This is a genomic window from Janthinobacterium sp. RA13 (assembly GCF_000745325.1).
Classification (GTDB): domain Bacteria; phylum Pseudomonadota; class Gammaproteobacteria; order Burkholderiales; family Burkholderiaceae_D; genus Janthinobacterium; species Janthinobacterium rivuli.
This window is the reverse complement of sequence record NZ_JQNP01000001.1, coordinates 1,604,853-1,720,195: the sequence shown is the minus strand read 5'-3', so window position 1 is coordinate 1,720,195 and position 115,343 is coordinate 1,604,853. Positions and strand designations below refer to the sequence as shown.

Here is a 115,343-nt window from a genome sequence, read left to right as displayed (position 1 = left end):
TAGCCGAGGAACAGGTCGCCCTTTTTGTACAGCACGTTGGCGGCCCAGCTGCGGCCATCGTTTTCCAGGTCGGTGGCGGAAGACGCCTGCTGGCCGGCCGAATACGATACCTCGGCCGAGACGTTGTTCCAGGTGGGGCTGCGGTAGCGCAGCGCATTGCCGTAGAACAGGGCCGTGCCCGAGTTGTTGCCGGCCAGGCTAGTCGTCTTGCTGGCGTTGCCCGTCACGGGGTCTTTCAGGTAGCGGCCCAGCGACTCGGGGCGCGTGAGCGAGAACAGGGCGCTGAAGTCATTGGCGCCGTAATTGTGCGCCGACGCCAGGTCGGCGCCCAGCGATACCCAGAACGGCGCCATGTACATGGTGCCGCCTTCGATCGAACCCCAGGTGGTCGAGGCAAAACCGACGGTGGAACCGCGGTTGAACAGCACGGACGAGGTGGTGTTGTTTTGCGTGCCGCCGCCCGCATTGCCGTTGAACAGGTTCAAGCCTGTCTCGACGCCGAAGATGGCCTTGTATTCATCGCTGAAAACCCAGGCGCCCGTGAGGCCCAGGCGGCTGGCCATTTCGCCCTGGTTCAGGCGGTGGTTCGTCAGCTGGCGCCCGCTGGCATCCTTGCCGCGCGAAACCGTGTAGCCGATGTCGCCACGGCCGTACAGCTTCCAGTTGAAGCCGGTGACGGGTTTCACGGGGGCCGCCGCCGGTGCGGCCGCCATCGCTGCGGCAGGTACCGCTGCGGGTGCAGGCTGAGCCGCTTTCGCTTCCATCTGCGCCACTCTTTCCTGCAGCTGGGCCAGCATGGCCTTCATGTCGCTCAGTTCGTCGGCGCGCGCGTTAGCGCTAACAAATGGCGACGCGAGAAGCACGCCGGTGATGGCCGCGGCCAATGTGGTCTTGCGCAATGTCGTTTGCATGATCTTGTCTCCTGTGTTTTTTATGAGTATGCTTGCTGATCCCTGCCTTGCCTACATTAAATAATCAAATCCCTCCCATGCACAAATATTTGATATCGAGAAAGTCGTCCATGCCGTAGTGCGAGCCTTCGCGGCCCATGCCCGAATGCTTGACGCCGCCGAATGGCGCCATTTCATTGGCGATCATGCCCGTGTTGATGCCGACCATGCCCACTTCCAGTTCTTCGGCCACGCGCCAGACCCTGCCCAGGTCGCGGCTGTAGAAATAACCGGCCAGGCCGAATTGCGTGGCGTTGGCCATGGCGACGACTTCGTCTTCACTGTGGAAGCGGAACAGCGGCGCCAGCGGGGCGAAGGTTTCCTCGGTGGCCACCAGCATGTCGCTGTTCGCTTCCAGTACCACGCTGGGCTCGAAAAAGCTGCCGCCCAGCGCGTGGCGCTTGCCGCCGATGGCCAGCTTGCCGCCCTTGGCCAGCGCGTCGGCGATATGCTGCTCGATCTTGCGCACGGCGTTTTCATCAATCAGCGGGCCTTGCGTGACGCCCGCGTCCAGGCCGTTGCCCAGTTTCAGCTCGGCCACCTTGGCCACCAGGCGGGCGGCGAAATCGTCGTAGATGCTGTCCTGCACGTAGATGCGGTTGGCGCACACGCAGGTCTGGCCGCTGTTGCGGTATTTCGACATCAGCACGCCTTCGACGGCCGCGTCGATGTCGGCATCGTCGAAGACGATGAAGGGCGCGTTGCCGCCCAGTTCCAGCGACAGCTTCTTGATGGTGCCGGCCGCCTCGCGCGACAGCCAGGCGCCCACTTCCGTCGATCCCGTAAACGTGATCTTGCGTACCAGGTCGTTGTGGCACAGTTCCGTGCCGATCGCTTGCGCGGCGCCCGTCACCACATTGAAGACGCCGGGCGGCACGCCGGCGCGCAGCGCCAGTTCGCCCAGGGCCAGGGCCGACAGCGGCGTTTGCGATGCCGGTTTCAAGACCATGCTGCAGCCGGCCGCCAGGGCGGGGCCGGCTTTGCGCGTGATCATGCCGTTCGGGAAATTCCACGGCGTGATGGCCGCGCACACGCCGATCGGCTGCTTGATGACGACGATGCGCTTGTCGTTCGACGGCGGCGCGATGACGTCGCCATACGCGCGCTTGCCTTCCTCGGCAAACCATTCCAGGTAGGCCGCGTTCGAGACGATCTCGCCCTTCGCTTCGGCCAGCGACTTGCCTTGCTCGCTGGTGAGGATCAGCGCCAGGTCGTCGGCGTGCTGCAAAATCAAGGCATGCCAGGCGCGCAGCACCGTGGCGCGCGCCTTCACGGTCTGCTTGCGCCACAGCCGGAAGGCCGCATGCGAGGCGGCGATGGCGCGCCGCGTCTCGGCCGCGCCCATGCGCGGCACCGTGGCGATGACGGCGCCCGTGGCCGGATTCGTGACATCGATGGTGGCGCCGTCATCGGCGTCGCACCAGGCGCCGTCGATCAGACATTGCAGTTTCAACAGGCTTGCGTCTTGCAGGTTCAACATGAGGGTTCTCCTTGGATGGGTGATGCGGCTTAACCCGCGACGGAAACTTGGGCCAGTCCCGCGTCGACGATGATGTTCTGGCCCGTGATGCCGTCCGAATCGTCGGCCGCGAGGAACAGGGCCGTGCGCGCCACGTGGCCCGCATCGAGCCGGTATTTCAGGCATTGCAGTTCGATGAAACGCCGGTCTTCTTCCGGATCGCGCCACAGCGCGGCCTGGCGGTCCGTGGCGATGGCGCCCGGCGCGATGGCGTTGACGCGGATATTCTGTTCGCCCAGTTCGCGCGCCAGGGTGCGCGACAGGCCCGCGATGCCCGCCTTGGACGTGGTGTAGCCGACCAGGTTGGGGCGTCCGCGCATCCATGAAATCGAGCCGAGGTTGATGATGGAGCCGCCGCCGGCGGCCGCCATGCCGGGCGCCACCTGCTGGATGGCGAACACGTGGTGTTTCAGGTTCAGGGCCAGGCAGTTGTCCCAGTACTCGGGTGTCAGTTCGGCCAGCGAATGGCGGTCGTCGCGGCCCGCGTTATTGAGCAGCACGCGGATGGCGCCAAAGCGCGCCTCGACGTCGGCCAGACTGGCCTGGTAGGCGGCGATGTCGCGGATGTCGCTGTACACGAAATGCGGCGCATGGCGGCACAGGGGCGCCAGGCGCGCGGCCAGGGCGGCGCTGGCGTCGCGGTCGATGTCGCAAAAAGCCACTTGCGCGCCTTGCAGGGCGAAGTGTTCGACCATGGAAGCACCGATGCCGGAGCCGCCGCCGGAGACGAAGACCACGCGGTCCTGCAGGCTGGGGTAAAGAGTGATGTTGGCGTTCATGCTGTCCTCGGGAGGGTTGTGTGGGGTATCAATCCCGGTAAAGGGGTTCGGCGCGGCCGGCCACGTCCAAGCGCACGGCAAACAGGCCGCCGGCCTGCGGCTGGCGCGCCAGTTCATCGTCGCTTGCGCCTTCGCGCGCGCTGGTGATGTACAGGGTGCGCAGGTCGGCGCCGCCAAAGGCGATCATGGTGGGGCGCGCGACGGGCACGCGCACGATGCCGATGATCTCGCCCTGCGGCGAAAAGCGCAGCACCCGGCCGCCTTCGTACTGCGCGCTCCAGTAGCAGCCTTCCGCATCCAAAGCCGCGCCATCGGGGCGGCCGCCATACACGGCCTCTTCGCCTTTGACGGGGAGGCGGGCAAACACCTGGCGCTCGCCCACCTGGCCGCTGGCCGCGTCAAATGCGAAACGGTAGATCACGTGGTTTGGCGTATCGGACTGGAACAGGGATTTTCCATCTTCCGCGAAGGCCAGGCCATTGCTCACTTTCACGCCAAGATCGTGTTGCGGTCCCCAGCCCAGGCGCGTGGCACCCCGTTCCAGGCAAAACATGGCAGCCAGTTCCGCCGTGCGCGGCTCATACATGGCGCCGGCCCAGAAACGCCCGGCGCTGTCGCAGCTGCCATCGTTGAAGCGCATGTCGCCGCTGTCGTACGGTGCATCGGCCAGCTTGTCGAGCAAGCCTTCCTGCGGATAGAAACGGTAGAAGCCGTCGCGCAGGGCCGCCACCAGGCCGCCCTTTTCAGCCAGGGCGATGCAGCCCGGCTCGCACGGCACCCACCAGACGCGGTCGAGGTTTGTCGCCGGATCGTAGCGGTGCAGACGTCGCCCGGCGATGTCGATCCAGTACAGGCATTGTTCGGCCACGCTCCACAGCGGACATTCGCCCAGCTGGGCGCGCGTGTCGAGCACGAGTTCGGCTTGCCATTCACGCATGCTGGGCCTCCGCAGTGTCTTCCATGGCCACGCGCATGGCGATGTGCAGGCTCTCGCCGGGCGCCAGCAACCGCATGCCCGTGTCGTGCGCGCCGCGCGCGGCCAGCGCGAACGCGTTATTCGCGTGCGTGACGGGTTCCAGCGCAATGAAGCCGCGTTCGTCGTTGGGCGCGAAGCAGACCAGGTGGCGGCAATTGTCGCTGGCCGACAGCTGCACGGCATAATCGCCGTAATCGAGGCTGGCGCGGCCCGTCCAGCCGCTGTAGCAATTGTCCGCCTGCCAGCCGGCCACCGGCTGCGGCGTGGCGAATGGCGACGCCTGCGCCACTGGCGCCAGACCGGCCGGCAAGCGGTCATCGCCCATGCTCCACACGCCATCCCATTGCGTTTGCAGGCGCAGGCCAGGGGCCAGCGGGAAGTAGGGGTGAAACCCCAGGCCGGCGGGCATGGCGCGCGTGTCGTCATTGCGCACCGATAAAGTCAGGCGCAGGCCGGCATCGTCGAGCAGCACGGTTTGCTGCACCGTGCAGGCAAATGGCCAGTCCGCGTCGCCGCCATGCACGAGCAGCAGTTCGGCGCTGTCGCTTGTGCGCGCCGCCACGTGCCAGGCGCGCTGCCAGCCAAAGCCGTGGATGCTGTGCGGCTCGGGCGGGAAATTGGCGCGCAGCGCATACGTCTGTTCCGACGCCTGCAGCACGGCGTTGCCGATGCGGTTCGAATACGGCACCAAAGGATAGCAGGCCATCTGCCGCACACCAGCGTTGGCCGGCGCGGCGCGCAGGATGTCGCGTCCGCGCCAGCGCAGCGCCGCCAGCGCGCCACCCGTGGCCGGGTGGACGTCGGCACGGCAGTCGCCGTGCGCCAGGGTGAAGGGAGACTGGTGGTCCATGTCTTCGCCTTAGCCCTTCAAGCCGCCCGAGGTCAGGCCGCTGACGACCTTTTCCTGGAAGATCACGATCAGCACGACGATGGGCACGATGGCCACCACCAGCGCCGCCGAAATGATCGGCCACGGGAAGGCGAACTCGCCCTGGTACAGCTGGATGCCGACGGGCAGGGTGCGGTAAGCCACGGCCGAATTCATCGACAGCGCCAGCAGGAACTCGTCCCAGGAATTGACGAACGCGAGGATGGCGGCCGTCGCCACGCCCGGCGCGGCCAGCGGCAGCACGATGCGCCACAGGGCGCTCAGGCGGGTGCAGCCGTCGAGCATGGCCGCGTTCTCGATGTCGCGCGGAATATCCTGGAAAAAGCTCACCATCATCAGGGTGCAAATCGGCAGGTTCAGCACCGTGTACGGCAGCACGAGCGCCCAGTAGGAGTTCAGCAAGCCCAGGCTGCGCATGATCTCGAACAGCGGCACCATCAGGGTCACCAGCGGGAACATCGACACGCCGATGATGGCCGTCAGGATCAGGCCACGGAAGCGCAGGCGCAAGCGGGCGATCGCGTACGCGGCCAGCGCGCTGATGAACAGGCTGAGCAGGGTCGACAGGCCGGCCACGATCAGGCTGTTGGTCAGGAACGTCAGCAGCGGCTGGTCCTGGAAGGCCGAGATGAAATTGCCGATGGTCGGTTCGTGCGGCCAGTAGGTGATCGGCTTTTGCGTCAGTTCGCTCTCGGTCTTCAGCGAGGTGAAAAGAATCCACAGGGCGGGAAAGACGCCGTTGAGGATGACGATCGCGGCGGCGAACCAGCGCAGGCGCTTCGATGAAAACAGGCCGCTCATTCTTTGTCTCCTCTTACATATTTCAGATACACAAACGTGGTGGCCATCGACAGCAGGAACATGAAGACCGCCAGGGTCGAGCCGTAGCCCACGTCAAGGTAGTCCACGGTATTGGACTGGATGTACATGGCCAGGGTCTTGGTTTCATCGCCAGGGCCGGGCATGTTGTACGGAATATCGAAGGACTGGATGGCTGTCAAGGTGCGGAAGATCAGCGCCACCAGCATCGATGGCACCAAGAGCGGCAAGGTCACTTCCGTAAATTGCTTCCACTTGCTGGCGCCGTCCACCTCGGCCGCTTCATACAGTGAGGCGGGAATGGTTTGCAGGCCGGCCAGCAAAATCAGGGCCATGAACGACGAGGTTTTCCAGATGGTCGTGATGCAGATGGCGGCCATGGTCAGCGCGGGCGAATTGAACCAGATTTGCGGTTCCCAGCCCAGACCGGGGATCAGCAGGCCGATGCGGCGGATGATGTCGTTCACCAGGCCGTATTCGCTGTGGAAGAACCAGGCGAAGATCAGGCCGACGAAGGCCAGCGGCAAGGCCCACGGCAGCAGCAGCGCCAGGCGCACGGGCCAGCGGTATTTGAACGGCATGTTGGCCAGCATGGCCAGGCCCAGGCCCGCCACCAGCGCGCCAGGCACGGTGACGACGGTGATGATGACGGTGTTTTTCAAGGACTTCCAGAACAGGCTGTCTTCCAGCGCCATCTTGTAATTGTCCAGACCCACGAAACTGGGCAGGCCGCCGCCGGACAGGCGGATGTCGAAAAAGCTGTTGTAGATCAGTTTGCTGACCGGGTAGGCCACGATCAGCAGTAAAAACAGAATCGCCGGCGTCAGCAGGACCCAGGCCAGCGTCGTTTCGCTGGGGTCCGTGATGCGGCTTTTCAGGGTGCGTTGCCTCATGATTTCCTCGTCTGTTGCGGTGTGCGTATGCGTGTGCCGCCCGGGCCGCCGTCGTGGCGGCACGGGCGCATGCCGGTTAGCGCAGGATGCGCTTGACCCGGTTTTCGATCTCGGCCACGCCGGCCGCCGGCGTCTTCACGCCCGCCATCACGGCATTCGTGTTCACGCGCACGGCTTCGGACACTTCGCTGTAGCGCGGCGTGACGGGGCGCGAACGGGCGCTTTGCACCACCGGCAGGGCGTCGGCGAACCAGCCATTGACGGCCAGCACTTCCTTGTCCTGGTAGACGGATGGGTAGACGGGCAGGTTGGAGGCCTTGATGGCCAGCTGCTTCGACACTTCCGGACTCGACAGCCAGCGCACCAGCTTGGCCGAAGCTTCCTTGTTTTTCGAGAACGAGGACACGGCCCACTGCCAGCCGCCGATACACGAGGCAGGTTTGCCGCCCGCCATGGCCGGCAGGCTGACGACGCCGACTTTATCCTTCACGCTGCTGTCGGCGCCATCCTGGAAGTGGTTCCAGGCATAGCCCCAGTTGACGGCAAACAAGACATTACCCGCCTGGAATTCCTTGCGCGTGTCGTCGGTAGCCACTTCGGCAATGTTCTTTTTCGCCACGCCCTGGTCGACCAGCTTGCGCCACATGGCCAGGCCCGCTTCCGCCTTGGGCTTGTCCAGGGTCAGCTTGCCATTGGTGACCAGTTCGCCGCCCTGGCTCCAGTACGGCAACAGGAAAGTGCAGACGGCGCCTTCGATGGCTTTGCCCTGGAAGCTGATGCCTTGCAATTCCGGATTCTTTTCGCCGGCCTGGATGGTGCGCGCCACGGTGGCCAGCTCATCCCAGGTTTTCGGCGCCGCCAGCTTGTACTTGGCCAGCAAGTCCTTGCGGTAGTAGAGGAACATGGCGTCGGCAAAGGCGGGCAGGGCGACGACCTTGTTGTCGACCATATTCGCTTGCTTGTAGGCGGGCAGGTACTGGCCCATGATCTTGTCGCGGTCGGCGCCCAGGTATTTGTCCAGGCTTTCGATCCAGCCAGCCGAGGCATATTGCGCCGGGCGGATGATGTCGATCAGGAAGACGTCCAGGGTGGTGTCGCCGGCCGACAGCACCGTGTTCAGGTATTTCTGCTGCAATTCGGACGTGGCGCCGCCCGTTTCCAGGTCGATCTTGACGCCGGGATTGGCGGCCATGAACTTGGCGAACAGTTCGCGCATGACTTCGGGGCGCTCCTGGCCGCCGACAAAGACTTTGACCGTTTGCGCTTGCGCGCCGGTGGCGAGGACGAAAGTGGCGCCGAGCGCCAGGACGAGGGATTTGATACGCATGATGTTTGTCTCCTGTTTTGGTATGGAAATGCCGCTTGTGCGCGGCTTATCGGGATGGCAGTACCGCGCCGCCCTGCGGATCGAACAGATGGAATTTCTCCATGTCCAGCTGTACCGTGACTTGCTGCCCTGGCGCCAGGGCAAACGTGGGTGGCAGGCGCGCCGTCAATTCGCCGCCTTCGCACTGGAAGATGACGAGGGTTTCCGCGCCCAGCGGTTCGACCACCACGACTGTCGCGGCCAGGGCGGCGCTGGCGCTGCCGGCCGCTTCCAGGGTGATGTCTTCCGGGCGGATGCCGAATTCCACCGCGCGGCCATCGAGCTTGCCGCAGGCAGCCTGACGTTCGGCCGGCAGGGCCAGGCGGGCCGCGCCCAGCACGATCTCGGCCTGGCCGGCGCTGTTGCGCGCCACCTTGGCGCCGAGAAAGTTCATCGGCGGCGAACCCGTGAAGCCGGCGACGAATTTCGACACGGGCTCGTTGTAGATCTGGTCTGGCGTGCCGACCTGCATGATGTTGCCGCCAGACAGCACGACGATGCGTTCGGCCAGGGTCATCGCTTCGACCTGGTCATGCGTGACGTAAATCGTGGTGGCGCCGATGCGCTGGTGCAGCTTCTTGATTTCCGTACGCATTTCCGAGCGCAGCAGGGCGTCCAGGTTCGACAGCGGTTCATCGAACAGGAACAGCTTGGCCTGGCGCACGATGGCGCGGCCCATGGCCACGCGCTGGCGCTGGCCGCCGGACAGGGCGCGCGGCTTGCGGTCGAGCAAGTGGTCGATTTTCAGGATGGTGGCGGCGGCGCGCACGCGCTGTTCGATTTCCGCCTTGGGGAACTTGCGCAGCTTCAAGCCAAAGCCCAGGTTGTCGAACACGGACTTGTGCGGGTACAGCGCATAGTCCTGGAACACCATGGCGATGTCGCGCTCGCGCGGCGGCAAGTCGTTGACGACCTGCCCCTCGATGGAGATGGTGCCGCCCGTGATGGATTCGAGCCCCGCGACCATGCGCATCAGGGTGGACTTGCCGCAGCCCGATGGGCCGACGAAGACGACGAACTCGCCTTGCTTGATTTCCAGGTCGATGCCATGAATGACTTCGACGCCGTTGTCGTACTTCTTGACGACCTTTTCCAGTTTTACACCTGACATGCTTGTCTCCAAAAGATGCGAATGACGCGTCTGAGCGCGCTACGTGCGTTGCAACAAAATAATTAGTAGGCACCCGTGTCGAGGGCTTTCGCCAGCGACGGTTTCAGGGCCGTGATGAAGGCGTTGGCCTGGCGCATCATCATGCCCATGTCCGAGGCGATGGCCACGTAGTCATAGCCGTAATGGATGAAAGTGTGCACCATTTCCGGCGAAGGGCCGACAATGCCGATCGGTTTGCCTATGGCGCGGGCGCGGCGGGCAGCGTCGGCAATCGCCGCCTGCACGTCGGGATGGCCGATATTGCCGATATGGCCCATCGCGGCCGACAGGTCGCCGGGACCGACGAACAGGGCGTCCACGCCCTCGACGGCGGCGATCTCTTCCAGCTGCGCCAGGGCGGCCGGCGTTTCCAGCTGGATAATCGAGAAGACGGCGCCGTTGGCGCGGGTGGCGTAGTCGGGCACGGTGCCATAGCGGCTGGCGCGGTGCATGGCGGCAAAGCCGCGTGTGCCGGGAACGGCCTGGCCCGGCTGCGGATAGCGCGTGGCGGCCACGGCGCTGCGCGCTTCAGCCGCGTTTTCCACGAACGGGAACATCAGCGTTTGCGCGCCGATGTCGAGCGCGCGCTTGATCTGCACCAGGTCGTTCCAGGCCAGGCGCACGACGGGGCAGGCCGGCGTGCCGCCCACTGCCTGAAGTATCTGGTAGGCGTCCTGGTAGTCGATGGGAACGTGTTCCATGTCCAGCACCAGCCAGTCGAAGCCGGCGCAGCCCATGGCTTCGGCCGTGACGGGCGTGCCGGCCATCAGCCAGCTGCCCAGCGGTACTGCTTTCTCCGCCAGCAAGGCGCGGAAGGGGTTGTTCAAGATATCCATGTTGATCCTGTGCTCTCTATATATGTCGGAAGATGGCGGCGTCAGAAGATCGGCGGCTCGGGCGTGGCGGCGTTGCCCAGCAAGAAGTCGAGGTCGCAGCCCTGGTCGGCCTGGGTCACGTGTTCCATGTACAGCTTGGTGTAGCCGCGCGCATATTTTTGCGCGGGCGCCTGCCACTCGGCGCGGCGGCGCGCCAGTTCCTCGTCCGTCACGTCCATGTTCAGGGTGCGCGCGGCGATGTCGAGCTCGATCATGTCGCCATTGCGCACCAGGGCCAGCGGGCCGCCCACGGCCGCTTCCGGCGTCACGTGCAGCACGCAGGTGCCGTAGTGGGTGCCGCTCATGCGCGCGTCGGAGATGCGCACCATGTCGCGGATGCCCTGCTGCAGCAGCTTTTTCGGCACGGGCAGATTGCCCCATTCCGGCATGCCGGGCGCGCCGATGGGTCCGCCATTGCGCAGGATCAGCACCGTGTTTTCATCGATGTCGAGGTCGGGCGCATGGATTTGCGCCAGCATCTCCGCGTTCGAGTCGAACACGAGGGCGCGTCCCCGGTGTTTGGCGAACTTCGGATTGGCGGCCGACGGCTTGATGACGGCGCCGCCAGGGCACAGGTTGCCGCGCAGCACGGCCAGCGCCGCGCCGTCGGCCACCGGCTGCGACACCTTGCGGATGACGCTGTCGTCGAGGCAGACGGCGTCGGCGATGTTTTCGCCCAGGCTGCGGCCCGTGACCGTCAAGGCCGTCAAGTCCAGCTGCGGCGCGATTTCCTTGAGCAGGGCCGGCATGCCGCCGGCATAGAAGAAATCTTCCATCAGCTTGTCGCCGGACGGGAAGAGGTTGGCGATGACCGGTACTTTTTGCGCCATCGCATCCATTTCATCGAGCGACAGGGCCAGGCCGGCGCGCCCGGCGATGGCGACCAGGTGGATGGCCGCATTGGTCGAGCCGCCGAGCGCCATATAGGCGGCCACACCGTTCGACAGCGCGGCGTGGGTGAAGAAGCGCGACGGCTTCAAGTCTTCCCACACCATGCCGACGATGCGCTCGCCGCATTGCGAGGCCATGCGCACGTGGTTGGCGTCCATGGCGGGAATGCTGGTGGCGCCCGGCAAGGTAAAGCCCATCGCCTCGACGATGGACGTCATGGTCGAGGCCGTGCCCATGGTGTTGCAGGTGCCGGGCGAGCGCGTCATCTTCGCTTCGAGCTTGATCCACTCGGGTTTGGCGATGTCGCCGGCCACGTAGTCGTCCCAGAATTTCTTGGTATGCGTACCCGCGCCCACGCTCTGGCCGCGGTAGCGGTCGTTGAGCATGGGGCCGGCAGGGCAGAAGATGGCGGGGATGTCCATGCTGATGGCGCCCATCAGCATGCCGGGCGTGGTCTTGTCGCAGCCGCCGAGCAGCACGGCGCCGTCGATCGGCAGCGAGCGCAGCAGTTCTTCCGTTTCCATGGCGAGGAAGTTGCGGTAGATCATGGTGGTGGGCTTGACCATCACTTCGCCCAAGGACAGGGCCGGCAGCTCGACGGGGAAGCCGCCGGCCAGCAGGATGCCCCGTTTGACGGCTTCGGCCCGTTCGCGCAGGTGCGAGTGGCACGGCGACAGGTCGCTCCAGGTATTGATGATGGCGATGACGGGGCGGTCGAGGAATTCCTCGCGGCGCAAGCCCATCTGCTGCAGGCGCTGGCGGTGGGCGAACGAGCGCATGTCGTCTGGGGCCAGCCAGCGCTGGCTGCGCAGGGATTCCAGCGTGCGGCGGGAGGTAGCGGAGCTCAATGTGTGTCCTTTTTGGTTGCCTGGCGCGCTGCGTATGGCGTTCCAGTGCTGCTGTCTCGGGTCTTGCTCTTGGCCTTTGTTAGCGCTAACATTGCAAGTACAGCGAAATATAATTTGAATCGCTGGGGGCTGTCAACAGATTTAATGCAGGGTGCAGGCGCGCAGCCCTTACACTATCGGCATGATTTCATTGACGCCAATTTCCAGGGTGGAATTTATGCGGCCGGCCGAAGGGCCGTAAAGCACCGGCGTTACGCTGGCGTCCCCCGTGCGCCCGGCCATGGCATGATGCGTGGTGATCACCGATTTTTGAGAAGGCAGTACCCATGAACGACCCAGTACGCAAGCGGCGCGGCCTCGGCCGCAGCACCGTGTTCGATGTGGCCAAATTGGCACAGACCTCGGCCATTTCCGTGTCGCGCTATTTCAAGGAGCCGGACCGCGTGTCGCAGGAAACGCGCGACCGTATCAAGCGCGCCATCGACCAGCTCGGCTATATCCGCAACGAGGCGGCCGGCGGCCTGGCCTCGACCCAGGGCCGCATCGTGGGCGCCATCGTGCCCAGCGTGTCGAACTCCATCTTTGCGGAAACCATCCAGGGCTTGTCGACCACCTTGTCGCAGCACAATTACCAATTGCTGCTGGCCACCCACGATTACTCGATCGAGACGGAAGAAAAAGTCGTGCGCGCCTTTCTCGGCTGGTCGCCGCGCGCGCTCGTGCTGACGGGCGCCGACCACAGCGCCGCCACGGAAACCCTGCTGGCGGGTTTGCAGATTCCCGTCATCGAAACGTGGGATATCCGCCCCGAGCGGCCGTATCCGCAGATCGGCTTTTCGCACATCGCCACGGGGCGCGACATGACCTTGTATTTGCACGCGCAAGGCTACCGGCGCATCGTGTATGTGGACAGCGGCATCGAGAGCGATTTCCGCGCCCGCAAGCGGGCCCAGGGCTATGAAGAAACCATGCGGCAGCTGGGTTTGCGTACGGAAATCGTGCAAGCGTCGGTGACGGCGCCGCTCGATGCGGGCGGGCAAGTGTTCAGCGAGCAAATGGCGCGCGCCGAGCGTCCCGACGCCCTGTTTTTTGCCAACGACAACATGGCTGCCGGCGCCATCTATGAAGCGGCGCGCCTGGGCATCCGCATCCCCGAGCAATGCGCGGTGGCCGGCTTCGGCGACTTCCCGTTCTCGGAAAAACTCATGCCGGCGCTGACGACGATACGCGTGCCGCGCTATGACATCGGCCGCCTGGCCGCGCAAGCCATCCTGCAGCGCCTGGGCGAAGTGGACGAGGGCGCCGCGCCACCGGCCTTGGCGCCGCTGTCCTACGAGCTGATCGCTCGGGCCAGCGCCTGACGGCCACTGTCAGGGGCAGATATTGATGAATCATATTTCCATCATCACAACATGCAATTGGATGGATATGCTGCGATGCGGCATCATGCACTTGTCTCCTCTACTTCCTCACAGGAATTAGATTCAGCCCGCTCCCGTAGCGGGCTTTTTTTTTGCCTGTGCCCGTCAGCGCTTCTATGAATATTACTAATGGATATATGAAGTTATACCATTATTTTTCATGGATGAAAGCCTCTATGATGTCTCCATACTTCATCAGGAGGAACTACCGCCATGACCGTCACGACACATAACTTGGGCTACCCGCGCATCGGCGCCAAACGGGAATTGAAATTCGCCCTGGAAGAGTACTGGAAAGGCCAAAGCAGCCTGAACGCGCTGGAAGGCCATGGCGCGGAGTTGCGCCAGCGCCACTGGCAAGACCAGAGCGGGCTGGACCTGGCGCCCGTCGGCGACTTTTCCTTCTACGACCAGGTGCTGGACCTGAGTTTTACCCTGGGTAACTTGCCGCAGCGCGTGCGCGGCCTGCAAGGCGCGGCGCTCGACAACTATTTTCGCGTGGCCCGCGGCCGCTCGGCCAGCGACAGCGATTGCAGCTGCGTCCACGCCGGCGAAATGACGAAATGGTTCGACACCAATTATCACTACATCGTGCCGGAATTTTCGGCCGGGACGCAGTTCAAGCTCGACAGCAGCCGTTTGCTGCGGCAACTGGCGCAAGCGCGTCAATTGAGCGTCAAGGCCAAGCCCGTGCTGATCGGCCCGGTCACCTATCTGTGGCTGGGCAAGGCCAAGGATGATTCCGACAAGCTGGCGCTGCTGCAAGGCTTGCTGCCCGTCTACGTGCAACTGCTGCAGGAACTGGCGGCCCAGGGCGTGGAATGGGTGCAGATCGATGAACCGATCCTCGTCACGGAACTGGACGGCGCCTGGCAGCAGGCGCTCGTCACGGCCTACGATGCCTTGAGCAAGGTCAAGAACGTCAAGCTGCTGCTGGCCACGTATTTCGGCAAGCTGCAAGACAACCTGGCACTGGCATGCAGGCTGCCCGTGCAAGGCTTGCATCTTGACGCCATCAACGCCCGCGAGGAAGTGGCGCAGGTGATGGCCCAGTTGCCCGCCAGCAGCGTGCTGTCGCTGGGCGTCGTAAATGGCCGCAATATCTGGAAGACGGATTTGAATGAGGTGCTGGCATGGCTGGAACCCGTGCACGCCAGCCTGCAATCGCGGCTGTGGATCGCCCCGTCATGCTCCTTGCTGCACGTGCCCGTCGACCTGGACAGTGAACAAAAGCTCGATACGGATATCAAATCCTGGCTGGCCTTTGCCCGTCAAAAGCTCGATGAAGTGCACACCCTGGCTGGCGCGCTGAACCAGGGCCGCGCCTCCGTGCAGGCGGCGCTCGATGCCAATCACGCGGCCGTGCAAGCGCGCCAGCAGTCGCCGCGCGTGCACAATCCCGACGTGAAAGCGGCCGTGGCCCGCATCGATGCCAGCCTGGGCCAGCGCGCCGGCAGCTATGCCGAACGTGCCGCCAAGCAAGCTGCACTGCTGCAATTGCCCGCGTACCCAACGACAACCATCGGCTCCTTCCCGCAGACGGCGGAAATCCGCCAGGCCCGCAGCCAGTTCCGCAGCGGCCAGCTCGATGCAGCCAGCTACAAAAAACTGATGCAGGCGGAAATTGCCCATTGCGTCCAGGAACAGGAAACACTGGGCCTGGATGTCTTCGTGCACGGCGAAGCGGAACGCAATGACATGGTGGAATATTTCGGCGAACAGCTCGACGGCTATACCTTCAGCCAGTTCGGGTGGGTGCAATCGTACGGTTCGCGCTGCGTGAAGCCGCCCATTTTGTTCGGCGACATCAGCCGTCCGCGCGCCATGACGGTCGAGTGGAGCACCTACGCCCAGTCGCTGACGGACAAGCCGATGAAAGGCATGCTGACGGGCCCCGTCACCATCCTGAACTGGTCTTTCGTGCGCGACGATCAGCCCCGTTCCGTGTCGTGCTACCAGCTGGCGCTGGCCATCCGCGCCGAAGTGCAGGATCTGGAACAGGCCGGCATCCGCGTGATCCAGATCGACGAGGCGGCATTGCGCGAAGGCTTGCCGCTGCGCAAATCGCAATGGGCCGAGTACCTGCGCTGGGCCGTGGAATCGTTCCGCATCACGGCCAATGGCGTGGCCGATGAAACGCAGATCCACACGCATATGTGCTATTCGGAATTCAACGACATCATCGCGCAGATCGCCGACATGGATGCGGACGTCATCACGATCGAAACGTCGCGCTCCGACATGGAATTGCTGGACGCCTTCGATGATTTCAACTATCCGAACGACATCGGCCCTGGCGTCTACGACATCCACTCGCCGAATATTCCTGCCCAGGAACAGATGGTCAAGCTGATGCGCAAGGCGGCCGAGCGCATCCCCGCCCAGCGCCTGTGGGTCAACCCCGATTGCGGCCTGAAAACGCGCGGCTGGAAAGAAGTCATACCCGCGCTGGCCAACATGGTGGCGGCCGCGAAAACCTTGCGCGGCGACGCCGTGGCCTAAGGATTGCAGGGGCAGGGGAGGCCGCTATGGCTGAGATATAGAACAATCGTATTTCTGTCATCACAACATGCAATTGGATAATGATGCTGCGATGCGGCATCATGCACCTGTCTCCTCTACTTCCTCACAGGAATTAGATTCAGCCCGCTTCCGTAGCGGGCTTTTTTTTGCCCGCGTCGTACGTGGTCCGCTACAGCACATTCGCCGCGACGGCCGAACTGTAGTTGCGCGCCAGTGCCGCGATGATGGCGGCCATCGCCTGCGGGTTGTCGGTGCCGCCGAAATGCGCGGCATACAGGCGTTTGGCCGCCTCGACTTGCACATTCGTCAGTTTCACGGCATAGGCCATGCGCACGGTTTCAGGATTGTTCAGCGTCATTTTTCACCTCGAAGACAGGAATGTCGGTTGGCTCGCGTCCCTTGCTCGCGCAAAGGATTGCAACTACAATAATTGCATTTGCAATCGTATAGGCAATATCTGCCTTGCGCAAGCATTGTTGCGACAGGAGCCTGCATGCATTCTTCCCCTTTACTTCCTCCACCGCCATTGGACGTGGCGCGCGACACCGTCCAAGCTTGCCTGGCCGCGCTGGCGGCAGCGCCGGCGTTGCCGTTGCGGCAGGTTTCGCCGCGCCGCGCTCTGGGCGCCATGGCGGGCAGCTTGCAGACGGGCCCGGGTGCGGCGAATGCCATCCGCGTCGTGCGCGCGGAAGTGACGCACCGGCATGATGATGCCTGGAATGTGACGGCGTCCGCCAGTGCCTGGCCGCTGCGCTATGGCGCCGACAAACCGTTGCTGTATCTGTGCCGTCCCGCTTCGGTTCAGGCACTGAGTGGCGTGCTGGTCGATGCGCGCGAGCGTGGCATCGTTTGCAGCGATGCGGAAACGCAATCTTCTCGCTGGCCGAAAGGCGTGCAGCCGGCGCTGCCCGCCTGGCTGGCCGCGCAGCACAATTGCATGCCCTTCGACCCGGCGACGGGCGAGGAAGTACGCGCCATCCTGCGCGCGGCGCTGGAAACGCTGTATGTGGAACAGCAGCCAGGTTATTACTACCTGGCCATACATGACGAAGGTGCGGATGCGGATGCGGATGAGTATGCAGTGGCGGCGCCCTTGTCGCCCGCCGATGCGGCAGCGGCCAGCCTGGGCATGTACCGCGTGTCGCCGCCGGATCCTGCGCCATGCCGGGTGCGCCTGTGCGGGGCGGGAACGATGCTGGCCGTCGTTGCCGATGCCGCCCGCTTGCTGCAGGAGGACTGGGATATTGCCGCGCAAGTGTGGAGTTGCCCCAGCTACACCCGCCTGGCGCGCGATGCGCAGGCGGCGGAGCAGTGGAACCTGTGTCACCCGCGCGCCATTCCAAGACTGGCCCATGTGCGGCGCTGCCTCGATGACAGCGCCGCGCCCGTCATCGCCGTTACCGGCTATGGGCAGCACATCGCGGGCCAGATCGGCGGCCATGTGCGCGGGCGTTTCATCGCCGTCGGCGCTGACGCCATGATGGAGGTCAGCGCGCCATGGCTGGCCGTCACCGCCTTGAAAGCCCTGGCCGACGACGGCGCGCTGCCCCTGCAGTTCGTCGAGTACGCGCTGCGGCGCTACGCCTTGGTCTGAACCTTGCCCTGGCCTGCGTTGCGTGCCGCCGCGGCGGCGCGCACGAGGGCGGCGCTGAAGTCTTGCTGACCGCCGTTGTCAAATTGCGCCAGGAACAGGTCGGCCACCGTGGCCTGGTAGACGGCCCACATTTGCTTGCGCAGGATTTTTCCTTCTTCCGTGATGGAAACGAAGGCGGCGCGCCCGTCTTCCATCGACCGCGTGCGCGTCACCAGCCGGTCCGTTTCCAGCTTGTCCACCAGACGCGTCAGGTTGTAGCGTTCGATGGCCAGAGAGTCGGCCAGTTCGTGCATGCGGCGCGAACCGTCGGGGCCGCTTTCGAGTCCCCACAGCACGTCATACCACGCATAGACGGGCAGCTTGGCCGCCGCCAGGCGGCGTTCGATCTCGCGGATCATCAAACGGTGCGTACGCACGAATGAAAACCACAGGTCGGGCGCGGGGGGCGAGCCAATTTCAGGCGCAGTTTCAGACATCGGTATTCCTCCAGATCAATCACAGTTGCAAATGCAATTATAGCGCTATACAATGGCCGGCATAACGATTGCAAATGCAATGATTGCAGTAGCAATCGATCATGACGATGTATGCCCACCCTCAGGAGACTGCCATGACCCCATCCCTCGCCGTACCCGATATCGATCCGCAAGAAACCAAAGAATGGCTGGAGGCGATGCAGGCCGTCGTCGCCGTGGAAGGGCGCCCGCGCGCCCATTACCTGATCGACCAGCTTGTCGATATTGATGCCGCGCAGCACGGCGGCATGCACGGCCGCGTCACCACCGCCTATGCCAACAGCATCGCCACGGCGCGCCAGCCCGCTTATCCGGGCGACCTGGCCATCGAGCGCCGCCTGAATGCCTACATCCGCTGGAATGCGATGGTGATGGTGCTGCGCGCGGCCAAACACTCGAACGTGGGCGGCCACATTGCGACTTACCAGTCGGCGGCCGTGCTGTATGACGTCGGCTTCAGCCATTTCTTCCGTGGCCATACGGATCAGTTTGCCGGCGACCTGGTCTACATCCAGGGCCATTCCGCGCCCGGCATCTATGGCCGCGCCTATCTGGAAGGCCGCATCACGGAAGCGCAGCTGGACAATTACCGCCGCGAAGCGGGGCGCGAGGGTTTGTCGTCGTATCCGCATCCCCGGCTGATGCCCGACTTCTGGCAATTTCCCACCGTCTCCATGGGACTGGGACCGCTGACGGCCGCCTACCAGGCCCGTTTCATGCGCTACCTCGAGTACCGCGACTTGAAGCCGCACCAGGGCCGCAAGGTGTGGGCTTTCCTTGGCGACGGCGAGATGGACCAGCCGGAATCCCTGGCCGCCATTTCCCTGGGCGGCCGCGAGCGCCTCGATAATCTGATCTTTGTCGTCAACTGCAACCTGCAGCGTCTGGACGGTCCCGTGCGCGGCAACAGCAAGGTCATCCAGGAGCTGGAGGGCACGTTCCGCGCGGCGGGCTGGCATGTCATCAAGGTCATCTGGGGCAGCGGCTGGGATGCTTTATTGCAGAGCGATACGAGCGGTTTGTTGCGTCAGCGCATGATGGAATGCGTGGACGGCGATTACCAGACCTTCAAATCGCAGAATGGCGCGTATGTGCGCGAGCATTTCTTTGGCAAGTATCCGGAACTGCTGGCGCTGGTGGCGCACATGACGGATGACGACATCTGGCAGTTGACGCGCGGCGGCCACGATCCCGAAAAAGTCCACGCCGCGTATGCGGAAGCCGTGCGCACGACTGGCCGGCCCACCGTGATCCTGGCCAAGACCGTCAAGGGCTTTGGCATGGGCGAGGCGGGCGAAGGGCAGAACATCAATCATCAATTGAAGAAAATGAGCGCCGACGCCGTGCGCGCGTTCCGCGACCGCTTCGCGCTGCCCGTCAGCGATGCCCAGCTGGAAGAGATGCCGTATCTGAAACCGGCGCCGGACAGCGAGGAAGCGCGCTACTTCGCTGCGCGCCGGGCACAGCTGGGCGGTTATATTCCCGCCCGCATCAGCAAGGTGGCGCCCCTGCCGATACCGCCGCTGTCCGCGTTCGCCACCCAGCTCAAGGATAGCGGCGAGCGGGGCGTGTCCACCACCATGGCCTTCGTGCGCATCCTCGGTACCCTGCTGAAAGATCCCGCCTTGAGCAAGATCATCGTGCCCATCGTGCCGGACGAATCGCGCACCTTCGGCATGGAAGGGCTGTTCCGCCAGATCGGCATCCATTCCTACCTGGGCCAGTTGTACACGCCGCAGGACGCGGGCCAGCTCAGCTACTACAAGGAAGCCAAGGATGGGCAGATCTTGCAGGAAGGCATCAACGAATCGGGCGCCATTTCCTCCTGGATCGCCGCCGGCACGTCGTACAGCAACCATGGCCTGGCCACTATTCCGTTCTACATCTTCTATTCGATGTTCGGCTTGCAGCGCGTGGGCGACCTGGCGTGGGCGGCGGCCGATGCCCGCACGCGCGGCTTCCTGCTGGGCGCCACGTCGGGCCGCACGACCTTGATGGGGGAGGGACTCCAGCACGACGATGGCCACAGCCACGTGCTGTCGTCCGTGATTCCCAACTGTTTTTCCTACGATCCTACCTATGCCTACGAGCTGGCCGTCATCATCCACGACGGCATGCGCCGCATGTTTGCCGAGCAAGAAGATATTTTCTATTACATCACCTTGCTCAACGAAAACTATCCGCACCCGGCCATGCCGGCAGGCGCCGAGGCGGGCATCCTGCAGGGCCTGTACCTGCTGCAGGAAAGTCCGGCAGCACTCATGGCAACCACGCCGCGCGTGCAGCTGATGGGCAGCGGCTCCATCCTGCGCGAAGTGCTGGCCGCCAGCGTGCTGCTGCAGCAGGATTTCGGCGTGGCGGCCGACGTGTGGAGCGCCACCAGCCTGACGCAAGTGCGGCGCGACGGCCTGGCCGTGCAGCGCTGGAACATGCTGCACCCGGACAGTGAGCCGCGCGTGCCGTATATCGCGCAATGCCTGGCTGGCCGGCAAGGCCCGGTGGTGATCGCCACCGATTACATGAAGATCGTGGCCGACCAGGTGCGCCCCTTCGTGCACGACCGGCGCTTCCTTGCCCTGGGCACGGATGGCTTCGGCCGCTCCGATACGCGCGAATCCTTGCGCACCTTTTTTGAAGTGGACAGTCATTTCATCGTGCTGGCCGCCCTGACGGCGCTGGCCGATGGGGGCCAGCTGCCGCGCAGCAAGATTGGTGAGGCTATCGCCAGATACGGCATCGACGTGGGAAAACTCGATCCCGCGTCCGTGTAACTTTTTGAGGAGTGATCATGAAACTGTATTACGCAACGGGAACGTGTTCTTTGTCGCCGCACATCGTGGCCATCGAGGCGGGCATTGCGCTGGAGCTGGAAAGAGTTGATATTCGCAAGATCCCGCGCGTCACGGAAACGGGCGCCGATTACGCGCAGGTGAATCCGAACCTGTACGTGCCGGCGCTGGCGCTGGACGATGGCACCATCTTGCTGGAAGGCACGGCCATCGTGCAATACCTGGCCGACCTGGCGCCGGCCAGCGGCCTGGCGCCGCCGCCCGGTTCCCTGGCGCGTGTGCAGCTGCAATCGTGGCTGGGTTTTATTGCCACCGAGCTGCACAAGGTGTTCAGCCCCTGGCTGTTCCACCCGGAATACGGCACGCAGGCGCAGGACGTGGCCCGCTCGCGCCTGGCCGCACGCCTCGACTATGTGGAGCGGCAACTGGCGGCCGGCGGGCCATATCTGCTGGGCGAGCGTTACTCCATCGCGGATGCCTATCTGTACACCATCCTCAGCTGGTCGGCGCACACCAAGGTGGACTTGTCGGCCTTCCCGCAAGTGCGGCGCTTGATCGAGCGCGTCGGCGAGCGTCCCGCCGTGCAGCAGGCCTTGCGCGAAGAGGAGGGCAGATATTGATAAAACATATTTCTATCATCACAACATAGAATTGGATGAATATGCTGCGATGCGGCATCATTCACCTGTCTCCTCTACTTCCTCACAGGAATTAGATTCAGCCCGCTCCCGCAGCGGGCTTTTTTTTGCCCATTTTTAAGGTGCAAAGCTGCGCACGCTTGCTTGCCATCATCGCCATCGTGTTGCTTTTGTGCATGCTAAACTGGGCCTTCCCCAGACCAAGGTTTTTGATGCTTCCATTATTTCGCCACACGCTGGAGTCCACGCCGATCCTCGCCTTGTTTCTCGTCATCGGCGCCGGTTATGCGCTGGGGCGCATCAGCGTGTTCGGCTTTTCGCTGGGCGTGGGCGGCGTGCTGTTCGCGGGGCTGGCGCTGGGCGCCTTTGCTCCCGGTTCCGTGCCGCCGCCGATGGTCGGCTCCATCGGCTTGCTGCTGTTCCTGTATGGCATCGGCGTGCAGTATGGCGTGCAGTTTTTCGCCGGCTTGCGCGGTGCGGGGCAGAAACACAATCTGATCGCCTTTGTCTCCGTCATGGGCGGCCTGGCCGTGTCCGTCTGGGGCGGGCAGTGGATCGATATCTCGCTGCGCATGGCCAGCGGCGTGTTTGCCGGCGCCATGACCAGCACGGCCGCCCTGCAGGCGGCGCTGGAAGCGTCGCACGGCAATGGCGACGCGGCCGTCGGCTATGCCGTCGCGTATCCGTTCGGCGTGGTCGGCCCCATGCTGGGCCTGTACCTGGCCGGGCGGATACTAAAACCCGTGCTGACGCCGCCGCCGGCGCCCATCGTCGTCTCCGAAATCACCATCGACGCAGCCACATTGGCGGGCGCGGCCCTGTCCGAACTGGCCGATGGTCCGCTGGCGGGCGTACAAGTCATCGGCGTGCGCCAGGGCCACCAGAACCGCTTGCCCGATCCGGGCCTCGTGCTGGGCGTGGGCGACGCGCTGATGGTGTCGGGCACGGTGGCGGGTGTGGAAGCGGCGCGCACGGCGCTGGGCCACCTGGATCCGGGCCGGCTGATGAAGGACCGCAGCGCGTTCGACGGCACGGAGGTGTTCGTGTCGGACGCGGAAATCGTCGGCGTGCCCCTGGGCGAGTTGAATTTGGCGAAAGATTTTCCCCTGCAGATCGCTTTCATCCGCCGCGGCGACGCCATGATCCTGCCGCACCCGTTCCTGACGCTGGAGTTTGGCGACAGGGTGATGGCCATCGCGCCAGCCAAACATGCGGCCGACGTGCGCAAGCTGTTCGGCAACTCCATCACGGCCACGGCCGAGTTCAGCTATGTCTCGCTGGGCATGGGCATGGTCCTGGGTGTGCTGCTGGGCCTGGTGCCGATTCCCTTGCCATGGATAGGCTCGTTCAGCCTGGGCCTGGCCGGCGGCCCGCTGGTGATGGCGCTGATTCTGGGCCGCCTGGGCCGAGTCGGCAAGATCAGCTGGCGCCTGCCCCTGTCGGCCAACCTGGTCATGCGCAACTATGGCTTGACGATTTTCCTCGCCTCCGTGGGCATGGCGTCCGGCTTGCCTTTCGTGCAGCAAGTGGGCGCCGACGGCTTGCCCATGCTGGCGCTCGGCGCCGTGACGGTGCTGGTGGTGGTGGCGCTTGTCGTCATCCTCGGCAAGGTCTTCCTGCGCCTGCCGTTTCCCGAGTTGCTGGGCATCGCGGCCGGCGCCACGGGCAACCCGGCCGTGCTGGTGTTCGCCAACCGCCTGGCCAAGTCGGACCGGCCGAACCTCGGCTACGCCATGATTTTCCCCAGCATGACCATCGTCAAGATCGTGGCCGTGCAAGTGCTGCTGCACTTGTATGGCTGATGGCGGCCAGCGTCAATCGCTTGCAGCGCCAGGCTGCTTGCTGGCTTCCATAAAGCGGATGCCAAACGACAGCAGCAAGGCGGCCGCGGCAAATCCTGCGGCAAGCCACAGGTTGGCGGACAGGCCCAGCCTGTCCACGGCCTGGCCACCGGTCCACGCCCCGAGCGCAATGCCGATATTGAAGACGCCCACATACAGCGCGGCGACGATCTCCACGGCGCCGGGCGCCGCCTTCAGCATCAAAGTCATCAGGCCGACCGATACGCCACCGTAAGCCAGTCCCCAGGTCAGCAATGCCACGCCGCCGCCGATGCCCGAGTCGCCGACGGCCAGGAACAGCAGCGGCGTGAGCAGCAGGCCGCCCGAGATGGCGATGATGGTCGTCGCCGTGCGCCGCGAGGCCATGACACCGGCCAGGAAGTTTCCAAGGATGCCAGCGAAGCCATAGGCAAACAGCAGTGCGCCCAGCCATTGCGCATCGAACCCCGACACGGACAGCAGTAGCGGACGCACGAAGGTAAAGGCCATGAAATGGCTGCTCACCAGCAACAGGGTCAGAAGCAGCCCCGCTTGCAACCGCCTGTTGCGCAGCTGCTTGCCGAATTGGCGCCAGGTCGTCGAAGCGGCAGCGGGCAGGGCGGGAATGACGGCCAGGTGCAGCGCCAGTACCAGGCCGCTGAACAGTGCCATGACGCCGAAAGCCCAGCGCCATCCTGCGAGGTCGCCGATGTGTGCGCCTAGCGGCACGCCCAGCACGGAAGCGGCCGCCACGCCACCGAAGATGACCGACGTTGCCAGCCCAACCGAGCGGGCAGGAACCAGCCGGGAAGCGAGGCCGCCGGCGATGGCCCAGATGCCGCCCATGCAGAAACCGACGAGTACACGTGCCGCCAGCATCCACTCCATGTTCTGCGCCAGGGCCGAAGCAATGTTTGCGATCACCAGGAGTGTCAGCAAACCACAGAGTATTTTGCGCCTGTCCAGGCTACCCGATGCGAGCACGACCAGCGGCGCAAACATGGCCGCTAATAGTGCTGGCAGCGAGATCATCAGGCCGGCCGTTCCCGTGGAGGTGTCCAGTGTGTCGGCAATCGGCGTCAGCAGGCCGACCGGCAGCATTTCCGTCGTCACGACGGAAAAAGTAGCCATGCCGACAGCGGTGACCGCCAGCCACAGGTGGCGGGTAGAAGTTTCTGCGGCAGCGCAGGAAGACGTACTCATGGTGCATATCCTTCATTGATCATTTGATAAACGGCGCAGCCCTGCTTGCAATGGAGATACGTCGCAGTGATAATACATACATCGCGTATGAATAAGTATATATACATACGCACTGTATGTAAACAATCATGCGCTACGTATGTAAGGAGAGAGAAATGGTTCGCCGCACCCGTGTGGAAATGGAAGAAACCCGCGCCTCGTTGCTGGCCACGGCCCGCAAAGTGTTTAGCGAGCGCGGTTATGCCGACACGTCGATGGACGACCTCACCGCCCAGGCAGGGCTGACGCGGGGTGCGCTGTACCATCACTTCGGCGACAAGAAGGGCTTGCTGCTGGCGGTGGTCGAGCAGATAGACGCGGAAATGGATGGCCGCCTGCAAGCCATCTCCGACGGCGCCGCAGACTTGTGGGAAGGCTTTCGCAGCCGCTGCCGTGCCTATCTGGAGATGGCCCTGGAACCGGAAATTCAGCGCATCGTCTTGCGCGATGCCAGGGCGGTCCTGGGCGGCGCTTCACCGGACTCGCAGCGCCATTGCCTCGAGTCGATGCAAGGGCTTATCCAGCAGCTGATTCACCAGGGCATCGTGGCCGACGCTTGCCCACAGGCACTGGCTGCGCTGATCTACGGTAGCCTGGCGGAAGCGGCGTTCTGGATCGCAGACGGCGACGAAGGCAATGCGCGCCTGATAAAAGCAGTTGCGGCATTGGAATTGCTGTTGCGGGGGCTATTAGTTCAAAGGTAATGGCGAAAAGTGGCATGGCTTCGCGATGAACCTTGAGCCTGTGTAAAACCGCTGGTGCCGCTCCCAATCTGTTGTACAATCCTTGAGAACGGTCGTGCTTTTTTGTGCGCTGAGCTTCCTTGCGTGCAGTCATCACGGCAACCGATAAGAACAAGGAGACAGACATGGACCTGCATTACACGGCCGAGGAGAGCGCCTTCCGCGACACGGTGCGCGCCTTCCTCGATACCCATTTGCCGGCGGACTTGCAGCGCAAGGTGCGCCAGCATCTGCGCCTGAACCGCGACGATTACGTGCGCTGGCACAAGATTGTCGCGCAACAAGGCTGGGCCGCGCCGGCCTGGCCCGTCGAACATGGCGGCACGGGCTGGACAGCCGTGCAGCGCCACATCTGGGAAGACGAGTGCGCGCGCGCCGCCACGCCACCGATCCTGCCCTTCGGCGTCAACATGGTGGCGCCCGTCATCATGGCCTTCGCCAGCGCCGAACAAAAAGCATATTATCTGCCGCGCATTTTGAATTGCGACGACTGGTGGTGCCAGGGTTACTCCGAGCCGGGCGCCGGGTCCGACCTCGCTTCGCTGAAAACCACGGCCCAGCGCGACGGCGACCATTACATCGTCAACGGCCAGAAAACCTGGACGACGCTGGGCCAGCACGCGGACATGATCTTTTGCCTGGTGCGTACGGATAGCACGGTGCGCAAGCAGGAAGGCATCAGTTTCTTGCTGATCGACATGAAAACGCCGGGCATCACCGTGCGTCCCATCATCATGCTCGATGAAGAACATGAAGTGAACGAAGTCTTTTTTGATAACGTGCGCGTGCCCGTCAGCAACCTGGTGGGCCAGGAAAACAAGGGCTGGACCTACGCCAAGTATCTGCTGGGCCACGAGCGCACGGGCATCGCCGCCGTCGGCCGCTCCAAGCGCGAGCTGACTTTCCTCAAGCAGCTGGCCATGCAACAAACCAAGCGCGGCGCACCGCTGCTGCACGATCCCGCGTTCGCCGCCAAGGTCGCCACCCTGGAAATTGAATTGATGGCGCTGGAAATGACGGTCTTGCGTGTCATCAGCGACGAAGGCAAGGGGCCGGGACCGCAGGCATCGATGCTGAAGGTGCGCGGTTCGGAATTGCAGCAGCAACTGACGGAACTGATGGTGGAAGCCATCGGCCCGCAAGCCTTGCCGTTCGACCCGGCATTTCTGGACGGCAGCGCGCCGCACAGCGCTGGCGGCGACGACCTGGCTGCGCCGCTGGCCGCGTATTACTTCAATTACCGCAAGACATCGATCTATGGCGGCTCGAATGAAATCCAGAAAAACATCATCACGCAGATGATCCTGGGCCTGTAAGCCAGAAGGAGACGACATGGACTTTCATTTTAATCAGGAACAGCAGCAATTCGCCGACGCGCTCAGGCGCTGGGTCGACAAGGATTACCGCTTTGAAACGCGGCAAAAAATTATCCATTCCGCCACCGGCACGTCCGATGCCGCCTGGGCCACCCTGGCCGAGCTGGGCATGACGGCCTTGCCGCTGCCGGCCGGCGCGGGCGGCTTCGACGGCACGGCCGTCGACATGCTGCTGGTGATGCAGGAACTGGGCCGTGGCCTGGTGGTCGAACCGTATTTCGCCACCGTACTCGGGGCGCGCTTTTTGAGCCTGGCGGGCGGCCACGATGGCGTGCTGGAACAGGTCGCCAGCGGCAGCCTGAAGCTGGCCTGCGCGCTCGGTGAGCGCCAGTCGCGCCACGAACTCAATGATATTGCCGCCACGGCGACAAGCCGAGGCGACGGTTTCGTGCTCGACGGCGAGAAAACCGTCGTCATCCATGGCGCGCAGGCGGGCGCGCTGATCGTGTCGGCGCGCAGCAGCGGCGGCCAGATGGAGACGGACGGCATTTCGCTGTTCCTCGTACCTGTTGACGCGCCCGGCGTTTCCGTGCGCGACTACCGCACCATCGATGGCCAGCGCGCCGCCACCGTCACCCTCGTGCAAGTGGTGCTGGGCCACGACGCCTTGATCGGCCAGGCGGGGCAGGGCTGGTCCGTGCTCGACGCGGCCGTCGATTACGGCGCCGCCCTGTTGTGCGCGGAAGCCGTGGGCGCCATGGACGCCATCTTCGCCGCCACCCTGGAATACCTGAAGACGCGCCAGCAGTTCGGCGCGCCGATCGGCAAGTTCCAGGCCCTGCAGCACCGCATGGCCGACATGTTCATCCACCTGGAGCAGGCCCGTTCGATGGCCATGCTGGCCGCCGCCAAGGTCGACAGCGACGATGCGTCCGAGCGGCGCCGCACGGTGTCGGCCGCCAAGGCGCGAGTGGGACTGGCCGCTACCTTTGTCGGCCAGCAAGCCGTGCAATTGCATGGCGGCATGGGCGTCACCGACGAATTGCCCGCCGCTCACCATTTCAAGCGCCTTGCCATGATCGCCCTGACCCTGGGCGACGTGGACCATCATATCGAGCGCTTTATCGCCCAGCCGGGCTTCTTGCCGACGGAGACCGCATGACCGCATCGCCTGCCACCACGCCGAAACACTGGTATTTCGAAGACTTTACGCAAGGCCTGGAAATCGACCTGGGCCAGCGCCACGTAACGGAAAAGGAAATCATCGCTTTTGCCACGGATTTCGATCCGCAGCCATTCCACGTCGACCATGCGGCCGCCGAAAAGACCATCTTCAAGGGCGTCATCGCCAGCGGCTGGCATACCTGCGGCATGATGATGCGCCTGGTGGTGGACAATCTGCTCAAGCATTCGTCCAGCATGGGCTCGCCCGGCCTGGACAGCATCCGCTGGCTCAAACCCGTGCGCGCGGGCGACACCTTGCAACTGACCTACCAGGTCAAGGAAGTGCGTCCATCCACATCAAAGCCGGATCGCGGCATCGTCATTTCCGTGTGGAGCGTGCGCAACCAGCATGGCGAAGTGGTGACGACAGTGGAAGGCATGGGCATGTTCGGCCGCCGTCCGGCAGGCGAAAACCATGCGTGACATCGCCGGCATCGCCGGTTTCCAGGCCCTGGCGGGACAGCACGTGGCCGTTTCCGACTGGCTGACCATCACCCAGCAGCGCATCGACACCTTTGCCGACGCCACGGACGACCATCAGTGGATCCATGTGGACGCCGAACGCTGCGCGCGTGAGTCGCCATACGGCTGCACCGTGGCGCACGGCTTCCTGACCTTATCGCTGCTGCCGGCCATGTTGCAGGGAGCGCTGCACATGGCCGGCATCCGCATGGCCATCAACTATGGCCTGAATAAAGTGCGCTTTCCCGCCCCCGTGCCTGTCGGCAGCCGCCTGCGCGCACGGCTCGATATCCTCTCCGTCGACAACTTGCCGGAAGGCGCGCAAGTGAACTGGGCCGTCACCATGGAGCGCGAAGGCGACCCGAAACCCGTGTGCGTGGCGGAGTTTTTGATGCGCTGCTATCCCTGATCACTCTCCCTCCGACGCGCAATACCTGTCCCGCCCCGTATGCTTGGCGCGGTACAGCAGGGCATCGGCGGCGCGGATCAGGGCGCTGGGGTCCATGCCTTCCGTGGGCATGATGCTGGCCATGCCCAGGCTGACGGTGACGTGCGGGCCGACGCTCGATCTGGCGTGGGCAATTTCCAGTGCGCGCACTTCGTCGAGGATGCGCTGGGCCACCACTTCGGCGCCGTCGCGTGTTTCCTGCGGCAGCAGGATGATGAATTCCTCGCCGCCATAGCGCGCCAGCAGGTCGGGCGGGCGCACGGCGCAGCGGCGCAGGGCGGCGCTCACCTGCTGCAGGCACAGGTCGCCCGCCTGGTGGCCATACGTATCGTTGTAATCCTTGAAGTGGTCGATATCGGCCATGATCAGGGCCATCGGCACGCCGTCGCGCGCGCAGCGCCGCCATTCGCTGTCCATCGTGTCGTTGAAGCTGCGCCGGTTGGCCACGCCCGTGAGCGAATCCGTCAGCGACAGTTCGCGCATGGCGTCGGCTTGCCGCTTGATGGTCAGCTGGCTGCGCACGCGGGCGCGCACGACGGCCGCGTTGAACGGTTTCGTGATGAAATCGACGGCGCCCGCTTCCAGCGCCCGCGTCTCGTCTTCGGGCTGGTTCAGGGCCGTGACGAAAATGACGGGAATGGCGCTGAGGATGGCCGATTCGCGCAGCGCGCTGCAGACGGCATAGCCATCCATGCCGGGCATGACGGCGTCGAGCAGGATCAGGTCCGGCAGTTGATTATGCGCAATTTCCAGCGCCTTTACACCGCTCAGGGCGAACAGCACGTCGTGTTCCTCGCGCAGCAGCTGGTGCAGGATCTGGATGTTTTCCATGGCGTCATCGACGATGAGGATGCGCCCGTTCATGGCAAGGTTGGTCCAGCTCACTTGTTTTCCTCTCGTTTCAGCTGATCGAGCACGAGTTTTTCCGCCTCGGCAAAATTCAGCGTTTCAATCGCATGTGCCATCGCCAGCGCCGCTTCCCGGTCCGACTGTTGTATGGCGGGGTGCAGGGCCTGAAATTGCGCCAGCGCTTTCAGGTTGTTGTTGTGGATCAGGACCAGCAGCTCGGACAGGCCGGCGTGCAGGTCGACGGGCGCGCCCCCGGGCGCGGCCGCTGCCGGCTGGCTGCGCCGTACGGGCGAGGGCAGGGTGCGCGCCGCTTCGATGACTTCGGCCATCGCCTGTTCCAGCCGTCCCAGCAAGGTGGCCGCGGCGTGCGGTTGCCCCGTTTTCAGCGTTTTTTCCGTCTCGGCGGCCAGGCTGGCGATCTGCGTGGCGCCCAGGTTGGCCGCCACGCCGCACACGCGGTGCAGCAGTAGCGCCGCCTGCTGCAGATGGCCGGCGGCCAGCAGGCGCCGCGTTTCCTCGACGGCGTCGCCTTGCGAATTCTCAAAGCGCTTGAGCAGGGCCAGGAAGGCGCCGTAGTCGCCGCCGAAACGGTGCAGGGCCGCCGCCAGGTCGATGCCGGGCACCGTGGCCGGCAAGTCCGGCGTCTGCGTGGCGGCATCGGCTGCCTGGACGGCGCCGTCGCCGGAACCCAGGGGCGCGCGCACCAGCCGGGTCAGGGTCTCGATCATCTCGTCGACATCGATGGGCTTGGCCACATGCGCATTCATGCCGCTGGCGATGGCGCGCAGACGGTCTTCATCCATGGCATTGGCCGTCATGGCGATGATGGGCAAGTCCGGCAAGCCCAGGGCGCGGATGGCCAGGGTGGCGTCGTAGCCATTCATGACGGGCATCTGCAAATCCATCAGCACCACGTCCCAGGCGTTGGGCGTGCTGGCGAGCAAGTCGACGGCCAGCCTGCCATTGGCGGCCACGGCCACGCGCGCGCCCGAGTGCAGCAGGATGTACTGCGCCACTTCCTGGTTGATTTCATTGTCTTCCACCAGCAGCACGCGCATGCCTGTGAGCAAACCCGACAAGGGCGTGGACACGGGCAGCACGGATGGCGCGCTGCGGCCATTGCGGCCATCCCGCACGGCGGTGACGGCCGCCAGCAGGCGCGCCGGAGTGGCCGGTTTCGAGACGATGCCGGCCAGCATCAGGCTGTCGGCCAGGCGTTCGAGGTTCTCGCTGTCCTGGTCGGCCACCAGCATGATCACCGGCGGCAGCGCCAGGTGTTCGTCGGCGCGCGCCTCGGTGAGCATGGAAATGCCATCCATGCCGGGCATGGCCGCGTCGAGCAGCACCATATCCACGTGAGCGGCCGCCTGCAAGCCGTCCAGGCCGCTGGCGTGGTTGCGCAGCAGGGCCAGGCCGGCCGCGCCGCTGTCGGCGCTGCGGCTGTGCCAGCCCTGCGCCGCGCACCAGTCTTCCAGCATGGCGCGCACGCTGGCGTTGTCGTCGATGATCAGCAGCGACAGGGCCTTGGGCACACCCTTGCCGGACGGCTCGGGCGGCGGCGCCACCTTCTCGAAGCGGCAGCTGAAGCGGAAGTCGGAACCCTGTCCCAGCGTGCTTTTCACGCTGAGGGTGCCGCCCATCAATTCCACCATGCGCCGGCAGATGGCCAGCCCCAGTCCCGTGCCGCCGTATTTGCGGCTGGTGCCGCTGTCGCCCTGGGAAAACGCGTCGAAGATGCGTTCCTGCTCGGCCGCGCCGATGCCGATGCCCGTGTCGCGCACGGAAAACGCGAGGGTGGCGCTGGCCGCATCCTCGGCCTCCATGCCGATGCTCAGCACCACTTCGCCATGCGCGGTGAACTTGACGGCGTTGCCCATCAGGTTGATGAGGATCTGTTCCATGCGCAGGGCGTCGCCGATCAGTTCGTCCGGCACGCCGGGATCGAGCACGAACACGGGCTCCACGCCGCGCGCCCAGGCGCTGCTGGCCAGCAAGACACCCACGCTGCCCAGCATGCGTTCGAGCTGGAAGCGGCGCTGCTCGAGCACCATCTGCCCCGCCTCGATCTTGGAAAAATCGAGCACGTCGTTGACGATGTTGAGCAGCGACTGCGTCGCCATCTGGATCTTGCCGACATAGCTGCGCTCGCGCCGTTCCAGCGGCGACTCTTCCAGCAGGCGCGCCAGACCGATGATGGCGTTCATCGGCGTGCGGATTTCATGGCTCATGTTGGCGACGAATTCGCTCTTCGCGATACTGGCCGCCTCGGCCTTGTCGCGCGCGCGCACCATCTGCTCGTTGAGCTCGTGCAGGCGCAATTCCGTGCGCTTGAGCTCGGACACGTCCGAGGCCAGCACGAAGAAGCCGCGCACGCCGCCGCTGTCGTCGAAATCGGGGATGTAATTGGTCCACGTGTGGCATACCTGGCCGCCGGGATCGAGCAGGTCGCGCTCGAAGCTTTGCGGCCGGCCCGCCAGCACGCCCTCGACGTGGGGCGCATACACGTCGAACAGTTCCTGCCCCAGCAATTCGCTCATGTGGATGCCGGCCAGCTCGGCGCTGCTACGGCCAAACCATTCGTTATAGAATTTATTTGCAAATAGGCAACGCAAATCGGCGCCCCAGTACGACACCATGCCGGGCAGGTTGTCGGTGACGGTGCGGATGAAACGCTCGTTCTGTTCCAGGCGCCAGGTGGTGGCGTGCAGCACCTCGGTGGCGCGCTTGCGTTCCGTGATGTCGATCGAGACCCCCAGCACATGGCTGGGGCGCCCCGCATCGTCGCGCAAGACCACCTTGCGCGTGGTGAAGTGGCGCGTGGTGCCATCGGCCGTATTGATCGCCTCCTGTTCGATTTCCACCATCTGCCCCGTGGCCAGCAGCTTGCGGTCGGCGCTGACGAAGGCGGACGCCTGCTGCGGCGGGAAGAAATCATGGTCCGTCTTGCCCAGCAATTGCTCGCGCGAGCGTCCCAGGGTGAGTTCCGCGTGGCGGTTGATCATTTCAAAGCTCAGCTTGTCTGCGCGCTTGACGAAGACCATGGCCGGGATGTTTTCAATGATGGTGCCAAACAGGTGTTTCGAGCGGCGAAATTCCGCTTCGCTGCGCTTGCGCTCGGTAATGTCCAGCCACAGGCCCGATACGCCCAGCAACTGCTGTTCCGGGCCAAAAATCGGGTGGTAGGAGACGATCCAGTGACTGATCTGCTCGCGCTGCTGGCCGCTATGGCCTTGCAATTCCATGTCGACGATGGGCTGCCCCGTCCCGAGGACCTGGCGCACGCAGCGTTCCACCTCGGCGCGCACGGCGTCGTCGAACAGCATGGCGCCCACGGGACGGCCCAGGTGCTGCGCCACGCTGGCCCCGTTGATGGTGGCCAGGTAGTGGTTGATCATGACGATGCGCAAGTCCAGGTCCACGAACAGCATGCCGATCGGCGCCGTCGCGTACACGGTTTCCAGCAGGCGCGTGGATTTTTCCAGGGCCAGCGTGCGCTCGGCCACCAGGCTTTCAAGCTGCGTGCGGTGGCGCCGCAGGTCGCGTTCCAGCGCGCCCAGGGCGCTGGCCATGTCGGCCGATTCGCGGTCCGCGTGCTTGTTCGACAGCAGCGGTTTGCCTTGCGCCAGCGCATGGATTTGCTGCGTCAGTTCCTGCAAGGTGTGCGCCAGGCGACCGCCCACGCGCCAGGCCAGGGCAAAGCCGGCGCCCAGCAGCAGCGCCAGGATGACCGAACCCGTGACTACCGAGCGCAGCAGGGCTTCGGCCACCGTGCTGGTGGGCATGGTGACGGCTACCGTCCAGGCGGCGTCCGGGGCGCGGCGAAAGCCCGTGTACACGTCGATGCCTTCCAGGGTGGCATGGCGCAGCACGCCTTCGCGCGCCTGGCGTATCTGTTCCAGCAGGGGCGCCGCAGTGCGCTGGCCCACATAGCGCTGCGGCGCCAGGGTGCGCGCCACGTTGATGCCGTCGGCATTGATGATGGCCGCGCCCAGGTAGGCGGGCAGGTGCAGTTCGCGCAGCAACACGGACAGGTAGTCGGGCGGGTACAGGGCCGTCAGCACGTAGGCGGCTCCCTGTTTGCGCGGCAAGGGCAGGTTCAGGGCCAGCTGCGGCACGCTGTCGGGTATCCTGGCCAGGCTGGTCAGCCGCGGCTTGCCGTAGTCGCGCGTGCGCTCCATGCTGGCGGCCCATTTTTGCGGCAGGGGCGGCGGCGCCTGGCTGGCGGGCAAGGTCGTATTGATCAGCTGGCGGCCCTTGGCGTCGGAAACGATGAAGGCGCTGACGGCCAGGCCCGGCTGCAGCAGGCTGGCGGCCAGGACACGCAGGGCGCCGATGTCGTCGGCTTGCAGGGCGGGCGAGCCGGCCAGGATCTGCGCGGCCATCTGGGCGCCGTTCAGGTCGCGTTCGACGGCGGCCGCGACGGCCCGCGCCGCCTGCGCCGTTTCGCTGACAACATGGTCGCGTTCGCGCGTGTAGCTTTGCGCCACGAGCAGGAGAAACACGAGCGCCGTCGGAATGACCCAGGCGAGCACCAGCCATGAAATTCTTGAGCGTATCGAAGGCAAATCTTGCACCCGGAAAGCTCCCAGAATGGATGAGTCGACAGGCAGGCTCACGCTGGCGCTGGCTGACCTTGAATGAAAAGATGCTAGACGAAATTGATTGTTCTGACAAGCCTAGTTTCCGGCATGGAAAAAAGGTTGCGCAAGGCATACAGAAGAGGGGGAATGCCCCTCCCGCCGTGGCGGCGGGAGGGCAATGCAGCTTACGGGACCACGGTCAGCGCGTCGACATCGATTTCCGGGCTTTCCATGAAGTCTTTTTCCACTTCGCCGCGGATTTCCACGCGGGTCTTGGCGTCGATCTTGCGATTCATGAAGACCTTGTCGTCGATGTCCACGCGGATTTCCGCCGTGCCGTCGGAGAAGGTGTATTTCTCGTTGCCGACTTTGCGCAGCAAATGGCCGCGCAGCACGACGGCCTGGTCGTCGACGGGGTTTTTCAGGATGGCGGCCACATTGCTGGGCGCGGCCGGGCCGGCCGTCGGGCCCACGTATTGGGCGTGCGCGCTGCCGGCCAGCAAGGCGCAGGCGGCGGCCAGGGAAACGATGAGTGTGCGGTGCAGTGACATGGTATTCCTTTGATAGTGACTGGAGGCTCAGAAAAAGACGGCGGTGCGGGCAATGATAGCACCGGCATTGCCATAGGGCATGTTCGCCCGGACGCTGCCCGTGCCAGCCACGCCATCGTCGAGTTTGCTGTCGATCTGCTCCGCGTAGCTCTCGGGCAAGTTATCGAAACGGATGCCGTTGCCGGCCCGGCCGCCCACTTCATCGTTGTACAGGTAGACGGCGCCGCCCTGGGCGCTGGTCATGAATTGCGAGGTGCCGTTGAATGAGCCGGTAATAAAACCGCCCAGCGCCAGGTGCTGCGGCGCCAGGGTGAATTCGCGCGGCTGGCCGTCGCCGATCTGGCCGTCGCCATTGCCGTTGCCGGCTGAATTGGGCACGTGCACGGTGCCCTGGAGATCGTCGCCGGGCAGAGCGCGGAACTTGTCCTGGTAGGCGTTGACGGCGGCCGTCAGCGCGTTCGATTGCTGGATGATGTTCTTCACCTTGGCGCTGTCGATCAAGCCTTGCCCCTTGAGCACGCCACCGAGCAGCAGGCCGATGATGACCAGGACGATGGCGATTTCTACGAGCGTAAAGCCGTGCTGGCGGCGTGGGGGCATGGGATTTCCTTGGAAAAAAGTGCTACAGCTTGAGATGGCAGTTTACTGCAATTGGTGCCCGATGCGCATGGCATTTCAGGTGGCGGCTCATGGAGTGGCCTGTGCTTTCTTCCTGGCCAGTTCGTCGAGCCGGCGCGCGAGGAAAGCCAGTTCGTGCGGGTCATTGATCTGGCCGCTGGCGAGCAAGCCGCCGATCACCAGGCGGGCGCCGTCGAGCTGGTCCATGTCTTCCAGGATGAACGCTTCCATCTCGCGCACCCACGGCGGCACCTGCGGCCCCGTCGCCAGCCGCCGCAGCATGCGCGCATAGCCGAGCGCCAGCGGCAAGTCGTGCAATTGGTGCTTTGCCACCAGCACGGCCTGCGCCATGGCGGGCCAGCGGCGCCGCGGGTCGGCCGCGAAGCTGGCGGCGACAAAATCGAGCATGCGGCGCGCGCGTTGCGGGTCGGCCACGCCGGCATACACCTCGCCGGCGGCCACCAGCGCGTATTGGCTGCGCGGATCGAGCGTTTGCGCCGTCTCCAGCCAGCCGGCCAGGCGGTCATAATCGAGTTCGCGCCACGGCAGGCTGACGCCGGCCTGGTCTTCGAACGATTGCAGGTATAGCAGCATGGCTTTCGACATGGCCAGCGGCTCGCCCAGGCTGGCCAGACGCGCCACACCAGCCGGCGGCGCGGCGGGCAGGGGGCGTGCCTGGGCGGGAGCGTGCTGCTGCGCCAGACGCCAGCCCAGCTGCAATAACAGGCAAGCCGCCAGCAGCCAGCACACGGGGCGCGGCACGCTGGTCCACGGACGCTGGCTGGTCGCGGCCATCAGATGTTCCTGCGGTAAAAGTCGCACAATGCGCAGCTGGCCAGCAAGGCCACATAGATGCCGGTTTGCGCCGCCACATTGAGCAGCGCCTGCCAGTCGCCGGTGGCGTACAGCAGCCATTCCGTGCGCGTAAACGCGTCCAGGCGGGGCAGCAGCAGGGCCAGCACATCGATGGCGCCGGCCGTGGCCCGTTGAGCCAGGGAATCTCCCGCCTGCGGGCCATGCGCCAGCAGTTGCAGGCTGCCCAGCATGCGCGCCAGTACGTAGAAGCCGCCCGTGGCGGCCAGCGCCGGCAGGGCTTGCTGCAGGCTGGCCGCGCACAGCAGGCTGAAGGCGGCGACGATCCACAATTCACCCAGCAGCGACAGCGCCCACAGCGCGCTTTGCGCGGGCGCGGCGAACGGCGCCATCAACAGGCCGAACAGCACGGCGGGTATGGCCGCCAGCGTGCCATAGCCCAGCAGTTTGCCCAGCAGGTAGGCGGCGCGCGGCATGGGCAGCGCCAGCAGCAGTTCCAGGCCCCGGTCGGCCGCTTCGCGCGCCATGCTGGTGATGATGAAGGTAGCCAGCAGGAAAACGCCGGCCAGGCGCAGGGTGGCCGCCAGCAGGGCCGCCTGCACGGCGCCGCTTTCCGTCAGTGCCAGTTGCTGCAGGAAGCCGGCCAGGGCGGCCGCGCCGCAGGCGGCCAGCAGGAACAGCCACGGCAGGCGGCTGCGCAGCGCTTCGAGCAGCGTGTAGCGGGCGATGGTGAGCGAGGGCAGGAGCATGGGCATCAGCGGGGCAGCCTTTGCGCGGCCACCATGCGGTTGAACAGGATGTTCGGCGACAACCAGGCGACGATATCGTCGAACTCGCCGCCCGGCTGCTGCGGGCCGCTGGCGGCGCGGCTGATGACGGTGGTGGCGTTCGAAGCATTGTTGCGCTCGTCGACATTGTTGCCGAAAGGCACAGCCTGGCGCTGGCCCTGCGCGCTGGTGGCGCCGAAACCGTTCTTGCCGTGCGACATGATCATCGCGGGGATGTCGTTCAAGGCCGTCGCCTGCAGCAGCGCGCCGCCGTTGCGCGTGACGATGCTGATGTCGCGCGGCGTGGACAGGCTGAAAAGCTGGCCGCTGTCGCTGAAGGCCGGCGTCACGCTGTAGCGCAGCAGATTGTTCCAGCTGTCGCCCTGGCGCAGCCCCAGGGTGGCCCAGGGCAGGAAGCCGGCGCGTTTTTCGCCCGTGCAGCGCGTGCCGCGCCGGTCTTCCAGGCCGCTCATGGAGGAGATGGCGGGACAGGGCAGGTAGCCGTAGCGCAACGCGTAGCCGGTCAGCGCTTCCTTCGCTTCATTGAGCGCTTGTTGCGTCTCGGCCACCTTGCGCTGCTCCAACTGCACCGTCAAGGGCGTGACCAGGCCGCCGATCATGAGGCCCACGATGACGAGCACGATGGCGATCTCGATCAGGGAAAAGCCGCCCTGGCGGCGCGGATGGCGAGCGTTCATGGCAGGTTGCGCGCGGCGCGCATGCGTTGGTACAGGGTGGGCAAGGTAATCCAGGTCAGCATGTCGTCAAAGGCGCCGCCTGGCAGCGCGGCATTGCCGGTGGCGGGGCGGGCAATGAAGCCGCGGCTGGCGCGGTCGTTGGCCGCTTCGTCGATATTGCCGCGTGCCATATTGATCTGCATCACGCCGCTGGCGGCCGTGCCGTAATGCTCCTTGCCTTGCGAGAACAGCACGACAGGCAGGCATTGGGCGCTGACGTCGCACAGTGCCTGGCCCGCCACGAAGGCAAGTTCGCCGCGCGAACCGCGTTCAAGCACGACCCTGTTGGCGATGGCGGAAAACGAGACGATGGGGGCGCGCGCCATTTCCGGCGTGACGCTGTAGCGCAGCAGCTTGCCCCAGGCATCCACGCCGTCCACGCCCAGCGCCACCCACGGCAAAAAGCCGCTGCAGGCGGCATCGTCGGCGCAGTCGGCGGCCCGTTCGCGCCCGTCGAGGGCGGAGGCGGCCGGACGGGGCAGGCGGCCATTGGCCGCCGCAAAGCCCAGCAAGGCCTCGCGCGCCTGCGCCAGGGTGGCCAGGGTGCGCTGCTGGCGTTCTGCCTCGCCCGTGTTGCGGCCAAAAGCGCTGATCAGCAGGCTGGCCGCGCCCAGGCCCAGCACGGCCACCAGCAGGAGCAGGGCGGCGCCGCGCTGGCGACGAGCTTTCCGTGGCGTCATGGCGGGGTCTCCTGCACTTCGGTGACCGTGCCGCTGGCCGGATCGTAGCGCTGGCCAGGTTTCAGCAGTACCACCTGGCCGTTCGACAGGCGCAGGGTCAAGGTGCCGGGTTTGTCACGGGCAAGGCGGTTGTGCGGCTCGTTCTGCGCTTCCTGGTTCAGCCACACGGTGGAGCGGCCGCTGCTGCGCACCACCACGCCATTCAATTCCACGGGCGGGGCGGGCGGTGGCGGGGGCGGTGGCGCCGCCAGGGCCGGATCGGGTGGCGGCGGCCCGTAGCGTTGCGTGTCGAGCTGGGCGCGCTGCTGGGGCGACAGGAACAAGCGCCCCAGCTGCTGTGCCTGTGCATGGAGAGTGGGCGCGGCGCCGGCCAGCAGCGCGCACAGGACGAGAGCGTACCTCATGGCGGCCCCGCCACGGCCAGACTGTTGACGGTCAGCCACAGTAGCTCGCATTCGGCGCCCAAAGTGGGTGCTGCCGCGCCGCCAGCCCCGGCTGCGCCATGGCGCTTGAGCGTGCATTCCTGCACGGCGAAATAGCCGGCCTGGCGCAAATCGTCAAACAGGTTCAGCAAATCCATCTCGTGCAGCAAATCCATCTGCAGGCGCATGCGGCTGCCGCGCAAATGATATTGCCCCATCACCATCGGCAACGGCACTTGCAGCCCTTGCTGGGGACTGATGTCATAGCTGATTGGCAGCAGCTTGCGCTGTTCCTGGCTGCGGCGGATGGCGTCGATCCAGGCCAGGCGGTTTTCCTCGCCGATCAGGCCGCGCTGGCGCAGCGCCAGGAATTGCGGTTCGTAGGCGCGGATTTCCTGCTTTTCCGCTTCCGCGTGGTTGAACAGGGTGGCCGCCGCCGCGCGCGTGTGCTGGGCCAGGTACAGCCGTTGCGCTTCGCGCGTGCGATAGGCGGTGCTCAGGCTCAGCAGTACCACGCCGGCCAGCAAGGTCAGCGCAAAGCACAGCATGGCGCCGCGCACCAGGCGCAGTTCGCCCAGCCAGGCGGGCAGGGTGCGCGCAGGCGTGCTTGTCCGCTGCATGCCGGGCAGGGGCGGCTGCTTGACGGGGCCGCTCATGGCTGCCACTCCAGCAAGAGGGTAAAGCGGGCCTGGCTGTCCGGCGCCGGCGCGGCGCTCTTGCCGGACAAGGCCACGCTGGGACGCAAGTCGAGCGGCGTTTCCTCTATCCTTACCTGCATGCCCGGCTGGCGCGCCAGGGTTTGCGCAAACGCCGTGATGGCGGCCAGCGCGGCGCGGTAGTCATTGTTCGGCATGGCCACGTCCGCTTCCAGGCGCAGCGCCTGCGGCGGGGCGACGGGGATGCCGGCCAGGCTGCTGCCCAGCGGGCGACCGCTTTCCGTCTGCGGCGCTTGCTGGCTGCCGCTCGTGCGCGCCGGGGGCGGTCCCGCGTTCCAGTGCAGCTGGCCCAGCTGGATTTGCGGCGCCTGGTCCAGCGCCGCGCTCAGCAGGCCCAGCAGGCGGCCCGGTTCCGGCGCCTGGCTGGCGATCATCTGGCCCAGAGTGACGGCCACTTTCATGTTCTGCGTCCTGGCCGGCGCCGGCGGCTGCGTCGACATGACGCTGCGGTAGCGCTCCTGGTAGGACGCCGTTTCCTGCGCCAGCCGTTGCGTGGCGGCACCATCGGCGATGCCGCCCAGCAGATTGATCACGCACCACAGGGCGGCCGACGCGCCGATCAGCGCGCTGGCGCCAAACAGCGTCTTGCGCGCGCGCTGGAAGTGGTAATAGCGGGTCAGCGCGCCGGGCGGATAGTGGCTGGCCGGCGGATGCTTGCCCAGCAAGGTCAGCAGCAATGCATCGGCCAGCGCCGGCGTCTGGCGCAAGCCCACTCGTGCGCCGGCCTGTTGCAGGTCGATGAAGTGATACGCCACTTCGACGCCGTTGTCGCACAACAATTCAAGCTTGGCGATCTGCGCGGCTGGCGCCAGGATGACGGTATTGAGCAGGTCGCCGCGCGCCAGCATGCGCGTGCTGGTGAGAAATTGCCGCGTCTTTTCCGTTTCCAGCGCGATATTCACGGCCACGCCGTCGAGCGCGATGGTGGCCGTCTGGCGCGAAAAGCGCAACTGGCCCTTTTCATAGTAACTTTGCCGCAAGCCGCCCGATTGCTGCGTCACCAGCAGCAAGTGTTCATGCGCGAGCGACAGCTTTTTGACCAGCGCAATACTGAGCAGGCTGGTCGAATAAATGCCGGCCACGGGCACGCGCAAGTGTTCAAGCGCCTCCGTCCACGGCTGCAGCAAGGTGGGGTTGGTCAGGGCGAAAAACAGCACCTGGTCGTCGTGGCGGCCCGTGCTTTCTCGGCCCAGCACGGTGCTGCCCCGGTAGGGCGTGTCGCGGTGCAACTGCTGGCGGCGTCGCTCGAGCAGGGCGCGGCCCGCCTTGCCGCGCACGTGGGGCACGAGCTGATGCTGGAAATCTTCCTCGATCAAGTCCGTCAGCAGGTAGGCGGGCACGCCGAGACGGTGCGCCTGCGGGTCTTCCAGCCACGCGGCGAAGCCGTCCAGCCCGGCCGCGCTGGCGGCGAAGGTCTGGCCCGGGCCCAGCACGCCATGGTCCCAGTCGTAGGCGCACAGGGCGTCGCTGGTGATGTAAAGTAATTGTTTGCGGAACACGGCGGCCTCAGGTTTTGATTGTGCTGATGGTGTCGTAGATCGGCCCCAGTACCGACAGCATGATCCAGCCCAGCAGCAAGCCCAGGATGACCGTCATGGCCGGCTCGATCATGGCTTGCACTTTTTCAATCAATTCCTTCACTTCGCGGTTGTAAAAGTAGCTGACATTGCGCAAGGCCGTGTCCAGCGAACCCGTGGCCTCGCCCACCTTCAGCATGCGGATCACCAGCGGCGGGAAGATGCCCGTGTGCTGGAAGGCGGCGGTGACGCCGTAGCCTTCGCTGATCAGCTGGGCGGCGCGGCGCAGGCCGGCCGCCACCACCTGGTTGCCGGCGATGCCTTCGGACAGGCGGATGCATTCGAGTATCGTGATGCCGGAGGCATACATCAGGGCAAAAAACGTGGCGAAGCGGGCCAGGATGATCTTGTGCAGCACGGGGCCGATCAGCCACAGCCGCAGTTTCAAGCCATCCCAGGCATAGCGGGCCGCCTCGCTGCGGCGGATCAGCGCGCGCAGGCCGAAGAACAGCAGCACGGGCAAAGCCAGCAGCAGATACCAGTAGTCGATGAACACATTCGACACGGCAATGAGCACGCGCGTGTGCAGCGGCAGTTCGCCGCCCATGTTGCGAATAAAAGCCGTCAGCTGGGGGACCAGATAGATCATCAGGAAAAACGTCACGGCCGCCACGACGATGGCGACGATGACGGGGTACATGACGATCTTGCGCGTCTGCGAGGCCAGCTCGTCCTGCCATTTCAGACTTTCGGACAGATTCTTGAAGACGTCGGCGATTTTGCCGCTCTGTTCGCCCGCCAGTATCAGGCTGGTGAACGTGGCGTCGAAGATGTCGCCATGCTGCGCCAGCGCGCCCGACAGGGGCAGGCCGCCCTCGATGCTTTCGATCAGATCCGTGACGACTTCGCGCAGGCGCGGGTGGTCCGTGCTTTCGCGCAAGTCATTCAAGCCTTCCAGGATGGGCACACCCGCACCCGTCAATTGCTCCATGTGAAAACAGAAATTGATCAGGTCGCGCCGGTGGATGACCCGCTTGCCCAGCAGTACCAGGTACTGCCCCGTGATCTTGCAGTCGATCAAGTCGAGCTGCATGCGGTGCAAGCGCGCTTCCAGATCCGGCACGTTGGCCGCCTCCATGCTGCCGGGAATCAGCGCGCCGGCGGCATCCATGGCGCGGTAGACATATTGCGCCATCAGGCCAGCCTTTCCGTCAGGTCGACCACGCGGCCCACTTCTTCCAGGGTGGTGACGCCTTCCATCACGCGGCGCATGCCGTCATCGACGATGCCCTTGAAGCCGGCCGCGCGCGCCGCGTTCTTCAATTCGCGGCTACTGGCGCGGCGTGCCGTCAATTCATCGAGTTCGGCCGTCATCTTGAGGATTTCCATGATGGCCAGGCGGCCCTTGTAGCCCTGGTGCGCGCAGCGCTCGCAACCGGCGGCGCGGCAGATGGACACGGGCGCTTCGTCCGGGGCCAGGCCCAGCAGTCGGCGTTCGATGGCGTCCGCGATCACCGTTTCCTTGCAGTGCGGACACAAACGGCGCACCAGGCGCTGCGCCACGATGCCGATGATGTTGCCGGCCATGATGTCGGGCAGGATGCCGATGTCGAGCAGGCGCGCCACGGACCCGATGGCCGAGCTCGTATGCAGGGTGGAATACACCTGGTGGCCCGTCATGGCGGCGGCAAAGGCCATTTCCGCCGTTTCGCGGTCGCGGATCTCGCCCACTAAAATGATGTCCGGGTCTTGCCGCATCATCGAGCGGATGCCGTCGGCAAAGCCCAGCTTGACGGATTCGTTGACGGAAGTCTGGCGTATCATGTTCATCGGATACTCGACCGGATCCTCCAGCGTCATGATGTTGACGCTTTCCGTATTGATATGGTTGAGTATCGAATACAGGGTGGTGGTCTTGCCGCTGCCCGTCGGGCCCGTCACGAGGATCACGCCGTCGGGACGCGCGATCATCAGTTTCAACAAGTTCAGTTCCGCTTCGGCCAGGCCCAGCGAATCGAGCGGGACGATGCCTTTTTGCCGGTCCAGCACGCGCAGCACGACGTTTTCGCCATGCGTGGTGGGCTGCGCCGAGGCGCGAAAGTCGATTTGCCGCCCGGAAAACTTGATGCTGATGCGCCCATCCTGCGGCGCGCGCGCCTCGGCGATATTCATGTTCGACATCACCTTCAGGCGCACGGCCATGGCTGGCCAGTACGATTTGTGCAGGCTGCGGATTTGCCGCAGGATGCCGTCGATGCGGTAGCGGATGCGCAGGAACGACTGTTCCGGCTCGAAATGGATGTCCGAGGCGCCGTTTTGCACGGCATCGGCCAGCAGCGCATCGATCAGGCGCACCATGGGCTGGCTGTACTCGTCCGATGGCGAGGCCATGCTTTGATAGCTGACTTCGCCCGTTTCGATTTCGTGCAGGATGCCGTCGATCGACAGTTCAAAGCCATAGTACTGGTCGATGGCGCGCGAAATGTCCGACTCGTTGACCAGCACGGTGGAAATCGTGATGCCCTTGACCAGCATGGCGCTGATCTGGTCGAGCGCGACGATGTTGCTGGTGTCGGCCATGGCCAGGATCAGGTTGTCCGCCTGCCGTTCGTAGACGATGGGGAAAACCCGGTAGCGCTTGGCCACGTCCTTCGGGATCAGTTTTAATGCAATGGCGTCGACCACCAGACTCGACAGATCGGCGCTGACCTGTTTCAGGTTTTCGCTGAGCGCCTCGCGCACGGTCGCTTCCGTGACAAAACCCAAGGTGATCAAGAGCTTGCCCAGCGGCTCGCTGCTGCGCCGCTGCTCGATCAGGGCGATGCGCAGCTGGTCTTCGCTGATCACGCCTTTCTGGATCAGCAGCTTGCCGAGGGGAAGTTTTGCCTGTTCTGCCATGTGATGCTTATTCCTGACGGGGGGTGATGGTGACCGGCTCGGCCGCAGCCGCAGGTGCCGTCAATTCGCGCAAGCGCGTTTGCACGACGGCCTGGTCGAAGGCGGCGGGCGTCGCTTGCGCCAGGGTCAAGGCGCGCTGGTAATAGGTGGCGGCCAGCCGCGGCTGGTTCAGCCGGTCCAGGCCCACGGCCAGGTTGAAGGCATAGTCGGGATTGCCGGGCGCGGCGCCATAGGCGCGGAAAAATTGCTGCTGCGCTTCGTTCCAGCGGCGCTGCTTGGCATACACATTGCCTAGCGCAAACAGCACGGGCGCGCTGTCGGGGCTGCGCGCCAGGATGGCTTTCAGCCTTGCTTCGCTCTGCGCCACGTCGCCCTGGCGCAGGCCGATCAGGCCGGCCAGCGCTTCGCCATCGTCGGGATTGATTTCCAGCAAACGCACGTACAGGGCCGCCGCTTGCGCGCCTTGTCGCTCGCGCAGGGCCACGGCCGCCAGGCCCAGCAGCGCGTCGCGGTTATTCGCATCCTGCCGCAGCACCGTTTCATATTGCTGACGAGCCAGGCCCAGCTGGCCCCCGTTGAAGGCCTGGTAGGCTTGCTGCACGCCGGGGTTGATTTGCGGCGCGGCCACGCTGCGCTGCACCTGGATCTGGCTATTGTCGGGCGCGGCCACCGGTGGCAGGCTCGGTGGCGCAGGCGGGGCCAGTTGCGCCAGCTGCGCCGCCACGGCGGCCTGGATCATCGCCTGCTGGTCCGCCGCAGCTGTCTGCTGGCGCGCGTCGCGCGGATAGTCGGGCGGCGGCGCGGCGGGCGTCATGGCGTCCGTCGGCGCGGCACCCGTGGCCGGCAGCACCAGCACGGGGCCGGCAACGCCGGCCGCGCCCGGAGCGTCCGTCAGCGGCATGGGCACGCCGGGCAGGCTGGCGCCCGCGCCGGGGCTGGTGCTGGCGCGCCAGTACCAGTACGCCATCGAGCCAGCCACCAGCAGCAGGATCGCCAGCAGCACGGCCAGGCGCACGGTGGCCGGGTCGACGCTGATGGGGCCGGTGGGACCTTTCGGCGGCGGATTGCTGCGGCTGGCGCGTGGCCGGGCGGGTGGCGGTTCGGGGCGCGCGCGTGGCGGTTCCGGAGGCGGACCAGGCTGCGCGCCACTCGACTCGGGTTGTGGCGCGGGCGCGTCCGCCAGCGGTTCCAGGCGCAAGGTGCTGACAGTCGGCGCGGGCGGCGGTGCCAATGGCGCGGCAGGCGTGGCAGGGGGCGGCAGGGCGTCGGCCGGCGCCAGTTCCAGGACCTGGTCGTAGGCTTCGGACGGCTTTTCCAGTTCCTCGTCGGAAAGGCTGTTCTGCTTGGCGCGCTCGGCTTTCTTGAGCGCCTGCATCAGCAAGCTCATGGAAAATCTCCCTGCAAGCGCGCCTGCGGCCGGACGGCCGGCGCCGGCGGACCATCCGTGTAGGGCTGGCTGTTGAGCGGCGCCTGGCCTGGCAGCAGGTAGCGGTAAGCGCGGTAATCGCCCTCGACGCTGGCATCCTTGACGACGACGGGGCGCATGAAGATCACCAGCTCCGTCTTGCTGCTTGCCTCATTGCGGTAGGTAAACAAATTGCCGACGACGGGCAGGCTGGACAGGCCGGGCACGCCATCGCGGGCGTTGTCGATGGAGTCCTGCATCAGGCCACCCATCACGGCGATCTGGCCATTGCCCACTTTCATGATCGATTCCAGCTCGCGCGCCTGGATCACGGGCACGCGGCTTTGCACGTTGGCCGTGGCCAGGGCCGGATTCGGGTCTTGCACGTAGCCCACGATGCGCGTGATGGTGGGGCGCACGTTGAGGGTGACTTCATCGCTGTCGGAAATCTGCGGCGTGACGCTCATGACGAAGCCGACGGGCACCGTTTCCAGTTTCGATTCATACGTGGCCGGCGTGGTGATGGTGCCTGTCGAGCTGATCACGGCGGGCGTCACCTTGATGGTAAAGAAGACATTGTTGTCGACCACTTTCAGCATGGCCGTCTGGTTGTTCAGCACGCTGATCTTCGGGCTGGACAGCACTTTTACCTTGCCGAACGATTCGAGCAGCTGTATGGTCGTTTTGAAACTATCCTTCAGGTAATCGAGCACGAAGATGCCGGGCGTGGCGCCGGGCGTGACTCCGCTGGACAGGCCCGCCGTGCCCACTTGCCCCTGGCGCAGTTGCAGGCTGCCCGTCAGGCGCGACCAGTTGATGCCTTGCTGGTATTCATTGCTCAGGCGCACTTCGAGGATGGTCGCCTCGATCAGCACTTGCCGCTTGGCGCTGTGCAACACGGCGTCGAGGAATTCGGCGATCTTTTCATGCTGGCGCCCCGTGGCCCGCACGGCGATCAGGCCGCCTTCCACGTTGACGACGACGGACGAGGGGCTGCCCTTGTTGGCCAGTTTCAGCAGCGGCATGCCGTTCGCGTCGAGCGGCTGGCCGGGATTCGCGTTCTGGATGGGCGCCTGCTGCTGGCCTGGCGCATACTGGCCGCCAGTCTGCATCGGCGCCTGGCCGCCGTATTGATTGCCGGCCTGATTCTGCTGCTGGCCAGGCTGGACTTGCTGTACTTGCTGTCCTTGTTGACCGGGCATGCTCGTCAATTGCTGGTTCAGCTGCGCCAGCGGGTCCACCTGCACGTCGTTGAGCGTGGTCTCGCGCAGCAGGTCGCGGATATTCTTTTCCAGGCTGTACCAGAAATTATTTTCCGAACGATTCACGACCAGGGTAGTCGAATTGTTATTGCCATTGCCGCCGCTGCCCTGCGTCCCGCCCACGGGGTTGCTGGCGTTATTCGACCCGCCGCCCGCCGTGGAGATTTGCGTGGCGATATTCACGCTGCTGTTGGTGCTGCGCGCCATGTTGACGTAATCGACCTTGTAATTGCGCCACACGGGCGCGTCGGGCAGCACGGTCAGGTTCTTGCCCTCGATTTCGTAGCGCATATCGACTTGCTTGCCGATACGCGCCAGCAGTTGCGGCAGGGTCTGGTTCAGCGCATTCAAGGTGACGCTGCCTTCGATCTGCGGGTGGATGTCGATATTCATGCCCGCGTCGCGCGCCAGCGCAAACAGCAGCGATTGCACGGGCACCTTGTGCACGGTGACGCTGTAGGTTTCCACTTTGGGCGCCGGCAAGGGCGCGGCCAGCGCGCTGCTTTGCTGCACCGGTTCGGGAATGACTCCGGCGGGAACGGGCGCGGCATTGAGGTGGGCCGGCGACAGCGGCGTTTGATGCGTGGCGCAGCCGGCCAGCATGGTGCTGCAGGCGAGGGCGACCCAGGAGGCCAGCACAGGAATAGGGTGTTGAGTCATGAAAAGTTCGCCCTTGGAGTCGTGTTGTGCTTTTGTAATTTTACCCAGCATGATCGCTTAAAAGCAATCGGCTGTGCAGGCCCGGGAGGCAATATGCGGAAATAAAGTCAGGGGGCGCCACGCCCCGTTTTTACCGGGATCATGGCTTTCATTTCCGTGCGGATACTATCTATGTCGCTCAGCAATATTTTCTGTGGCGATGCCGGGACCAGCCTGGCCCGCACGGCTTCGGCGCTGGCCTGGTCGGCAAAGCTGCCGTAGACGATGAGCAGCCGCGCGGCGGAGGTATTGCGCGGCGTCTTTGCGGGCGCGCCGCCAGGCAGGCGAAACACGTGGAGGTCGCGCAGGCCTGTGGCTTGCTGCGCCTGCTGCAGGAAGGTTTCCGCCGCAGCCGTCTCGGTGGCGGGCAGGCTGGCGATCTGCAGCACCAGTTGCCGTGCCCCTTGGCGGTCCAGCCAGTCGCGCGATTCGGCCAGCTTGCTGTCGAGCAGCGTGGATGGCGCTGGCAACGGTGCGCGCGCCACGGCTGTCTGCAGCGCGCCTGGGTGCGCGTCGGCGGGCGTGGTGGCATGTCCCTGCGATGCCTGCGGTGCCTGGAATACCTGGCTTGCCGGCGGGGCCGTCCTGGCGGTCGCCGCTGTCTTGCCCGGGCTGTTCGCCAGCCATTGCCACAGCAGCGCCGTGGCCAGCAGCAGCATCAGCGCGCTCAAGGCGCCCGCCAGCAGCTTGCCCGCATGCCAGGGCGCGCGGTAAAAGGGGCTGTCGGCAATGGCCAGGCGCATGTGGCGCGCACTGATTTCCTGTGCATCGTCCGCAAACGCGGCCAGCAAGGCCTTGTCGGCCAAAATGTTGACCCTGCGCACGATGCCTTGCGCGGCGCGCGCCAGCTTGCGCAGTGCGGCCGGCGTGAAGACGAGCGGCGCCATGCGGCCGGCGGCGCTCAGGCGGCAGGCCAGATAGTCGCCCAGCAAGGCTGGCGGCAGGGGCGGCACGGTGAAACTGTGGGTGATGCGTTCCTTCAATGGGCGGAACTGCGGCAAGTCCAGCGTGTGCTGCAATTCCGGCTGGCCAAACAGGACGATTTGCAGCAGCTTGTGGCTGGCCGTTTCCAGATTCGTCAGCAGGCGCAGCGCTTCCAGCGTGGCGCCCGGCATGGCTTGCGCTTCTTCGGCCAACAGCACCACCTGCCGTCCCGCCGCATGCCGGGCGATCAGCTCGCCGTGCAGGGCGCGCAGCACGGCATCGGCGCGGTATCCGTCCAGTTCCAGGCCCAGTTCGGCGGCGATGGCGTGCAGCACGTCGTCCGGCTCCAGGCGGGGATTGAGCAAATACAGCACGTCAACATGGGGCGGCAGGCGCTCGGCCAGCATGCGGCACAGCATGGTCTTGCCGCTGCCCACTTCGCCCGTCAGCTTGATGATGCCTTCGCCTTGCGTGACGGCATACAGCAGCGCATCGAGCAGTTCGCCCCGTGTATTGCCGGGATAAAAGAAGGCCGGGTCCGGCGTGATGCCGAACGGCGCCGTGCGCAAGCCGAAATGGCGCAGATACATGCCGTGCGGCGCGGGCGCGTAGCCGCTGGGGCTGGGGCTGGCGGCGTGCGGCGCGGAGACAGGGGCGTTCATGTCGCGATGCAATTGAGAAAAGCCTGTTCCAGGCTGGCGTCTTCGGCGCCGCCATGGCGCGCGCGGCATTCGGCTGGCGTGCCTGTAAACACGATGCGGCCCGCATGCAGGATGGCCATGCGGTCGCACAATTCTTCCACGTCTGCCAGCGCATGCGAGGTGAGCAGGGCGCCACGGCCTTGCGCGCGCGCTTGCCGCAGCACTTGCTTGAATTGCGCGCGCGCCTTCGGGTCGAGTCCGCTCATCGGTTCATCGAGCACCAGTTGCTGCTTGCCCGACAGCAAGCAGGCGGCCAGCCCCAGCTTTTGCATCATGCCTTTTGAATACTCGCGCGCGGGTCGCAGCAGGGCGTCTGGCGCCAGTTCCAGCGCGTCCAGGGTTTGCCGCACGGCGTGTGCATCGGGGCGCGCATCGTGCAGGCGCGCCAGGTAGCGCAGGAAGTCGCCGCCCGTCAGGTAATGGGGCGCCTGGAAGCGTTCCGGCAGAAACGACAGGGGCTGGCGCGCCGCGCTGTGGCGGTGCGGCTGGCCGAAGATGGTGATGTTTCCCCGCTCGGGCGCGCAAAAGTCGAGCAGGCATTTCAGCAGCGATGTTTTGCCTGCGCCATTCACGCCGACCAGACCGAACAGTTCTCCCGTGCGCACCTGCAGGTCGACGCCGCGCAGCACGGCGCTGCCCGCCAGTTGCAGATGCACGTTGTGGAACTCGATGGCGCAGGCGTTCATAGGGGCAAGGGGCGGCAGGCAAGGCGGGGTACGGCCGCCATTATTGCCATGGGTGCTGGCGGGCGGCAAGTGTTTCCTTGCAGAGTGTCGAAATGCGCGAAAATCAAGCCACGCAATGTATTTTCTTTAAGAAACAACAGGTTCTGGAATAAAATACCTGCGCGCGCCGCTGGCGCGCATCGTCTGAAGAATCTGTCGAGGAGCAAGCATGGCAAGGCCAGAGAAAGTCCGGCTCGGTGAAATTTTGGTGCAGCAGAAACTGCTGACGGAAGAACAATTGGGCCAGGCCTTGACGGAACAGAAGCGTTCGGGGCGCAAGCTGGGCCGCGTTTTTGTCGAGCACGGCTTCGTCACGGAAGAGCAGATTTCGGGCGCGCTGGCGCGCCAGCTCGACATTCCCTACATCAATCTGAAGTTTTTCAACATCAATCCCGAACTGGTGCGGCTGCTGCCGGAAACCCAGGCACGGCGCTTCCGCGCGCTGGTGCTGGAAGACCGCCGCGAGGGCTTGCTGGTCGGAATGTCCGATCCGACGGACCTGTTCGCTTACGATGAAATTTCGCGCCTGGTCAAGCGCCATATCGAGCTGGCCGTTGTCAATGAAACGGAAGTGCTGGCCGCCATCGACCGCATCTACCGCCGCACGGAAGACATTTCCACGCTGACGCGCGAGCTGGAGCAGGACCTGGGCGACGTGTCCGTCGACTTTGGCGCGCTGGCCGCCAATCCGGGCCTGGAAGAGGCGCCCATCGTCAAGCTGCTGCAATCCGTGTTCGAGGATGCCACGCAGGTGCGCGCCTCGGACATCCACATCGAGCCGCAGGAAGGCCGGCTGCAGATCCGCTTCCGCATCGACGGCGTGCTGCACCTGCAGACGGAAGCGGACAGCAAGATCGCCAGTTCGCTGGCGCTGCGGCTAAAACTGATGTCGGACCTCGATATTTCCGAGAAGCGCTTGCCGCAGGATGGCCGCTTCGCCATCCGCGTGAAAAACCAGCGCATCGACGTGCGTATTTCCACCATGCCAACGCAGTACGGCGAATCAGTGGTGATGCGCTTGCTGAACCAGGGCGGCACGACCTTGCGCCTGGACGCCATCGGCATGCCGCCCAAGCTGGTGGCGCAGTTCCGCGCCATCGTCAGCCGTCCGAACGGCCTGGTGCTGGTGACGGGGCCGACCGGCAGCGGCAAGACGACGACCTTGTACTGCGCCTTGTCCGAGCTCAACTCCGTGGAAAAAAAGCTCATCACGGTGGAAGACCCGGTCGAATACCGCTTGCCCGGCATTAACCAGGTGCAAGTGAACGAGAAGATCGAACTGAACTTTGCCCGCGTGTTGCGTTCGGCCTTGCGGCAAGATCCCGATATCGTGCTGGTCGGCGAGATGCGCGACCAGGAAACGGCGCAGATCGGCCTGCGCGCCGCCATGACGGGTCACTTGGTGCTGTCGACCCTGCATACCAACGACGCCATCAGCACGCCGCTGCGCCTGATGGACATGGGCGTGCCCCGCTACATGGTGGGCAGTTCGCTGCAAGCCGTGCTGGCGCAGCGCCTGGTGCGCGTGATCTGCGAAAGCTGCAGCACGCCGTACCAGCCCACGCCGAATGAATACGAATGGCTGCGCCTGGAACTGGGCGAGCTGGTCGAGCGCAACCAGTATTTCCACGGCAAGGGCTGTTCGCATTGCAACGGCATGGGTTACCGGGGCCGCACGGGCGTGTACGAATTGCTGGAAATCACGCGCGCCGTGGCCGACGCCGCCAACCATGCGGACCCTTCCCACTTCATGAAGGTGGCGACGGCGCAGATGGCGGGCGAGACCCTGCGCCGCCACGCCGTGCAGCTGGTGGTGCAAGGCCGCACGACGGTGATGGAAGCGATGCGTATCAGCAACCAGAGCGAGGATTGAGGTGCCGTTTTTCTCTTACAAGGCGCGCAGCGCCAGCGGTGAACTGCTGACCGGCGTGATGGAAGGGGCCGACAGCGGCGCCGTGGCCGACCAGTTGATGGCGGGCGGCAGCACGCCCGTCGACATCAGCGCCACCAAACAGACGGTGACGAAGGCCGGCGCCAGCCAGCTGGGCTGGTGGGCCAGGCTGACCGAGAAAAAAGTCACGCCCATGGACGTGCAGTTGTTCAGCCGCCAGCTGTACACCCTGCTCAAGGCGGGCGTGCCCATCATGCGCGGCCTGGCCGGCTTGCAGGAGTCCGCCATCAGCCCCGCGTTCGGGCGCATCATCAAGGATGTGCGCGAGTCGCTCGACGCGGGCCGCGAACTGTCGGCCGCCATGGCGCGCCACCCGACCATCTTCACGCCGTTTTATTTGTCGATGGTGCGCGTGGGCGAAATGACGGGGCGCCTCGATGAAGTGTTTTTGCGCCTGTTCAACCACCTGGAATTCGACCGCGACATGCGCGCGCGCGTGAAAACGGCGACGCGCTACCCGACCTTCGTCGTCTTCGCCATGCTGGCCGCCATGGTGGTGGTGAATATCTTCGTCATTCCCCAGTTCGAGAAGGTGTTCGCCAGCTTCCACGCGGAACTGCCCCTGATGACGCGCATCCTGATCGGCACCTCGCGCTTTACGGTGGCGTACTGGCCGCTTCTTCTGCTGCTGGGCGCGGGCGGCTTTTTCGGCTGGCGCGCCTGGCTGCGCACGAAAGAGGGCTTGTACAAATGGGACCGCGCCAAGCTGCGCCTGCCGATCGCCGGCAAGATCATCCTGAAAGGCACGATGGCCCGCTTCGCGCGCAGCTTTGCCCTGTCGAGCACGAGCGGCGTGCCCATCGTGCAGGCGCTGACGGTGGTGTCGCAAACGGTCGACAACACGTATTTGAGCGCACGTGTGGAACAGATGCGCGACGGCGTCGAGCGGGGCGAAAGCATCTTGCGCACCTCGGTCGCGGCCAACGTGTTTACGCCCGTGGTGCTGCAGATGATCGCCGTGGGCGAGGAGTCCGGTTCGCTGGACGACCTGATGGACGAGATCGCCGACATGTACGAGCGCGAAGTCGATTACGAGCTGAAAACCCTGTCGGCGCAGATCGAGCCGATTTTGATCGTCTTCCTCGGCGCCATGGTGCTGGTGCTGGCGCTGGGCATCTTCCTGCCGATCTGGGACCTGGGCCGGGCGGCCCTGCACTGATGGCAAAAACGTTGCGCCAGCGCGGTTTCACCCTGTTCGAGCTGGCGGTGGTGGCGGGCGTGTTCGCCATCCTGATGGCCGTTTTCTTGAACCGGGTCAGCTATTACCAGCAGCAGGCGCAGCAGGTGGCCGTGGCGCAGATGCTCGGCGTCCTGCGCACCAGCTTGCGGGTGCAGGTGCTGCACTTGTACCTGGCCGACCGGCGCGACCAGTTGCCGGCGCTGGCACGGCAAAACCCGTTCGACTGGCTGGCTGACAAGCCGGCCAACTACCTGGGCGAGTTCGCGCAGCCCGACCTTGAAAAATTGCAAGCCGGGAACTGGTTGTACGATAAGAAAGAGCAAAAAATCATCTATTTGTTTAGTAATGGCAATATTTTTCCCGCTAAAGGGGTTGAGTCAGTGAAATTTAAGGTAATCTTGCCACGTGCGGACGCCGATCTTGACAAGCTCGCCCAGGAACCCGATATCGTGGTGTGGAAATCGCCGGACCCGGTAGCAAACTGAGGCGCTTTCTGGTCCGGTGCGGCGACAGTTTCATGGCGTTGGTTTTGAATTTTTTATTTGATTTTGGAGAAAGCAAGAATGAACAAGTCTTTACGTAGTATGAAAAGCGGCGCCCAGGCAGGTTTCACCCTGATCGAACTGATCGTCGTCATCGTGATCCTCGGCATCCTGGCCGCCACGGCGATTCCTAAATTTATCGACATGTCGACCGATGCGCGCGTGGCCAAGATGCAGGCGGCCGCTGGCGCCCTCAAGGCGGGCGCGGCGCTGTACCATGCGCAGTGGCTGGTGAGCGGTTCGCCCGCCGATGGCAACTCGGTGAAGATGGAAGGCCAGGCGATTACCGGCGTAGGTGGCTACCCTACGGCGGACGCCGCCGGGATTGGTCTGGCTGCGGGTATCACAGCTCCTGACTACGAGATTGGCAGCACGGGAGGTTTCTCCGTGACCCCTGACGCAACTCGCACGAAATGCAAAGTTACGTACCCTGCCCCAACGGCGACTGTCGCCCCGGTAGTGGCGGTAGCTTTGGACCCTGCAGATTGTAAATAAGTTGCACTGATCTGCAAGGAGGGCCAGGTAACGTCCTTGGCCTTCCTTGCGCACCACCAGCCCAACCCCAGGCGCCAGCCCGTTGGGCTTTTTTACGGGCCATCCATTGCAGCAGCCACCGACAGTCTTTTCGCATCGCCACGCAGGGCCGCCACGCCCCCTGCCGCGTACGGCTGCGCGCGGCTTCACCCTGATCGAACTGGTGGCCGTGCTGGTGCTGGCGGGTTTGCTGGCGACTTTTGCCGTCAACCGGTTTTTCCAGCGCGACACGTTTGACGCGCGCGGTTTTGCCGACCAGGTGACGAATATCGTGCGCTACGGGCAAAAGCTGGCGGTGGCGCAAAACCGTGCCGTGTTTGTCCTCATCGACGCCAACAAGGTGGCCCTGTGCTTCGACACCGGCTGCAGCGATGAGCAGAAGGTGGTGCCGCCCACGGGCAGCAACAGCGGCAGCAAGGAAACGCTGCAGCATTGCCTGGGTAGCAATTGGCTGTGCGAAGGCCGTCCTTCCGGCGTGACCATGTCCACTGATCCCGTCAAGTTGGCAAGTTTTTATTTCGACGCGCTGGGCCAGCCATATGCGCTGACCAATGTGTTTCCTGACGCATCGACTTTCCCGGGCCCGCTGCAAATCAGCATCCAGAGCAACGGCCTGACGCGCACCGTCACGGTTGAAGGGGAGACGGGCTATGTCCATTAGCCAGCATCGCCGGCGCGAGCGCGGCGTGACCCTGATCGAACTGGTGCTGTTTATCGTCATCGTCGGCCTGGCCTCGGCCGCCATCCTCGGCGTAATGAGCCTGACGACAAAGCACAGCGCCGATCCGCAGCTGCGCAAGCAGGCGCTGGCGATTGCCGAAGGCATGCTGGAAGAAATCCAGCTGGCGCGGTTTACCTATTGCGACCCGCAAGACCCGGCCGCGCAAACGGCGACCAGCCCGGCCGGCTGCACCGTCCCGGAAGGGCCGGGGGAAGAAGCGAACGGCGCGGGGCGGCCTTTCGACAACGTCAACGATTACGTGAGCGCGTATGGCGCGGCCACGGAGTACAAGACGGATGCGCAGGGCGCCGTCTGGGCTGCAGGCTCCGCCAAGGCATACGTTGCCTCTGTGGTGATCACCCAGGCAGCCCTGAACGGCTTGCCCGCCACGGAAGGCCTGCGTATCCAGGTGACGGTACCGTATGCCGACCAGCAGATCGTGCTTGACGGCTATCGCGTGCGCTACGCGCCGAACAGTATCCCATGAGTATCCCATGAGAAATTTCCTCAACGCCAGGCGCCTTGCGCGCGGCTTTACCCTTGTCGAGCTGGTCATCGTGATCGTCATCACGGGCATCATCGGCGCCATGGTCGCCGTCTTCATCCGCGTGCCCGTGCAAGGCTATATGGATGTCGCGGCGCGCGCGGTACTGGCCGACACGGCCGATACGGCGGCGCGGCGCCTGACGCGCGACGTGCGCCTGGCACTGCCCAACAGCGTGCGCGTGTCGAACGACGGCCTGTTCCTGGAATTGCTGCTGACCAAGACGGGCGGGCGCTACCTGAGCGACAGCGACGCGGCCGCGCCGGGCAATGTGCTGAGCTTTGATACCGCTCCCGACCCCAGCCTTCCGTTGACCTTCACCGTCGTCGGCGCCATGCCCGCCAATGCGCTGGGCGCGCGCCAGGCGATCAACGTGGGCGACCAGATCGTCGTCTACAACCTGGGCACGGAGTACGCGCCGAACAATGCCTATGCCTGCAGCGCGGCGAATGGCTGCAACCGCGCGGCCGTGACGGGCGTGTCCGGCAGTGTCGTCACGCTCGGCAGCTATCCTTTCACGACGGCGCCGGCGCCGCTGCCGTCGCCATCGAACCGCTTCCAGGTGGTGTCGACGCCCGTCACCTATGCGTGCGATCTGGGAACCGGCACGCTGACCCGTTACGCCGGCTATGCCATCCAGGCCATCCAGCCGGTTGTGGCTGGCAGCGCGCCATTGTTGGCGGCGAAGGGGGCCCAGCTGGCGCGCCAGGTGACGGCTTGCCGTTTCAGCTATGGCATTTTGGCCAACGTGCAGCGGGGTCTGGTGAATATCGACCTGAGCCTGGGTGCGGCGAACAGCAATACGGGCGTGCTGCGCCTGGTGCAACAGGTGCAGGCGAGGAATACGCCATGACGCGCTTGTTGCGCTACCGTGCACGCCGCATGCGCGGTTTCAGCCTTGTCACGGCCATTTTCCTGCTGGTGGTGCTGGCCGCACTGGCGGCCGTGATGGTGAATATTTCCACCTTCCAGCAGACGGAATCGGCCATGGACGTGCAGGGCGTGCGCGCCGAGCAGGCTGCCCGCGCCGGCCTCGAGTGGGGCTTGCAGAAACAGATCAGTGCGGGCCTGACCACCGGCGCGGCATGCATCGGCGGTACCACGTTCAGCTTGCCGGCGGGCACGACACTATCGGCGTTCAGCGTCACCGTGCAATGCAGCGCGGCCACGGCGCCCGCTACCTTGACCAGTTGGACCATCACGGCCACGGCGTGCAATCAGCCGGCCTCGGTCGAGCCGCGCTGTCCGAACGCGGGCAATAACGCCGATTACGTCCAGCGCCGTTTGCAAGCCGTGCTGTCGCAGTAAGGTCAACTGCATGAAAAAAAGATCGCTAATTTATTGTTTTTACACAATAAAGTTGGCTTCATGAATTAAAATTGGCTGGATGCATTATCTGCGCGACAAGATCGGGCAGGCACTTACACTGGATAGTTCGCATGGGTTTATTCGCAAGAGCAAAGAAGTACGATGGATGGCTGGCCACGGCGTTTGGCCGCGAAGGCGTCAGCGCTGTCGTTGTCGAACGTCCCGCCGACGGCATGCCGCGCGTGCGGGGCGCCAGCTACCAGGCGGCTGCACGGCCGGCGCCGGCCGAGGTGCTGGAAAAACTGGGCAAGGAGCTGCAGGCGACTGCGCGCCACTGCACCAGCGTGCTGGCCGGCGGCGAATACCAGTTGCTGTCGCTGGAAGCGCCGGCCGTGCCGCGCGAGGAACTGAAGACGGCCGTGGGCTGGCGCCTGAAGGACATGCTGGACTTCCCCCTGGCCGAGGCCACCATTGACGTGTTCGACATTCCCGGCGATCCGAACGGCACCCAGCGGGGCAGCAGCGTGTTTGCCGTGGCGGCGCGCAACAGCGCCGTGTCGCGCCGCCAGGCGCTGTACGCCGAATGCAAGATCGGCCTGTCCGTGATCGATATCCCCGAGATGGCGCAACGCAATATCGCCACCTTGCTGGAAACGCCGGGACGCGGCATCGCCGTGCTGTTTTTCGATGGCGACGGCGGCTTGCTGACCATGAGCTTCAATGGCGAGCTGTACCAGGCGCGCCGCATCGACGTGACCCTGACGCAGTTGCAGTCGCCCGACGCCAGCCAGTATTACGACCGCGTCACCCTGGAACTGCAGCGCTCGTTCGACCACTTCGACCGCCAGTTCCATTTCATTTCGCTGGCCCGTCTGATGCTGATGACGGGTGCCAGCGATGGCTTGCACGCGTATCTGGCCGACAATCTCTACATGCCGGTCGAACAACTGGACCTGGCCACGGTGCTGGACCTGTCGCAGGCCGCCGAGCTGCGCGACCCCGCCATGCAGGCGCGCTACTTCCTGGCCATCGGCGCCGCCTTGCGCGAGGTTGGCCAGCACCCGGGCAAGCACGAAGGGAAGGGCGCATGAGCCAGCAGATCAATCTGTTCAACCCCCAGTTTGAACTGAAAAAACACCATATGTCGGCGCGCACGGCCGGCCTGGGCCTGGGCGGCCTGGCGCTGGTCTTGCTGGCCGTGGGCGTGCTGGCCCAGCAGGCAATGGCCAGCCTGGAGCAGCGCGAAGCGGGCGTCAAGGCAGCGCTGGCGCAAGGCGAGGCGAAGCGTGACCAGATCTTGCGCGATTTTCCGCCACGCAAGAAAGATCCGGCCCTGGCGCAGGAACTGGCGGCCGTCGAGTCGCAGCGCCAGTTGCTGCAGGACGCGTCTGGCGTGCTGGCAAGCGGCAAGCTGGGCAATACCCTCGGCTATGCCGGCTATTTCCGCGCGCTGGCGCAGGCCAGGGTCGAGGGCGTATGGCTGACGGGCGTGGACATCACCGGCGCCGGCAATGACTTCGGCTTGCAGGGCCGCGCCTTGCACGCGTCGCTGCTGCCTGCCTACATCACGCGCCTGGGCCAGCAGGAAGTATTGAAAGGCAAGAGTTTCGCCAGCCTCGACATCGGCCAGCCCCAGCCCCAGCCCCCGGCCGTGGCCGAGGGCAAGGCGCCCAGCCTGCCTTATGTCGCGTTCAGCCTGCAGTCGGCCGACCGCGCCGCCGGGCCAGCCGCGCCGCCCAAACCTGTTGCCGGAGGAACACGCTGATGCTGCCCTTGCTGAAAAAATGGGCCACGGCCTTCGACGCCCTCAGCCTGCGCGAGCGGCTGATGGTGTTCGGCGCCGGTGCGGCCGCCGTGCTGTTCGTATTTTATTTCATGAGCTTTAATCCCCTGCTGGCGAAACGCGCCGCGCTGGAGGCGAGCATTGCGCAAAAACAAAGCCTGTTGACGGCCACCGACAAGGAAATCGAGCTGACCATGCTGGCCCACGCCACCGATCCCGATCAGGAAGCGCGCGCGCGCCTGGTGGCACTGCAGGCGGAAACGGCATCGCTGGCGCAGGCGCTGCGCCAGAAGCAGCACGGCCTGGTGGCGCCCGAGCGCATGGTGACCTTGCTGGAACACTTGCTGCGCCAGCACGCCGGACTGCGCGTGGTGTCGCTGAAAACCTTGCCCGCCAGCGCCGTGGGTGCGCGCCAGACCGATGCCGCGAACGCCGATGCGGCGGCCAAGGCGGCGCCGGCGCCCCTGCTGCATCAGCATGGCGTGGAAGTGGTGCTGCAAGGCAGTTATGCCGACATGGTGCAATACATGCAGGCGCTGCAAGCGATGCCGACGCGCGTGTTCTGGGGCGCAGCCCACCTTGATGCCGCTACTTACCCGAGCGCCACCCTGACCCTGACCTTACACACCCTCAGCATGGACGACACATGGATCGCACTCTGACCTTTGGTCCCGCGCTGCTGGCGCCTTTGCTGATGCTGAGCCTGGCATGGCCGGGCGCGCAGGCGCAAGCGCTCGATGATCCGACGCGCCCGCCGGCAGCCCTGTGGGCGCCCGCCAGTACCGCGCCCGCCGTCGCGGCCCGGCCGCAGCTGCAGTCGGTGCTCATCTCCACCCAGCCGGGCGGACGCCGCCTGGCCGTCATCGATGGCCAGACGGTCAGCGTCGGCAGCAAGGTGGGCGGCGCCGTGGTGACGGAAATCCGCGACACGGCCGTATTGTTGCGGCGTGGCAAATCACTGGAAACCTTCAAGCTGTACCCGAGCAGCAAGACCGATAACAAGGCCGATCGCAAGACCGATAGCAAGACCGGCAGCAAGCAGGAGTAGAAGAAGTGGCCAAGCAACTCAATCAACACAAGGCGAGCATGTTCAAGATCAGTACGATGGCGGCTGTCATCAGCGTCAGCCTGGGCCTGGGCGGCTGCAATGTCGCGCCCGTCAAGCGCGACACCTATAATGCGATCACCGATGCCGTCAAGGGCGCGGCGGCCACCACGGCGCCAGCGGCCCAGCCGGACGCCGTGGAAGCGGCGCTGCTGCCGCCCGTGGCGGCCCTGGCCCAGCAATTGCCGAAGGCCCGCGCCGCGCTCGACGAGCGCTTCAACGTGGCTTTCAATAATGTGCCGGCGCGCCAGTTCTTCACTTCCATCGTGGCTGGCACGCGCTACAACATGCTGGTTCATCCCGACATCGGCGGCACGATTTCCGCCAACCTGAAGGACGTGACCCTGTTCCAGGCGCTCGACGCCGTGCGCGAACTGTACGGCTACGACTACAAGGTCGAGGGCACGCAGATCTACATCAAGCCCCTGACCATGCAGACGCGTTTGTTCCACGTCAATTACCTGACGGGCGCGCGCCGCGGCAGTTCCAACCTGCGCGTGTCGTCGACGTCGGTCGGTTCGGTCGGCTCGACCAACTCGGGCGGTTCGGGCAATAGCGGCAGTAACAATCAGGGCAATAACCAGAATAACGAGCAGAACCAGCAAACGAATAGCGGCCAGGGCGGCCGCACCTTGGACAGCAGCAACCTGACCACCTCGTCCACGGCGGATTTCTGGCCGGAATTGAAAGCGGCGCTGGAAGCCATCGTCGGCAGCACCGAAGGCGGCCGGCAAGTGGTGCTCAGCCCGCAGTCGGGCGTGATCGTCATCCGCGCCATGCCGGACGAGTTGCGTAATGTCGACATGTATTTGAAGGCCACGCAGCTGTCCGTCGACCGCCAGGTGATCCTGGAAGCGAAAATCCTCGAAGTCGAACTCAACAACAACACGCAGACGGGCATCAACTGGGCCTCGTTCGCCTCGATCAAGAGCGGCCACACGAACCGCATCTCGACGGGCTTCATCCAGCCGGGCGGCAGCCTGGCGCCGCTGCCGTTCAACGGCGGCCAGCCGCCCAACATGACGAATGGTAATGGCTTGACGGCCAGCAGCGGCTTTGGCCTCAGTTCGGCGGCAAACGCGGCCGGTTCCATGTTCGGCCTGGCTTTCCAGACGGCCAATTTCGCGGCCATGATTTCCTTCCTGGAATCGCAAGGCTCCGTGCACGTGCTGTCGAGCCCGCGCATCGCCACCATGAACAACCAGAAGGCCGTGCTGAAGATCGGCACGGACGAGTTTTACGTGACGGGCGTGTCGACCACGACGAATACGACGGCCAGCGGCGCGACGACCAGCCCCAACGTGACCTTGCAGCCGTTCTTTTCCGGCGTGGTGCTGGACGTGACGCCGCAGATCGATGCGGACGGCAACATCATCCTGCACGTGCACCCGTCCGTCAGCCAGGTGTCGACCATCAGCAAGGAAATCGACCTGGGCAGCGCCGGTTCGCTGAAACTGCCGCTGGCCGCGTCCAGCACGTCCGAAATGGACAGCATGGTGCGCAGCCAGGATGGCCGCATCGTCGCCATCGGCGGCCTGATGCGCCAGGCCACCACGGCGGACCGCTCGCAAGTGCCGGGCGCGGGCGATATTCCCGTGCTGGGCGCGCTGTTCCGCAACACGGGGCAGGTGATCCAGAAGCGCGAGCTGGTGGTGCTGATCAAGCCGACCATCGTCGATGGCGCCAATAGCTGGAACGAGGACTTGCTCGATTCGGGCAAGCGCATCGAGGCGCTCGACCCGCGCCGTCCGTCGGAGCGGCGCTAAATGTACCAGGCCCATTTCGGCTTGCGCGAGGCGCCGTTCGGCCTCACGCCCGATACCAGTTTTTTCTTCAACGGCCCGCAGTCGCAAAAGGCGCTCAACACCTTGCTGGTGGCGGCGCGCAATGGCGAGGGCTTCATCAAGATCACTGGCGAAGTGGGCACTGGTAAAACCTTTTTGTGCCGCAAGTTCATGCAGTCGTTGGGACCGGACTTCGTCACGGCCTATATCCCGAATCCGAACTTGCCGCCCCGTTCGCTGATCCTGGCGCTGGCCGACGACCTCGATGTACTGCTGGAGAAAGATGCTGATCAGCATCAACTGCTCAAGTACCTCAACTTGCGCCTGCTCAACCTGGCGGCGCAGGGCAAGCGCGTGCTGCTGTGCCTGGACGAGGCGCAGGCGATACCCATCGACAGCCTCGAAGCCTTGCGTTTGCTGACGAACCTGGAAACGGAAAAGCGCAAGCTGCTGCAAATCGTGCTGTTCGGCCAGCCTGAACTGGACGTCAAGCTGGCCCTGCCGGAAATCCGCCAGCTGGCGCAGCGCATCACCTTTCACTACCACCTGGGACCGCTATCGCGCGACGACGTGGATTTTTATGTGGCGCACCGCCTGCGCGTGGCCGGTTTCGATGGCGCGCGGCTGTTCAGCCGTGGCGGCGTGGGCAAGCTGTACCAGGCTTCCGGCGGCATTCCGCGCCTGATCAACATCATGGCGCACAAGGCGTTGATGGTGGCGTATGGCGAAGGGCGGCAGCAGGTGAGCGGGCGCCACGTGGCGCTGGCCGCCAGCGACACCCTGGCCAGCAAGCCGCGCCGCTTGTGGCAACGGCCGTGGCCGTGGCTGGCCGGTGCCGGCGTGCTGGCCGCCGCCTGCGGTGCGAGCTGGACTTTATTGAACCGATGACGAAGATGAGCCTGTAGATGAGCCTGATTAACAAGATGTTGCAAGACCTCGATGCCCGCGGCACCCCCGATGGACGCGGCGACGCGGCCGGCATCCGCTCCGTGCCCGAACGCGAGCGGGGCGTCTCGCGCGCGCTGGTCTTCGGCGGCGCGGCCGGCCTGACGGCCGCTGCAATCGCCCTGGGCTGGGTGTACTGGAAGCGCCCGGCCGTGCCGCCCGTGCTGGTCAGCGTGGCCAGCACGCCGGTGTTGCTTCCAGTATCGGCGCCCGTGTCTGCGGCCGTTGCTCCCGTGCCAGTGGTGGTCGCCGCAGCGGAGCCCGTCGTGGCGGCGGAACCCGAACCCGTGTTCCAGGCCGAGGAGACGGTCGCGCCAGCCAGGCTGCGTGCCGCCGACATGCGCCGCATCACGGAACAACCCGCCAAGCCTGCCGCCGCGCCCGTGGTGAAAACGCCGGTACTGGCCGCCAGCGAGCGCATCATCGACGGAAAACAGGTCACGCCGCAGCAGCGCGTGGAGAATGAATACCGGCGCGCGCTGGCGCAGTTGCAGGATGGCCGCGTGTCCGACGCCATGCTGGCCTTGCAGCAGACCCTGCAGCTGGATCCGCGCCACCAGGGTGCGCGCGAAACCCTGGTGCGCCTGTTGCTGGAAGCGCAGCGCCCAGACGAAGCAGCGCGCCAGTTGCAGCTGAGCCTGGCGCTGGACCCGAAACAGCCGGCGCAAGCGATGATGCTGGCCCGTTTACAGCTGGACAAGCCCAACGGCGGCGCGGTCGCCCTCGATACCCTGACGCGCAGCCTGCCGTACGCCAGCGACAACGGCGAATACCACGCCTTCCTGGCCGGCGTGCTGCAGCGCGAACAGCGCTACCGCGAAGCGGCCGACCACTACCAGCTGGCTCTGCAGACGGCGCCCGACAACAGCGTCTGGTGGATGGGTCTCGGCATCGCCTTGCAAGCCGACAACCATCCTGCCCAGGCGCGCCAGGCGTTCGAGCGGGCCAAGGGCTTGCAAACCCTGTCGCCGCAATTGCAGGCGTTTGTCGAACGCAAGCTGGTGCAGCTGACGGCGGCCGCGGCGAAGTAACTTACCTCAATGAAAGAAACCAGCTTGAAGCCTTTCAGTCTGTTCATCGTCCTGTGCTGCCTGGCCGTCAGCGCCCAGGCCGCCCCCGCCAGCTACGAACTGGAAAATACGGAGGTGCGCGACATCCGTGCGCAAGCCTTGAAGCGCGATTACCAGCTATATGTCGCCTTGCCCGATTCCTATCGGCAGGGAAATAAACGCTATCCGGTGCTGTTCGTCGTGGACGCCAATTACTCGTTCGCCATCGTGCGCAATATCGCGCAGCGCCTGAACAAGCATGCGGGGATGGAAGAAGTGGTGGTGGTGGGCCTGTCGTACGCCAACGGCGATGGCGGGGTGTACAGCCGGCGCCGCGATTACACGCCCACCACGCCGCGCAAGCATGATTACCGCTCGGACATGCCGGGACGGCAGCCGGCGTTCGGCGAAGCGAAGGCGTATGGCCAGTTCATCTCCGGCGAAGTGTTTCCGTTTATTGCGCAACAGTATCGCGTGAACATGCAGCGCAAGGTGTTTATCGGCCATTCCTACGGCAGCCTGCTGGGCCTGCAATTTTTGCTGACGCAACCGCGCACCTTCGAGCACTACATCCTCGGCAGCCCGTCGCTGTGGTACGACGCCGGCGTCATGTTCGACCGCGAACAGGCGTATGCGGCCAGCCACAAGGACTTGCCGGCATCCGTGTTCTTCGGCATCGGCGGCCTGGAAAAGCTGGCGGCGGGCAAGAAGCGTTCGCGTTCGGAGGAAGACGCCGATATGGTGGCCGACCTGCGCGAATTCGATGGAAAGTTGAAATCGCGCAAGTTCCCCGGCTTGACAACCCGCTTGCGCGTCTTCGAGGATGAAGACCACGCGAGCGTGTTTCCTTTCGTGCTCACGCATGGCTTGCGGGCGTACCTGACGTCCGCCAAATAACGGCTGCTCAGGGGCGCATCAATGCCGGCATGATCAGCTTGGTCAGCAATTTTTCGCTGAGTCCATGGGCGTCGCGCACCTGGAAGTTGGTCGTGGTGATGACGACCACGGCATCGAGTTCCGGCAATACGAGCACTTTATTGCCGCCCGAACCCGCCATGCCATAGCTTTGCACCGTGCGGCCATTCGCCGTGAACGGTTGCAGCCACCACAGGTAACCATAGTCCATGCCTTCGCGCGCGTTGGCATGCGGCGCGATCGAGCGCCTGACCCAGTCGGCCGGCATCACCTGCTGGCCATTCCAGCGTCCGCCGTCGAGGTAGAGCTGGCCAAGCTTCATCAGGTCCACGCTGCGCAGCTGCAAGCCGCCGCCCGTCATGGCGCTGCCCTTGGGCTGGAATTGCCATTTCACCTTGTCGATGCCCAGCGGCTTGAACAGGTTGGCGGCCGCGAAGTCCGGCACGCGCTGGCCGCTCACTTTTTCAAGCAGCGGTCCCAGCAGGGTGACGCCGGCCGTGCAATAGCTCCAGGCGCGGCCATATGGCGATTGCTCGGGGCGCGGCTGCCATTCCGGAAAGCCGCGGATCGGCAGGTCCGCCACGAAGCGGCTCCAGTCTTCCACCAGATACATGCGCTCTTCGTTGCCGCGCGAATGCTGGTTGTCGTCGTCGCATTCGAGCAGCGAGCTCATGGTCAGGAAATCCTCGACCGTGATCTTGTCCTTGCGCGGGTCGGCATGGGCCAGCGGCCGCAGTTCCGGAAAGTAGGGCAGCACGGGAGTGTCGGTGCGCAAGAGCTTGCGCTCGATGGCCAGGCCGACCAGCATGCCCGCCACCGTCTTGCCAACCGAGCGCGTGTTGCGCAGGCTTTCCGCGCCGTCCTTGTCGAAGTAGTGTTCGTAGAGCAGCTTGCCATGCTGTGCCACCACGACGCTGGTGATCTGCTTGAAGTCGCCCGCTTCGATGGCGATGGTAACGCCGTCCAGTTCGCCCGCGTGGACGCTGCTGCCGAAGGCCAGAAGAAGGGGTAAATATCGCAACATGGTGTACTCCTGAGTTGGAAAAGTTCAGTCTAGTCTTGCAATCCGGGCATTGTCTTGGACGTTTGAAACATTTGGCGTCGATAGTTGCTGGGCGTCATGCCGTAGCGGGCCTGGAAGGCGCGGCTCATGTGGCTCTGGTCGGCGAAGCCCACGCTCAGCGCCACCTCGGCCATGCTCAGTTCCGGGCGGCGCAGCAGGCCGCTGGCCTGGTCGACGCGGCGCCAGCGCAGCAGGTCGCCCGGCGAACAGCCCCAGGCCTGGCGGAACACGCGGGCCAGGTGCACGGGATGCACGCCCAGGGCGGCGGCCACGTCGGCGATGCGCAGATGCGTGTCATTGGCCAGGTCCATCACGGCTTCATATGCCTGGTGGGCCCAGCCGGGCAGGGATGGGCGCGCCTGCCGGGGCGTCTTGTGCAGGCTGGCCAGCATGTCCCATGCGCCCGCTTCGAGCAGGGCGCCATCGCCGCCGCGGCCAATTTCGCGCGCCAGCCGGAACGCGGCGGCCGCGCTGGCCGTATCGCGCAACACGCTGGCGCACTCCTGGGCCGCATGCAATTCCTCGGCGCCCGCCAGCAGGGCAGGGTCAAGCGATACCGTCATGAAACTGCCCTTGCCATCGACGAAGCGGTCGCGGTGCGTCGTGCCGGCAGGATTGAAGACGAGGGTGGGCGAAGGCGCGCGCGGCGGGGCGTGCAGGGCGCTGGAAATATACGTGCCGGACAGAACGAAGACGAAGTGGGCGTCGTCATGCCGGTGCGTTTCGACTTCATCCTCGCCACGCGTGGCCTGCAGACGGCGGATATCGAACATGCTGCCGCGCGCGCCGTGATGCACGTCGCCATAGAACTGGCCGGACTTGAACTGGAGTGGAGTGGTCATGTCGGCATGGTATGTGCGGCTGCCCGCACGGGCGAGCGCGGAACGACGAACAGCGCCGGGCGCAGGATGAACGGTCGATTCGGGGGAATGCACGGGATGCGGGACGGCGCCATCAAGCCGGCCGCCACGCGTCCTCGAAATGGCGTTTCAATCCCCCAATCAAGCCGTTTGTCGCAATGGCATGCGCCGGAAAGGACAATCGGATAGCATACAGTGGGCTCCCTCATGATGCGTTTGCCCGCAAGCGAGTGTTCGATACTGGCGCCGCCGCAGGAATCAACGGACGCTTCTCAATGACTTCGACCAGGATGACTACGCATGAAATTGACTCTTCCACACGTTCTTTCCACCTGCCTGCTTGGCGCCTTCGGCGTGATCGGCAGCGCGAACGCGGCTCCCGCCGATGCCGAACTGGTGGCTCTGGTGCAGCGCCACGCGCAGGCGCAGAATAATTTTGATCAGCTTGCCTTGAAAGCCACGACGGCCGAGAATTATGTGGAAATATCGCCGGTCGGCGAGGTGGACGGGCGTGAAAAAATGCTCTCCTTTTATGCGCCAGAGCAGAAGCGGCCGAGCCCTCAACTCCAGGTCGACGAGCCAGTGGTGCGGCTGTTTGGCGATACGGCGCTCATCTCGGCGCGGCTGTCCTACCGACTCAATCAGGAAGCGGGTGCCCGCACCTTCGCCCTGCGCGCCGGCTATGTGGCTCGGCTTGTCGACAAGCAATGGCTGCTGGTCAGCGCGCAGTACACGGGCATCCGTCCGCCGAAACCGTGAGCTGACATTGGGTCTGGCGCCGGCCTTGCCCTAGCGGCCTACAACCGCGCCTCGTCGCCCCACACGTTGCGCATGCTGAAGCGCACGCCCGCATCGTCTTCATGCAGCGACGAGACGATGGCGAACTGGCTGTCGCCCGTGTCGCGCGGCGTCATCTGCGATAGCTCGGCGGCGGCCAGCGGCGCGCCCAGCGCATCGCTGAGCGGATGCACGTGGCCGGCGCCCCGTTGCGTCACCACCCCCAGTTCGCCGCTGCGCAGGCGCACCAACGTTCCGGGCGGATACTTGCCCAGCAGGTTGACGAACTGTTCTCCCAGCAGCGGGTCGATGGGCACGCCCTGGTCGAGGAAGATGTGCTGCAGCGCCTGGTCGGGCACGATGGAGCGCCGGTAGTTGCGCGCCGATACGCGGGCGCAATAGCGGTCGGCCAGGCCGATCAGCTTGGCATTTTGCAGAATTTCATCGGCCGTGCGCCCCTGCGGGTATCCGCTGCCGTCGTCGTTTTCGTGGTGCAGCAGCACGCAACTGAGCCATTCCTCGTCGTCGACACCGGCGCAGCGCAGCAATTCCGTGCTTTCCTGCGGATGCAGACGCACGATGCGCATTTCCTCGTCGTTCAGGGGGCCGCGCCGGTCCTGGAAGCTGTCGTGGTGACGCAGCATGCCCACGTTCATCGTCAGCGCGGCTGCACCGATCAACAACAGTTCATCGTGGGACTTGTGCATGCTGCGGCCCACCAGCATGGCCAGCAAGGCCGTTTCGATGCAGTGGCGCACGGCGTAGCTGCCGGCGATCTGGTTGAGCAGGATGCTGGCCAGGGCGATATCGGCATCGTGTTCCAGCGCGCGCAGCAATTCGCGGGCGATGTCGCGCACGTCGCGCTCGGCATTGTTTTCGCTGCGCAAGGCCAGCAGCAGCCGTTCCAGGCGCTGCGCCGCCTCATTGAGCAGGCGCAAGACGGATGGCTGCTCCGGCGCGCCCACGTACAGGCCCAGCTGCAGCAAACGGCCCAGTTGCGCACCGTCCGTGATGATCTGTCCCTTGCGCAGTTGCGGGCCGGCGCTATGGTCAGCCAAAAACAGATCCCAGGGCAGGGGTTCGCCGGGAACCAGATCGGCCGGGCCGATGCGACGCTGTACCATCTGTCATCCTTTGCCCCGCCGCAGCGAAGCCATGTTCAGTGCTCGGTTATATGCTGCGCAGGCGCTCCAGCGCCAGGCGCAAGGTCTCGTCTTTCTTGGCAAAGCAGAAGCGCACGATGCCCGACTCCTTGCCCTGCGCGTAAAACGCGGAGACAGGGATGGCCGCCACCTTGATTTCCGTCGTCAGCCATTCGGCGAACTGCGCTTCGGTCTCTTGCGAAATGGCATCGTAGCGTACGCACTGGAAATACGTGCCGTCGGCAGGCAGCAGGGTAAAACGGCTGCCCGCCAGGCCGTCGCGGAACAAGTCGCGCTTGCGCTGGTAAAACGCGGGCAAATCCAGATAGGGCTGCGGCTCGGCCATGTAGCCGGCCAGGCCGTGCTGCATCGGCGTATTGACGCTAAACACATTGTACTGGTGCACCTTGCGGAACTCCGCCGTCATGGAGGCTGGCGCGGCGACATAGCCGATTTTCCAGCCCGTCACGTGATACGTCTTGCCGAAGCTGGAGACGATGAAGCTGCGCGCCGCCAGTTCGGGGTTGCGCGCGAGCGACGCGTGCGGCACGCCGTCGTACACCATGTGTTCGTAGACTTCGTCGGAGAGTATCAAAATTTGCGTGCCGCGCACGATGTCGGCCAGCGCGGCCACGTCGGCGGGACGCAAGATCGTGCCCGTCGGATTGTGCGGCGTATTGATGATGATCAGGCGCGTCTTGCTGCTGACGGCCGCGGCCAGCTTGTCCCACGGCACGCTGTAACCGTGTTCACCCACCTCCATGGCCACCAGCACGGGCACGCCGCCAGCCAGGGCGATGGCGGGCAGATAGCTGTCGTAGGCTGGTTCGATGACGATGACTTCGTCGCCCGGATGCACGCAGCACAAAATGGCGGTGGTCAGCGCCTGCGTGGCGCCGGCCGTGACGGTGATTTCCGTGCCGGCGTCATAGCCGTGGCCGTACAAGCTGGCGATTTTCGCGGCAATCGCTTCACGCAAGGGCGCGGAGCCCGTCATCATCGGATACTGGTTGTGGCCGGCGTGCATGGCATCGCTGACGAGTTCAACCAGTTTTGGCGCGCAATCGAAATCGGGAAAACCCTGGCCCAGGTTGACGGCGCCATGCTGGGCCGCCAGGCTGGACATGCGGGTAAACACGGTGGTGCCCACAAGAGGCAAGCGGCTGGTCGGGGCGGGAGTCGTGTAGGGCAGGGACGGGCTGTTCATGAACGGTAGGGTCGCGGTGCGGAAAGTGGAATCGTGTCCCATTCTAGCGCAGCGCGCCCCCTTGCGTGCAGGGCTTTGGCGGCTCAGCCTGGCAAGGCCCAGCCTTCCGGCACCATGATCTTGAACATGCCGGCCTTGGCCGTCTTGCGGGCCAGTTTCAGCAGCGCCTTGTCCTTGGTGATGAGGATGTCGGCGTTGGCGTCGCGCGCCAGTTCGAGGAATTTCTGGTCATCCTTGTCCGTGCAGACGGGCAGGCGCACGCCAGAGACGGGCGGGGCCACGACGCTGATGTGGGCGTCGAAGCGGGCGGCGGCAACGGCGCGGCTGGCCTCATCGAGCGGCAGATGTTTGTAGTGCAACACGACCAGATATTCCGCGCGGCAATCTTCGCGCGTGATGGCGTGCACGGCGCCGCTTTCCATGGCCGCCAGCAAGCCCGCCCAGCGCGGGTCGTTGAAGACGAACAGGTCGAGGCAAACGTTGGTGTCGAGGACGAGTTTTTGTGGAGCAGGTATCATGTCGGCAATTCTATTCTGTAGTGATAATTTATGTTGATCGTGCTTTCGCCCGCCAAGAGTCTCGACCTGGAGACGCCGCCAACAACCTCGTTGCACAGCACCCCCGATTTTCTCGACCATTCCGCTCAGTTGATCGAGCGCATGCGCCAGTTTTCCCCGGCCGAAGTGGGCAGCCTGATGGGCATTTCCGACGCCTTGTCGGCCCTCAACGTGGCCCGCTACGCTTCCTGGACGCCGCAGCTGGCGGAAGCGCGCCAGGCCATCATGGCCTTCAATGGCGACGTGTATGCCGGTTTCGAGGCGCGCAGCCTGCAGCCGGCCCAGCTCGACTATGCCCAGTCGCGCGTGCGCATTTTATCCGGCCTGTACGGCTTGCTGCGTCCGCTGGACTTGATTCACCCGCACCGCCTGGAAATGGGCACGCGGTTGTCGACCACGCGTGGCAAGGATTTGTATGCGTTCTGGGGCGACACCATCACCAACGGCCTGAACCGCGCGGCCAAGGAGCAGGGCGCGCAAGTGCTGGTCAACCTTGCTTCCGAAGAATATTTCAAATCCGTCAAGCCGCGCCAGCTGGACGTGCCCGTCATCGCGCCCGTGTTCGAGGACTGGAAGAATGGCAAGTATAAAATCATCTCGTTCTACGCCAAACGCGCGCGCGGCATGCTGGCCCGCTATGCGGCCGTCAACCAGATCCGCGATCCGCAACAGCTGAAGCAGTTCGATGTCGACGGTTACGCGTATGTGCCGGAGGCGTCGAACGACAAAAACTGGGTGTTTCGGCGCAAGGTCGGAGAATAACCCTAAAGCAAATGCTGGGGTCGTACCCTCAGGGTACGACCCCGGATTTTGCCGTTGGGCTAAGAAAAAACCGGGCTAGCCCGGTTTTTTCTTATCTTACTGCCAGAATTTCCACCACTTGCGTTCCTTGTTCACCCCTTCCGGGCTGAGGAATGCCGTGTTCGGGTAGTTCTTGGTCAGCACGCGCAAGGCGTCGTCGCGCAGGTCGGTCAAGCCCAGCTTGTCATACGAGCGGTACATGATGAACAGCGCTTCTTCGATGGCCGGCGAGGCACGGAAGTCGCTGACCGTCGTTTGCGCGCGGTTGGCGGCGGCCAGGTAGGCGCCGCGGCGGAAGTAATAGCGCGCCACGTGTACTTCGTATTTCGCCATGGCATCGATCAAATAGTTCATGCGGGCCAGCGAATCGGGCGCATATTTACTATTCGGGAACTTGTCGACCAGTTGCTTGAAGGCCGCAAACGCTTCGCGCGTGGCTTTCGGGTCGCGCTCGGTCGGATCTTGCTCGTACAGGAAGTTCAGGAAGCTGATCTGGTCATTAAAGCTGATCAGACCACGCAAGTAGTACATATAGTCGACATTGGCGTGGTTCGGATGCAACTTGATGAAGCGTTCGACGGCAGCCAGTGCCTGCGCCTGGTCTCCCGACTTATAATACGCGTAAGCGATCTCCATCTGCGCTTGCAGAGCATAGTTGCCGAAAGGATAGTTAGCCTCCAGCTTCTGGAACAGGCCGATTGCAGCTTCATAGTGCTGCCCGGCCATTTCTTCACGCGCCTCCGAGTATAATTTCGTAACGGACCAGTTTTTGGTCTCATCCACTTTTTCAGGCAACAAGCTGCAAGCGGACATGCCGAGCAGAACGACTGAAGCGACTACCAACGATAATTTTTTTTGCATGACGTTTTGCAAGAAGGTTTTAACCAAGATTTTACAATAGGCTGATTATAGCCGATGGGAATGCTGTGATATTAACTCCGAAGCCTAATTTGGCTGACCCCGCGTTTGACTCCCTTTCTGACCATGTTGCCGAAGAGGCCTTTGACGGCGATTTTGCCGCCGACGACGTCTTCGAGGAAATGGCCCCGATTACATTGGAACTGACGCCGGACGCCTGCGGCCACCGCCTCGATAAAGTCATCGCCCAGCTGGTGCCGCAATACTCGCGCAGCCGCTTGCAATTGTGGCTGGAAGCCGGTTTCGTGACCGTCGATGGAAAAGTTGCCAAACGCAACATGACCGCCTATGGCGACGAGAAGATCGTCATTCTGCCGCAAAGCGCGCCGGAAGACGAGGCTTTTAAGCCGGAAGCGATGGAATTGAACATCGTGCACGAAGATGAGCATATCATCGTCATCAACAAACCGGCCGGACTGGTCGTGCATCCGGGCCCCGGCAACTGGTCGGGCACCTTGCTCAACGGCTTGCTGCACCACTGCCCGCAACTGGCCGGTGTGCCGCGCGCCGGCATCGTGCACCGCCTGGACAAGGATACGAGCGGGCTGATGGTGGTCGGCAAGACCCTCGCCTCGCAAACGGATCTGGTGCGCCAGTTGCAGGCGCGCACCGTCAAGCGCGAGTATTTCGCGCTCGTGTGGGGCACGCCGAAAATGGCGGGCACCATCGACGCGTCCATCGCGCGCCACCCGCGCGACCGGGTCAAGATGGCCGTCTCGGAAAACTTTACGGCCAAGCCTGCCATTACGCACTATGAATTGATCGGCAGCGGCGAACTCGACCGCCGTCCCGTGAGCCTGATGCAATGCCGTCTGGAAACAGGCCGCACGCACCAGATCCGCGTGCACATGCAGCATCTGGGCTTTGCGCTGGTCGGCGACCATGTGTATGGCAAGCAGCACCTCGTGACCGTGTTCTCGCGCCAGGCGCTGCAGGCGCGCCGCCTGGGCCTCGTGCATCCGGGTACCCTGGAAGCGTGCGAGTGGATCGTGCCGCTGGCCGATGATTTCGCGCAATTGATCGCCACCGCCGGCATTCCCGAGCCGGAACAGGTCTGATGACGTCGCCGTTGCCTTGCCTTATACCCGATTGGCCCGGCTTGCCCGCGAACGTGGGCGCGCTGGCGACCGTGCGCGCGGGCGGCGTCAGCCAGGGGCCGTATGGTGACGGGCAGGGCGGCGGTGGCTTGAACCTGGGCACGCACGTGGGCGACGAGCCCGCGCACGTGCTGGCGAACCGCGCGCGGCTGGCGGCCATCCTGCCTGCCGAGCCGGCCTGGCTGTCGCAGGTGCATGGCGTGGCCGTGGCCGATGCCGGCAAGCTGGACGGCTACGTGCCGGACGCCGATGCCAGCGTGGCAGCGCAGCCTGGCGCCGTGTGCGTGGTGATGACGGCCGATTGTCTGCCGGTACTGTTCTGTTCGACGGATGGCCTCGTTGTCGGTGCGGCGCACGCGGGCTGGCGCGGCTTGGCCAATGGCGTCTTGCAGCGCACGGTGGAAAGCATGCGGTCGCAAGGTGCGACGGACATCCTCGCCTGGCTGGGGCCGGCCATTGGTCCGCAGCAATTCGAAGTGGGGCAGGACGTGCTGCAAGCGTTCCGCGACGGCGCGCGCGATGAGGCGGAACGGCAAGTGTTGAGCGCTTCTTTCGTCGCCATCGCAGGCAAGCCGGGCAAATACCTGGCCGACATGTATGCGCTGGCGCGCACCATGCTGCTGCGCGATGGCGTGGCGCAAGTGGCGGGCGGGGAATATTGCACCGTCAGCGATGCGGCGCAGTTTTACTCGTACCGACGCGATGGCGTCACGGGAAGACAGGCCAGTTTGATCTGGCGCAAATAATCTGCACGGCAGACACTTATGTGTCTGCCGTTTTTGTTTTATCGTCTGCTGAGGCAAGTGCGCGGGCTTTTAGCTCGGCCTTGCGTTTGCGTCTCCGCGAGCCCGTCAGATAGAATAGGATGGACAGCGGGATGACGCAGTACAGCACGAAGGTCATCACCCCGGCGACGATGGACGGTTCCGTCAGCGCCATGAGGCCGACGACATAGATCCAGGCAACAGCGGTCATGAGCATCATTGGTAGTGGCAGTCAGTAAAAGTTTGCATGCAGGTGATCCTAAAGTATTTATTTTTCGACTACGTTTCGGCGCCGAACAAAACCGTAGCGAGCGGAAGGGAGAGGTGGCTAAGAAGCGCAACCGTACTCTAGTACGGTGAGCATCGCAGGCCGCCTATACCGACGCGCAGTAGGTTTTGTTCGGCGTCCCTCAATCTTGAATGGACTTACATACATCTATGAATATGCCCGATCCTCAAATGATGACCAAAGAATGGATGGCGCAGATCAGCAATCCTGAGCAGTGGAAGACGTGGTTCAACATGGTACCGCAGCCCCAGGGCAATCCGATTGCCGGCATTTTGCAGGATGCGGGTGCCAGCATCAAGCCGGAAGCGATCGAACAACTGAAAAATGCCTACGTGGCCAAGCTGACGGGTTTGTGGGCCGACTTTATGGCCGGCAAGGCACCGGAGCTGAAAGACCGCCGCTTCGCCGCGCCCGCCTGGCACGCCAGTCCGCTGTCGGCCTTTAATGCGGCAGCCTACCTGCTGAACGCGGAGTTTCTCAGTGCCATGGCCGATGCCGTGGAAGCGACGCCGCACCAGAAGCAAAAGATTGCATTTGCCGTGCAGCAAATCGTCGACGCCATGTCGCCTGCCAACTTTCTCGCGACCAATCCCGACGCCCAGCAAACCCTGATCGAGACCAAGGGCGAGAGCCTGGCCAAGGGCTTGAGCAATATGCTGGCCGACATGCAGAAGGGCCGCATCTCGCAGTCCGACGAGTCGGCCTTCGAAGTGGGCCGCAACGTGGCCACCACGCCGGGCACGGTGGTGTTCGAGAACGCGCTGTTCCAGCTGATCCAGTACACGCCAAGCACCCCCACGGTACATCAGCGGCCGCTGCTGATGGTGCCGCCATGCATCAATAAATTCTATATCCTTGACTTGCAGCCGGAAAATTCGCTCGTGCGCTATGCGGTAGAGCAGGGCAATACCGTGTTTCTGATGTCCTGGCGCAATCCGGACCTGAGCATGCAGCACCTGACGTGGGACGATTACGTCGAGCAAGGCGTGATCGAAGCCATCCAGGTCACGCAGGACATTTCCGGCCAGGACAAACTGAATATGTTCGGCTTTTGCGTGGGCGGCACCATCGTCTCGACGGCGCTGGCCGTGCTCAAGGCGCGCGGCGAGAATCCGGCCGCCAGCCTGACCTTGCTGACGACCTTCCTCGATTTCTGCGACACGGGCGCGCTCGACGTCTTCATCGACGAGCCGCAAGTGGCGCTGCGCGAGCAGTCCCTGGCCAAGGGCGGCCTGATGTCGGGCCGCGACCTGGGCAGCACTTTCTCCAGCCTACGGCCGAACGACCTCGTGTGGAACTACGTGCAATCGAATTACCTGAAAGGCAAGGAACCGCCCGCGTTCGACTTGCTGTACTGGAATGGCGACGGCACGGGCTTGCCGGGTCCCATGTTCTGCTGGTATCTGCGTAATACTTACCTGGAAAACAGCCTGAAGGTGCCGGGCAAGCTGACGGTAGCCGGGGAAAAGGTCGACCTGAGCAGCATCGACGCGCCCGCTTTCATCTACGGTTCGCGCGAAGACCATATCGTGCCCTGGGGCGCGGCCTACGCCAGCACGGCCTTGCTGAACCCGAAAAAGCCGAAAGCCAACCGCTTCATCCTCGGTGCTTCGGGCCATATCGCCGGCGTGATCAATCCTGCATCGAAGAAAAAGCGTAGTTACTGGAGTAATGATGCAGCTAAAACCGCCCGCACGGCGAAAGCCAAGCCCTTGACTGCCGAGCAATGGATGGAAGGCGCGACCGAGCACGTGGGCAGCTGGTGGTCCGAATGGGCGGCCTTCCTGGCCGAGCACGGCGGCGCGCAGGTGAAGGCGCCAGGCAAGCCGGGCAACAAGCGCCACGCGGCAATCGAGCCTGCGCCGGGGCGGTATGTTAAAGTCAGGGCGGGCTAGTTTACAAAAGCTTCTCGCCAGGCAAGACCGGCGTAATCTCCGGTCTTGTCAGGAATCTACTCTTAGTTGCGTTGCAATAAATATGGGAATCTACTACCCTGATGTGCAATGGAGCCATTTTCCACTCTATAATGGAAAAAGTAGGCAGGTGCGAAAGCGGACCCACGTTCGCTTTTTTTTCGGATTAACTCAGTATGCGCTGCGGCGCAATAAGTGGAACTTGTGATGAGTAGTGCAAAAAAAAGTATAGACCGCCTGATTAAAAAATATCCCAACCGCCGTCTGTATGACACGCAAACCAGTTCCTACATCACCTTGACGGACGTCAAGCAGCTGGTGTTGGACAATGAGGTATTTACCGTCGTCGATGCCAAATCCAATGAAGATTTGACGCGCAGCATCTTGCTGCAAATCATTTTGGAAGAGGAAGCGAACGGCGCGCCGATGTTCTCGAGCAGCGTGTTGTCGCAGATCATCCGCTACTATGGCCACGCCATGCAGGGCATGATGGGATCCTACCTGGAAAAGAACGTGCAAGCGTTCACCGATATCCAGCATAAATTCACGGGCACGTCGGCCGGCAGTTTCGAAGGCAAGCCATTCAGCCCGGAAATGTGGACCCAGTTCATGAATGTCCAGGGCCCGATGATGCAAGGCATGATGAACAACTACATCGACCAGAGCAAGAGCCTGTTCGTGCAGATGCAGGAGCAGATGCAGAGCCAGAGCAAGAACCTGTTCGGCACGTTCCCGTTTGTTCCGCCGGTGCCGCCGACGGACAAAAAGTAGTCCATGCCATACGCTCACCGGGCGCTTTGATCGCCCGGGAGTTGTATCGGCGTCATCAAAACAGCATAGTTCTGTCAGCAAGGGGCGGCTCGGGGTACAATAGCCGATTCGCCTCACCATTTTACTAGCTGCCAACTATGTCTGAAATTCACCGTATTCCCGTTCCTTCCGCCCAGCCCGAGGCCATGCTGGCCATGCCAGGTGCGGCGCCGAAAGTGGGCTTTGTCTCGCTCGGCTGCCCGAAAGCGCTGGTCGACTCCGAACAAATCCTGACCCAACTGCGCGCCGAAGGCTACGAAACGGCGAAATCCTACGCTGGCGCCGATCTGGTGATCGTCAATACCTGCGGTTTTATCGATGCTGCCGTGCAAGAGTCGCTCGACGCCATCGGCGAAGCGCTGGCTGAAAACGGTAAAGTCATCGTGACCGGTTGCCTGGGCGCCAAGAAAGATGCTGCCGGCGACGACATCATCATGAAGGTGCACCCGAAAGTGCTGTCCGTCACGGGTCCGCACGCGCTGGCCGAAGTGATGGATTCCGTCCATTTCCACCTGCCGAAGCCGCATGCGCCGTTCCTCGACCTGGTGCCGCCGCAAGGCGTCAAGCTGACGCCGAAGCACTATGCCTACCTGAAAATTTCCGAAGGCTGCAATCATCGCTGCAGCTTCTGCATCATCCCGTCGATGCGCGGCGACCTCGTCTCGCGCCCGATCGGTGAACTGATGATCGAAGCGGAAAACCTGTTCAAGGCCGGCGTCAAGGAATTGCTGGTCATTTCGCAAGACACTTCGGCGTATGGCGTGGACGTGAAATTCCGCTCCGGCTTCTGGAATGGCCGTCCCGTGAAAACCCACATGACGCAGCTGACGGAAGCGCTGGGCGAGCTGGCCAAGACCTACGACGCCTGGGTGCGCTTGCACTATGTGTATCCGTATCCGCACGTGGACCAGATCATCCCGATGATGAGCGGCGGCCACATCCTGCCATACCTCGACATTCCGATGCAGCACGCGCACCCGGATGTACTGAAGCGCATGAAGCGTCCGGCCAGCGGCGAGAAAAACCTCGACCGCATCCAGGCCTGGCGTGCCATCAACCCGGACCTGACCATCCGCTCGACCTTCATCGCCGGTTTCCCTGGCGAAACGGAAGCGGAATTCGAGTATTTGCTGGACTTCCTCAAGGAAGCACAGATCGACCGTCTGGGCTGCTTCGCCTATTCGCCTGTCGAAGGCGCGACGGCCAACGAAATCGCCAATCCCGTGCCGGAAGAGCTGCGCGAAGAGCGCCGCGGCCGCGTCATGTTGCTGCAGGAAGAAATTTCCAAGAAACGCCTGCAAGCCAAGGTCGGCAAGACCGTGCGCGTGCTGATCGATGAAGTCACCCGCTCCGGCGGCGTGGGCCGCTCGTCCGCCGACGCGCCGGAAATCGATGGCGTCGTGTATGTGAAGCCGCCATTCGAGCCGCACCGCAAGCTGGCGGTGGGGCAATTCGTTGACGTGACCATCACGTCCGCGGATGCGCACGACCTGTGGGGCGCTGCAGAGTAAGCAGGTGTAACAGTCGTACGGCGTGCAGGGCGTAAAGCCCTTACAATCAAGGCGGATCAGCAATTGCTGATCCGCCTTTTTTTATTTCCCGACGTCATGACCCAGACCAAATCTCCGCAAACCGCGCTGATCCACAGCGATTACCAGGCGCCGCAAGGCTTTGCCGCGTTTCCCAACGCCATTCATCACGCATCGACCGTGCTGTTCAAGGATGTGGCGGCCATGCGCTCGGGCGACTGGAAAGAGAAGAACGCCTACACCTACGGCTTGCACGGCACGCCCACCACCTTCACCCTGGAAGCGCGGCTGGCCGAGATCGAAGGGGGCAAGTACTGCCTGCTGGCGCCGTCTGGCCTGGCGGCCATCGCCATGGCGGACTTTGCCCTGCTGAAAACGGGCGACGACGTGTTATTGCCGGAAAATATCTACAACCCGAACCGCGAACTGGGACGGTGGCTCGCGCAGGATTTCGGCATCACGGCCCGCTATTACGATCCGCTCATCGGCGCCGGCATCGCCGCCCTGATCCAGCCCAACACCAAATTGATCTGGACGGAAGCACCGGGTTCCGTGACGATGGAAGTGCCGGATTTGCCCGCCATCTGCGCGGCCGCCCATGCGCGCGGCGTGCTGGTGGCTTTGGATAACACCTGGTCGGCAGGCCTGGCCTTGCGCGGCTTCGACCTGGGCGTGGACATCATCATGCAGGCGCTGACGAAATACCAGTCGGGCGGCTCCGACGTGCTGATGGGCGCACTGATCACGCGCGAGCGGGCGCTGCACGAGCGCCTGGCGCTGGCGCACATGCGTCTGGGCATGGGCGTGGGGGCGGACGACGCCTACCTGGTGCTGCGCGGCTTGCCGACCATGAAGCTGCGCTTCGACGCCCACGATGCGGGCGCGCGCACGGTGGCCGCCTGGCTCAAGGGGAGAAACGAGATCGCCACGGTGCTGCATCCGGCTTTCGACGATTGCCCCGGCCACGCCATCTGGCAGCGCGATTTCACGGGTGCGGGCGGCCTGTTTTCCGTGCTGTTCGATGCCCGCTACTCGGAGGCGCAGACGGACCGTTTCGTCGATGCTTTGCAATTGTTCAAGATTGGCTACAGCTGGGGCGGCGCGAACAGCCTGGTGATGCCGTACCGCATCGCGGCCATGCGCAAGGGCTGGCAGTTGCCGGGCCAGCTCGTGCGCCTGAACGTGGGGCTGGAAGCACCGCAGGACTTGATCGCCGATATCGAACGGGCGTTCGCGGCGATGTAGCGGTGTGCGGGCAAGCACGGTGGCTTGCCCGCACAGCCGTTACATGGGGACGGGGCTGTTGTTGTTCAGGTCGATGAAGCCGCGCAGCAGGCGGTACGCCTTCCATAACCAGGCCACGCCCCACACGAGGAAGGCCAGCGGAATGCCGATGATGGTGACCCACAGCACGGCGCCGAGAACGATCCAGGCCAGATACCACCAGAAGGAACGGATCATCCAGCTGTGATGGCTGTACACGAAGGTCCCGGCCGCCTCGCCCCGCTTCACATAATTGATGATGAGCGGAATGAAGGAAAACGCGCCCAGCGAAAACACAAAGCTGGCGCCATGTATCAGGTACAACCACCAGGCCAGGTTTTTGGTCTGCTGGAGTTGGGTATCCAAAATAATATCTTGTGACATGAAAGCTCCCGTCGTTGCTCAATTTTTAATTGTAACAAGCAAAGCGGGGCAGGAGCGCAGTCCATGCAAAAAGGCAGAATACATTGTTGAAACGAGATCGCTATCGCACCCTGGCCGCGCGCGCCAGGTCATGGCTGCGCCAGGCTTTGCCGGCCTTGCTGCTGTGCGCCACCGCAGCCCACACCGCCGCCGCTCCCCTGGACGCGGAGTTTGCCGCCGGCTTGAAGGACGAGGGCCTGACGGGCGCCGTCTGGAGTGAAGTCTTGCCTGACGGAACAGTCAAAGTCGGTGCGTCCGGCCTGCGCGATGCCGCCAAGCACATGCCCATGCAGGCGGACACGCGCGTACAAGTGGGCTCCGTGGGCAAGGTGGCGCTGGCGCTGGGCGTCTTGCGCCTGGTCAGCGAAGACAAGCTCACGCTCGACACGCCCTTGCAGCAAGTGTTGCCGGAACTGGCGCTGAAAAACCCGTGGCAAGCCAGCGACCCCGTGCGCATCCGCCACCTGCTGGCGCATACGTCCGGCCTGGACAACGTGCGCTTCTGGCAGGCGTTCAGCCTGAACCCGGCACCGGATGCGCCGCTGGCCGCCGCCTTTGACGGCGACCGCAATCTGCTGCGCGTGCGCGCCCGTCCCGGCAGCCGCTATGCGTATTCGAACATGGGCTATGGTTTGCTGGGCATGGTGATCGAGAAGGTCACGGGCCAGCCGTATGAACGCTACCTCGATGCGCAGCTGCTGCAGCCGCTGGGCATGGCGGACAGCACGTTTGCCTATGTTACGCAAATGAGTACGCAAATGAGCACGCAGGCGGGAGCGCATGCGGACCCGCGCCTGGCCATGGGCCACTTCGAGCATGGCGTGGCGCAGCCGGCCGTGCCGCAATACCTGCGTCCGGCCGCGCAATTTACCACCACGGCGGCCGACATGGCCAAGCTGGCGCAATTCCTGATGGGCGACGGCAAGCTGCAGGGCAAGCGTTTCATCGACCTGGCGCTGATGGGGGCCTTGTCCGAACCGGCTGGCACGGATGCGGCGCAGGCGGGCCTGGCAACGGGCCACGGCCTGGCGCTGGCCGTGCGCGACCGCCACAACGTGGTGGGCGCCTGCCACCCTGGCACGGCCGTGGGTTTCCGCGCCATGCTGTGCCTCTATCCGGAGCAGGACAGCGCCTTTTTCGTCGCTTTCAATACGGATGCCGAGCAAGCCGACTATGAACGCTTCAACCGCCTGCTGCTGCGCGACCTGGAACTGCCGCTGCGCGCGCCGGCCCCGCGCGGCACGCCCGCGCCCACGGTGGAAAACTGGCAGGGCGTCTACGTGCCGTCGCCCAGTCCTATGGCCAGCATGGCCTGGGTCGACGCCGTTTTCGGCTTTACGCGGCTGAAATGGGATGGCGAATCGCTGTTTCTGATCCCGTTCCAGGGCGAGCCAAAGGAACTGGAACCGGTGGGCGGCCTGCTGTTCCGCGCCAGCGACCGCAGCACGCCGTCGCACGTGCTGATGCAGGAGGATGGCAAGCATGTGCTCAGCGACGGCTTGCGCAGCTACGAGCGCGCGTCGATGTTGCGCATGCTGGTGCTGTGGGGCAGCCTGGCGCTGGGCGTCGCCGGCTTGCTGTACGTGCTGGTGGTGGGCGTGTGGCGCGCCGCGCTGCGCAGCCTGGCGCGGGGCGACCATTTGTTCGCGCCTTTGTTGGCTATGCTGGCGCTGCTCTTGCCGCTGCCGTTCTTCTATTTCCAGTCCTATCTGCGCCTGGGCGACGTCACCATCGCCAGCGTGCTGCTGGCGCTGGCGACGGGCGCGCTGCCGCTGGCGACGGCGTTCGGCCTGGCGCGCTGCTGGCGCAGCCGCGGCACGGCGTCCGAGGCGGGTTCGTGGGCGAAATGGGATTGGGTCGCCTTGCTGGCGGCCTTGCAGCTGCTGCTGGTGCTGGCCTGGTGGGGACTGCTGCCGCTGCGTATGTGGCAGCTGTAGCGGGTGCTCAGCGCCAGGCTTGCAGCAGCCGGCGCCACCAGGGTTGCGCCGGCCTGGCCGTGCTGCCGTGCGCGGACCGCTTGGCGCGATAACTGGCCGCCGCCATCTGCAGGCCGACGCGGTCCATCGCTGCCATCGCCTCCGCTTCCTCTGGCGACAAGCCTTGCCGCAAAGCGTGCGCACGAGGATCGAGCAGGAAGGCGGCACGCAGGGCGTCGTCCGTGTACAGCCTTGCCAGGTAGGTTTCCAGTGCGGGGGAACTCATGTGTTTCGCCCCGCGAGCAAGGCCGCGCGCGCCAGCTCCAGCTGGCCCAGCACATGCTCGAACGACGGGTAATTGCCGTCGCGTTCGACGATCACCGTCAAGGGCTGGGGCGCCTGGCGCGCCAGCACGGTCAATAAAGCGAAGACTTCGGGCGGCACGTCGTGCAGATGGTCGTCCAGCAGGCGCTGGCCGCCGCCCGGCGCGGCTATCCAGTGGCCGCCGCTCAGGTGCACGGCGCCGACCCTGTCCAGCGGCAGGCGCAGCAGCAGTTCCTGCGGCGACTCGCCGGCATTGACGGCATTCGCATACAGGTTGTGCAGGTCGAGCAGCAGCGGCACTTGCGCGCCGTGGATAATCTGCGCCACCCACTCGGCTTCGTCCATCGTGCTGGCGGGCGGCTGGACCAGGGTGGCGATGTTTTCCATCAGCGGCGCGCTGCCGACGATGCGCGTGGCCAGCGCGATATTGGCGATCGCCCCGGCGGCGCTGCGTGGCGTGCGCGGCGGCGCCGCCAGGTGGCCGATTTCCACGCCGCCGGCGCGCACGAAACTCAGGTGCTCGGACCACGATTCGGCCTGCACTTCTTTCATCAGGCGCGCCATCGCATGCAGGCGGCGCGGGTCGGCGGGAATCGTCGAGGCCAGCCCCATGCCCACGCCATGCAGGCTGACCGGCACCTGGCGCGCCAGGCTGCACAGGGCCGCGATGCCGGTACGCGAGGCGCGGTAATAATCGTCGGCGATCACTTCCAGCACGTCGATCCGCGCCAGGTTGGACACGATGCCGGCAGCCAGTTCGCCGCGCCAGCCCAGGCCGACGCGGTCGCGCGTGGCGCCCTGGCTAGCTGCCACAGCCACCGCCGCATCCACCGCAGCCGCTGCCGCAGGACGAACCGCCGCCGTCGCCGCCCGATGAGGAATCGCCCGAGTCGCTCGACGTCGAACTGCCGCCCTGCTGCGGCCGGGGCACCGGGTACAGCTCGGCGACGTAGGCGTACACGGACAAGGGCAGGGCGCCGAGGCCGAAGATGGCCGCCAGCAGGGCCATGTCGGCGCTGCTGCTGCCTGCGTTCAGGCGCGACGAGCGCATGTTCAGGCGGCCAAACAGCATGCGCAAGTCGGTCAGCAGCCGCTGCGCGCTCCAGCTGGTCGCCTGGGTGCGCAAGCCGCGCAGCATCAGGAGAAAAATCGCCAGCAGGACCGCCAGGAACAGCAGGTTGTAGTGCTGGCGGCTGATGGCGATGACGGCCTTGACGGCGGCCACCGTCAGCAGCAGCCAGTGCGCGGCCCAGGTGATGCGTTCGCGCCGGCGCAGCAGCGGCGGGCCGACCAGCAATTCCTGCTGCGTCAAGGCCTCCTGGTAGGCGCGGCATGACGGCAGCATCTCGGCCTGCACGGCCAGTTCCTTGCTGTGACCCTGGCGGCCCAGGTACAGCCGCAGCACGTCGCGTTCGATGTCATGGCGGGCAAAGCGCAGGCTGTCGGCGCTGGCCGTCTCCAGCAGCGGGCCATCGGCGCGCAGCAAGCCGCGGTCGACCAGCACGATGGTGGCGATTTTCACGGCTTCAAGCGCGCCGCCGCGCAGGTAGGCGATGCGGTAGGGATCATCGGCCAGCGACAGCTGGGCGTGCGGATTGCGCAATTCCATGCGTATGAGCAGCTCGCGCGCGAGGTAGTACACGAGCACGCCGAAGATCAGATAGGCCAGCAGGAACCAGGGTCCGCTCCAGTCAAAGGGATTGAGGCCGTTCACCGCATCTGCTCCGCGTGCTCGCGCAAGTGTCCTGTAATCGTCATCAAGCCCGTAAAGGCGGGCAGGGCCTGCCCCGGCGCCAGGCGCGCCGTTTCGCGCGCCGCCGACATGGCTTGCAAGACGGCGTGCAGGGCCGGCTCGCCCAGCTGGTCGACAAACGCTTCGAGCGCCTGCTTGCCGGACAGGGCAGGCTTGCCCTCGAGCTGCGCCAGCGAGGCTGCGGCCGCGCGCAGGGGGCCGGCCGCATCGGCGATGGCGCCGGCCAGCTGTTCTTCATTCAGGCTCAATAGCATATACCGTTCGCGCATGCGCACCTGCTGGTTCAGCAGCACTTGCCGCAGGCGGCGCAGCACGGCGTCGCGGCTGGTGTGCAGGCTGGCAAAAGGGTCGACGCCATGCAGCACCCTGTGGCGCGCGATGATGTCGGCGAACTTGACGGCGAAGGCGTCAGCGGCCTGCGTCAATTCGCTCTCGAGCAGGAACATCACCTGCAGATCGATGGCGGCATGCGCCAGGCGCAAGGACCCGCGCAGCGCATCGGCCGCCTGCGGCGTAAAGCGCTTGAGCAGCAACAGCAGGTTGACGTCGGAGGTGGCGCGCACCTGGCCATCGGCGGCCGAACCAAACAGCACGGCGGCGGCAAGGTCGTCACCAAAGGCGCTTTGCGCGGCGGGGACAAACACATCCAGGTGGCGTTGTATCTCTTCTGGCAGCGGTGGCGGCATGCGGTGTACTTTCACGGTGGGTTGGCGGAATGATCATAAGTTTGCAATATAGCAAAAATATGCATCCCTGCGCGCACCGTCCGCCAGAGAGAGTCAACTCAGGTCAATACATTGAGCAAGCCATCGAGTCCCACGAAGTTCAGCGCCACGTCGGCCTGCGAGCGCACCACGGGCTTGGCGCGGAAGGCCACGGACAGGCCGGCGATGCCCATCATTTTCAAGTCGTTGGCGCCGTCGCCCATGACGATGGCTTCGGACGGGGAAATGCCCATCTCCTTGCACACGCGCTCCACGGTGCGCTGCTTTTCCTCGGCGTCGACGATGCCGCCTACCACTTTGCCCGTCAGCTTGCCGTCGACGATTTCCAGTGCGTTCGCATGCGTGTAGTCGAGGCCCAGGCGTTCCTTCAGGCGCTCGGTGAAGAAGGTAAAGCCGCCCGATACCAGCAGGGTTTTCAGGCCGGCTTTTTGCACGGCCGCCAGCATGGTTTCCGCGCCCGGCGACAGTTTCAAACGCTCGTCGTAGACGCGCTGCAGGGCCGACGCATCAAGGCCTTCGAGCAGGGCCACGCGCTGTGTAAGGCTGGCGCTAAAATCGAGTTCGCCGCGCATGGCCGCTTCCGTGATGGCTGCCACTTGCGGTTTGAGACCCTGCATGTCGGCGATTTCATCGATGCACTCGATGGTGATCAGGGTCGAATCCATGTCCATCGCCACGAGCTTGAATTCGGCCAGTTCGCGCTGGCCCATCATGTAGGTGGCGTCCAGCTGCGCCGCCTGGGCCGCCACTTCGATGGTGGGGCGCAGCGCGGGCGAGTAGGCGATCTGTTCGCAGCGCACGGCGTTCGGGCCCAGGCGCGTGATGGAGGTCGGCGCGGCCAGCGCGGCGATGCGTTCGAGGCGTGCGCTATCGCCGTCCAGGCCCTGCAGGATCAGATTCATGGTGATGCTCTTGGTAGTGGTCATGGGGCAGTCCTGCATTAAGTATCGAAATGGTCTACACCGTCAATTGCTTGATGGTGGTCTTGATCTGTGTCACGCGCGCGGCCAGGTCCGGCATGGCGGCCGTGATTTTCAGCTTGTCCTGGCCATGCAGCTTGATATGGCGGTTTTTCTGGATCAGGTCGATGATGCGCATCGGGTCGATGGGAGGCTTGGCCATGAATTGCAGGGTGGCCGCCTCGCCATGCACGTCGATCTTGACGATGCCCACGGTTTTCGCCGCGATGCGCAGCCGGTGCGTTTCGACCAGGGCTTTGACGGCGTCGGGCAGCTTGCCGAAGCGGTCGATCAGCTCTTCCTGGATATCGTCGATCTTCTCTTGCGTGGCGCAGTTGGCCAGGCGCTTGTAGATCGACAGGCGCTCGTGCACGTCGCCGCAGAAGTCGGCCGGCAGCAGGGCCGGCACGTGCAGGTTGATCTCGGTGGTCGAGGCCAGCGGCGCGGCCAGGTCCGGCTCCTTGCCGGCTTTCAGCGAGCGCACGGCTTCGTTGAGCATGTCCGAATACAGCTGGAAGCCGATTTCCGTCATCTCGCCCGACTGGCTCTCGCCCAGCACCTCGCCGGCGCCGCGGATTTCCAGGTCGTGCATGGCCAGGTAAAAGCCGCTGCCCAGTTCTTCCATCTGCTGGATGGCGTCCAGGCGGCGCTGCGCCAGTTTCGTCAGACCCTGCACGTCGTGCACCAGCAAATAGGCGTAGGCCTGGTGATGCGAGCGTCCGACGCGGCCGCGCAACTGGTGCAGCTGCGCCAGGCCGAACTTGTCGGCGCGGTGCATGATGATGGTGTTCGCCGTCGGCACGTCGATGCCCGTTTCAATGATGGTCGTGCACAGCAAAATATTAAAGCGCTGGGCGACGAAGTCGCGCATGACCTTTTCCAGGTCGCGCTCGTGCATCTGGCCGTGCGCCACGGCGATGCGCGCCTCGGGCAGCAGTTCCGTCAGCATGGCCAGGCGGTTCTGGATGGTTTCCACCTCGTTGTGCAGGAAGTAGATCTGGCCGCCCCGTTTGAGTTCGCGCAAGCACGCTTCGCGGATGATGGCTTCGCCTTCGCTGCGCACGAACGTCTTGATGGCCAGGCGCTTTTGCGGCGCCGTGGCGATGATGGAAAAGTCGCGCAAGCCTTCCAGGGCCATGCCCAGGGTGCGGGGAATCGGCGTGGCCGTCAGGGTCAGCACGTCCACTTCCGCGCGCAGCGCTTTCAGCGCTTCCTTCTGGCGCACGCCGAACCTGTGTTCCTCGTCGATGATGACGAGGCCCAGGCGCGTAAACTTCACGTCGTCGGACAGCAGCTTGTGCGTGCCGATGACGATGTCGATGGTGCCGTCGGCCATGCCCTTGAACGCCTGCGTGATTTCCTTGCCGCTGCGGAAGCGCGACAGTTCTGCGATGCGTACGGGCCAGTCGGCGAAGCGGTCGGCGAAGGTTTGCGCATGCTGCTCGGCCAGCAGGGTGGTGGGCGCCAGGATGGCCACCTGCTTGCCGCCCATGACGGCGATGAAGGCCGCGCGCAAGGCCACTTCCGTCTTGCCGAAGCCGACGTCGCCGCAGACGAGGCGGTCCATCGGTTTGCCGGAAGTCATGTCCTTGATGACGTTGTGGATGGCCTCGGCCTGGTCCGGCGTTTCGTCGAAGCCGAAGCTGTCGGCGAAGCGCTGGTAGTCGTGCGACGAGAATTCGAACGAATGGCCCTGCCGCAGGGCGCGCCGCGCATACAGGTTGAGCAGCTCGGCGGCCGTGTCGCGCACCTGTTCGGCGGCGCGCTTTTTCGCTTTTTCCCACTGTCCCGAGCCGAGCGAATGCAGCGGCGCGTCTTCCGGCGAAGCGCCCGAATAGCGGGAAATGACGTGCAGCTGCGACACGGGCACGTACAGTTTCGTGTCTTTCGCGTATTCGAGGTGCAGGAACTCCGTTTCGCCTTCGCCCAGGTCCATGCTGGTCAGGCCCATGTAGCGCCCGATGCCGTGGTTGATGTGCACGACGGGGTCGCCGATCTTCAGCTCCGACAGGTCGCGCACCATCGATTCGACCTGCGTCACGCCTTCCTGCTTCTTGGTGCCGACCCGGCGGCCGGAACCGGCATACAGCTCCGTCTCCGTAATGAAGGCCAGGTTGCCCTCGGGCGTGAACAATTCAAAGCCCGCATGCAGCGGCGCCACGCCCAGCATCAGCTTGGCGTCGGACTGCAGGAAGCCGTCGCTGCCCTCCACCGGCGTCAGGTGCAGATCGTATTCGGTGAAGTACTGCTGCAAGGTTTCGCGGCGGCCGTTCGATTCGGCGCAGATCATCACGCGGCGGCCCGCTTGCAGCAGGTAGCTGCGCAGGTTGGCCAGCGGGTCGTCGGCGCGGCGGTTGACGGCGATGTTCGGCACGGGCGCCGACAGTTCGGACGCCAGCGCATCGTTCGACTTCGCAATCGCCAGGCGCGGGTACGGCTTGGCCAGGCCGAAAAACTGTTCGTCGGACAGGAACAGCGAATCGGGCGGCAAAATCGGACGTTCGCGGTCCGCTTTTAAAAAGCGGTAGCGCGACTGGGTATCGGTCCAGAAGCGGCCGATGGCCGCATCGATCTCGCCCACCAGGGCCAGCGAGGCGTCGGGCGGCAGATAGTCGAACAAGGTGGCCGTTTGTACAAAAAACAGGGGCAGATAATATTCGATGCCGGCCGAGGCGATGCCGCTGCTGATGTCCTTGTAGACCACCGAGCGCGATGGATCGCCTTCGAACTGTTCGCGCCAGCGGTTGCGGAAGGTGGTACGGGCCGCTTCATCCATGGGAAATTCGCGCCCCGGCAGCAGCCGCACTTCATGCACGGGATACAGCGAGCGCTGGGTGTCGGCATCGAACGTGCGGATGGTTTCGATGGTGTCGCCGAACAGGTCGAGCCGGTAGGGCAGGGCCGAACCCATGGGGAACAGGTCGAGCAGGCCGCCGCGCACCGAGTATTCGCCGGGCGACATCACTTGCGAGACATGGCTGTAGCCGGCCAGGGTCAGCTGCGACTTCAATCGTGCTTCGTCGAGTTTTTCGCCCTTCTTGAAGAAGAAGGTGTAGGCGGCCAAAAAGGACGGCGGCGCCAGGCGCACCAGCGCCGTGGTGGCCGGCACGATCAGCACGTCGCACTGGCGCGTCTGGATTTCGTGCAGGGTGGCCAGGCGCTCGGAGACCAGATCCTGGTGCGGCGAAAACGCGTCGTAGGGCAGCGTTTCCCAGTCCGGCAGCAAATGGCAGCGCAGGTCCTTGCCGCCAAACCAAGGGATTTCATCGAGCAGGCGCTGGCCGTCGCTGGCCTGCGCCACCACCACGGCCAGCATCTGGCCCCGCGCTTTCAATTCCAGTGCGGCCAGCGCCAGGGCATAGGCGTCGGATGAACCATACAGGGCGGGCAGCGCATAGCGGTTGCCGGGCTTGGGGAGGGCTTTTGTTAAGTCTAAGGACATGCAGGCGATGACACTAGTGGCAGAGGCAGTTGAATGGGACAGCTGTGGTGCGCGCAGCGCCGCCAGTGACGGCGCTGACAGGCGAGATTATAGACCATCGCCCGCGCGGATATTCGCAATCCCGAAGGGGACGTGCACCATGGGTATCGTTCCCCCCGCCGATTTGAGGTGGCTCAGCTGGTCGTCGAAGAAGATATGCGGCTTGAACACGGCCAGCACGCGCGATTTGTCCATGCCGCCGAGGAAAAACGTTTCGTCGGCCGCCACGCCCCAGCTTTTCAGGGTCGTCACGACCCGTTCGTGCGAAGGCGCGTTGCGCGCCGTGATGATGGCGATGCGCAGGATCTTTTTATAGCCGGGGTCGCGCCGCTGGGCCCTTTCCTCCAGGCGCTGCATGGTGGCCAGCTTCTGGAACAAGCCGGCCAGCGGTCCCGGGCGGTGCGGCGTGCCCACGTTCAGGGTTTCATGGGCGTGGAATTCATCGACGTCGTTGTTGCGCTTGAAGACGGTTTCCGCTTCGTCGTCGGCGATCACGCCGTCGAAATCGAAGGCCACGCGCAGTTCTTCGTCGTTCTCGTCGTCTTCCGTGCGCGACGGCAGCACCAGGCCGGCCGGATAGTCGCAGGCCAGGGCGCTGCGCACGTCGTCTTCATTCGCGCTGAGGAAGAGCGAGGCGTTGAAGGCGGGCAGGTAGGGGTAGGGCGACTTGCCCGTCATGAAGGCGGCGCGCGAAATATCGAGGCCGTAGTGGGCGATGCTGTGCATCACGCGCAAGCCCGTTTCCGGCGAATTGCGCGAAAACAGCACCACTTCCACGGGCGACTGGCGCGGATAATGCTTGTTGATGTTCAGGAAGCGGCGGATGAAGGGAAAGGCCACGCCGCGCGGCAAGACCGTGTCGATATGCGTTTCCTGGTATTTGCGGTATTCCTCGGGACCGTTGTCGAGGTAGACCTGGTGCGATTCGGCCAGGTCGAACAGGGCGCTGGAAGCGACCCCGATCACCAGTTTGTGTTCGATAGGATAAGCCATGGTCTGCCTGTTGTTTGCTTGTTGCTCATCTTGTACGACTATCAACTGCGTAGCCAATAGCGGCGCAGCGGGATTTTTTGCACCAAAGCGGCGCACTCTGTCAATTTTTTTGACCGCTGTGCAATACACGCCACAGTAAAGAAATAAATCTTGTTTTGTATCAAGTATTTGACAGCCAGCGTCCCCGTTTTCCACTATGCTTCCTATTATAAAATCTCGCCAATTGTAACGAAGCGTACGCCCCATCCCCGCCACCTTTATACAAGTGTCAGCTGTTTTACTCGAACATGCCAGCCCCGCCTTCGCCAGCAGTCTTCGTGACTTTATAAAGGATCTCGCCATGTTTAAGAATTTACTGATCAAATGGAAGTTGGCGACGCTCGTTGCCGTGATGATGGCGGCCTTGCTGGTGGTGGGCATCAGCGGCTACACGGGCATCGCCACCGTGGGCCGCGCCGTCAATGAAATCGGCGTGGTGCGCCTGCCGTCGATCCAGGGCTTGATGATGATCAGCGAAGGCCAGACGGCCGTCGCCGCCGCCACCCTGACGGCCGCCATCTATGAAAACAATTACCAGGCACAGGACAAGTTCGCGGAAGCGCTGCAGCTGCGCACCAAGGCCTGGAACAATATCGAGGCGGGCCGCAAGCTGTACGAGCCGCTGCCGCAAACGCCAGAGGAAGCCGCGCTGTGGCAGCGCTTCCAGGGCGAGTGGGCGGCCTGGAAGGGCGATGACGACAAGGTGCGCGCCATCTTGCGCCAGCTGGCCGACAACCGCGACGAGCCGCGGCAGAAAGAGTTGTTCGTGACTTTCTACAAGCAGTATCAGGATTCGCGCGCGCTGTTCGGCAAGGCCGAAGGCACGCTCAACGACATCATCAAGCTCAATAACGGCGTGGCCGATGCCAGCGTCAAGGACGGCAGCGCGGCCGTGATCCGCTCGGAAAGCCTGATGGTCATCCTCGGCTTGCTGGCTTCCGCGCTGGGCATCGGCTGCGCCGCTTACATCACGCGCGCCATCACGCAGCCGATCAATTCGGCCGTGAAAGTGGCGCAAACGGTGGCCTCGGGCGACCTGACGAGCAATATCGAGGTGCACACGACGGAAGAAACGGGCCAGCTGCTGCAGGCGCTGAAAGACATGAATTCCAGCCTGGTCAGCATCGTCGGCCAGGTGCGCAGCGGCACGGAAACCATCGCCACTGCCTCGTCGGAAATTGCCAGCGGCAACCTGGACCTGTCCTCGCGCACGGAAGAGCAAGCCAGTTCGCTGGAAGAGACGGCGTCGTCGATGGAAGAGCTGACGTCCACCGTGCGGCAGAATGCCGACAATGCCCAGCAGGCGAACCAGCTGGCGCTGAGCGCCTCGGGCGTGGCCGTCAAGGGCGGCGCCGTGGTGGGCAAGGTGGTCGAGACCATGGACGCCATCAACGACTCGTCGCGCAAGATCGTCGACATCATTTCCGTCATCGACGGCATCGCCTTCCAGACGAATATCCTGGCCTTGAATGCGGCAGTGGAAGCGGCGCGCGCGGGCGAGCAGGGGCGCGGTTTCGCCGTCGTGGCGACGGAAGTGCGCAACCTGGCGCAACGTTCGGCGGCGGCAGCGAAGGAAATCAAGACCCTGATCGGCGACTCCGTCGTGGCCGTCGACGCGGGCAGCAAGCTGGTGGCCGAGGCGGGCAGCACGATGGCCGAAATCGTCTCCAGCGTGCAGCGCGTGACGGACATCATGGCGGAAATCAGCCTGGCCACGCAGGAGCAAAGCTCGGGCATCGACCAGATCAACCAGGCCATCGGCCAGATGGACCAGGTGACGCAGCAAAACGCGGCCCTGGTGGAAGAGGCGGCGGCCGCTGCCGAATCCCTGCAGGAGCAATCGGGCCAGCTGGCCGACGTGGTCAGCGTCTTCAAGCTCGATGGCGCCCAGGCGCCTGCCGCGCGCGCGAACGCCAAGCCGGCCGCGCCGCGCGCCGTGGTGGCCAACGCCGCGCTGAAGCGTCCGGCGCCGGGGGCTGCATCGCGCCCCGCCGCAGGCCGCCCGGCCTTGCACGCCGTGCCGTCCCAGCGCCAGAGCGCGCCGCGCGACGACGAGTGGGAAGTGTTCTGATCGATTGACGGCGCCAGCATGCGCTAACGGACGGCCGCCTTGTGCGGCCGTTTTGCCTGTGCACTGCGGTTACTACTTACTAAAAAAACAGCGTTATAAAAATAGCTGTTTTGCCATCTAAGCAAATCTTTGCAAAACTTAACGCGACATTGCTTGTGAGATAACTCACACTGCCTGCCGTACCACCCTTGTTCCCGCCTCGGCCACATCCCGGCTGACCCCTCCGCCTGCTGCGTCCAGCCATACCTGGCAGGCGGCAGCCATTGCCGTCAGCCTTGCATGCGAGCCCGGCGCGATGACCGATGCACCACACTGAAGGATGCGAATAAAGATGGCAAATATGAAAATCGGCACGCGCCTGCGCTGCTCCTTTGCGTTGTTGACCTTGCTGCTGCTGGCGACCGCCATGCTGGGCATGCTGCGCCTGTCCAGCCTGGAACTGCGCATGCGCGACGTGATCGACGACAAATATCCGAAAACCGTGCTGGCCAACGACATCATCAAGAATGTCAACATCATCGCGCGCTCCTCGCGCAACCTGCTCCTGATGACGGAGCCGCGGCAGCTGGCGCAGGAACGCGCCACCATCGCCAGGGCGGGCGGCGAAACGGAACAGGGCCTGGCGCAGCTGGACAAAGTGGTGCTGTCGCCGCAGGGCCGCCAGCAGATGGCGGCCGTGACGCAGGCGCGCGCCGCGTTCAACGCCGGGCGCGACAAGGTGCTGGCCCTGCTGGAAGAGGGCGCGCGCGACGAAGCGACGACTTTGCTGCTCGGCACCGTGCGCGGCGAGCAGCTGCGCTACATGGCGGCGCTGGAAAGCCTCATCGCGCACCAGCATGAGCTGATGGAGCAGGCGGGCGCCCAGGTGCGCCATGAATACGTCACGGCGCGCAACATGATGCTGGCGCTGAGCGCGCTGGCCGTGCTCTTTTCGCTCGTCACCGCCTGGCTGGTCACGCGCAGCATCGTCAATCCGCTGCGCCATGCCCTGACGGTGGCGCAGACCGTGGCCGCCGGCGACCTGACGTCGACCTTCGGCCGCCACGCCGGCGATGAAACGGGCAAGCTGCTCGACGCGCTGTGCATCATGAACGGCAACCTGCTCGACATTGTGCAGCAGGTGCGCGGCGGCACCGACACCATCGCCACGGCGTCGTCGCAGATCGCGGCCGGCAATATCGACCTGTCGTCGCGTACCGAGGAGCAGGCCAGCTCGCTGGAACAGACGGCGTCGGCCATGGAAGAACTCAGTTCCACGGTGCAGCAGAACGCGGACAATGCCCGCCATGCCAGCGTGCTGGCCGTCGAGGCGGCGAACATCGCCGGCGCCGGCGGGCAAGCCGTGGGGCAGGTGATCCATACGATGGACGCCATCAGCGCGTCCTCGGCGCAGATCGCCGACATCATCGGCGTGATCGACATGCTGGCCTTCCAGACGAATATCCTGGCCCTGAACGCGGCCGTCGAGGCGGCGCGTGCCGGCGAGCAGGGGCGCGGCTTTGCCGTCGTGGCGACGGAAGTGCGCAATCTGGCGCAGCGCAGCGCGGCGGCGGCGCGCGATATCCGCGCCCTGATCGCCAATTCCACGCAGCAGGTGGACGCCGGCGCGGCCCTCGTGGCGCAGGCCGGCGCCACGATGCAGGACGTGGTGGCGGCCGTGGGGCGCGTGAGCCAGATGGTGGCCGACATCACGGCCGCCAGCGCCGAGCAAAGCACGGGCATCGGCCAGGTCAGCCAGGCGGTGCTGCAGATGGACGAAGTGACGCAGCAAAACGCCGCCCTGGTGGAAGAGGCGGCGGCCGCATCGCAATCGCTGGAGGGCGAGGCGGCGAAGCTGCTGCAGGTGGTCAGCGTGTTTCGCCTGCGCCAGGGGCCGGCGGTTCTGGCGGGCCGCCCTGCGTCTGCCGTGCCGCGCCTGCCGGCCTAGTGGCGCGCCTGGCAAGCTTCTGGCAGGTCGCGCTGGCGCGGCTGTGCCGGGCGCCGGCGCGCAGCCGGGAGTTGCAGCGGCGCCTGGACAGCGCCATCGCCTGCGGCGAATTCTGCTTTCACTACCAGGGCAAGTTCGATACGGCGCAATTGCGTCTGGTCGGCCTCGAAGCGCTGCTGCGCTGGAACCATCCGCGCCACGGCCTGGTCTATCCGAACGAATTCATCGGCCTGGCCGAGCAGACTGGCGCCATCGCCGCGCTGGGCAACTGGGGCATCGATGCGGCCTGCCGCCAGCTGGCGCAGTGGCGCGCGCAGGGCCTGCCTTTGGTGCCGGTCGCGGTGAATATCTCGGCGCGCCAGCTGTGCCAGCCGCAGTTGCCGGCGCAGTTACCCGATTTCGTGTTGGGCTGCCTGCGGCGCCACGCCATTCCCGCCTGCCTGCTGGAGCTGGAAGTGACGGAAAGCTGCTGCATCGACGACATGGCGCAGGCGGCGCAGGGATTGCGCCAGCTGCGCGCGCTGGGCCTGGCCATTTCACTCGACGATTACGGCACCGGCCATTCGGGCTTGAGCCATGTCAGGCTGCTGCCGATTCATACCATCAAGATCGACCGTTCCTTCATCCACGACCTGGGCAGCAGTGGCAGCGGTGGCCGCGACGCCGTCATCGTCGCCTCGACCCTGGCGCTGGCGCGCGGCCTGGGCTTGCAGGCGCTGGCCGAGGGCGTGGAAAACGGTGAGCAATTGGCGCAGCTGCGGCGGCTGGGCTGCCCGCAGGTGCAGGGCTTTTATCTGCACCGCCCGGCGCCTGCGGACGAGGTGGCCGCGCTGCTGTCCGCCGGCCTTGTAACAGTGTCGAAACATGGCGCCATGCGGCATGGCGCGGATGCTCAGTAGAATATGGCCACTGCAAGCCGCGTGCTTTAACACCTACTCCCCCACGCAAGAATGATAAACAGTCCCGTCCCGGCCTATGTCTTTGGCCCGTTTCGCCTTTTGCCGCTGGAGCGCCTGCTGTTCGAGGGCGACCGCGCGCTGCGCCTGGGCAGCAGGGCCATGGACTTGCTGCTGGCCCTGCTGGAGCGCGCTGGCGACATCGTCGACAAGCATGAACTGGTGGCCATCGTCTGGCCCAATGCCGTGGTCGACGACGCGACCTTGCGCGTGCATCTGGCGGCGCTGCGCAAGGCGCTCGGTGATGGCCGCGACGGCCAGCGCTACATCACCACCATCCCCGGTCGCGGCTACGGCTTCCTGGCGCCGCTGGCGCACACGGGCCGTCCGGCATCCGGTGCGGCTGGCGCCGAGCCGCGCCACAATCTGCCCGTCATGCTGACGCGCATGCTGGGCCGCGCCGAGGTGCTGCAAACGATGGCCAACCAGCTGCTGCAATTGCGCCTGCTGTGCATTGCCGGTCCGGGCGGCATCGGCAAGACCACGCTGGCCGTCGGCCTGGCCACGCGCGTGCTGCGCCGCTATGCCGACGGCGTGTGTTTCGTCGACCTGTCGCCGCTGGACGAGGACCGCCTGGTGCCGCTGGCGCTGGCCACGGCGCTGGGCGTGGCGGTGCCGGCCGGCGACGCCATGCCAGTCCTGCTGGCCTATCTGCGCCCGCGCCACATGCTGCTCGTGCTCGATAACTGCGAACACGTGATCGGCGCGGCCGCCACGCTGGCCGACGCCTTGCTCAAGGGCGCGCCGTTGCTGCACCTGCTGGCCACCAGCCGCGAGCCGCTGCGCCTCAGCAGCGAACAGCTGCAGCGCCTGCCCGCGCTGGAATTGCCGCCGGCCGACGCCGTGTCCGATGCGGCGGCGCTCCGGCATTTCGCCGCGGTGCAGCTGTTTTGCGAACGCTGCGCGGCCGTCGACGATGCCTTCGTGCTGGCTGACGCCGACGTGCCCGTGGTGGTCGACATTTGCCGGCGCCTCGACGGCATCCCGCTGGCGCTGGAGCTGGCGGCCGGGCGCATCGGCCATTTCGGCCTGCACGAATTGCGCCGCCAGCTCGATGACCGCTTTCGCCTGCTCACGCGCGGCGCGCGCAACATGCCCTTGCGCCACCAGACCTTGCGCGCCACCCTGGACTGGAGCTATGGCCTGCTCGACGCGCAAGAGCGCCAGGTGCTGCAGGCGCTGAGTGTGTTCAAGAGCCGCTTCCGCCTCGAGTCGGCCAGCGCCGTGGCGGGCTGCGACGTGTTCGACACGCTGGCGGACCTGGCGGCCAAGTCCCTCGTCAGCATCGAGTTTTGCCGCCAGCATGTGTATTACCGGTTGCTCGACACCACGCGCGCGTATGCTGGCGCGCAGTTGTCGGCGGGCGGGGATGCGGGCGCCGTGCTGCTGCGCCATGCGCGCCATTGCCTGGGCCTGGCCGGGCGCATCGCCGCCGACTGGGCAAGCATGCCGCCGGCCCAATGGAGCGCGCGCTACGGCCGCCATGTCGACGACCTGCGCGCCGCCATCGACTGGGCCTTCGGCGAGGAGGGCGACGTGGCGCTGGGCGTGGCGCTGACCCTGGCCGCGCAAACCCTGTTCTATCAGCTGTCGCTGATGGATGAATACCGCGTGCGCGTCGAGCGGGCGCTCGAGCGCATGGCCGCGCATGCCGTGGACGACCCCGACAGCGAGATGCAGCTGCATGCCTCGCAGGCGCACCTGTTGCTGCATACGCAGGGCATCACCGGCACCATGCTGCGTTCGTTCCAGCGCGGCTATGCGCTGGCCATGCGCACGGACGATGGCAGCCGCCGTGCCGAAGCGATCTGCGGCATGTGGATCTGCAGCCTGAAGCTGGCCGACTTCCAGCGCGCCGACAGTTACGTCACCGAGCTGGCCATCCTGTGCGACACGCGCGATGACACGGCGATGCGCCTGGTGCTGGCGCGCATGCGTTCCGTGGGCGAGTATGTGCAGGGACGCTACGCGCAGTCGGCGGCGCTGGCGCGCATGGTGCTCGCGCATCCCGAGGGCGCCGCGCAGCTCGGCTTCAACAATGCCTTGCTGGCCGATCACCAGGTGTGCCTGCGCGGCACGCTGGCGCGCTGCCTGTGGATGCAGGGCCGCCCCGACGACGCACTGGCGCTGGCGCGCGAGGCGGTGACGGTGGGCTTCGAGCACAATGGCGTCACGCTGTGCGTGGCGCTGGCCATCAATGCCATTCCCGTCGCCCTGTGGTGCGGGCAGCGGGAACTGGCGCATGCGTGGATTTGCCTGCTGTGCGAGCACGCGGCCCGCTATGGCTTGCTGTACTGGAGCGCCTGGGGCGCTGCCTACCAGCGCCTGCTCGACGGGGGCGAGGCGCTGACACAGTTCCCCTGGCCGTCGGTGCGCAGCTGGCCGATACAGGTCGATCTGATGGCCACCCTGCACGACGCGGCCGCCGATAGCCAGGCGCTGCGGCGCGCGCGCATGGGCCTGGCGCCGTGGAGCGCGCCGGAAGTGCTGCGCCGCGACGCGCACCACCGCTGGCGCGCGCTGGCGCACGACGATGCGGCCGGCCTGGAAGCGGTGCGGGTGCAGCTGGAAGAAGCGCTGCAGCTGGCCAGGGGCCAGCAGGTGCCGGGCTGGGAGCTGCGCTGCGCCACCAGCCTGGCGGCCGTGCTGCAGGCGCAAGGCCGCGCCGTCGCCGCGCATGCCGTGCTGGCCCCTGTGCATGCCGGTTACCGTCAGGGACGCGAGACGACGGATGTGATGGCGGCGGCGGCTTTGCTGGCGCAGCTGGCTTGAGCGCTATTCGTAGGCGCCCAGGCGGCGCTGTTCCTCCGGCGTGAAACTGGCGTCGCGCAGCTGCTGCAGGGCTGCCGCATCCTGCGCGCCGCCGGGAAGGCTGGCCTGCTGTGCCTTGGCAGCCTGGTACGCGATGATGCGTTGCTGCCACTGCGATTCCTCGCGGTCCAGCTCCGCCAGGCGCGCCGCCGCCGCCGGCGTGAAGGTGCTGGCGCGCAGGCGGTAGACTTCATTCTCGCCGCCGCCCTGTGCCCGCAAGGCCTTGACGGAGGCGTCCAGCTGCGCCACCTGCAGCGGCGCGTCGCGCGCTGCGCGCTGGGCCGGCGACATTTTCTGGTCCAGCGCGGCCAGTTGCGCCTGTCGCTGCGCCTCGTCGAGCGAGCTGTCGCCGAGGATGGCCATGCGCGCCACGGCGTCGTCGTCATATGCGTCGCTGGCGCCGAACAGGCCCGCGCTTTCCTCGGGCGTAAAGTAATTGCCGCGCAAGGCCCTCATGGCTTGCAGGCGCGCGTGCGCCGCCAGGGCCGCATCGGCTTGCGCCGGCAAGGCCTGTTCCGCGCCGGCCAGCGCCTGCTTGTAGGCCAGGTAAGCGCCCAGCAGGCGTTTCGCTTCGCTGGCGGGCGCGGGCGCCAGGCGCTTGTCGAGTTCCGCCTCGATCTGGCTGCGGATGGCGGCCAGCGGCTTTTCGCCGAGGCCCGCCAGGTAGTAGTCGAACAGGTGGGCCAGTTCCGCGTCGACCACCAGCTTGTCGCCGGCGGCCACCGTCACGTTGCCGTCGGGCCGCGTGCCTTCCATCGAGCGCACGAACGCGAACAGGTCCGGTTCCGCCTTTTCCGGCGGCGGGGCGGGTGGTTCACCGGGGCGCAGCGCCAGGTACAGGGCCAGCGCCGCCAAGCTGCCGCCGATGATCCATTTCGCGTGCATGCGCTTCTCCTTACAGTCCCAGGCCTTGCAGGCGGTTCGCTTGCTGGCGGAAGACGGTGACGGGGCTGGTCTCGAACAGATTGACGATGCCGACGAACTGGTTGACTTCATCGAGGTGGTTCATGGCGTAGTCGTCGCGGATCACCTTGCCCAGGTGGCTGGAGCAGCTGCTGACCAGGCCATCGTTCTTGACGCCGCCGAAGGCCAGGCTGATGGCCGCCAGTGCCGGGTCGCCCACGTCGAGCACGTTCGTGTACGGCTGCGCGCCGCTCCACGAAAAATAGTGCACGCCTTGCACCTGGTAGGCGCCTTCGCCGCAGGCCGAGGTGGGCACGCCTTGCGGGTGGCGGCTATTGAACGCCAGCGAGCCGGCCGTGGACAGCGACGCCAGCGAGGCGCCCGCGTTTTGCGGCAAGCCCTTGTTGCCGGACAAAATGCCGATCAGCGAGGCCAGCGCATTGCCCAGCGCATTGCTGGTGTTGGGAATGGCGCCGCTGAGGATATCGGCCACCTTGGAGCCCTTGTTCACGCCGGCCACGCTGGTGACGGACGCCACCAGGTCGGGGCGCACGGAAGCGACATAGCGGGCCGTGGGGCCGCCGTGGCTATGGCCGATCAGATTGACCTTGGCCGCGCCCGTGGCGGCGAGGATTTGCCGCACCTGCGACAGCAGCTGCTCGCCGCGCACTTCCGTGCTGTTGGCGCCCGACACGGTGGTCACATACACTTGCGCGCCGCCGCTGCGCAGGGCGGCGGGGACGCCATAAAAATATTCGACGGGACCGAGCTTGTCGAAGCCGAACAGGCCGTGCACGAGCACGATCGGGTACTTGGTCTGCGTGTAGCCGGCGGCGCTGGCGCTGCCGGGCAGGATGGCGAGGGAAAACAGCAGGGTCGATAGCAGTTGCCAGAAGCGAGTCTTCATTTTGTCTCCGTTATGTATTTGTGACCGGCCAAATCACTCACCGGTTAATAGTGGAAATAAGTGGAAATGTCGAAGCTGTAGCGATTACCGCGTGCGGGCCTTACATTCTATTGATGTCTTAAATATAGCGAGCGCTCGGTTTTTGAAATGTAGCACTGCTGGATGGAAAAAGCATTTGAATTGCATGATGCAGCGCAATAACTGTGCGCATTCCTCGTTGCTTATACGCCCATTGCATAGTTGAAAAGTCAAATAGTTGTTTTCCTGAGCTATAATCGCCCCGAAATCCGCAGTCCCGCCGTCTTGCAGGGCCATTTTCCGGCGCTGTATTTACACCGCTCATAACCGTTACTTGGGAATGCACTTGTCGACCCATTTTAATTTTGAACAGTTTCAGCAGATGACGCCTTTGAATGGCGAAAATATCTGGGAATATATTCTTGACCGCCACGCGGGCCGTATCGGCGTCAAGCGCCGCAAGCCGGCACTGGAAAACCTTGAACGCATCTTCGTCGCCACCTTCCGCCTGGCCAATGACGTGGGCTTCCGCGCCATGAGCTTGCGCGATTTGTGCCGCGAGACGGGGCTGTCGATGGGCGGCCTGTATGGCTACATCACCAGCAAGGATCAACTGGCTGAAATGATCGAGGACGTGGTGCGCCACGCCACGCAAGCCTTGCCGCTGCTGTTTGTGGACGTGAAGTCGCCGCTGGACCGCCTGGAAGCGATGATACGCTCGTCGATCTACCTGTCCGAAGTGCTGCAGCCGTGGTTTTATTTTGTCTTCATGGATTCGCGCGTGCTGCAGGTGGAGCAGCGCAGCATGGCGAAAAATTCGGAACTGTATGTGCAGACCCTGATCGCCGCCACCATTGCCGAAATCGAAGCGAAGCCGCAGGGCGATCCCACCTTGCTGGCCGCACACTGCCTGGCCCTGTTCCAGGACTGGTACGTGAAACGCTGGAAGTACCGCGCCGCGAAGGTCAATGTCGATGATTTCGCCGACAGCGTCGTCAGTACGGTGCGCGGGTATTTGAGCATGGTCAAGGCGGCGTAAAAACGCCGCCAACGGCGGCTTGTCGGGTTACGCCGTTCCGGCTAACCCGACCTACGGGCTCATCAGTTCGTGGTTTCCACCGGCACCGTCTCCGGCACGGCAGCCGGATCCGTCGGCGTTTCCACATCCATATCCAGCGTCTTGACGCCATTCATGTCGATGAATTCGTCGTACAGCCACTCGCCGTCGACCTGGCTCAGGCCCGCCGGCACGGCGCGCGTGATTTGCGGGCGCGCCGACAGGGCCGTGCGCATGTAGTCGATCCAGATCGGCATGGCCAGCGAGGAGCCGAATTCGCGCCCGCCCAGGGATTTGGGTTCGTCATAGCCCATCCACGCCACCGCCACGATGCCGCCGCCATAGCCGGCGAACCAGCCGTCGACGGCGTCGCTGGTGGTGCCCGTCTTGCCGGCGATGTCGCCGCGTCCCAGTTTTTTCGTCGCCGCCGCGCCGGTGCCCGTGCGCGTGACTTCGCGCAGCATGCTGTCCATCACGAAGGCGTTGCGCGGGTCCAGCGCCAGGGTCTTGTCATCGTTCGGCGCGGGCGGCTTGGTCTGCATCAGCACCGTGCCCCTGGCGTCGACGATGCGGTCGATCAAATACGGTTCCACCTGGTGGCCGCCGTTGGCGAACAGGGCGTAGGCGCCCGCCATCTGCACGGGCGTGACGGAACCCGTGCCCAGCGCCATGGTGAGATTGCTGGGCTGGCGCTTTGGATCGAAGCCGAATTTTTCCATGAAGTCGTGCGTGTACGACACGCCTAGCGCGCGCAGGATGCGCACCGAGGCCACGTTCTTCGATTGCGCCAGCGCGTAGCGCATGGTGATGGGGCCGTCGAACTTGAAGTCGTCATTCTGCGGCGCCCACACCTTGCCGCCCGCCTGCATTTCCAGTGGCACGTCGTTGATCAGAGTGGCCGGCGAAAAGCCTTTTTCCAGCGCCGCCGAATATACGAACGGCTTCATGGCCGAACCGGGCTGGCGCCACGCCTGCGTGACGTGGTTGAATTTCTGCAGGTTGTAATCGAAACCGCCCACCATGGCGTGGTAGGCGCCCGTTTCCGCATCGAGCGACACAAAGGCGGCGGCCACCAGCGGCACTTGCGTGATGGCCCAGTTGCCCTTGCCATCCTGGCTGATGCGGATCACGGCGCCCGGGCGCAGCTTGATGCCGGCGCTGGCCTTGGCGGAGAGGGCAGGAGCGGCAAAGCGCAAGCCATCACCCGTGATGGCCTTGGCGTCGCCATCGCCCGTGTCGGCCACCACTTTGCCGCTGGCCACTTCCGTGACGACGGCGGCGATCAGGCCGTCGCTGTCCGGGCGTTTTTGCAGCGCCGCATCGATGGCGTCGTCGCGCTGCTCGGGATCGACCGGCATGTCGATGAAGGTTTCCGGGCCGCGGTAGCCGTGGCGCTGGTCATAGGCGATGACGTTGCGGCGCGTCGAGGCGTAGGCCGCGTCCTGGTCCGCTTTCAGGATCGTCGTGTAGACGCTGATGCCCTTGGTGTAGCTGTCTTCCTTGTACTGGGCATACACGGCCTGGCGCGCCAGTTCGGCCACGTATTCGGCATGCGTGTCGAAACCCTGCTTGCCGCGGGTATTGATATGCAGCGGCTGCGCCAGCGCCTGCTGGTACTGGCCTTCGCTGATGTAATCGAGTTCGCGCATGCGTTTCAAGACCAGTTGCTGGCGCGCGTGCGCCTTTTTCGGATTGCTGATCGGGTTATGGCGCGAGGGGTTTTGCGGCAAGCCGGCCAGCATGGCCATTTCCGCGATCGACAATTCGGACAGTGGCTTGCCGAAGTACGTCTGCGCCGCGCTGCCGAAACCGAACGAGCGCTGGCCCAGGTACATCTGGTTCATGTACAGCTCGAGAATCTGCTCTTTCGACAGGGCCGCCTCGATTTTCAGGGCCAGCATGATTTCATTGAGCTTGCGCGAGGCGACTTTTTCACGCGTCAGGAAGAAATTGCGCGCCACCTGCATGGTGATGGTGGAGCCGCCGCCGTGGCCGAAGCCGTGGCGCAGATTCGACAGCACGGCGCCGCCGGCGCGCACGAAGTCGATGCCGTGGTGCTCGTAGAAGCGGCCATCCTCGATGGCCAGCAAAGCTTTTTTCATCATTTCCGGCACTTGCGCTATCGGCACGAAGTCGCGGTGCTCTTCGCCGAATTCGCCGATCAGCACATTGTCGGCCGTGTAGACGCGCAGCGGTATCTTTGGCTGGTAGTCGGTGATGACGTCGAGTTCGGGCAGGCGCGGGCGCACGTACAGGAACAGATAAGCTGCCAGCAGCACGGCGGCGGCCAGCGCGGCGCAGCCGGCGATGATGATAGCGCGCACGGTGGCGCGGCGGGAAGGCCAGGGGAATCCGGTTCGTTTGGCAGTCAAGGCAGTCTCACGTGAGCGTGCAAGGCACGGTGGCAGCGATTATAGACCAATGCTGCGGCGCTTCCCGTGCGGGCGGGGCGCCGGGACCGGGAGCAAAAAACCTTTTCATCGAAACGCGGCTGTGCGATAGTCTCGGCTTCAAGAAAATAGCCCGGGCGTCAATCCGGGCTGTTTATTTTTAAAAATTAAGGAAATATCCATGGCAAAAGATGCAACACCGAGCGTCGTGAAGCCCTATATCCCGGCCGATGCGAAGCTGCCCGAGATGACCTTCCGCGCGCTGTTCATGGGCGTCATCCTGGGGATGGTCTTTGGCGCCTCCTCGCTGTACCTGGTGCTGAAAGTGGGCCTGACCGTCAGCGCCTCGATTCCCGTCGCGGTCATTGCGATTACCCTGTTCGGCCTGGCCAAGAAGGTGGGCGGCAAGGATTCGTCGATCCTGGAAAACAGCATCACGCAAACGGCCGGTTCGGCCGGCGAATCGCTGGCCTTCGGCCTGGGCGTGACCATGCCGGCCATTTTGATCCTCGGCTTCGACCTGGAAATCTCCAGGGTCATGCTGGTCGGTATCCTCGGCGGCCTGCTGGGCATCCTGATGATGATCCCCATGCGCCGCACCATGATCGTCGACCAGCACAAGGAACTCAAATTCCCCGAAGGCACGGCCTGCGCCGAAGTGCTCAAGGCGGCCGCCACGGAAGAATCGCGCATCGCCGCCGGTGAAAGCATCGAAAAGGATTCGGCTGCCGCGCTGGACGCCAAGCGCCGCGCGAAGATCATCTTCGGCGGTTTTGCCGTCGGCTTGCTGTATAAAGTCTTCAATATCTCGTTCAAGGGCTGGAGAGACACGCCGGGCGTGGAATTTGCCGCGCCGCTCAAGGGCGGCTCCATCGGCGCCGAGATTTCCCCTGAATTGCTGGGCGTGGGCTACATCATCGGCCCGCGCATCGCCGCCACCATGGCGGCCGGCGGCGTGCTGTCGTACCTGCTCTTGATCCCGATGATCAAGTTCTTCGGCGACAGCCTGACCACCGTGCTCTCGCCGGGCACCAAGTTGATCAGCGAAATGGGCGCCGACGACGTGCGCAGCGCCTACGTGCTGTATATCGGCGCGGGCGCCGTGGCCGCCGGCGGCCTGATTTCCCTGGTGCGCGCCATGCCCATGATCTGGCGCAGCCTGTCGGCCGGCCTGAAAGGCATCGGCAAGGGCGTCAAGAACACTTCCACCTTGCGCACGGACCAGGATATCCCCCTGAAATGGGTCATCATCGGCTGCCTGTCCATCATCGCCGTGATCACCTTCGCCACGCCGCTGCACATGAATTTCCTCGGCGCGCTGCTGATCCTCGTCTTCGGCTTTTTGTTCGCCACCGTGTCGTCGCGCCTGACGGGCGAAATCGGTTCGTCGTCGAACCCGATCTCCGGCATGGCCGTGGCCACCTTGCTGTTTACCTGCCTGATCTTCCTGATCATGGGCTGGACGGGCGGGCGTTACTATGTGACGGCCTTGTCGGTGGGCGCCATCGTGTGCATCGCCGCCAGCAATGCGGGCACCACCTCGCAGGATTTGAAAACCGGCTACCTGGTGGGCGCCACGCCGCGCCTGCAGCAGTACGCGATTCTGGCGGGCGCCTTGTCGTCGGCGCTGATCCTCGGACCGATTCTGCTGAAGCTGAACGAAGCGAGCACCGTCTATGTGCCAGCCGCGCAAGTGGCGCCTGGCCTGACGGTCGATGCGTCGAAGCTGACGGTGACGGGCGAGCTGCATGGCCCGCAAGCCGATACGGACCACAACACGTATAAAGTCTGGCAAAAGACGGACACCGTGGGCGGCCCGGCCGGCAAGTATTTCGTCAAGGAAGATGGCCAGCTGGCTTACCTGGTCGATCCGGGCATCAATGGCCATTACAGCAAGCGCCCCGATGGTTCGGAAGTGAAGAAATATGATGCGCCGAAGGCCGTGCTGATGTCCTACATCATCAAGGGCATCCTCGACCAGCAGCTGCCGTGGACCCTGGTGCTGTTCGGCGTGATGATCGCCGTGGTACTGGAGATGGCCGGCATCCCGTCGCTGGCGTTTTCGGTGGGCGTGTACCTGCCGCTGTCGTCCACCTTGCCGATTTTCGTCGGCGGCCTGGTACGCTGGCTGGCGGACCGCCGCAACAACAAACTGGAACACAACGCCAAGCTGAATGAAGAAGAGCGCCAGCTGGCGGGCGACCGCAGTTCGGGCGTGCTGCTCGCTTCCGGCTACATCGCCGGCGGCGCGCTGGCCGGCATCATCATCGCGATCACGGCCGGCGTGTTGACGCACTTCGACCAGATGATGGCCGACTGGGCCGAGCATGGCAATCCGTTCTACGCGGGCCTGCACTCGGATGCGCTGTCGCTGCTGCCGTATGCCGTCATCATCGTGCTGCTGTATATCGTCGCAAGAGAGAAGAAGGCGGATCGCCCGCAGGCTTGATGTCCTCGCTGATCCAATGAGAGCCGCCCGGTGTCATGACGAACCGGGCGGCTTTTTCATGCGCGCCCGATGGGCCGGGCCGCCAGCTGCGCCGCGCTCGCGTAGATCGTCACGTGTTCGGACGCCAGCTGGTGCAGGTGCGCATAAAACGCCTGCGCGGGAATGCACCACGACGCCGCATCGCCCACCTGGCCGTTGACGCGCAGGCCGGCGGCATCGAACTCGCGCGCAAAATAATCGCGCAAATCATCCCGGCTTGCATGGTCGATGCGGCGCTGGGCGACGGCTTGGTCGAACGGGCGCACGGGCACCTCCCAGCGCCGGCCGGCGTGGTCCAGGCAGGCCAGCAGCTTTGCATCGGCTTCCCAGACGGGCACGGGGAAGGCGTCGCCCATGGCGTCTTCCAGCGCGTGATAGAACGTCACGGGGCCCATGGAGATGCCCAGGCCCAGCACCTTGGCGTGCTCGCAGCCGATGAAGCGCTGCCAGGGCGAGCCCATGCCGAAGATCGAGGGCGCGCGGTGGTGCGCCTCGGTGAGAGCGACGGCATGGCGGCCCCACGCGGACACGGAGTGAGTCGGGTGGATGCTGCGGTGGATATTGCCGCTTGCCAGAAACGCTTCGGGCAGGCGCCCCATGTGCGTGCCATGGCGGCGCGGGTCGAACACATAGTCTTTCATTTCACAGGTGGCGCGCACGGTGCCGCCGGGCAGATAGTAGGTGGGCAGCAGCAAGGTGCCTTGCGGGCCGACGGCGTCTTGCAGGGCACTTATCACGGCCAGCGCGCCGCCTTCCACGTAGCCGAGGCTTTTCAGCGAGGAATGCACGAACAGCGTATCGCCTGGCGCCACGCCGAGCCGCGCCAGGCCGGACGCCAGCGTGGCGCGCGTCACGTGGGGCCTGCTCTGGCGCAGGTGCCGTACGCTGGCGGCGCGGCGCCACGCTTCCAGCGCGGCGTGGATGGCGCTTTTTGTCTTTTCAAGCATCGCCGATTTGCATTTCCAGCAGATTGGCATCGATGCAGAACTTGGCGGCCCAGTTCAGGTAGGCCCAGGTGCCGTAATCGCCATCGACGGGAAACGAGCCCTTGACGCCGCCGCGCGCGTGCGCGGGACCGTCGATGCTGATCGAACGCCGCACGTAACTATTCAGGCGGCGTCCCGCATCGAGGTAGCGCCCCTCGCCCGTGAGCTGGTACAGCAGGAACAGACAATGCGCGTTTTGCGCGGAGCCCGTGAGGCAGGCGTAGCTGGCTCCCGGCTGGAAGTCGGGACCGAGGCGGCCGGCCAGGTAGCCGTCGGCCGCCACAGCCCTGGCGATGCTCGTGCCGGTGCGCGCGGCCGCGTCCAGCAGGCCGGCGCGCGCGGAAAAGCGGTGCGCTTCGAGCAGGCCGCGCAAAGCGTAGCCGATGGTGTGGGTCAGGGGCAGCAGCGGGTTGTCGAGGCAGTTCGAGGCGAACCAGCCGTTGGGGCGCTGTTTGCTCAGCGCCCAGTCGACCTGGCGCAGGCCGGCCGCGCCATAGCCTTGGCCTGGCGCGATGCGGTCCGCTTCGAACAGGCCCCAGGCCACGTGCGTCTCATAAGCCTTGTCGCCGGCGCTGGCGAACGGCGTCGGATGGCGGCGCCAGCAGCCGTCGGCATCCTGGCTGTCGCGCAGCCAGCTTGCCGCGCGGTGCATGGCGTCCTGGTAGGCCGCGCCGTACGCTGCCACACCGGCGGCCAGGCCAAGCAGGATCTGGCCCGTGTTGAAGGTGACGGGCACGCGCGGGGTGGAGTCGATCTTCCCGCCCTGGAAACCGCCTTGCGGGAACTGGATGGCCACGCACCAATCGAGCATGCGGCGCGCGCGCCCGTGCAGGGCCTCATCTTCACCATGATCTCCCGTGCGCCGCGCCAGGGCGATGACGGTGGGGATGATGTAGCCGGTGGTCTCCGGGTAGGAACTCGACCAGCCCGTCAGCAAATTGTAGTCGCGCGCGACGCCGCCGTCGTTTGAGCTGGAATGATCCTGCGCCGCGCATAGCCAGGCCGTGCAGGCCTTGATGACGGCTTGCGGGCCGGGATCGAAGGCGGGCAGGCCGCGCCGGTCCGACAGCCGCTCCATGCGCGCCGCCGCCGGCAGGCCCGCCTGCGGCGCCAGTGTGTTGCGGATCTTCGTGAGCAAGGTGCGCATGGCATTCCATTTGGTGATTGGCTCAGGCCACTCTAGCGCCGGCAGCCGGCACGGCTATTGACTTGCCGCAAGGATTCGCTGCCGCCGGAATTGACGCATAATGGCTACTTCACCGTCGTCGACGAGGCCCGCCATGAACAATGTCACGCTTGAGTATTCGGTCGTCACCAATCCCGACTCCTTTGTCGGCTTCAAGTATTACGTCAAGGCGGGGCAGGCATTCGATGCCGACGATTTCGCCTATTCCTACAAGCTGAACCGATCGGACCTGGACCCGGACAGCGTGCTGGCCACCCGCGAGGCGGCGGCGAATCTGCAGCCGGGCGAGTGGCTGACGGTGTCACATTCGATTGCGGCGTAGCGCTATGGCTGTGCGTTTCCACTTTAACTTTACCGGCCCGCCAGGGATCTATGCATCTGACTCTTTCAGCATTTCCTGATATTTCCATTGTTCCAACCTTGCCTGAACACGCGCAAGCGCTGGCCACCCTGGTGGCGCAAAACCGCGAACACCTGCAAGCCTACCTGCCCGCCGTGGTGCAGCTGGACTCGTTCGGCGAGGCGCAGGCCTATCTGCAGACCGCTTGCGCGCGCGCGGCCAGCGGTGACGTCCTGGAGTGGCATGTTTTCTCCGCTACGGCCTTGTGCGGCAGCATCCGCCTGAAAGACATCGACGCAGCGGAGCGCAATGCCCGGATCGGTTATTACCTCGGAAGCCAGTTCCAGGGCCGGGGCATCGCCAGTGCCGCGGTGCGCGCCGTCCTCGCGCATGCGTTTGGCGCGCTGCAGTTGCACCGCATCGAATTACAGTGCGCGGCCGGCAATCACGCCAGCATGGCGCTGGCCGAGCGGCTGGGGTTTGCGCACGAGGGCGTGCTGCGGCAAGGGGAGCTGTTAAATGGCGTGTTTGTCGACCTGCACGTCTTTGGTTTGCTGCAGCCCGATTTTGTGCCGGAGGGTGTGGCCTTTAGCCAGGCATGAACCACGCCCGCAGTTCATCCTCGGCCCGCTGCGCCGTTGCCTGCGTCAAGGTCAGCACGATGATTTTTTCCTGTGCCGGGCGATGTCCATCGCCGTCGGCCAGTTCGATGGCTTGCTCGAAACTCGTGTAGTCGTGACCGAATTCATGCGGGCATTGCTGCACGATGCGCGCCGCCTTGCCGGCGTTCCTGTCCGCCAGGTTGATGATGGGATTGCCGTCATAAAACGGCTGGCCATTGGCAAACGCGGTGCGCAGATAGGGCGTGCACTGGCCCGCGAGGAAGGCCAGGCGTGCCTGCCAGTAGGCCTCTGCCGCCGCATACGTGGCATGGTCCTCGAGAAAATCGGTAAACAGGATGTCGCTCATGGTGTTCTTTCCGGCTAGATGCCGAATATTTTTAAAATCGCGTCAGTAAACCCCTCGAACCAGCTGCCCACCTTGCCCGGCTGCTTGCCGTGGCGCGGGGTTTCTTCGTACAGGTAGACGCCGTTGTCGCCATCGAAGCGGTCGTTGAGCAGCGCCTGCTGGCCGCGCAGGTAGGGGATGAAGGTTTCGCTGCGCAGGGTCGAATACAGCACGTCGGTGCTAAAACCCAGGGTGGCGGACTGGCTGATGGAGCGCCCCTGGCCAGCCCGTTCCAGGCGCACGCCGCGGCAGCCGCGCACGATCAGGGTGACGGGGCCGCGAAAGACGATGAAGCGCAGTTGCAAGGTAAGCCAGGCATGCAGGCTGCCCAGGCGCCAGTGGCTGCTGATTGCCAAAGGCTGGTCGGCATCGCAGATCAGGCCGACGAGGCCCCGCGGCTGGAACACGAGGGCGCTGCCGGCTGGCAGGTGGACGATGGCCACTTCCAGCAGCGGGTCGTCGCTGGCCGATATCGTCACGGATGCCGGCTCGCTGCTTTTCAACCGCGTCAGCGCCACCATGCCGGCGGCCAGGCTGGTGAACGGGAAGCGCCAGTCCAGCAGCCACTGCGTGCGTTTGCAGGTGCTGACGGGCGACGATTGCAGGTATTCGGGATGGATCAGCATCCGCTGGCCAGGCTGCAGCAGCAAACCCTGCGAGACGGCGGAAATGCGCGATTCGCCCTGCGGCGGCAGGGGCAGGCTGGCGGCGTTGAGCTGCAATGTGCGCGCGATCGACAGCGGCGGCAAACGGGCAGCGACGGGTGCCAGCACGAAGTAAAAGAAGGCCTTGATGGCCACGGGCAGCAACATGGCCGACAAGACCAGCAGGGCGGCCGTGGGGCCGTAGCGGGCGAACAGCTCGCGCAGTGCACGCCACCAGTTGTCGTGCAGCTGTCCTTCCATCGACGCCATGGCGTGGACAAGATCGTGCAGGCGCGCCTCGATGCGTGCCTGGTCGACCTGGAAGGGCGCCATGTCGTCGGCGCTGGCAGCGGCGAGGCGCTGGCGCTGCGCTATGTAGCGTTGATAGGCCAGCGCGTTGGCCTCGCGCAGGCGCGCTTCCTCTGCCTGCAGCGCGGCCATTGCCGCGTGCGGCGCCGTACCGGGGAGGCGTGCTTGCAGCGGGTGTGCTTGCGTCAGTTCCTGTTGCCGGGCCAGGTTACCGGAAAGTGCCTGGTAGGCTTGCCGGTGTTCGTCGTGCAGGCGCGGCAGCGCCTGGCGGGCGCTTTCATTGCCGAGGGCGATACGTAGCGACTGCAGGTAGGCCCGTTCCTGCAGCAGCAGTTCGATGCGGATGTGTTGCTCGGCCTGCCTGGCGACGGCGTTGCCGAGATCCTTGCCAGTAGGCAATGCCAAGGTGAAGGACCAGGGTGTTGCCGCTTGCCGCAGCGCATGCAGCGCCACGTCGATATGCGCGATGCGCGCAGCGATGGCCTGGTCGGAAGCCCGGCGCAGCGCTTCGACCCGCGCCTGCGTTTCCCCGCTCAGCGTCGTCTGGTGGGTGCCGGCCTGGCTTGCCGCATCGCGCAGCATGCCGAGCCTGGCTTGCCCATCCTGAAATTGCCGTGCCTGCTCCAGCAGCGCATGGCCGACCGCAAGGATGGCAATGAACAGCAGGAATTGCAGGACATGGCGGCTGATGAAGCGCAGCAGGGAAGCGAGAAGGAGGCGCAATGGTCGGCTAAATAAAACTGGCGGTGGCGGCCGCAATGGCCCTCGATGCGTATCGGCCAGCAGGGCCGGCCGATACGCGCCGCCTGATTTTACCGCACCGCCGCCATGGCAGTGCAGTTCGATCAGCCGCGGTGGATCATCGCTTCGTTGACGGCCTGGACGACCTGGTTCAGATACTCGCGGTTCTTGGTCATGAGGGCGCGTGTTTCACCGGCGGACGTGGCCAGCAGCACGTGGTAGACGGGCTTGACCAGGAACAGGATGGCGAGACCGGCTCCCAGCACCAGCAGGCCCAACATGAAACTGGTGCCGGCCATGATGCCCAGGCCAAGCAACGCAAGGATGATGCCCAGTGCGCGCGGCGGTTTTTTCTCAAACGGTTTGACCGATGTCACATTGCTCATGGCATAGGTCTGGCCGCCGCTGACAAAACGGGCATTGGTGACCTTGACATCGCCTTGCTCAAAAAAAGTGCGCTCTTCCATGGGATTCCTGTATGGTAAAAATGATTAATATTGTTGCATTTCAACAATCTTTTCACTATACACAGTTGTTCATTGTCAATACTCACACATTGTCACATTTCGTCCGTATGGAACATCGGCGCAGAATATTTTTACGCGCCATCGCTATCGGCACAGCATTTCTTGTACTTCTTGCCGCTGCCGCAGTGGCACGGGTCGTTGCGGCCCGTCTTCGGCAGTTCGCGCAAGACCGTGGCGCCGGGCTGGCTGTGTGCCTGGCTTTTCAGGTGGCGCTGGCGCGCCCAGGCCGCGTTGATGGCGATCACGCAAGGAATCACGCCATCCATGGCCGTTTCAGCGGCATCGTCATCGAGTTCGCTGGCCGTGGCCAGGTGCTGGAACGGTGCCAGGTACTCCGGGTGGCTGACGGCCAGGGCGGCCCATTGGGGCTTGTCCAGGCTCGTGCCAAGTACAAAACCGGCGCACCAGGCGGGCACGCTCCATTCCGGGCCGCACACATAGATGGGCTCGAAGCTGTCCGGGTCCTTTGCCAGCCATTCGACCATGTAGGCGTGGTGGCGCTGCGCCAGGCTGGCCGCCCGTTCGCTGGCCTCATCTTGTGTTGGCGAGGCGCTGCCGGTCGCCTTGTCCCACACCCACGGCAGCCACTGTTCCGGCGCGATCTGTTTCGGGCTCAGGGCGACGGCCGTGAGAAAACCTTCCAGCATCGACACGTCCATGGCACGGCCGGCCAGGGCAGGCGTGGCCAGCAGGGTGTCGAGTTCGGCGTATTCGTCGTCGGAGAGGGGCGTGGTGGTGGAGATGCTGGACATAATATTCTTTGGTGATGTGAGTGGAGTGGCCGGTGGCCCTGGCCGTATTGTACCGCCCGGCAAGGGGAAAACCGGCGCTGGAATGAAAAACGGCGGCCCGCAGGCCGCCGTTGTCAGCTAAGGCAGAACGCTTACTTCACGCCATGCATCAGTTTGTTGATCAGCGGTGCGATCAGGAACAGGATCACGCCGGCGCCCAGCAGGGACCAGAAGCCGAAGGTGTAGCCGGACAGTGCCGACTGCACCGACATGCCGCTGGTGCCGCTGACGTGGCTGGCGAAGATGCCCGACAGGTTGTTGCCGATACCGGTCGACAGGAACCAGCCGCCCATGCCCAGGCCGACCAGGCGCACTGGCGCCAGCTTGGTGACCATCGACAGGCCGATAGGCGACAGGCACAGCTCGCCGATCGATTGCAGCACGTAGACGGTGGTCAGGGTCCAGAACGGGATCTTGTTGTCGGCGCCAACCAGGCTCGACAGAGCGAAGATCAGCAAACCGAAGGCCAGCGCATTGCCCAGCAAGCCCAGGCCGAATTTGCGCGGGATCGACGGATTGACGTTGTGGCGCGCCAGGAAGACCCAGATGGCGGCGATGATCGGCGCGAAGACGATGATGGCGACCGAATTGACGGTCTGGAAGTAGGCGGTCGGGAAGATCCAGAAGCCCAGGTCGCGGTTGACGATCTTGTCGGCCAGGAAGGTAAACGAGCTGCCTGCCTGCTCGAAGAACATCCAGAACAGGATGTTGAAGACAAAGATCAGCAGCATGGCGATGACGCGGTCACGCGCCACTTTACCGTTGCGTATGCCTTCGAACATCAGCATCACGGCCAGGCCGACGAACAGCACGGTCAGGACGATTTGCAGTTTTTCAGCGCCGACGGTCAAGAGGAAGTACATCAGCGGGATCACGCACAGGGAGCCGACGGCCACCCAGACGACGCGCATCGGGTTGCCGGAACCGGCTTCCGGAGCGCCGATGCCTTTGAGGGCGCGGCGGCCGATGGCGAACCATACCAGGCTGATCAGCATGCCGAAACCGGACGCCATGAAGACCATCTTGTACGACGGCATGGCGCTGGTGCCGAAGATCGACTCGGCCAGCCACTGGGTGAAGACAGGGGCAACCATGGCGCCCATGTTGATGCCCATGTAGAAGATCGTGAAGCCACTGTCGCGGCGCGGATCGGCGGTCGTGTACAGCTTGCCGACCATGGTCGAGATGTTCGGCTTGAACATGCCGTTACCGACGATCATCGTGGCCAGGCCCAGGTTGAAGATGTCCTGGTTCGGTACCGAGATGCAGAACAGGCCGGCAGCCATGAAGACGGCGCCCAGCAGGATCGAGCGCTGGTAACCGATGACCCGGTCGGCGATGTAGCCGCCGAACAGGGCGCCGGCGTACACCAGCGCGAGGAAGGAACCGTAGGTCAGGTTGGCCGCTGCCTGTCCCGAACCGTCGCCAGCGTGGAACTGGGCCACGATGTACAGTACCAGCGCCCAGCGAACTCCGTAGAACGCGAAGCGTTCCCAGAATTCAGTCATGAACAACATCCACAATGGGCTTGGATGGCCCATAATCTGCTTGAACTCGGGAATAACGGCTTCCTTGTTGGGCGTAGTCGCACCGCTCATGCGGTTCCTCCTGAAAAATTATTATAGTCAATCGATACAACGAACTTATGGAAGCCTGCGGGCGGCGGGGACTCTCATGAAGAACCTCACGCACGGGAATTCCAATAGGCTGGCATTCTAATCTACAAATTGCGCTGAGCGAAGATTTCGATTCGCATTAGCAAGAATGACTGTTTCATATTGTTCAAACCGGTTTGCAGGCAAGGGCGGCGCCGGCGATTTTGCGGCGGCACAGCACAACTTGCCTGACTTGTCGTATATTAAGGCTGCATGACCTTCGAGCATCGATTTTTAAAGGGATTTTTCGCATTATGGAACACGACGTTATCGATACTCTGGTTTCACCGGAAGGCCGCCTGGACGTGCTCTCCAAGACTGAAGTCAACAAACTGCTCGACACCAGCCAGGGCGGCCTGTACAACACTTTCCGCCGCTGCGCGCTGGCGGTCCTGAATTGCGGCAGCACCATCGACGATGGCCGCGCCCTGCTTGAGCGCTACCAGTCGTTTGAAATTTCCATCATCCAGCGCGAGCGCGGCATCAAGCTCGACATCAAGGGCGCGCCGGCCATCGCCTTTGTCGACGGCAAGATGATCAAGGGCATCCACGAGCACCTGTTCGCCGTGCTGCGCGACATCATCTTCGTCAGCGATGAAGTGACGGGCAACCCGAAATTCGACTTGCAGAGCACGGAAGGCGTGACGGACGCCGTCTTCCACATCCTGCGCAACGCCAACGTGCTGCAAACCCAGCTCAACCCGAACCTGGTCGTGTGCTGGGGCGGCCACTCGATCAACCGCGCCGAATACAATTATTCGAAGGAAGTGGGCTACCAGCTGGGCTTGCGCGGCCTCGACATCTGCACCGGCTGCGGCCCCGGCGCCATGAAGGGCCCCATGAAGGGCGCCACCATCGGCCACGCCAAGCAGCGTTTGCACAATGGCCGCTACCTGGGCATCACCGAGCCGGGCATCATCGCGGCCGAGTCGCCGAACCCCATCGTCAATGACCTCGTCATCATGCCGGACATCGAAAAGCGCCTGGAAGCGTTCGTGCGCGCCGGCCACGGCATCGTCGTCTTCCCCGGCGGCGCGGGCACGGCCGAAGAGATTCTGTATATCCTCGGCATCCTGCTGCACCCGGACAACGCGGAAATTCCCTTCCCGCTGATCTTCACGGGGCCGGAAACGTCGCGCGAGTACTTCGTGCAGATCAACCAGTTCATCCACGATACGCTGGGCCCGGAAGCGCAGCAGCGCTACAAGATCATCATCGACGATCCGGAACTGGTGGCGCGCGAAATGCTCGAAGGCATACGCCAGGTGCGCGAATTCCGCAAGGCGCATAGCGACGCGTATTACTTCAATTGGCTCTTGAAGATCGACCATGAGTTTCAGAAGCCCTTCCACCCCACGCATGAAAACATGCGCAACCTGAGCCTGCACAAGAACCAGCCCACGCATTTGCTGGCGGCCCAGCTGCGCCGCGCGTTTTCCGGCGTGGTGGCGGGTAACGTCAAGGATGACGGCATCCGTTCGATCGAAGAGCATGGCAACTTCGAGATCCACGGCGACAAGTCCATCGCCGGCCCGATGGATGCGCTGCTCGCTTCCTTCGTGGCGCAGCACCGCATGAAACTGGCGGGTACGGCATACGTGCCTTGCTACACCGTCGTCCAGTAATTTTTTAGTCAGCGCCGCCCGCCCTCAGCATTTGCCGGGGTCGGGCGGCGTTTTTTCATTCATGCCCCCATCGTGTTCCTTCGCCGCCACAGGCAATCAAATCGCTTGCGTCATCGATGCGTGGGTGCTATCTTTGGAACCGGTTCCAAAATAAAAATATGCAGATCAACAGGCAGTGGAGATAGACCTTGGATTCAGTACGCGGCAGCAAAAAAACCCTCTCCGGCGAGCCGGCAAGGCCCGTGACCATCGCCCAGGTGGCGCGCGAGGCGGGCGTGTCGAAGACGAGCGTGTCGCGCTTTCTCGGCGGCGAACTCGACGCCCTGTCCGAAAATATCCGCCAGCAGATCACCAGCACCATCGCGCGCCTCGGCTACCAGCCGAACCAGATGGCGCGCGGCCTCAAGCGGGGACGCACGCGCCTGATCGGCATGGTCGTGGCGGACATGCTCAATCCCTACACGGTGGCCGTGCTGCAAGGCGTG

At 64.4% G+C, this 115,343-nt stretch carries 102 protein-coding genes (2 of these 102 cut by a window edge); 46 read left to right on the top strand and 56 right to left on the bottom strand.

The annotated features are described in order from the left end of the window. The 11 genes from FG13_RS07430 to araD all read right to left on the bottom strand — a co-directional run. Positions 1-911, bottom strand: partial view of a porin gene (locus FG13_RS07430; protein ID WP_035819762.1) — the 5' portion only. It extends 493 nt beyond the left edge of the window; 911 of the gene's 1,404 nt are visible here — the first part of the coding sequence; it begins with the start codon at positions 909-911; its stop codon lies off the left edge, out of view. Positions 912-975: 64 nt separating this feature from the next. After that, positions 976-2,430, bottom strand: a complete 1,455-nt coding sequence (locus FG13_RS07425) for an NAD-dependent succinate-semialdehyde dehydrogenase (RefSeq protein WP_035819759.1) — start codon at positions 2,428-2,430, stop codon at positions 976-978. 29 nt (positions 2,431-2,459) lie between these two features. Next, positions 2,460-3,248 (bottom strand): SDR family NAD(P)-dependent oxidoreductase, encoded by a 789-nt coding sequence (locus FG13_RS07420; protein WP_035819757.1) that lies wholly within the window; start codon positions 3,246-3,248, stop codon positions 2,460-2,462. A 28-nt stretch (positions 3,249-3,276) separates the two neighbouring features. Beyond that, positions 3,277-4,185 (bottom strand): SMP-30/gluconolactonase/LRE family protein, encoded by a 909-nt coding sequence (locus FG13_RS07415; protein WP_035819754.1) that lies wholly within the window; start codon positions 4,183-4,185, stop codon positions 3,277-3,279. Next, positions 4,178-5,074, bottom strand: a complete 897-nt coding sequence (locus tag FG13_RS07410) for an aldose 1-epimerase (RefSeq protein WP_051958724.1) — start codon at positions 5,072-5,074, stop codon at positions 4,178-4,180. The genes FG13_RS07415 and FG13_RS07410 overlap by 8 nt, the downstream gene beginning before the upstream one ends. Positions 5,075-5,083: 9 nt before the next feature. Further along, positions 5,084-5,914, bottom strand: a complete 831-nt coding sequence (locus FG13_RS07405; RefSeq protein ID WP_034755232.1) for a carbohydrate ABC transporter permease — start codon at positions 5,912-5,914, stop codon at positions 5,084-5,086. Then, complete coding sequence (locus tag FG13_RS07400; protein WP_035819752.1) at positions 5,911-6,825, bottom strand: carbohydrate ABC transporter permease; 915 nt, start codon at positions 6,823-6,825, stop codon at positions 5,911-5,913. Before FG13_RS07400 ends, FG13_RS07405 begins: the two co-directional genes overlap by 4 nt. Positions 6,826-6,901: 76 nt before the next feature. Beyond that, the gene (locus tag FG13_RS07395; protein ID WP_035819750.1) at positions 6,902-8,152 is read right to left on the bottom strand and encodes an ABC transporter substrate-binding protein; all 1,251 of its coding nucleotides are present in this window, start codon (positions 8,150-8,152) and stop codon (positions 6,902-6,904) included. 46 nt (positions 8,153-8,198) lie between these two features. Continuing rightward, positions 8,199-9,302, bottom strand: coding sequence for an ABC transporter ATP-binding protein (locus FG13_RS07390; protein ID WP_035819748.1), 1,104 nt, complete (start codon positions 9,300-9,302; stop codon positions 8,199-8,201). Positions 9,303-9,364: 62 nt separating this feature from the next. Continuing rightward, entirely contained in the window at positions 9,365-10,177 is an 813-nt protein-coding gene (locus tag FG13_RS07385) for an HpcH/HpaI aldolase family protein (RefSeq protein WP_035819746.1), read from the bottom strand. Positions 10,178-10,218: 41 nt separating this feature from the next. Then, positions 10,219-11,886, bottom strand: a complete 1,668-nt coding sequence (gene araD, locus FG13_RS07380) for an L-arabinonate dehydratase (RefSeq protein WP_235211833.1) — start codon at positions 11,884-11,886, stop codon at positions 10,219-10,221. Positions 11,887-12,281: 395 nt separating this feature from the next. On the opposite strand from araD, the gene FG13_RS07375 reads away from it, so the two are divergent. Next, positions 12,282-13,316, top strand: coding sequence for a LacI family DNA-binding transcriptional regulator (locus FG13_RS07375; protein WP_035819741.1), 1,035 nt, complete (start codon positions 12,282-12,284; stop codon positions 13,314-13,316). A 273-nt stretch (positions 13,317-13,589) separates the two neighbouring features. Then, positions 13,590-15,878, top strand: a complete 2,289-nt coding sequence (gene metE / locus FG13_RS07370; RefSeq protein ID WP_035819738.1) for a 5-methyltetrahydropteroyltriglutamate--homocysteine S-methyltransferase — start codon at positions 13,590-13,592, stop codon at positions 15,876-15,878. A gap of 190 nt (positions 15,879-16,068) precedes the next feature. Here metE and FG13_RS07365 read toward each other — a convergent pair whose 3' ends face one another. Continuing rightward, positions 16,069-16,257 carry a hypothetical protein gene (locus FG13_RS07365; RefSeq protein WP_035819736.1) on the bottom strand — a complete coding sequence of 63 codons (189 nt, stop codon included), beginning with the start codon at positions 16,255-16,257 and terminating at the stop codon, positions 16,069-16,071. Between the two features lie 135 nt (positions 16,258-16,392). Between FG13_RS07365 and FG13_RS07360 the strand changes: the two genes are divergently transcribed. Beyond that, positions 16,393-17,493 carry a transketolase-like TK C-terminal-containing protein gene (locus FG13_RS07360; RefSeq protein ID WP_035819734.1) on the top strand — a complete coding sequence of 367 codons (1,101 nt, stop codon included), beginning with the start codon at positions 16,393-16,395 and terminating at the stop codon, positions 17,491-17,493. Here the strand turns inward: FG13_RS07360 and FG13_RS07355 are convergent. Continuing rightward, positions 17,478-17,969: a MarR family winged helix-turn-helix transcriptional regulator gene (locus FG13_RS07355; protein WP_051958718.1), complete on the bottom strand. Its 492-nt coding sequence runs from the start codon at positions 17,967-17,969 to the stop codon at positions 17,478-17,480. The genes FG13_RS07360 and FG13_RS07355 overlap by 16 nt on opposite strands. A gap of 134 nt (positions 17,970-18,103) precedes the next feature. Here FG13_RS07355 and aceE point away from each other — a divergent pair, with 134 nt between their 5' ends. The 3 genes from aceE to FG13_RS07340 all read left to right on the top strand — a co-directional run bounded on the left by aceE (position 18,104) and on the right by FG13_RS07340 (position 23,237). Next, positions 18,104-20,779 carry a pyruvate dehydrogenase (acetyl-transferring), homodimeric type gene (gene aceE / locus FG13_RS07350; protein WP_035819732.1) on the top strand — a complete coding sequence of 892 codons (2,676 nt, stop codon included), beginning with the start codon at positions 18,104-18,106 and terminating at the stop codon, positions 20,777-20,779. A 17-nt stretch (positions 20,780-20,796) separates the two neighbouring features. Then, entirely contained in the window at positions 20,797-21,417 is a 621-nt protein-coding gene (gstA, locus tag FG13_RS07345) for a glutathione transferase GstA (RefSeq protein ID WP_035819730.1), read from the top strand. Between the two features lie 230 nt (positions 21,418-21,647). Next, positions 21,648-23,237, top strand: coding sequence for an aspartate:alanine exchanger family transporter (locus FG13_RS07340; protein ID WP_035819728.1), 1,590 nt, complete (start codon positions 21,648-21,650; stop codon positions 23,235-23,237). Positions 23,238-23,249: 12 nt separating this feature from the next. Here FG13_RS07340 and FG13_RS07335 read toward each other — a convergent pair whose 3' ends face one another. Further along, positions 23,250-24,458: an MFS transporter gene (locus FG13_RS07335; protein WP_035819726.1), complete on the bottom strand. Its 1,209-nt coding sequence runs from the start codon at positions 24,456-24,458 to the stop codon at positions 23,250-23,252. A gap of 155 nt (positions 24,459-24,613) precedes the next feature. Between FG13_RS07335 and FG13_RS07330 the strand changes: the two genes are divergently transcribed. From FG13_RS07330 to FG13_RS07310, 5 genes are all read left to right on the top strand, one after another. Next, the gene (locus tag FG13_RS07330; RefSeq protein ID WP_035819724.1) at positions 24,614-25,201 is read left to right on the top strand and encodes a TetR/AcrR family transcriptional regulator; all 588 of its coding nucleotides are present in this window, start codon (positions 24,614-24,616) and stop codon (positions 25,199-25,201) included. 164 nt (positions 25,202-25,365) lie between these two features. Then, positions 25,366-26,556 carry an acyl-CoA dehydrogenase family protein gene (locus tag FG13_RS07325; protein ID WP_035819722.1) on the top strand — a complete coding sequence of 397 codons (1,191 nt, stop codon included), beginning with the start codon at positions 25,366-25,368 and terminating at the stop codon, positions 26,554-26,556. 16 nt (positions 26,557-26,572) lie between these two features. After that, entirely contained in the window at positions 26,573-27,718 is a 1,146-nt protein-coding gene (locus tag FG13_RS07320) for an acyl-CoA dehydrogenase family protein (RefSeq protein ID WP_035819720.1), read from the top strand. Continuing rightward, positions 27,715-28,203 carry a MaoC family dehydratase gene (locus FG13_RS07315; protein WP_035819717.1) on the top strand — a complete coding sequence of 163 codons (489 nt, stop codon included), beginning with the start codon at positions 27,715-27,717 and terminating at the stop codon, positions 28,201-28,203. Before FG13_RS07320 ends, FG13_RS07315 begins: the two co-directional genes overlap by 4 nt. After that, complete coding sequence (locus tag FG13_RS07310; protein ID WP_035819715.1) at positions 28,196-28,651, top strand: MaoC family dehydratase; 456 nt, start codon at positions 28,196-28,198, stop codon at positions 28,649-28,651. Before FG13_RS07315 ends, FG13_RS07310 begins: the two co-directional genes overlap by 8 nt. Here the strand turns inward: FG13_RS07310 and FG13_RS07305 are convergent, their stop codons facing one another. The 17 genes from FG13_RS07305 to FG13_RS07225 all read right to left on the bottom strand — a co-directional run bounded on the left by FG13_RS07305 (position 28,652) and on the right by FG13_RS07225 (position 49,584). Next, the gene (locus FG13_RS07305) at positions 28,652-29,575 is read right to left on the bottom strand and encodes a diguanylate cyclase domain-containing protein (protein ID WP_035819712.1); all 924 of its coding nucleotides are present in this window, start codon (positions 29,573-29,575) and stop codon (positions 28,652-28,654) included. It lies immediately after the preceding gene. Continuing rightward, a complete protein-coding gene (locus FG13_RS07300) occupies positions 29,572-34,071 on the bottom strand; it encodes a PAS domain-containing protein (RefSeq protein ID WP_051958715.1) in 4,500 nt (1,499 codons plus the stop codon). The genes FG13_RS07305 and FG13_RS07300 overlap by 4 nt, the downstream gene beginning before the upstream one ends. A 233-nt stretch (positions 34,072-34,304) precedes the next feature. Then, positions 34,305-34,670: a NirD/YgiW/YdeI family stress tolerance protein gene (locus FG13_RS07295; protein WP_035819709.1), complete on the bottom strand. Its 366-nt coding sequence runs from the start codon at positions 34,668-34,670 to the stop codon at positions 34,305-34,307. Positions 34,671-34,697: 27 nt separating this feature from the next. Further along, positions 34,698-35,270, bottom strand: a complete 573-nt coding sequence (locus FG13_RS07290) for a prepilin-type N-terminal cleavage/methylation domain-containing protein (RefSeq protein WP_035819706.1) — start codon at positions 35,268-35,270, stop codon at positions 34,698-34,700. Positions 35,271-35,357: 87 nt separating this feature from the next. After that, entirely contained in the window at positions 35,358-36,083 is a 726-nt protein-coding gene (locus FG13_RS07285) for a hypothetical protein (protein WP_035819704.1), read from the bottom strand. After that, on the bottom strand, positions 36,083-36,856 hold the full coding sequence (locus FG13_RS07280) for an ABC transporter permease subunit (RefSeq protein ID WP_035819702.1): 774 nt from the start codon (positions 36,854-36,856) through the stop codon (positions 36,083-36,085). The genes FG13_RS07285 and FG13_RS07280 overlap by 1 nt, the downstream gene beginning before the upstream one ends. Continuing rightward, positions 36,856-37,566, bottom strand: a complete 711-nt coding sequence (locus FG13_RS07275) for a type II secretion system protein (protein ID WP_035819700.1) — start codon at positions 37,564-37,566, stop codon at positions 36,856-36,858. Before FG13_RS07275 ends, FG13_RS07280 begins: the two co-directional genes overlap by 1 nt. After that, entirely contained in the window at positions 37,563-38,285 is a 723-nt protein-coding gene (locus tag FG13_RS07270; protein ID WP_035819698.1) for a hypothetical protein, read from the bottom strand. The genes FG13_RS07275 and FG13_RS07270 overlap by 4 nt, the downstream gene beginning before the upstream one ends. Then, the gene (locus FG13_RS28820; protein WP_051958713.1) at positions 38,282-38,689 is read right to left on the bottom strand and encodes a hypothetical protein; all 408 of its coding nucleotides are present in this window, start codon (positions 38,687-38,689) and stop codon (positions 38,282-38,284) included. The genes FG13_RS07270 and FG13_RS28820 overlap by 4 nt, the downstream gene beginning before the upstream one ends. Further along, positions 38,686-39,363 (bottom strand): hypothetical protein, encoded by a 678-nt coding sequence (locus FG13_RS07260; RefSeq protein WP_235211685.1) that lies wholly within the window; start codon positions 39,361-39,363, stop codon positions 38,686-38,688. The genes FG13_RS28820 and FG13_RS07260 overlap by 4 nt, the downstream gene beginning before the upstream one ends. Then, on the bottom strand, positions 39,360-40,922 hold the full coding sequence (locus FG13_RS07255; RefSeq protein WP_035819696.1) for a hypothetical protein: 1,563 nt from the start codon (positions 40,920-40,922) through the stop codon (positions 39,360-39,362). The genes FG13_RS07260 and FG13_RS07255 overlap by 4 nt, the downstream gene beginning before the upstream one ends. Positions 40,923-40,929: 7 nt before the next feature. Next, positions 40,930-42,135 carry a type II secretion system F family protein gene (locus FG13_RS07250; RefSeq protein ID WP_035819694.1) on the bottom strand — a complete coding sequence of 402 codons (1,206 nt, stop codon included), beginning with the start codon at positions 42,133-42,135 and terminating at the stop codon, positions 40,930-40,932. Beyond that, positions 42,135-43,838 carry a GspE/PulE family protein gene (locus FG13_RS07245; protein ID WP_035819692.1) on the bottom strand — a complete coding sequence of 568 codons (1,704 nt, stop codon included), beginning with the start codon at positions 43,836-43,838 and terminating at the stop codon, positions 42,135-42,137. Before FG13_RS07245 ends, FG13_RS07250 begins: the two co-directional genes overlap by 1 nt. A 7-nt stretch (positions 43,839-43,845) precedes the next feature. Beyond that, on the bottom strand, positions 43,846-45,225 hold the full coding sequence (locus FG13_RS28815) for a tetratricopeptide repeat protein (protein ID WP_051958710.1): 1,380 nt from the start codon (positions 45,223-45,225) through the stop codon (positions 43,846-43,848). Then, positions 45,222-47,165 (bottom strand): type II secretion system protein GspD, encoded by a 1,944-nt coding sequence (locus tag FG13_RS07235; RefSeq protein ID WP_051959577.1) that lies wholly within the window; start codon positions 47,163-47,165, stop codon positions 45,222-45,224. Before FG13_RS07235 ends, FG13_RS28815 begins: the two co-directional genes overlap by 4 nt. Positions 47,166-47,272: 107 nt before the next feature. Next, positions 47,273-48,790 (bottom strand): ExeA family protein, encoded by a 1,518-nt coding sequence (locus FG13_RS07230; protein ID WP_235211684.1) that lies wholly within the window; start codon positions 48,788-48,790, stop codon positions 47,273-47,275. Then, positions 48,787-49,584 (bottom strand): ABC transporter ATP-binding protein, encoded by a 798-nt coding sequence (locus tag FG13_RS07225; protein ID WP_235211683.1) that lies wholly within the window; start codon positions 49,582-49,584, stop codon positions 48,787-48,789. Before FG13_RS07225 ends, FG13_RS07230 begins: the two co-directional genes overlap by 4 nt. Before the next feature lie 139 nt (positions 49,585-49,723). On the opposite strand from FG13_RS07225, the gene FG13_RS07220 reads away from it, so the two are divergent. From FG13_RS07220 to FG13_RS07145, 16 genes are all read left to right on the top strand, one after another. Continuing rightward, positions 49,724-51,427: a GspE/PulE family protein gene (locus FG13_RS07220; protein ID WP_035819688.1), complete on the top strand. Its 1,704-nt coding sequence runs from the start codon at positions 49,724-49,726 to the stop codon at positions 51,425-51,427. Between the two features lies 1 nt (position 51,428). Then, positions 51,429-52,664, top strand: coding sequence for a type II secretion system F family protein (locus FG13_RS07215; protein ID WP_035819686.1), 1,236 nt, complete (start codon positions 51,429-51,431; stop codon positions 52,662-52,664). Next, the gene (locus FG13_RS07210; RefSeq protein WP_152598705.1) at positions 52,664-53,170 is read left to right on the top strand and encodes a type II secretion system protein; all 507 of its coding nucleotides are present in this window, start codon (positions 52,664-52,666) and stop codon (positions 53,168-53,170) included. Before FG13_RS07215 ends, FG13_RS07210 begins: the two co-directional genes overlap by 1 nt. Positions 53,171-53,248: 78 nt before the next feature. Beyond that, on the top strand, positions 53,249-53,722 hold the full coding sequence (locus FG13_RS31165) for a type II secretion system protein (protein ID WP_278316230.1): 474 nt from the start codon (positions 53,249-53,251) through the stop codon (positions 53,720-53,722). Between the two features lie 46 nt (positions 53,723-53,768). Further along, positions 53,769-54,422: a pilus assembly FimT family protein gene (locus tag FG13_RS07200; protein WP_235211682.1), complete on the top strand. Its 654-nt coding sequence runs from the start codon at positions 53,769-53,771 to the stop codon at positions 54,420-54,422. After that, positions 54,412-54,969: a type IV pilus modification PilV family protein gene (locus FG13_RS07195; RefSeq protein ID WP_035819676.1), complete on the top strand. Its 558-nt coding sequence runs from the start codon at positions 54,412-54,414 to the stop codon at positions 54,967-54,969. The genes FG13_RS07200 and FG13_RS07195 overlap by 11 nt, the downstream gene beginning before the upstream one ends. A 7-nt stretch (positions 54,970-54,976) precedes the next feature. Beyond that, positions 54,977-55,879 (top strand): prepilin-type N-terminal cleavage/methylation domain-containing protein, encoded by a 903-nt coding sequence (locus FG13_RS07190; protein WP_035819674.1) that lies wholly within the window; start codon positions 54,977-54,979, stop codon positions 55,877-55,879. Continuing rightward, positions 55,876-56,334, top strand: coding sequence for a hypothetical protein (locus tag FG13_RS07185; RefSeq protein ID WP_035819672.1), 459 nt, complete (start codon positions 55,876-55,878; stop codon positions 56,332-56,334). The genes FG13_RS07190 and FG13_RS07185 overlap by 4 nt, the downstream gene beginning before the upstream one ends. A gap of 131 nt (positions 56,335-56,465) precedes the next feature. Beyond that, positions 56,466-57,425, top strand: coding sequence for an agglutinin biogenesis protein MshI (locus FG13_RS07180; protein WP_035819671.1), 960 nt, complete (start codon positions 56,466-56,468; stop codon positions 57,423-57,425). After that, entirely contained in the window at positions 57,422-58,099 is a 678-nt protein-coding gene (locus FG13_RS07175; RefSeq protein ID WP_035819669.1) for a hypothetical protein, read from the top strand. Before FG13_RS07180 ends, FG13_RS07175 begins: the two co-directional genes overlap by 4 nt. Next, complete coding sequence (gspM, locus tag FG13_RS07170; protein ID WP_035819667.1) at positions 58,099-58,779, top strand: type II secretion system protein GspM; 681 nt, start codon at positions 58,099-58,101, stop codon at positions 58,777-58,779. The genes FG13_RS07175 and gspM overlap by 1 nt, the downstream gene beginning before the upstream one ends. Continuing rightward, positions 58,764-59,165 carry a hypothetical protein gene (locus FG13_RS07165; protein ID WP_051958709.1) on the top strand — a complete coding sequence of 134 codons (402 nt, stop codon included), beginning with the start codon at positions 58,764-58,766 and terminating at the stop codon, positions 59,163-59,165. The genes gspM and FG13_RS07165 overlap by 16 nt, the downstream gene beginning before the upstream one ends. Before the next feature lie 38 nt (positions 59,166-59,203). Then, on the top strand, positions 59,204-60,988 hold the full coding sequence (mshL, locus tag FG13_RS07160) for a pilus (MSHA type) biogenesis protein MshL (protein WP_035827560.1): 1,785 nt from the start codon (positions 59,204-59,206) through the stop codon (positions 60,986-60,988). Continuing rightward, complete coding sequence (locus FG13_RS07155; protein ID WP_035819665.1) at positions 60,989-61,894, top strand: ExeA family protein; 906 nt, start codon at positions 60,989-60,991, stop codon at positions 61,892-61,894. It abuts the gene before it with no gap. Between the two features lie 17 nt (positions 61,895-61,911). Next, on the top strand, positions 61,912-62,982 hold the full coding sequence (locus FG13_RS07150; protein WP_051958707.1) for a tetratricopeptide repeat protein: 1,071 nt from the start codon (positions 61,912-61,914) through the stop codon (positions 62,980-62,982). Positions 62,983-63,006: 24 nt separating this feature from the next. Further along, complete coding sequence (locus tag FG13_RS07145; RefSeq protein WP_235211681.1) at positions 63,007-63,897, top strand: alpha/beta hydrolase; 891 nt, start codon at positions 63,007-63,009, stop codon at positions 63,895-63,897. 7 nt (positions 63,898-63,904) lie between these two features. On the opposite strand, the gene FG13_RS07140 is transcribed toward FG13_RS07145, so the two are convergent. Both FG13_RS07140 and FG13_RS28810 read right to left on the bottom strand, forming a co-directional pair. After that, positions 63,905-64,939, bottom strand: coding sequence for a serine hydrolase domain-containing protein (locus tag FG13_RS07140; RefSeq protein ID WP_081922475.1), 1,035 nt, complete (start codon positions 64,937-64,939; stop codon positions 63,905-63,907). A gap of 29 nt (positions 64,940-64,968) precedes the next feature. Continuing rightward, positions 64,969-65,820: a helix-turn-helix transcriptional regulator gene (locus FG13_RS28810; protein ID WP_051958704.1), complete on the bottom strand. Its 852-nt coding sequence runs from the start codon at positions 65,818-65,820 to the stop codon at positions 64,969-64,971. A 318-nt stretch (positions 65,821-66,138) separates the two neighbouring features. On the opposite strand from FG13_RS28810, the gene FG13_RS07130 reads away from it, so the two are divergent. Continuing rightward, positions 66,139-66,597 carry a nuclear transport factor 2 family protein gene (locus FG13_RS07130; RefSeq protein ID WP_081922474.1) on the top strand — a complete coding sequence of 153 codons (459 nt, stop codon included), beginning with the start codon at positions 66,139-66,141 and terminating at the stop codon, positions 66,595-66,597. A 38-nt stretch (positions 66,598-66,635) separates the two neighbouring features. On the opposite strand, the gene FG13_RS07125 is transcribed toward FG13_RS07130, so the two are convergent. From FG13_RS07125 to FG13_RS07115, 3 genes are all read right to left on the bottom strand, one after another. Beyond that, complete coding sequence (locus tag FG13_RS07125; RefSeq protein WP_035819662.1) at positions 66,636-67,739, bottom strand: HD-GYP domain-containing protein; 1,104 nt, start codon at positions 67,737-67,739, stop codon at positions 66,636-66,638. Positions 67,740-67,785: 46 nt separating this feature from the next. Continuing rightward, positions 67,786-68,964, bottom strand: coding sequence for a pyridoxal phosphate-dependent aminotransferase (locus FG13_RS07120; protein WP_035819660.1), 1,179 nt, complete (start codon positions 68,962-68,964; stop codon positions 67,786-67,788). 83 nt (positions 68,965-69,047) lie between these two features. Then, on the bottom strand, positions 69,048-69,482 hold the full coding sequence (locus FG13_RS07115) for a putative toxin-antitoxin system toxin component, PIN family (protein WP_035819658.1): 435 nt from the start codon (positions 69,480-69,482) through the stop codon (positions 69,048-69,050). A 30-nt stretch (positions 69,483-69,512) separates the two neighbouring features. Between FG13_RS07115 and yaaA the strand changes: the two genes are divergently transcribed. Next, a complete protein-coding gene (gene yaaA, locus FG13_RS07110; RefSeq protein ID WP_035819656.1) occupies positions 69,513-70,283 on the top strand; it encodes a peroxide stress protein YaaA in 771 nt (256 codons plus the stop codon). 96 nt (positions 70,284-70,379) lie between these two features. Here yaaA and FG13_RS07105 read toward each other — a convergent pair whose 3' ends face one another. After that, on the bottom strand, positions 70,380-71,183 hold the full coding sequence (locus FG13_RS07105) for an outer membrane protein assembly factor BamD (RefSeq protein ID WP_034781139.1): 804 nt from the start codon (positions 71,181-71,183) through the stop codon (positions 70,380-70,382). An 89-nt stretch (positions 71,184-71,272) separates the two neighbouring features. Here FG13_RS07105 and FG13_RS07100 point away from each other — a divergent pair, with 89 nt between their 5' ends. Further along, positions 71,273-72,298, top strand: coding sequence for an RluA family pseudouridine synthase (locus tag FG13_RS07100; RefSeq protein ID WP_035819654.1), 1,026 nt, complete (start codon positions 71,273-71,275; stop codon positions 72,296-72,298). Further along, positions 72,298-73,083, top strand: a complete 786-nt coding sequence (gene pgeF / locus FG13_RS07095) for a peptidoglycan editing factor PgeF (protein WP_035819652.1) — start codon at positions 72,298-72,300, stop codon at positions 73,081-73,083. Before FG13_RS07100 ends, pgeF begins: the two co-directional genes overlap by 1 nt. Before the next feature lie 16 nt (positions 73,084-73,099). On the opposite strand, the gene FG13_RS07090 is transcribed toward pgeF, so the two are convergent. Beyond that, entirely contained in the window at positions 73,100-73,312 is a 213-nt protein-coding gene (locus FG13_RS07090; protein WP_327062285.1) for a hypothetical protein, read from the bottom strand. A 248-nt stretch (positions 73,313-73,560) separates the two neighbouring features. Between FG13_RS07090 and phaC the strand changes: the two genes are divergently transcribed. The 4 genes from phaC (at position 73,561) to FG13_RS07070 (ending at position 78,887) form a co-directional block, all read left to right on the top strand. Next, on the top strand, positions 73,561-75,285 hold the full coding sequence (gene phaC / locus FG13_RS07085; RefSeq protein WP_081922473.1) for a class I poly(R)-hydroxyalkanoic acid synthase: 1,725 nt from the start codon (positions 73,561-73,563) through the stop codon (positions 75,283-75,285). A 225-nt stretch (positions 75,286-75,510) separates the two neighbouring features. Continuing rightward, on the top strand, positions 75,511-76,074 hold the full coding sequence (phaR, locus tag FG13_RS07080) for a polyhydroxyalkanoate synthesis repressor PhaR (RefSeq protein ID WP_010399000.1): 564 nt from the start codon (positions 75,511-75,513) through the stop codon (positions 76,072-76,074). 194 nt (positions 76,075-76,268) lie between these two features. Beyond that, positions 76,269-77,624: a 30S ribosomal protein S12 methylthiotransferase RimO gene (rimO, locus tag FG13_RS07075; RefSeq protein ID WP_200880371.1), complete on the top strand. Its 1,356-nt coding sequence runs from the start codon at positions 76,269-76,271 to the stop codon at positions 77,622-77,624. Between the two features lie 96 nt (positions 77,625-77,720). Next, positions 77,721-78,887 (top strand): cystathionine beta-lyase, encoded by a 1,167-nt coding sequence (locus tag FG13_RS07070; protein WP_035827551.1) that lies wholly within the window; start codon positions 77,721-77,723, stop codon positions 78,885-78,887. Positions 78,888-78,926: 39 nt separating this feature from the next. On the opposite strand, the gene FG13_RS07065 is transcribed toward FG13_RS07070, so the two are convergent. Continuing rightward, the gene (locus FG13_RS07065; protein WP_035819646.1) at positions 78,927-79,289 is read right to left on the bottom strand and encodes a DUF4870 family protein; all 363 of its coding nucleotides are present in this window, start codon (positions 79,287-79,289) and stop codon (positions 78,927-78,929) included. A gap of 86 nt (positions 79,290-79,375) precedes the next feature. On the opposite strand from FG13_RS07065, the gene FG13_RS07060 reads away from it, so the two are divergent. Further along, positions 79,376-81,265 (top strand): serine hydrolase domain-containing protein, encoded by a 1,890-nt coding sequence (locus tag FG13_RS07060; protein ID WP_161784156.1) that lies wholly within the window; start codon positions 79,376-79,378, stop codon positions 81,263-81,265. A gap of 7 nt (positions 81,266-81,272) precedes the next feature. Here FG13_RS07060 and FG13_RS07055 read toward each other — a convergent pair whose 3' ends face one another. The 7 genes from FG13_RS07055 to FG13_RS07025 all read right to left on the bottom strand — a co-directional run bounded on the left by FG13_RS07055 (position 81,273) and on the right by FG13_RS07025 (position 89,479). Further along, a complete protein-coding gene (locus tag FG13_RS07055; RefSeq protein ID WP_035819645.1) occupies positions 81,273-81,530 on the bottom strand; it encodes a hypothetical protein in 258 nt (85 codons plus the stop codon). Next, a complete protein-coding gene (locus FG13_RS07050) occupies positions 81,527-82,387 on the bottom strand; it encodes a DUF692 domain-containing protein (RefSeq protein WP_161784155.1) in 861 nt (286 codons plus the stop codon). Before FG13_RS07050 ends, FG13_RS07055 begins: the two co-directional genes overlap by 4 nt. Beyond that, positions 82,371-83,282, bottom strand: coding sequence for a TIGR04222 domain-containing membrane protein (locus FG13_RS07045; RefSeq protein ID WP_035819644.1), 912 nt, complete (start codon positions 83,280-83,282; stop codon positions 82,371-82,373). Before FG13_RS07045 ends, FG13_RS07050 begins: the two co-directional genes overlap by 17 nt. Continuing rightward, positions 83,279-84,007: a nucleotidyltransferase domain-containing protein gene (locus FG13_RS31160; RefSeq protein WP_035819643.1), complete on the bottom strand. Its 729-nt coding sequence runs from the start codon at positions 84,005-84,007 to the stop codon at positions 83,279-83,281. Before FG13_RS31160 ends, FG13_RS07045 begins: the two co-directional genes overlap by 4 nt. 98 nt (positions 84,008-84,105) lie before the next feature. Then, on the bottom strand, positions 84,106-84,948 hold the full coding sequence (gene serB, locus FG13_RS07035) for a phosphoserine phosphatase SerB (RefSeq protein WP_035827544.1): 843 nt from the start codon (positions 84,946-84,948) through the stop codon (positions 84,106-84,108). 55 nt (positions 84,949-85,003) lie between these two features. After that, positions 85,004-88,447 (bottom strand): transcription-repair coupling factor, encoded by a 3,444-nt coding sequence (gene mfd / locus FG13_RS07030; protein ID WP_035819641.1) that lies wholly within the window; start codon positions 88,445-88,447, stop codon positions 85,004-85,006. An 87-nt stretch (positions 88,448-88,534) separates the two neighbouring features. Beyond that, complete coding sequence (locus tag FG13_RS07025) at positions 88,535-89,479, bottom strand: 5'-nucleotidase (RefSeq protein WP_035819639.1); 945 nt, start codon at positions 89,477-89,479, stop codon at positions 88,535-88,537. 340 nt (positions 89,480-89,819) lie between these two features. Between FG13_RS07025 and FG13_RS07020 the strand changes: the two genes are divergently transcribed. The 4 genes from FG13_RS07020 (at position 89,820) to FG13_RS07005 (ending at position 97,244) form a co-directional block, all read left to right on the top strand. Beyond that, complete coding sequence (locus FG13_RS07020; protein ID WP_035819637.1) at positions 89,820-91,589, top strand: methyl-accepting chemotaxis protein; 1,770 nt, start codon at positions 89,820-89,822, stop codon at positions 91,587-91,589. Positions 91,590-91,920: 331 nt separating this feature from the next. Further along, positions 91,921-93,516, top strand: coding sequence for a methyl-accepting chemotaxis protein (locus FG13_RS31155; protein WP_327062284.1), 1,596 nt, complete (start codon positions 91,921-91,923; stop codon positions 93,514-93,516). Next, a complete protein-coding gene (locus FG13_RS07010; RefSeq protein ID WP_051958692.1) occupies positions 93,516-94,415 on the top strand; it encodes a putative bifunctional diguanylate cyclase/phosphodiesterase in 900 nt (299 codons plus the stop codon). Before FG13_RS31155 ends, FG13_RS07010 begins: the two co-directional genes overlap by 1 nt. Positions 94,416-94,466: 51 nt before the next feature. Then, positions 94,467-97,244, top strand: a complete 2,778-nt coding sequence (locus FG13_RS07005; RefSeq protein WP_035819635.1) for an ATP-binding protein — start codon at positions 94,467-94,469, stop codon at positions 97,242-97,244. 3 nt (positions 97,245-97,247) lie between these two features. Here the strand turns inward: FG13_RS07005 and FG13_RS07000 are convergent, their stop codons facing one another. Both FG13_RS07000 and FG13_RS06995 read right to left on the bottom strand, forming a co-directional pair. After that, on the bottom strand, positions 97,248-98,168 hold the full coding sequence (locus FG13_RS07000) for a lipase secretion chaperone (protein ID WP_035819633.1): 921 nt from the start codon (positions 98,166-98,168) through the stop codon (positions 97,248-97,250). 10 nt (positions 98,169-98,178) lie between these two features. Then, positions 98,179-99,093: a lipase family alpha/beta hydrolase gene (locus tag FG13_RS06995; protein ID WP_035819631.1), complete on the bottom strand. Its 915-nt coding sequence runs from the start codon at positions 99,091-99,093 to the stop codon at positions 98,179-98,181. Between the two features lie 358 nt (positions 99,094-99,451). Between FG13_RS06995 and FG13_RS06990 the strand changes: the two genes are divergently transcribed. Continuing rightward, positions 99,452-100,150 carry a TetR/AcrR family transcriptional regulator gene (locus FG13_RS06990; RefSeq protein WP_035819629.1) on the top strand — a complete coding sequence of 233 codons (699 nt, stop codon included), beginning with the start codon at positions 99,452-99,454 and terminating at the stop codon, positions 100,148-100,150. Between the two features lie 62 nt (positions 100,151-100,212). Here the strand turns inward: FG13_RS06990 and FG13_RS06985 are convergent, their stop codons facing one another. Continuing rightward, positions 100,213-102,540, bottom strand: a complete 2,328-nt coding sequence (locus FG13_RS06985; protein ID WP_035819627.1) for a penicillin-binding protein 1A — start codon at positions 102,538-102,540, stop codon at positions 100,213-100,215. Between the two features lie 199 nt (positions 102,541-102,739). Between FG13_RS06985 and FG13_RS06980 the strand changes: the two genes are divergently transcribed. Continuing rightward, on the top strand, positions 102,740-105,007 hold the full coding sequence (locus FG13_RS06980) for an OPT family oligopeptide transporter (RefSeq protein WP_051958689.1): 2,268 nt from the start codon (positions 102,740-102,742) through the stop codon (positions 105,005-105,007). A gap of 56 nt (positions 105,008-105,063) precedes the next feature. On the opposite strand, the gene FG13_RS28805 is transcribed toward FG13_RS06980, so the two are convergent. Beyond that, positions 105,064-105,993, bottom strand: a complete 930-nt coding sequence (locus FG13_RS28805; protein WP_051958686.1) for an AAC(3) family N-acetyltransferase — start codon at positions 105,991-105,993, stop codon at positions 105,064-105,066. Next, positions 105,986-107,179 (bottom strand): hypothetical protein, encoded by a 1,194-nt coding sequence (locus tag FG13_RS06970; protein WP_051958684.1) that lies wholly within the window; start codon positions 107,177-107,179, stop codon positions 105,986-105,988. Before FG13_RS06970 ends, FG13_RS28805 begins: the two co-directional genes overlap by 8 nt. Before the next feature lie 133 nt (positions 107,180-107,312). Between FG13_RS06970 and FG13_RS06965 the strand changes: the two genes are divergently transcribed. Together FG13_RS06965 and FG13_RS06960 are read left to right on the top strand one after the other, a co-directional pair. Beyond that, positions 107,313-107,540 carry a hypothetical protein gene (locus FG13_RS06965; RefSeq protein ID WP_035819625.1) on the top strand — a complete coding sequence of 76 codons (228 nt, stop codon included), beginning with the start codon at positions 107,313-107,315 and terminating at the stop codon, positions 107,538-107,540. 98 nt (positions 107,541-107,638) lie between these two features. Beyond that, on the top strand, positions 107,639-108,160 hold the full coding sequence (locus tag FG13_RS06960) for a GNAT family N-acetyltransferase (protein WP_051958683.1): 522 nt from the start codon (positions 107,639-107,641) through the stop codon (positions 108,158-108,160). Here FG13_RS06960 and FG13_RS06955 read toward each other — a convergent pair. The 5 genes from FG13_RS06955 to FG13_RS06935 form a co-directional block, all read right to left on the bottom strand. Then, the gene (locus FG13_RS06955; protein ID WP_035819623.1) at positions 108,147-108,527 is read right to left on the bottom strand and encodes a hypothetical protein; all 381 of its coding nucleotides are present in this window, start codon (positions 108,525-108,527) and stop codon (positions 108,147-108,149) included. The two genes, FG13_RS06960 and FG13_RS06955, sit on opposite strands and share 14 nt — an antisense overlap. A gap of 14 nt (positions 108,528-108,541) precedes the next feature. Beyond that, positions 108,542-110,242, bottom strand: coding sequence for a hypothetical protein (locus FG13_RS06950; RefSeq protein ID WP_035819621.1), 1,701 nt, complete (start codon positions 110,240-110,242; stop codon positions 108,542-108,544). 122 nt (positions 110,243-110,364) lie between these two features. Beyond that, a complete protein-coding gene (locus tag FG13_RS06945) occupies positions 110,365-110,727 on the bottom strand; it encodes a DUF6232 family protein (RefSeq protein WP_035819620.1) in 363 nt (120 codons plus the stop codon). Positions 110,728-110,858: 131 nt separating this feature from the next. Next, on the bottom strand, positions 110,859-111,539 hold the full coding sequence (locus FG13_RS06940) for a UPF0149 family protein (RefSeq protein WP_035819619.1): 681 nt from the start codon (positions 111,537-111,539) through the stop codon (positions 110,859-110,861). Positions 111,540-111,670: 131 nt separating this feature from the next. Then, positions 111,671-113,119, bottom strand: coding sequence for a peptide MFS transporter (locus FG13_RS06935; RefSeq protein WP_442905218.1), 1,449 nt, complete (start codon positions 113,117-113,119; stop codon positions 111,671-111,673). Positions 113,120-113,487: 368 nt separating this feature from the next. Between FG13_RS06935 and ppnN the strand changes: the two genes are divergently transcribed. Together ppnN and FG13_RS06925 are read left to right on the top strand one after the other, a co-directional pair. Continuing rightward, entirely contained in the window at positions 113,488-114,858 is a 1,371-nt protein-coding gene (gene ppnN, locus FG13_RS06930) for a nucleotide 5'-monophosphate nucleosidase PpnN (RefSeq protein WP_035819612.1), read from the top strand. A 188-nt stretch (positions 114,859-115,046) separates the two neighbouring features. Then, positions 115,047-115,343: the 5' end (the start) of a LacI family DNA-binding transcriptional regulator gene (locus FG13_RS06925; protein WP_051958680.1), read on the top strand. Its footprint extends 753 nt past the window's final position; 297 of the gene's 1,050 nt are visible here — the first part of the coding sequence; its start codon is at positions 115,047-115,049; its stop codon lies beyond the right edge, outside the window.

Coding starts and splice junctions, on each gene's coding strand:
- FG13_RS07290 (WP_035819706.1), bottom strand. CDS start 35,270: ATGCCCCCACGCCGCCAGCACGGCTTTACGCTCGTAGAAATCGCCATC.
- phaC (WP_081922473.1), top strand. CDS start 73,561: ATGATGACCAAAGAATGGATGGCGCAGATCAGCAATCCTGAGCAGTGG.
- aceE (WP_035819732.1), top strand. CDS start 18,104: ATGACCCCATCCCTCGCCGTACCCGATATCGATCCGCAAGAAACCAAA.
- FG13_RS07415 (WP_035819754.1), bottom strand. CDS start 4,185: ATGCGTGAATGGCAAGCCGAACTCGTGCTCGACACGCGCGCCCAGCTG.
- FG13_RS31155 (WP_327062284.1), top strand. CDS start 91,921: ATGGCAAATATGAAAATCGGCACGCGCCTGCGCTGCTCCTTTGCGTTG.
- FG13_RS06980 (WP_051958689.1), top strand. CDS start 102,740: ATGGCAAAAGATGCAACACCGAGCGTCGTGAAGCCCTATATCCCGGCC.
- FG13_RS07055 (WP_035819645.1), bottom strand. CDS start 81,530: ATGAGTTCCCCCGCACTGGAAACCTACCTGGCAAGGCTGTACACGGAC.
- FG13_RS07385 (WP_035819746.1), bottom strand. CDS start 10,177: ATGGATATCTTGAACAACCCCTTCCGCGCCTTGCTGGCGGAGAAAGCA.
- FG13_RS07420 (WP_035819757.1), bottom strand. CDS start 3,248: ATGAACGCCAACATCACTCTTTACCCCAGCCTGCAGGACCGCGTGGTC.
- FG13_RS07090 (WP_327062285.1), bottom strand. CDS start 73,312: ATGACCGCTGTTGCCTGGATCTATGTCGTCGGCCTCATGGCGCTGACG.
- FG13_RS06940 (WP_035819619.1), bottom strand. CDS start 111,539: ATGTCCAGCATCTCCACCACCACGCCCCTCTCCGACGACGAATACGCC.
- FG13_RS31165 (WP_278316230.1), top strand. CDS start 53,249: ATGAACAAGTCTTTACGTAGTATGAAAAGCGGCGCCCAGGCAGGTTTC.
- gspM (WP_035819667.1), top strand. CDS start 58,099: ATGCTGCCCTTGCTGAAAAAATGGGCCACGGCCTTCGACGCCCTCAGC.
- gstA (WP_035819730.1), top strand. CDS start 20,797: ATGAAACTGTATTACGCAACGGGAACGTGTTCTTTGTCGCCGCACATC.
- FG13_RS07390 (WP_035819748.1), bottom strand. CDS start 9,302: ATGTCAGGTGTAAAACTGGAAAAGGTCGTCAAGAAGTACGACAACGGC.
- FG13_RS07315 (WP_035819717.1), top strand. CDS start 27,715: ATGACCGCATCGCCTGCCACCACGCCGAAACACTGGTATTTCGAAGAC.
- ppnN (WP_035819612.1), top strand. CDS start 113,488: ATGGAACACGACGTTATCGATACTCTGGTTTCACCGGAAGGCCGCCTG.
- FG13_RS07005 (WP_035819635.1), top strand. CDS start 94,467: ATGATAAACAGTCCCGTCCCGGCCTATGTCTTTGGCCCGTTTCGCCTT.
- FG13_RS07070 (WP_035827551.1), top strand. CDS start 77,721: ATGACCCAGACCAAATCTCCGCAAACCGCGCTGATCCACAGCGATTAC.
- FG13_RS07165 (WP_051958709.1), top strand. CDS start 58,764: ATGGATCGCACTCTGACCTTTGGTCCCGCGCTGCTGGCGCCTTTGCTG.
- FG13_RS07190 (WP_035819674.1), top strand. CDS start 54,977: ATGAGAAATTTCCTCAACGCCAGGCGCCTTGCGCGCGGCTTTACCCTT.
- FG13_RS07270 (WP_035819698.1), bottom strand. CDS start 38,285: ATGACGCCACGGAAAGCTCGTCGCCAGCGCGGCGCCGCCCTGCTCCTG.
- FG13_RS07185 (WP_035819672.1), top strand. CDS start 55,876: ATGACGCGCTTGTTGCGCTACCGTGCACGCCGCATGCGCGGTTTCAGC.
- FG13_RS07275 (WP_035819700.1), bottom strand. CDS start 37,566: ATGAACGCTCGCCATCCGCGCCGCCAGGGCGGCTTTTCCCTGATCGAG.
- FG13_RS07285 (WP_035819704.1), bottom strand. CDS start 36,083: ATGGCCGCGACCAGCCAGCGTCCGTGGACCAGCGTGCCGCGCCCCGTG.
- FG13_RS07340 (WP_035819728.1), top strand. CDS start 21,648: ATGCTTCCATTATTTCGCCACACGCTGGAGTCCACGCCGATCCTCGCC.
- FG13_RS07360 (WP_035819734.1), top strand. CDS start 16,393: ATGCATTCTTCCCCTTTACTTCCTCCACCGCCATTGGACGTGGCGCGC.
- rimO (WP_200880371.1), top strand. CDS start 76,269: ATGCCAGGTGCGGCGCCGAAAGTGGGCTTTGTCTCGCTCGGCTGCCCG.
- FG13_RS07130 (WP_081922474.1), top strand. CDS start 66,139: ATGAAATTGACTCTTCCACACGTTCTTTCCACCTGCCTGCTTGGCGCC.
- FG13_RS07025 (WP_035819639.1), bottom strand. CDS start 89,479: ATGGCTTATCCTATCGAACACAAACTGGTGATCGGGGTCGCTTCCAGC.
- FG13_RS07355 (WP_051958718.1), bottom strand. CDS start 17,969: ATGTCTGAAACTGCGCCTGAAATTGGCTCGCCCCCCGCGCCCGACCTG.
- FG13_RS07245 (WP_035819692.1), bottom strand. CDS start 43,838: ATGGCAGAACAGGCAAAACTTCCCCTCGGCAAGCTGCTGATCCAGAAA.
- phaR (WP_010399000.1), top strand. CDS start 75,511: ATGAGTAGTGCAAAAAAAAGTATAGACCGCCTGATTAAAAAATATCCC.
- FG13_RS07220 (WP_035819688.1), top strand. CDS start 49,724: ATGGCAAGGCCAGAGAAAGTCCGGCTCGGTGAAATTTTGGTGCAGCAG.
- FG13_RS06995 (WP_035819631.1), bottom strand. CDS start 99,093: ATGAAGACTCGCTTCTGGCAACTGCTATCGACCCTGCTGTTTTCCCTC.
- FG13_RS07365 (WP_035819736.1), bottom strand. CDS start 16,257: ATGACGCTGAACAATCCTGAAACCGTGCGCATGGCCTATGCCGTGAAA.
- FG13_RS07405 (WP_034755232.1), bottom strand. CDS start 5,914: ATGAGCGGCCTGTTTTCATCGAAGCGCCTGCGCTGGTTCGCCGCCGCG.
- FG13_RS07280 (WP_035819702.1), bottom strand. CDS start 36,856: ATGCCCATGCTCCTGCCCTCGCTCACCATCGCCCGCTACACGCTGCTC.
- FG13_RS07330 (WP_035819724.1), top strand. CDS start 24,614: ATGGTTCGCCGCACCCGTGTGGAAATGGAAGAAACCCGCGCCTCGTTG.
- FG13_RS28820 (WP_051958713.1), bottom strand. CDS start 38,689: ATGAGGTACGCTCTCGTCCTGTGCGCGCTGCTGGCCGGCGCCGCGCCC.
- FG13_RS06990 (WP_035819629.1), top strand. CDS start 99,452: ATGCACTTGTCGACCCATTTTAATTTTGAACAGTTTCAGCAGATGACG.
- FG13_RS28815 (WP_051958710.1), bottom strand. CDS start 45,225: ATGAGCTTGCTGATGCAGGCGCTCAAGAAAGCCGAGCGCGCCAAGCAG.
- metE (WP_035819738.1), top strand. CDS start 13,590: ATGACCGTCACGACACATAACTTGGGCTACCCGCGCATCGGCGCCAAA.
- FG13_RS06935 (WP_442905218.1), bottom strand. CDS start 113,119: ATGGGCCATCCAAGCCCATTGTGGATGTTGTTCATGACTGAATTCTGG.
- FG13_RS07065 (WP_035819646.1), bottom strand. CDS start 79,289: ATGTCACAAGATATTATTTTGGATACCCAACTCCAGCAGACCAAAAAC.
- mshL (WP_035827560.1), top strand. CDS start 59,204: ATGTTCAAGATCAGTACGATGGCGGCTGTCATCAGCGTCAGCCTGGGC.
- FG13_RS07395 (WP_035819750.1), bottom strand. CDS start 8,152: ATGCGTATCAAATCCCTCGTCCTGGCGCTCGGCGCCACTTTCGTCCTC.
- FG13_RS06945 (WP_035819620.1), bottom strand. CDS start 110,727: ATGGAAGAGCGCACTTTTTTTGAGCAAGGCGATGTCAAGGTCACCAAT.
- FG13_RS06955 (WP_035819623.1), bottom strand. CDS start 108,527: ATGAGCGACATCCTGTTTACCGATTTTCTCGAGGACCATGCCACGTAT.
- FG13_RS07120 (WP_035819660.1), bottom strand. CDS start 68,964: ATGAACAGCCCGTCCCTGCCCTACACGACTCCCGCCCCGACCAGCCGC.
- FG13_RS07210 (WP_152598705.1), top strand. CDS start 52,664: ATGGCAAAAACGTTGCGCCAGCGCGGTTTCACCCTGTTCGAGCTGGCG.
- FG13_RS07180 (WP_035819671.1), top strand. CDS start 56,466: ATGGGTTTATTCGCAAGAGCAAAGAAGTACGATGGATGGCTGGCCACG.
- FG13_RS07150 (WP_051958707.1), top strand. CDS start 61,912: ATGAGCCTGATTAACAAGATGTTGCAAGACCTCGATGCCCGCGGCACC.
- FG13_RS07020 (WP_035819637.1), top strand. CDS start 89,820: ATGTTTAAGAATTTACTGATCAAATGGAAGTTGGCGACGCTCGTTGCC.
- FG13_RS07250 (WP_035819694.1), bottom strand. CDS start 42,135: ATGGCGCAATATGTCTACCGCGCCATGGATGCCGCCGGCGCGCTGATT.
- FG13_RS07230 (WP_235211684.1), bottom strand. CDS start 48,790: ATGAACGCCCCTGTCTCCGCGCCGCACGCCGCCAGCCCCAGCCCCAGC.
- FG13_RS07425 (WP_035819759.1), bottom strand. CDS start 2,430: ATGTTGAACCTGCAAGACGCAAGCCTGTTGAAACTGCAATGTCTGATC.
- FG13_RS28805 (WP_051958686.1), bottom strand. CDS start 105,993: ATGCTTGAAAAGACAAAAAGCGCCATCCACGCCGCGCTGGAAGCGTGG.
- FG13_RS07260 (WP_235211685.1), bottom strand. CDS start 39,363: ATGAGCGGCCCCGTCAAGCAGCCGCCCCTGCCCGGCATGCAGCGGACA.
- FG13_RS07175 (WP_035819669.1), top strand. CDS start 57,422: ATGAGCCAGCAGATCAATCTGTTCAACCCCCAGTTTGAACTGAAAAAA.
- FG13_RS07335 (WP_035819726.1), bottom strand. CDS start 24,458: ATGAGTACGTCTTCCTGCGCTGCCGCAGAAACTTCTACCCGCCACCTG.
- FG13_RS07375 (WP_035819741.1), top strand. CDS start 12,282: ATGAACGACCCAGTACGCAAGCGGCGCGGCCTCGGCCGCAGCACCGTG.
- FG13_RS07295 (WP_035819709.1), bottom strand. CDS start 34,670: ATGTCACTGCACCGCACACTCATCGTTTCCCTGGCCGCCGCCTGCGCC.
- pgeF (WP_035819652.1), top strand. CDS start 72,298: ATGACGTCGCCGTTGCCTTGCCTTATACCCGATTGGCCCGGCTTGCCC.
- FG13_RS07155 (WP_035819665.1), top strand. CDS start 60,989: ATGTACCAGGCCCATTTCGGCTTGCGCGAGGCGCCGTTCGGCCTCACG.
- FG13_RS07115 (WP_035819658.1), bottom strand. CDS start 69,482: ATGATACCTGCTCCACAAAAACTCGTCCTCGACACCAACGTTTGCCTC.
- yaaA (WP_035819656.1), top strand. CDS start 69,513: ATGTTGATCGTGCTTTCGCCCGCCAAGAGTCTCGACCTGGAGACGCCG.
- FG13_RS06970 (WP_051958684.1), bottom strand. CDS start 107,179: ATGCGCACCTTGCTCACGAAGATCCGCAACACACTGGCGCCGCAGGCG.
- FG13_RS28810 (WP_051958704.1), bottom strand. CDS start 65,820: ATGACCACTCCACTCCAGTTCAAGTCCGGCCAGTTCTATGGCGACGTG.
- FG13_RS07125 (WP_035819662.1), bottom strand. CDS start 67,739: ATGGTACAGCGTCGCATCGGCCCGGCCGATCTGGTTCCCGGCGAACCC.
- araD (WP_235211833.1), bottom strand. CDS start 11,886: ATGCGCTCGTTCGCCCACCGCCAGCGCCTGCAGCAGATGGGCTTGCGC.
- FG13_RS07235 (WP_051959577.1), bottom strand. CDS start 47,165: ATGACTCAACACCCTATTCCTGTGCTGGCCTCCTGGGTCGCCCTCGCC.
- FG13_RS07310 (WP_035819715.1), top strand. CDS start 28,196: ATGCGTGACATCGCCGGCATCGCCGGTTTCCAGGCCCTGGCGGGACAG.
- FG13_RS07000 (WP_035819633.1), bottom strand. CDS start 98,168: ATGCACGCGAAATGGATCATCGGCGGCAGCTTGGCGGCGCTGGCCCTG.
- FG13_RS07320 (WP_035819720.1), top strand. CDS start 26,573: ATGGACTTTCATTTTAATCAGGAACAGCAGCAATTCGCCGACGCGCTC.
- FG13_RS06965 (WP_035819625.1), top strand. CDS start 107,313: ATGAACAATGTCACGCTTGAGTATTCGGTCGTCACCAATCCCGACTCC.
- FG13_RS07325 (WP_035819722.1), top strand. CDS start 25,366: ATGGACCTGCATTACACGGCCGAGGAGAGCGCCTTCCGCGACACGGTG.
- FG13_RS07195 (WP_035819676.1), top strand. CDS start 54,412: ATGTCCATTAGCCAGCATCGCCGGCGCGAGCGCGGCGTGACCCTGATC.
- FG13_RS31160 (WP_035819643.1), bottom strand. CDS start 84,007: ATGCCGCCACCGCTGCCAGAAGAGATACAACGCCACCTGGATGTGTTT.
- FG13_RS07410 (WP_051958724.1), bottom strand. CDS start 5,074: ATGGACCACCAGTCTCCCTTCACCCTGGCGCACGGCGACTGCCGTGCC.
- serB (WP_035827544.1), bottom strand. CDS start 84,948: ATGAATCTGATCCTGCAGGGCCTGGACGGCGATAGCGCACGCCTCGAA.
- FG13_RS07140 (WP_081922475.1), bottom strand. CDS start 64,939: ATGTTGCGATATTTACCCCTTCTTCTGGCCTTCGGCAGCAGCGTCCAC.
- FG13_RS07400 (WP_035819752.1), bottom strand. CDS start 6,825: ATGAGGCAACGCACCCTGAAAAGCCGCATCACGGACCCCAGCGAAACG.
- FG13_RS07105 (WP_034781139.1), bottom strand. CDS start 71,183: ATGCAAAAAAAATTATCGTTGGTAGTCGCTTCAGTCGTTCTGCTCGGC.
- mfd (WP_035819641.1), bottom strand. CDS start 88,447: ATGTCCTTAGACTTAACAAAAGCCCTCCCCAAGCCCGGCAACCGCTAT.